Source organism: Chryseobacterium bernardetii (assembly GCF_003815975.1).
Lineage (GTDB): Bacteria > Bacteroidota > Bacteroidia > Flavobacteriales > Weeksellaceae > Chryseobacterium > Chryseobacterium bernardetii.
Genome location: NZ_CP033932.1, coordinates 1,775,001 through 1,890,343, shown reverse-complemented (window position 1 = coordinate 1,890,343; position 115,343 = coordinate 1,775,001). Strand labels below are relative to the sequence as shown.

Sequence of the window (115,343 nt, the reverse complement as noted above, 5' to 3'; positions counted from 1 at the left end):
GCTTAGGCTCCGGTGACAGTTCATAATGCATTTTTATTTTGCCATTAAACAAATCAAGATCATTTATTCTTAAACATTTTTCACCCAAGACAGCCAAATGCTCCATCACAATATTGGTATCATCGTCATTTGGCGTTGATAAAATTAGAATCATATTTACAAATTACTAGATAATAGATAAAGGAAGACTCTTTATAGGATAAAGAGTCTTCAGTTTTTTTTAAAAGATCAGTGGACTAGTCACATCCATCATTAGTACCGCCTCCGCCTTTTGTAATAGTAAGTGTTTCCAATACATGCGGATCATCCATTGTACCTGTTCCTCCACATGGACCAGCTAATCCTAAATCTGATGATATTGATTTTTGACCGGCCATAATACTTTTCATGTTGCCTAATTTTTTCCCCTTAAGGTTTTCTAGTTTTTTCATAGGTTAAATTTTAGTTTGTTTTTGTCACTATTGACATTGGTGAAGATACAAATAACAAAATCACCAAATAAAGAAATAATATGCATTTTTTCTGTAATTTCCTTGCAAATAATTTACAAATTATGCACATTTGTAAAAAACATAAAGACAATGGAGACGCATGAAAAATTAAAAAACCTGAGAAGGCAAAAGGGATTATCTCAGGTACAAATGGGGAAAATCATAGGAACAGACGCCTCTAATTATTCACGAAAAGAACGGGGCGAGGTTAAAATTTATGACGATGAATGGAAAAAGCTTGCGAAAGCACTGGAAGTATCTCTGGAAAGTATTAAAAGTAATGGTATAAAACATCCTCTTTCATCTGAAAACAGCTTACCAACATCTAGTATTACCTACTCTCAAATTCCGGATTTCATTTTAGAAACCCAGAAAAAATATATTGAAAGATTAGAGAAGGAAAACGAAAAACTTTTAGAAGAAAATAATAAGTTAAAAAAGAGCAAAAAGTAAACTGAATAAAAAAGCATCTTATAGTAAGATGCTTTTTTTATGATTTTTATAGTAAGTAAATTACTTTTTCTCTCTTCTTTGCGCGTCAAGAACGGCAATAGTTGCAAGGTTAACGATCTCATCTACGCTTGAACGCATCTGAAGAACGTGTACCGGCTGCTTTAACCCCATCAGGATTGGCCCGATTACCTGTGCTACTTTCATTCCTCTCAGAATTTTATAAGAAAGATTGGCACTTTCAAGATTCGGGAATATGAATGTGTTTGCCGGAGTTGTTCCTAGTTTTGAGAAAGGATAATCGCTCAGGTGATCTGCATTCATTGCAAAATCCGGCTGTATTTCACCGTCAACAATCATTTTAGGATATTTCTCATGAAGGATATTTACTGCTTTAGCTACTTTTTTAGAAGTTTCTGAAATTGCAGCAAAGTTTTCGAATCCTAGCATCGCAATTCTAGGTTCAATAGCAAAAGATTTCACTGTAAATTCTGCCATTTTAGCAATATTTACAAGGTCTTCCGCTGTAGGGTTTTGGTTAATGGATGTATCTGCGAAGAAAATAGGTTTCTTTTCAGAAAGGATCATCATCATTGCAGCTACTTTATCTACGCCCTTATCTTTTTCTATTACTTCTAAAACAGGACGTAATACGGAAGTATAATTTTTAGAGAATCCTACGATAAGCCCGTCAGTATCCCCATGTTTCAGCATTAAAGGTCCGAAATAGTCTCTTTGGCGAACATATCTCTTAGCCTTATATTCATTCATCCCTTTTCTCTGACGAAGCTTCCAGAGTGTTTCTCTGTATTTCTTTCTGTTTTCTTTCTGGTCATCGTCACTTGGATCAATGATTGGAATATCCAGGTTAATCCCATAACGCTCCATCTGTTCCTTGATGTACTTTTTATCCCCTAAAAGGCTTGGGTATGCAATTCCTTCTTCATAAAGAATCTGTGCAGCTTTTAATACATTATATTCTTCAGCATTTCCAAGGGTAATTCTCTTCGGATTAGATTTTGCACGGCTTTGCATCATTCTTACCAGCCTCTCATCTCTGCCCATTCTGTCTAGCAGCTGATTTTCATATTCTTCAAAATCAGTAATTGTTTTTCTTGCTATACCACTTTCCATAGCTGCTTTTGCAACAGCACTTGATACTTTTGTAATCAATCTGTTGTCAAAAGGTTTTGGGATGAAATATTCTCTTCCAAACTGCAGGTTCTGAACGTTATAAGCAAGAATTACCGCTTCAGGTACCGGTTCTTTTGCGAGGTCCGCAATAGCATGCACTGCGGCAAGCTTCATTTCTTCATTAATTCCTGTTGCCTGAACATCCAGTGCACCACGGAAGATATAAGGGAATCCTAATACATTGTTTACCTGGTTAGGAAAATCACTTCTACCTGTTGCCATGATAACATCTTTGCGGGTTGCAAGAGCAAGGTCATAAGCAATTTCAGGATCTGGATTAGCCAGGGCAAATACGATAGGATTTTCGTTCATGCTTAACAACATTTCAGGAGTCATCACATTTCCTTTAGATAACCCTACGAAAACATCAGATCCTTTTACAGCATCTTCTAATGTTTCAATATCTGTCTGAGCAATGAAGTCTAATTTTTCAGGAGTAAGGTTTTGTCTCTTATGATTAATTACTCCTTTACTGTCGCACATCAGGACATTTTCTTTTCTCAATCCTAATGAAATATAAAGTTTGGTACAGGCAATTGCAGCTGCTCCGGCTCCATTCACCACCATTTTTACATCTTCAATATTCTTATTAGCAATCTGTAATGAATTGATTAATGCTGCTGCAGAAATAATTGCTGTTCCGTGCTGATCATCATGCATTAAAGGAATATTCAATTCTTCTTTCAGTCTTTGCTCTATATAGAAAGCTTCAGGAGCTTTGATGTCTTCAAGGTTGATTCCTCCAAATGTAGGAGCAATTCCTTTTACAATTTCAATGAATTTATCCGGATCTTTTTCATCAATCTCAATATCGAAAACGTTAATATCAGCGAAAATCTTGAACAAAAGCCCTTTCCCCTCCATTACAGGTTTTGATGCTTCTGCACCAATATCTCCCAATCCAAGTACTGCAGTACCGTTAGAAATTACAGCTACTAGGTTACCTTTTCCGGTGTAATCGTATACAGTTTCCGGCTTGTTGTGGATTTCCATACAAGGAACAGCTACTCCGGGAGAATAAGCCAATGATAAATCTCTTTGAGATGAATGCGGCTTGGATGGTATAACTTCAATTTTCCCTTTGGGTTCTGTTTTATGATAATCTAACGCGGCCTGACTAAAGTTCTTTTCATCGCGATTGTTGTTACTTGACATACGTTTTATTTTTTGTTAGAGTATATATTTAATGTGGTAATCTACTAAGCTTTCAATTGGTTTCTGAACTACATGTCCCACATTTAAATTAAGTTCTTCTGCTACAGAGCGTACAATATTTTCATAATAATAAGCAATGGAGCCAATAAAGTTGATCTCAGCATCATGGGCTTCCCGATAAGGCATAACCTGGTATTCGAAGAAACTTTTCATTTCTTCGGAAACCATGTTCACAAAGTAAGGATGATCCTTCCTTTCCACAACAAATTTATTGAAATCAGCCAAATAAGCATTTGGTCTTGGAGCATGATACATGTGTTTCAATGCATCTTCTATGGTAAGTTTATAAACTGCTTCAAATTCATGATGAAGATCTGCAGGGAGTTTTTTCATGAAATATCTGCGTACAAGCTGTTTTCCTATGGCACTTCCACTTCCCTCGTCTCCCATCAGGAACCCAAGGGATGGCAATTCAATCTTCACATCTTTACCATCAAAATAACATGAGTTTGACCCTGTGCCTAAAATACACACAATTGCAGGGTTCCCTTTATAGGCAGCATAAGCAGCGGCCATCAGATCTTCCTTAACTATGATTTCAGATTTATCAAATACTTTCTTAAGTTCGGTCTCGATGGTTTCGCGGTTTTTTTCTACCCCACATCCGGAGCCATAAAAAAATACTTTGGTGATCGAATTCTTTACCAACATCAGGTTGCTGTTCTTCTGTATTTCGGGAGTGATAAGTTCTCTGTTGATAAAATTTGGATTGAATCCAATGGTTTCGGTTTTCAGAAAAACCTTTTTGAAATCATCAAGAATTACCCAATCTGATTTAGTAGAACCACTATCTACAATAGCAACCATATTTTAGATTTTAATTTAAGGGTGCTAAATTATGAATTTATCTTCAATTAGCATTTAAAACAATCTGGAAGCTGTCTAAAATCATTAATGTTTAATCTCAGTTTTTTTTTCATTGAATTGCAGAAGCCAATCTTCAATTTCATCCTCCAGATAGGATGCCTGCAGCACCATAGCATTGATAAAATCATCCGGAACAGGTTCTCCACTGGAGTTTTCAAGATTCCAAAGTTCATTGGACATATTTTCATATTCAGAATACACTCGTTTGAAGCGGGAGTTTTCTTTCTCGAGAGCTTCAATATTTTTCTGTTGAAGCTGGAATTTTCTGTATTTGTTTTGACGTTTCATACAAATATTATTATCAATTGGTCATAAAAAATTAGAGTAGTATGCTTTCAACTGGGCATTACAAGATAGAAAAAACCATTAACACAAGGATTTGAAAATGAATTTATTATCAGGTTATAGTGACATCATTCTGCTTATTAAAATTAGAAATAATTTTTATTTAAAAAAATATTTTAACAACTTTTTTCAGTGTTTAACATATAGTTATAAATTTGCATATTCATATTGTAAAGCATCCTGATTTAAAATAATTGAAAATCATTACAAATACTTAGGATAGCAGGGATAACCGTTTGTTTTTCTTATAAAACATTCTAATATCCAATACAGTAAAAGATTTATTTTCAGTTTTTATATTAATTAAATGAAAGAAATACTTATACGCCAGAAACAGGTTTTGTTCTTCATTATTGCAGGAGGATTAAGTGCCATTGTTGAGATTGGCAGTTTCAAAATATTCAGCACTTACCTGCCTCACTTCTTTGCAAGAGAAACTAACTTTTATGGTGTACACTATCCTTTAAGTAATATTTTTTCTACCAGCTGCGGAATCATCAGCAATTACTTTCTGAGCATCTGGTTTGTTTTTGAAAGAGGGAAACATTCTAAAAAGAGAGAGTTTGCTTATTTCATGGCGGTATCATTTATTTCTACTTTACTGAGTCTTGGCTTTTTTCAGGTATTTTACAGTTTTATATTTAAAGATAATATCAATTTAATTTTTTATACCTTGAGCCCGGAAATGATAAGCAAGATTGCTGCAATCCTGTTGGTTTCCATTCTTAATTATTCGGTAAAAAAGAAAGTAATTTTTAACGGTTAAACTGTGGCAAAAATTTTAAATTATCTCTGGAGGTTTTGGTTGTTGTTATTAGCATTTGTTCTAACAATCACTCTTGGGATTCCCGTTTATATTTTATCCTTTAATAAAAAGCATTATCGGCATGCGTATAAATTTATCCGGCTATGGTGCTTTGGCATGTTTTACGGAATGGGCTTCCGATATGACCTTATTAAACTTTCTGAACAAGAAAAAGACAAAACCAAAGAGTATGTTTTCATCTCAAATCATACTTCAATTATGGACATCATGCTGACCTGTATTCTTTTTCCGCACCATCCAATCTGTTTTGTTGGAAAAAAGGAGCTTGTTAAGATCCCTATTTTCGGGACGATTTACAAAAGGGTATGTGTGATGGTAGACAGGGCAAGCGCAAGAAGCCGTGCTGATGTGTACCGCAGATGTGCTGAAAAGATGGAGGAGGGCAACAGCATTGCCATTTTTCCTGAAGGAGGTGTGCCGGATGACACTTCCATTATTCTGGATGATTTTAAGGATGGAGCTTTTATGCTGTCTTCAAAACATCAATCTCCTATTGCTGTTTATACCTTTATTGGCCTCAAGGAAATGTTCCCTTTTGAAAATTCAAAAGGCTATCCGGGAAGAGTAAAGGTATATTTTAATGGAATTATTGAACCTACTGATTCGCCTAAAGACCTAAAGGCAGAGGCTTATGAGGAAATAAAAAATACCTTAATCAGGTATTCCGTTGAAAGTAAATAGTTATATTTGTTTGTGAAATCTATAATAAATATGTCAAATTATTCTAAACAAACCAATTGGGCCCAATTCATTCCGTTGGTTACTGTATTCTTCTTTTGGGGATTTGTAGCAGCCAGCAATGATATTCTGATCCCGGTTTTTCAAAAAGCCTTTAATTTATCTCAAAAAGAGAGTATGCTTGTGCAGATATGCTTTTATGTAGCGTATACTGTAGGTTCTTTAATTTATATGCTTGTGTCAAAGAGCCTTAAACAGGATTTGATCAACAAAATCGGGTACAAAAACGGTCTTATTGTAGGACTTTTGATTTCTGCATTGGGAACCCTGCTGTTCTACCCTGCTGCCAATATGCATTCTTTCCCGTTAATGATCTCCGGATTATTTATTGTAGGTTTAGGATTCTCTCTCCAGCAGATTGTTGCCAATCCCCTCGCTATTGAGGTAGGTCCTACTGAAACGGGATCACAGAGACTAACAATGGCTGGAGGAATCAATAACCTGGGAACTACTATCGGACCGCTTATTGTTTCATTTGCCATTTTCGGATCTGCAAGTGCAGCCAATACAGAAGCAAGTATAGAAAGCGTAAAAGTTCCTTATCTTATTTTAGGAGCTGCTTTTGCTCTTGTAGCTTTAATGCTTAAATTTTCTTCACTTCCTGCAATCACTCCAACAAACGCTGAAAATACTGATGATATCATTCCGGGAGAACACAGAACTTCTGCATTCCAGTATCCTCAATTGGTTATGGGAATGATTGCTATCTTCGTCTACGTAGGAGTAGAAGTTTCTACAGCAAGTAACCTTCCCGCTTATATGGAAAAAAGCCTTGGGTTTGAAACGAAAGAAGTAGCGCCGTATATTTCATTATACTGGGCTTCATTAATGATTGGCCGTTGGACAGGTGCTGTAGAAGCATTTGACGTGAATGCCGGCTTCAAAAAAATCTTGAGATTCCTTGCTCCTTATCTGGCGTTCGGTGTATTTTTATTGGTAAACGCTATTGCCAACCATGATCTTTCTCCGTTCTATGTATATGGATTTATCATTGTTGCTATGATCATCTGTGATATTTTAAGTAAAGGAAACCCGGCAAGAATGCTTTTAATCTTTTCCGTGGCAGGAATTGCTGCATTACTTATCGGTATGTTTACGACCGGAATGGTATCTGTGTATGCATTTACCAGCGTAGGCCTTTTCTGTTCTACTTTATGGCCATGTATCTTTGCACTGGCCATCAACGGACTTGGAAAGCATACTAACCAGGGATCCGGATATCTGATTATGATGATTATGGGCGGGGGTATCGTAAGCTATATACAAGGATATATTGCTGATATTACAAATATTCACTTCAGTTATATCGTAGGGGTTATTTGTTTTGCTTATCTTGCATTCTATGCGATCCGTGTGAGTGGAATCTTAAAAGCCCAAGGCATTGATCTTGATAAAATATCTAAAGGCAGTGGTCATTAATATAACAAAGACAATATATAAGAAGAAAAGATTTTGGGCAGGTGTATTACTTGCCCAATTTCTTTTATTTTATAGCTTCTCAAAATCCAAAATGATGATTTCTTTTTTTGAAAGTTTTTTTGAACTTCAGAAAAAAGCTCATCAGATGCTGTTCAGCTGGATTCCCTTTTCTGTTGGAGATTTAGTTTATATTGTGGTAAGCATTTTTCTTTTATATTTTTTAACAGCTTTATTCAGAAAGCAGCAGAGACATCATGCGATGATGAAGATACTGATTTTCATCAATGCCTTTTATTTCATTTATCAGGTGTTTTGGGGAATGCTGTATTTCCAGACTCCTGTTATTAAAAAACTTTCCAGCCAGGATAGTCCTGACATGAATAAAGCGAAGAAGCTGGCCTTACAATACCTGGAAAAATGTAAACTTACCCGTACATTGGTACACGAAGATCACAATGGAATATTTATAGTTACCAATCTGCAAGCGGTACAACAGGAAATCCTACTCCAGCAAACACAGCTTCCGCAATATATATCGGATAAAAAAGCAACTCAGATTTCTGCCATTAAACCAAGCTTATTTAAAAAAGTAATGAACTTTACCGGCATATTAGGATATTATAATCCTTTTACCGCAGAAGCTCAGTATAATTCTGAATTACCACATACCTTCATCCCTTTTACAACAGCTCATGAAAGCTCTCACCAGCTTGGATTTGCCAGAGAACAGGAAGCTAATTTTATCGGGTATCTGATGGGAATTCATTCCAGTAATCCGGATTTAAAATACAGCACTGAATACTTCACTCTAAAAAGCCTTTTGAGATTTATAGTTGAAGAAGATCCTGAATTTGTAAAATCTATTATCCGAAATTATTCTCCTGGAATGAGAAGAGACCGCGCTTATGAAAAAAGCTTCATATCCAGACATCAGGGTTGGCTGGATGACTTCTTTGGATATACCAACAATTTGTTCCTAAAGAGTAATCAACAGGAAGGTTCAGTTACCTATTCCTACTTTATTGATCTTCTTCTCAACTATGAAAAATAGACATAAAAAAGAATCGTATCAGGCGATACGATTCTAAAAACACAAATGATGAAAAAAAATTTATTACCTTGACTTGTTCCCTCATTCAAGGCGATGTAAAAGTACGACATATTTTATAAATACAAAAACATTTTTCCCCTTTTTTAAAACTTTATGAAAACTTTATGATTTTTTAAGTTTTTTTGAGTTTGACAGGCACCAGCATGAATTATAGCCACACCTAATATACACCATTAAAACAATAACAAAATCTAATTTTAACTACGAAAAGCGCAAAAAAAATAAAACATTTGTTTAAATATAAAATAATTAATTTGCCTCCTATTTTAAGAAAGAAAAAATTAGAGTTATTCTTCTCACAACTAAAAAAACTCCAACATTCTACTTCTTAATATTGTTCAATTTTTAATATGACTTTTTTATAAAGATTGAACTTTATTTAAGTTAAATCAATAATTTAAAAATGGTATTAGCATTCATACTATATAATAAATATTATAATGTTATAACATTTTATTACTTTTAAAAACAAGGGTTTTATAGTACCTGAACAAATAATCGTAGATAATCATTTCAAACAGTCGCTGGTTTGAGATAAACATTCTGTTAATGTGCATATGAGATACACTGGAAAAGAAACTCTGAAGTGAATTCGAATGATGTTTTATATGCTGCAGGATTTCTTTAGAGTCATTAATATTATCCAGAATAAAGTCTCTAAAAGGAGCATAATCATCTGATTCGAGAAACTCCAGGTATTTATCAATAAATGTTCTATATTTTTTATCCAACTGATTATTCAAGTTCTTATCTGCGTTGAATTCCTGTTTGAAAGCATGATTACTACTTTTTATCCAGTTTACTCTTTCCTGAATGGTTGATCCAAGGCATTCTAATATCTGATCAATATAATAGAGAGAGATTATAATTTTTTCTTCATCATCAAAGTGAATATATTCATAAAGTATACTCTCACTGCTCTTCCAAAATAAAAACTCAGCTTCTTCCATTGTTTCTTCTCCATACCGCTCAATTTCCCGTTGGTAGGTATCCAATATAAACTCTGATATTTCCCCAGAGTTTATATATTGCTCCAAATAATCATTTATTAATAAAAGAACTTTATTAAAATACTTAAGGTCTGAAAGCTCAAACCTAAGGCGAAGATGAATCCCTGGGTCATTATAACGGATAAAAAACCATTTTTTTATTAAATTTTGTTTATGAAGTTGTTGTAATAAAGGTATTAATGCCTCTTCCAAAATAATATCTGCCGTTTTTACACCTGTATAAATTTTAACATACAACCACTCACTTCCGGGAATAAATTTTCTCTTCATTAACATTCATTTTAATTTATACATTGGAAAAACAAATTCATGTTTAAAGTCCTCATTCTCATGAAACAAAAACTCTTCTACCATGATTGTTTTCCTCTTCTTAACTGTCTGAATAAAAAGTGTAGCCATATCATAATTTTCCAGGCTTAAGGTTAAAGTATTATCTGCCTCTACCCATTGTATCCATACAGGCATTTTTCTTTTATCTCTCCAATTTTTTAATTCAGATAAAAAAAGATCTTTATCTAAAATCAAGTGTTCTAAAAAGGCAATATCTTTATCTGATATCTTCCAGGAAGCTTTGGCCAGGATGATATTTTTATACTCTACTCTTGGCAGAAATTTATAAATATCTTTCAGTCCACCCCAATCAAAATGTAAGCTTTTTCTTATTTCATGGGAATAAAGATCTGAAAGAAAGTGATAAACCGGCAAGGTATTATGAAAATAATTATGTGCATTTGTCAAATATGGCCTTACCTCTTTATTCAATCTTTTGGATCTTAAAACAAATCTATTATTTTGCAATGAAATATAAAGATCATCTAAGGTAATTTGATTTTCTTCCGGCAAAACAGATTGCGCCATATAAGGAATTTCATAATTTCTTATTGTAGGCCTTCTAATCACATTCCCTATTCTTGCTTCAGGCAAATGAATGACTTCTGCTAAAATATATTCAGGGTTGAGAGATTTTTCTTTATCCGCAATCATTTTTGTCAGCTTATGTACTTCAGACTTTTCAGAACAGAATCTTCCTAATAATGTTGCTGCACTGTTTGTTGTACTCCCATTTAAGAATAATTTTTCCTCATTATTATCTGATACAATCTCTGTCAGAAAAGAGATTGTATCGGGCATGTCATCCCAGTTTTCCTCTACCCCAAAATCACCATCCGACAATTCAATCTTGTATAAATTTTCCAATAAAGCTTCCTGTAATTTTTCATTAAGAATCTTTTGAACCGAATTAAGTTCAATATTCATACTTTGATATTTTTCAGAAGATGGAAGTATTAAGCTATCCAAATAAGGATGAATTCCTTTTAATGAGGAGTTTTGTTTATAATCAATACCAATTTCAGAGTCAAGAACATATTGTAAACCTATTTCTTCTTCTTCAAATCTTCTATTAAAAGCTTTTTTAAATTTTTCTAAACGGGTATTTTTTTGAGCTAAGGTTATTTTATTTAAAAAGCTAAAGGCTGTTTTGAGCTCTTTTTTCCAATAGGATGATAAGGTGGCTTTACCTTTATGATATAGATCCGTTTGAAATAGATATTTCCGCTCATATTCTATTTCAAAAAATGCAATGAGTTTTTCAATTTCTGCATAAACTGAAATCGAGTTACCAATATTTTGATCTACTTCATAAAGTTTGTTTTTTATAGAAATTAAAATATTGGCTTCATTTACCTGAATCCTTTGTAAAACAGAAATCAGAATATCTAAAAAATCACCTCCTGAAACATTAGGTTCAATTTCGCTGGTAAGAACCTGATTATCGATCAGCTCTTCTATAAATTCTAAAGCTTCTTCTTGGGTTATTTCTTCTGTGATCAGCATCTCTGCAAGTTCCTGTATGGTCTTTCCTTGTTTTGAAAACTTCAATACATGTTGTAACTCTTCAGAAAGAGGAGCCGAGGAGATGATATAATCTCTTTTCCCCCCTATATATTGATATTCTATATAGCGGATTTTGGTACCTACTTTATAAATAGTATTATTAGGAAAAAACAAAAGCTTATTTCTTATTTCCTTCTTTTTTACAAAATGCTGAGCCAATGACACAAGAAAATACATATCTAGCTTCGTATCCCGAACTAAATAATCTTTATATAAATTATCTTCATACTCTCTCCCCTCACAGTTTTTATGAAATTCTCCTAAACCAACTCCAGAAAATAAGCCGAATGGTGTACAACGGGTACTCATCCGGCTATAATATTTTAATAAGGTATGTTTTAATTTTTGGTGTTCTTTTTGTGAAAGTTGCTTTTCTGCACTCAACCATTTTATAATTTCATCATGCAAAAAAGGAGAAGCCAAGTAAAGTGCTTCCAGAAAAACCGGATGATCAGCAAATTTACTTTTTAATTCTTCATCTGAAATTCCAGCCTTATATACCCCAAGAAATTTTTTACATGAAAATAAAGGGGTACGTACAATATATTCTTCGAAAAATTGATAGGGAAAACGAGACATCTATTTTTTAATTTCTTCTTTTGGCTGATAGTCGGGATGCCCTAATTGCCATAATGCAAATTCAAACATGTCTCCTATGTTAGCATATCGCTGTGCAATAGGTACATTAGCTGCATGCCCGCCATCAAAATCTATCTTCAATAAAACAGGATTGTCTGAAGCGCTATCTGCTATTAATTTAGCGGCAAATTTTGTAGGCATCCAGGGAGTTACCCGCTGATCGTTCATTCCTCCGGTTATGAATGTTGCAGGATATTGTACTCCTTTTTTGATATGTTGGTAAGCATCCATTTCCAGCAATCCTTTAAATTCTTCAGGATCTTTTGCTGATCCAAATTCTTTTGGCTGACTGTTAACTGTAGCTTCATCCCTAAGTATATTCATTGCTCCTACTTCTGCAATCACAACTTTAAAAAGGTCTGGTCTTTCGGTCATTGCCCGCCCAACAGTAATTCCTCCTGCGCTTGCACCCCAGATAGCTACTTTTTCTTTTGAAGTATATTTTTCATTAATTAAATATTCTGTGCAATCAATTAAATCTCTCCATGTATTAGGCTTTGTTGCTTTAAAGCCCGCTAATCTCCATTGATCGCCCTTTTCACCACCACCTCTTACATGAGCGATGGCAACCATCCCTCCTTGATTGACCCACAATAAATAAGTTTTAGCAAAAAAAGGAGTACTGGACAATCCATAAGATCCATAGCTGTCAATTAACAATGGATTTTGCCCATTCTTAATAATATCTTTATTATAGATTAAGGAAACAGGAACTTCTTCACCATCCCTGGCTTTTACTGTAATTTCTTTAACTACAATATTTTTAAATTCTGGATATTCTGCAATAGGAGCAAGATTTTCCGGTCTGAAAGTATTTGTTTTTAAATTATATTTAAAACGTTGTTCATCATTTGCCCAGCCTGAGCATGTAATCCATACATCAGAAGATTTTTCATCATTAATTTCTAACTCAATATTTCCTGAAGGAAAAGGAAGTTGAATCGGATTATCTTTTCCTTCATTATATAAATATAATTTAGCTTCTACCCCATTCTTTGTTGTTGTATAATAAATACCATCTTTAGTAATCCGATAGCTTTTAATGATTTCGTCTTTTTTTTCAGGGACTAAAACTTCTCCATTTTTAAAATCAGGATTTTTAATACTGGTTTTACAAAGTTTAACAAAAGGGGAATTATAGCTTGACTGAAAAATAATCTGATCTTTTATTATATCTAAATTTTTTGCCTTATCACTTGGGTCAGAAAGTGGTTTCCAATTATTTTTCCCTTCTAATAAATCCTTTTTCCTGATGATATAAGTTTTTCTATAAGTTTGATAATCTACTACCATTCCTATATAATAATCCTGCTCCAGATCAAAATTTAAAATCATTGGAAATTGATCGCTAGTTATATTTAACTCGGGATTATTTTTAGCTGAAAAAACTTCACGGATGGTATTAGGATCTGTACCTATTCTATAGTGAACGGTACGTGTATTTCTGTAAAAATCCTTGGATTTGGGATCAGTCACCGAAAATGCTACATAGAAAAAACCAGTATTATCATCAGTCCATCTTATTCCGTCGAAAGTAGCTGGCGCTCCGTTAGTAATAATCTCAGGATGAATGTATTTTGTTTTAACATCCATAATAATTACATCTGCTATTTCATTTCCTTTTTCAGACATGGAAATAGCAATCTTACTACCATCCCAGCTTGGACTTATATAATTGATAACAAAATTGTGATGGGGTTCAGAACTTTTGTAATGAACGGGATCATAAAGTAGTTCTTCTTTTCCCGAAAATCCGTTTCGATAATACAATTTATCTACTTTCTCATCACCTTTTTTCTTTAAATAAAAATATTTATTATTAGCTGATATCTTTAAATGAGATATAGAATTACCCTGTCTTTTATCAATCTCCAGTCTTTTCTGTAAATAATAATCCTTTTTAGGAATCAGCTCAAGAACAGATTTTGTATAAGCTGTTTGAGACCTCATCCAATTCAGAGTCTGAGGATCATCTACATTTTCTAAATTTCTATATTCATCAACAATATTAGTTTCAAAATACTTATCAGTAACAGGTTTGGATGGAGCTAAATTTGTTTTTTGAGCGTTAATATAAACAGATAATGAACAGATAATAACAAATATTCTTATTCTCATTCTTTAGGAATTATTTACCACTCGCAGTTTGTAAAGGTGTAGGAATAGGATCATCATTCCCATCATTAAAACCAAATTGAGCTGCTTCACCTCCTGCTCCACGAATGATTCTCATTTGATTTACTTTCATGATTTGCATCTTTTTTAAAGATAACTTCTTTTCTTCAATTTTTTTCTTTTTCATGTTAGTTTATATTATGAATTTACCCTACAAAGAAAGTAATATTTTTCATATTACATTAAGCCTTAAACTATAGATTTATAAATTGGTAGAACAAAAAAATACACTTAAAACATTATAAATCAATAAATTAAACTTAAAATTGCTTTTTTACTATCATATATTTTTTTGAATTAAAAAATGTAAATTTGTGATGTATTTAAAAGATGATGAGAGTTAAAGCCTTTTTTTTATTTATTTTTTTCAGCAACTTACTTTATACACAGAATAAAATAAGTGATAGCTTAAAAACATATAGCTATAAAGAATTAAAAAATAAATTTTATACCTATTATGAGAATATAAAGATTGAACAGTCAAAGGTTATAGCTCAATATTATCTTCAAAAAGCTAAAAAAGAACAGAATACCGTTCAAATAGCAGACGCATATGTTCTTATTCATTTCAATGAAAATTTTTCAAATGCTATAAAATATCTTGATAGCGCTGCAACAATTACAAAAAACTTAAAAGGAACAATTTATCCCTCTCAGACTTACTTAATGAAGGGTAATCTTTATTATAAACACGATAATTTAAAATACGCCTTAGATAATTACATTTTAGGTTTACAACACTCAAAAGCTCAAAAAGACAAGAAACAAATCGCATATGCAAATATGAATATTGCCTATTTGAATAGCTATATGGGCAAAAATGCTGATGCTGCCAAAACATTCAGATATTATTTATATAATGGAGATGATATTACAGATGAATCTCAACATAACCAAATGCGTATAAGCCTGATATATTGTTACATTGAACTTAATAAATTGGACTCTGCTAATATCCTGATCAATGAGGGGTTAAAAACCCCTTTGGTTTCCGAAAATAAATATGTTCATAATCAGTATATTTATTACTTAGGTGCATATTATTTAAAGCAGAAAAAGTATGATGTTGCACTTAAAAATTTTTTAACTGCTTATCAATATTTTTCAGGTATTCCAGACCACAATGTGACCTATACTCTATTAAATATTGGCAAATCTTATGAAGGGTTAAAAGATAAGGAAAAAGCAGTAAAGAATTACGCAAAAATGGATTCCATTATTGCAAAAAGCAGTTATACATTTCCCGAATTAAGAGATGTATATACTTTTCTTATTGATTATTACAAGGAAAACAACAATAAAGAAAAACAGCTTTATTATATTGAACGCTTTTTAAAAGTAGATCAAAAATTAGATGAACAGTTTAAATATCTTTCTACAGAAATACCTAGAAAATATGACACTCCCAATCTTTTACAGGAAAAAGAAAATATCATTGAGGAATTAAAATTTAGAAAAAAGGTACTCTACATTTCTCTAGGCATACTTTTATTAATACTCTTATTCATTATATATTTATACTATAGATCCAAAAAAACAGAAAAGGAACAAAGAAAAATTGCACAGGATTTAATTAGTCTGGTTGAAAAGAGAAATATTGAAGAAAAAAATGCAGAGGAAAAAAATAAGGCTAACGATATTGAAATAGCTCCGAAAGCAATTCCTGAACAGGAAGAGCAAAATGATAAAACCTCTAAAACCATATCTGAAGAAGTTACTCAATTTATTTTACAAGAGTTGAGAATATTTGAATCCAAGGAACTTTTCTTAAAAAAAGGTATCACATTAGCCAGCCTAGCAAAAAATATAAAAACAAATACTGCTTATTTATCAGAAATAATCAATACTCATAAAGGAAAAAACTTTGCAGCATACCTTAACGATCTTCGAATTGATTTTGCCTTAAATAGATTGGTAAAAGATAAAAAATTCCGTTCCTATAAGTTATCTGTTATTGCAGAAGAGCTAGGATATAATAATGAACAAGCATTTTCTTTAGCTTTTAAGAAGAAAACCGGTACTACACTCTCAATGTACATCAAAGAAATTGATAATTTAAGCGATTTTTAAAATAACCACAAAAAATTGTTTTACAAATAGTTAATCCATTTATTTTTATAAATTCATGTAGTAAATTTATAAATCTAAAACCTCAAGACTTTTTTTATGATTAGCACTTGTGTATGTTTGCTACAGGTAAAAACACAAAATTTATTTTTTGTATGTGTACAGTACAAAATATAAATATAAGGACTGATCAGTACCTTCTCCCAGCCAGGGATATATGGCAAACAAATATTAATTAAAAAAAAAATTTTAACAATGAAAAAGTTAACAGGAATGAAGAAAGGTTTTTCTTCTTTGGAAAACAAAAAACTAAAAAGAGACGATTTAAAATCAGTAAATGGTAGCCTAAAGTCTTATGCTATTGAATCTAGTGCTGCAGTTACAACACCAGGATGCTATGAAGCTGACCACTATACATCTAATGGAGGTGAGTATATTGGTAGACTAGAAGTTTGCTAGTATGTGAATAAAGAAAAAGGGAGGGTTAAATCCCTCCTTTTTTTCACCATATTATTAAATTATATCATTTATGAAAATTTCATCATTAATAAGATCTGGTTTTCTTCTTATTGCTTTATTATCCCTTATATCTTGTAAAAAGAATTACATTACTTATTATAACAAAGTAAATGAGGCTGACAGCATATACAGAATGGCCAATAACCCTAAACTAGCTGTAAAAGAGTATCGGAAAATCTTTGAAGAATATACTCCTAAAAATCAGGACCGTATTGAAGAATATGCAACTTATATAACCCTTGCCGATCAATATCATGAAGATTTTGGTGGGAAAAAAAGCCTTTATCAGCTAATTTCTCTGGTTGCTCCTTATGGTGATGAATATAAAAAATACCTGCCCCTTTTTAATAAATATGGAATAGATAATCCATCTGTAGAACAAAAAATAACAGAATGGAAACAAGGCCTGGATAAAAAACTCATTGACTCTTTCAAGATTGCTCTGATAAGGGATCAGGAAGGACGGCCCCTTGATACTGCACTGACCAGAAAAAACGTTGAGAAAAATGCAAAACTATTAATATGGACCTTTAAAAATTATGGATTTCCAACGCCTGAAAAAATTGGATGGTTTCCTATGCCAACTTTTATCTCTCATATGGTTGAGTCCAAAAAAGATTATCCTTTTATAAAGGACAAATTACTGGAATATGTAAAATCGGGAGATTTTTCTCCTCGTGACTACGCAAGAATGGAAGATACTTACTTAGGATCTCATAAAAAAATCACACGCTACGGCTTTAATATGATTCCGGTACAAGACAGTACGCAGACTGATCGCAACCGTAAGAGCCTGGGAATCCCAAGTATGAAACACAGCTCCAAAATAAGAAAAGATTATTTTAAAAAAGAGAAGCAGAATGATACTCATCATATCGAATAACGGAGATTCCACGACTACAAAAGTCATCAAATATCTTTCGGCAATGGGAAAGAAGTTTATTCGTGTGCATGAAGATGAGTTTTTTGAAATTAAAACCGATAAGAAAAGAATTTACCTGATTAGTGACAGAAACAGTTTTTTTCTGGATGAAATTGCCAGCACATGGTACAGAAGAGGAGGCTTAAAATTCAAACGTCTATCTTATGAAAATAATGCTGTCAACCATCATATGGATGAACATCAGCATTGGCTTGAAGATTATGTGATCAAAACTTTGGAATCAAAAAAAAGCATTAACAAACAAAGCAACAATCACGTCAATAAACTCTTAGTTCTGGAACAGGCAAAAAAAATAGGGTTAAACGTTCCGGAATACTTTTTAGCTGAGAATACAGATGAAGTTATTATCCATGAAACAATTACAAAACCCATTACCGAAAATGTGATATTGGATTCTGTTGATAAAAATTTCAACGGCATTATTTACACTTCGGTTGTACAGGAAAAAGAAAAGGAAAAGTTCTTCATTACTTTCTTTCAGGAAAAAATTGAAAAGGATTTTGAGATCAGGAGTTTTTATTTGGATGGTAAAATGTGGTCTACTGCAATTATTTCTCAAAATGATGAACAAACTAAAACCGATTTCAGAAAATATAATTATAAAAATCCCAACAGGAAGGTATCCTATCAGCTTCCTGAAGATATTGAAGAAAAAACGCATCAGCTCATGCGATCGCTAGGCTTAAGCTGTGGTTCAATAGATTTTATAAAAAATGGAGACATTTTCTACTTTTTGGAAGTGAATCCTACAGGTCAGTTCATAGGACTTTCAGATATCTGCAACTACTCATTAGAGAAAGAAATAGCACAATATTTATGAAGAAACTATTTAAACAAGAAAAAAATAAATTACCTCTTACCTTTAAATTTATTGAAAAGCTTGGGACTGAAAAGTCTAATGATAAAAACAGTATTAACATACACTATGTAGAATGTGAAACTTATCAAACTGATTACCTGATGAGGGAAAGACCAATAAAAGCATTGACAAGACTATTATGAGATATTTTAACCTGTTCAGTAATATTTTAATCACCAAAGGTGCCGGAAGAATCTTGATCTCTGATCTGCAGAGAAAGGTATCTGATCTTTACCCTTTGGAATTATATGATATTATTGAGGACCTGAAAAACGATTCCATTGAAAATATCTTAGAGAATTATGATACTGAATCTAAAGAAATTGTTCATGAATATATAGACTTTCTGCTTGAAAAAGAATATGGTTTTATAACAAATGGAGATTGGGATAGAAATTTCCTTCCATTATCCTATCAGTTCCAAGAAGCAAACAAGATATCAAATATTTTTATTGAAATTGATAATATCCTTATTCTTGACAGGATAAAAAGTTCTATAAACAACTTAGGTGTAAAGCATTTAGTGATTTATTGTACTAAGGAGCTTTCTCTTGAAGAGTATCAGGATATCGACAGTAAGTTTAAAGGTTCTGTTTTAGAAGGTATAGAAATATACGCCCCTTTTCATAATGCCTTAGATAAGGAGTTTTTTCAAACTCTGAACCAAACAACTACAAGAATTTATAATTTCGTTTTTTACAATTGCCCAGAGTCCCCTTTTAAGACAAGAGAAATATTTAGATTTACTATAAACTTTAACCATGAAAACCTCAAAATATCCGCCTGCGGAAAAGTAGATCTAAAATATTTCAATACCAATCTTCCAAAAGTTCTTGAAGCAATTAATCATAATTCCTGTTTACACAAAAAAATGGGAATTGATATAAACGGTAATATAAAGAACTGCCCTTTAATGCCGGAAAAATTTGGAAATATCCATCAATCCAGTCTTGAAGAGATTCTAATAAAAAGTGATTTCAAAAAATATTGGAACCTCACTAAGGATAAAATAGAAATTTGTAAAGATTGTGAGTTTCGATATATATGTACTGATTGCCGAGCTTTTACACAAAGAACCCACAAGAATAAAGAGAACCTTGACATTTCAAAACCTTTAAAATGCGGATATGATCCATATACCTGCACCTGGGAAGACTGGAGTGAAAGCCCTTTGAAACAAAAGGCTATGGAACACTATAATATGGAAAATATCTCAAATTAAAAGGTAAGAACACAAATAGAGTATTCCAATCCCACAGATGTGCTAATTATGAATGTAAACATTAACCATGAAAACCTTTCTATATCATCTGTGGGAAAATGGAATGCACATCAACAAAAACTTCTATTTGAATATTTTACTTCAGATTTATTTTATCCAACATAAAAACACTTTTTCTAACCGGGGACCTCAGAATAAAATATTGAAATTCAAACCATATCTATCAATCACCTGTTATATCTCACTAATAAAAGAAAAATATTTTTGTTAATTTAAAACATCTGTGTATTTTAGATGAAAATATTAATATGATTTTTGATAAACTAATTAACTACCTAAAACTTGATAAACAGGAATTTATTTTCCAGTTTAATTCTCATCCCAACTACCCCTCTGCGCTGGCTTTCAGCGATACATTAAACTTTTTGGGAGTAAAAAACGATGCTTATCAGCTTGATAAAGAATACTGGGATGAACTTCCTGAAGAATTTATCGCCATTGTTGACAATGCATTTTCATTGGTAAAAAAATCAGGAAGCCATTATGCTGTATATTCTGAAAAGGCAAAAACATTAGATAGAGAGGAGCTTTACAAAAATTCTACAGACTTTGTTCTGCTGTTTGAAAAGACTGAAAATGTAGAAAATAAAACAGCTTTCAATTTCAAACCTGTTTTATATGCTATTTTTGCCGTAATCCTGATCTATTCTTTTATTTATCAGGAACCGCTTGAAGCTATCTTTAATCTTCTTTCATTAGCAGGAGTTTATATTTCATTGGAACTATTCAATCAGAAATTCGGAAATACATCTACTGTTATAGGAAGTATTTGTGGAGCTTCTCCTGCAGCCCAAACAGCAAACTCCTGTGACAGAATCATTAAGCAGGATAAGACCAGTATTTTGGGATTAAAGTTTTCAGACTTTTCATTAATTTACTTCACCGGGCTTGCTGTGTTAGGATTATTTTTACCAGCTACAGCTTATATCGTAAAAGGTTTTACATTTGTTTCTATACTGGCTATTGGCTACTCTCTTTACATCCAGGCCTTTGTTGAAAAGACATTTTGTAGAGTTTGCTTACTAATTATTTCCATTCTGGTTGGGCAATTAGTTATCAGTACTATCTTTTTCCAGAATCTTACTTTTGGAGTAGGTGCTCTTTTACTTATGATTATTTTATGGGCGCTTATTTTTTCGGCAGTAATGTATTTCAATACCCTGCTTGGGCAAAAAGAGGAACTTCAGAAAAGCAATGCTAAAAACCTTAGATTCAAAAGAAATTATGAACTGTTTAAAAGTCAGTTGTTAGAAAAAGATAAAATAGAGTTTCAGGATACTGAAACATTTTCAGTGGGTAAAAAGGATGCCAGACTTCGTATTTCTATTATTTCCAATCCTTACTGTGGTTTCTGTAAAGATGGTCATAAACTGGCAGAAAGTCTTTTAAAAAAATATCCTGATGACATTTCCTTACAAATGAGGTTCAATTATACCCCTGAAAGATCTAATGAAAAATACAATACTTTGATCTCGGATCTTACCTACATCTACAACAATAAACCGGAAAAAGAATTCCTGCACGCTGTAGAAGAATGGTTTGAAACAAGGGATGAAAACAAAATCAATATTCTTTCCGGAGGAGTTCCTACATCAGAAAATTTAAATCCGCTGACCCAAATGACAGTGGAAAATAACAATGCAGGGCTTAACTTTACCCCAATCCTGGTAATTAACGGTTATCAGTTTCCTGAAAAGTATGACAGAGAAGATATTGTATTCTTTATTGATGAATTAATAGAAGACGAAGAAATTTAATCATAACCAGTGATTCAGAAATTCACTATCTTAGGAAAAACAAAAGCGGTATCCGAAAAGCTATTAAAAGAGTAGGTAAACCAAAAACTATTTATTATGAAAAATCTAAAAGAACTTTCAAGAGAAAGCCTAAGAACACTGAAAGGTGGTATCACTCAGGAATGTGCTAGAATTCAAAGTGAAGCGAGCTATTGTGAATCTAAGATCAATGCACCTAAAGAAGATGCTATAGATGCATGTAACAAATGATGCTATTACTAGCCAACCATTTCATTGAATTATAATATTGAATAAAGTAAAAATGTCGTCAGCATATGACGGCATTTTATAATGATTATTAGTTTTGAAAAAATTCCCTTTTTATAAACAACCAGACACTAAAGACTGTGGACCTACATGTCTTAGAATTGTAAGTAAATATTACGGTAAAAGTATATCCCTGCAACAAATACGGGCTCTTTCTGAAACTACCCGTGAAGGAAGCAGCCTTCTTGGATTAAGTGATGCAGCAGAAAATCTTGGCTTCCGCTCACTGGGCGTTCAGGTCGACTTTAAAACTCTCGTAGAAGAAGTTCCGCTTCCATGTATTGTACACTGGAATAAAAACCACTTTGTAGTTGTTTATAAAGTTGACAAAAATAACAAGGTATATATCTCTGATCCCAGTTACGGATTAATCACCTATAACCCGGAAGAATTTATCAAAGCCTGGATCGGCGAAAATGCCAACGAAAACACTGAGGAAGGAATAGCCCTTATACTGGAAACAACACCGGCATTCTTTCAAACTGAATTTGACAATGAAGAAAGTAAAGCCAGCTTTTCTTTTCTTTCCAAATATCTTTTTAAATACAAATCACTTGTTATTCAACTGGCCGTAGGTCTTCTCGCGGGAAGTTTACTGTCATTGGTTTTCCCGTTTCTTACCCAGAGTATTGTAGACGTCGGAATACAGAACCAGGATATCAACTTTATTTATCTTGTCCTTCTTGCACAGATTATGCTGTTCTTCGGCAGAATGGGTATTGAGACTATCCGAAGCTGGATTCTTCTCCATCTTTCTGCAAGAATCAACATTTCCATTATTTCTGATTTCTTTATCAAACTGATGAAACTTCCCATCAGCTTCTTTGATACCAGAATGACCGGGGATATTATGCAGAGAATTAATGATCATCATAGAATAGAACAACTCCTTACGAGTTCTTCATTAAATACCCTGTTTTCATTAGTCAATCTGATTATCTTCAGTATTGTACTCCTGTTTTATGATTACAGACTTTTCATTGTTTATCTTATAGGAGCAATAGCTTATATCGGATGGATCAGTTTCTTCCTGAAAAAAAGAAAAGAACTTGATTACAAAAGGTTTTCCCAGGTTTCTCAGGAACAGAGTAAAGTAATTGAGCTTATCAACGGGATGCAGGAAATAAAAATGCATAATGCTGAAAAGCAAAAAAGATGGGATTGGGAATTCCTTCAGGTAAAATTATTTAAAATCAGAATAAAATCCCTGTCTTTAGAACAGTGGCAGTCTGTAGGAGGAAACTTCATTAACCAAATGAAAGATATTCTGGTAAGTTTCCTGTCTGCAAAATTAGTATTAAGCGGAAACTTAACTCTGGGGATGATGCTTTCTGTTCAATATATCATCGGACAGCTGAACAGCCCGCTTCTTCAGCTTATTGACTTCATAAAACAAACTCAGGATGCCAAAATATCTCTTGAAAGATTAGGTGAAATTCATGATAAGGAAGATGAAGAAAATAAAGATGAACAATATGCTATGGAAATCCCTAAAAGAGATATAGAAATTACTGACATGTCATTCAGATATATTGGCTCGGATGTTCCTGTATTTGAAAACCTAAGTCTTACGATTCCTTATCAGAAGACTACAGCAATTGTGGGAGCCAGTGGAAGTGGAAAAACTACCCTATTGAAACTTCTGATGAAATTTTATGACCCGGACCAGGGAGACATCAAAATAGGGAATACTTCATTGAAGAATATTTCTCCAAGATTCTGGAGAGATCATTGCGGAGTTGTAATGCAGGAAGGATATGTATTTAATGATACGATTGCCAACAATATAGCCGTTGGTGAAGATCACATCGATAAAAAGAAGCTAAGACGCGCAGTAGAAATAGCTAATATCAAAGAATTTGTGGAAGGCCTTCCGTTAAGTTATAATACAAAAATCGGAAATGAAGGCGTTGGAGTAAGCGGTGGACAAAAACAAAGGCTTTTTATCGCCAGGGCCGTTTATAAATCTCCTGAATATATTTTATTCGATGAAGCTACCTCTGCACTGGATGCCAATAATGAGAAAATCATTATGGAAAACCTTGAACAGTTCTTTAAGGGTAAAACTGCAGTGGTTATTGCCCACAGACTTTCTACAGTAAAACATGCCGATAAGATTATTGTACTGGATAGAGGAAAAGTTGTAGAAGAAGGCAGCCATGCCGAATTGGTAGACCTGCGCGGAGAATATTACCGATTGGTAAGAAATCAGCTTGAACTAGGAAATTAATGCCGTCGTCAGGAAACTGAAATTTAACCTAACTTAAATGCTTCTCTAAAAAGAGGAGAAATTGATCAGAAAACAATGAAAGAAGACGTTTTAGACAATATTGAACTTCGTTCGGAAAGTGTACAGGATATTCTTACCCAACCACCTAATTGGATGATCCGTTGGGGAAACACCCTTATATTCGTAATTATCCTGCTCATTTTTGTTATGAGTTATATTATAAAATATCCGGAATTTGTACCGGCTCCTATTATAGTGACCTCTCAAAATCCGCCGGAAAAATTAGAAGCGAGAATCAACTCCAAGATCGAGAAAATATTCATTAAAGATCATCAGGAAGTAAAGAAAGACCAGCTACTGATGGTGATGTTATCAGCTGCCAATTATAAAGATGTTATAGCATTAAAAGAACTGGTAGATTCTATATCACCTAATCAACTCAGTTCTTTCCCTATTGCTCAAACTTCAAGATATAAGCTGGGTGAACTGCAGGGAGATTACAACAGTTTTGCAAAAGCATTTCAGGATGAAGAGCTTTTCACAAGATTGCAGCCTTATGCACCGGAAAATCTTGCAACCAACCTAAGTTTATCTGAATCCAGAGCTAGAATTGCCACTTTGAAACAGCAAAAAAACCTGGAATCGGCTAAGTATGATCTTACCCGGAAAAACTTTCAGCGATATCAGGAACTTTTCAATCAGGGTGTAATTTCGGCCATGGAACTTGAGAGTGAAAAGATCAAATATATTCAGGCTCAACAGAACCTTGAAAACATTAATATTTCTATTTCCCAGGCTGAGGAAGGAATTTCAAATCTTAACAAAACCAAAAGCGGTACAGTAATTAATACTGAAAAAGACAAAATCAATTATTCGTCCCAAACCCTTCAGCTTTTTGAACAGCTAAGAAAAGCCCTAAAACTTTGGGAGCAAAATTACCTTGTTATTTCATCTACGGATGGTGTTGCCAGCTTTCAGCAGTTTTTTGGCGAAAATCAGTTCGTAAAAGCAGGTGAACCTATTATATCCATTCTTCCTAAAAATAAGGAGAAGTTAGTAGGCAGAATGTCTGTTCCTACTGTAAACTCCGGAAAGATCATTCCTGGAGAAAAAGTATTAATCAAACTGGATAACTACCGTTTCCAGGAATATGGAATTGTAGAAGGAAAAGTTCAGAATATATCACTTATTCCGGACGACAAAGGAAATTATTATGTAGATGTGGTTCTGCCAAAAGGATTAAAAACAAGCTATAATAAAAATCTGAAATTTGATAAAGAGCTGAGAGGAAGTGCTGAGATTGTAACTCAAGACTTAAGACTTATTGAAAGATTCTTCTATCAGATAAGAAAGCTGTTGGGCTATCAGGCTTAACCAAAGCTTATGAATAAAAGATGCCGTTTCTTAACTTAAGGGAACGGCTTTTTTATATACCCTTTCTTTACTATTCTATCCGGAGGAAATATACATCACATAGTACCAGGAATATTTTTAGTCTGACTTTAATAATCAAATAAAGCAAATTTCCGGGTAACATTTTCTAAGAATAATAAGGACAATAAACAAAAGTAACTGAGAAAAATAATTGTATAAAAGAAAACAGCAACCATTAATAAATGATTGCTATTTTTTTGTAGCGAAGACGGGAATTGAACCCGTGACCTCAGGGTTATGAATCCTGCGCTCTAACCAACTGAGCTACCTCGCCGTTTTGGTGGTGCAAATATAGAAAAATATTTTCATCTTCATCCTCATAACGGGAATAAAATTTAAATATCTCTTATATGAAATAGGCAGAATAGAATATGTCTGTAATTAAAATAAAATGAAACCTTTGAATACCATTTTATTAGGAGAGCAGCCAACAATAAGTGAAAGCAATTTCAAAAAATGAAAGCGATTGAATAAAAAAAGAAAACCGCAACCATTAATGAATGATTGCGGTTTTTGTAGCGAAGACGGGAATTGAACCCGTGACCTCAGGGTTATGAATCCTGCGCTCTAACCAACTGAGCTACCTCGCCGTTTTGGTGGTGCAAATATAGAAAAATATTTTTTACCTCCAAAATTATTTTAGCTTAAAATATTCTAAAACATTACCAACATGATCTGGTTTATTGATTATCTTGTTATTAGCATCTAAAATAAAATACGTCGGTGTTGCATGAACATTGTAGGTATCTACATAACTACTGTTCCAGCCTCTTAATTCCGAATCATTGATCCATGGAAATGCAGTAATTTTATTAGAATAAGAGTTTTTATCTACATCTAAAGACAATGCAATAACCTGAATATTTTTTGCTTTTAAATCATTATATTTTTCCAACAGTTTCGGAAGTTCAGTTTCACAGTGTGAACATGTAGACGACCAGAACACTATAATTTTCTTATCCGCTTTCACATCATGAATTGATTTCACTGTAGTATTTGTTGGCGACTGGAATTTATAATTAGGGAATACTGCTCCCATTTCTACATTGGCATTTGATTTCAAAGTAGACGCCAATCTATCATTAATAGTACATTTAAGATTTTTCGCCAGACCAAGATATTTAGTTTTAAAATCATCCATCTGATAAACATCGAAAATATCAATAAGCTCAGATAATACCGTTTGGCCTCTTGGAGTTTCTACCTTTAAACTGTCTAAAAGCTTATCTACTGAAGCTCCCACATTGGCATTGCCTCCAGAGTTTAAATAAGCTACTAATACAGGTCTCAGCAAGGACGAGCTTTCAAGCATATCATTAGACTTATCCAGAAAGTTAATAATTTCATCCTGATCTGGTTTTTTAGTACCAGCTGGAGGGTTCCCCAGGAATTTACTATAGTTAGTATTATAGTAAGCAATAAACGGGTGCTTAGCACCATCAATAGTAGTAGAAGTACCGGAAAGTCTGTCAATTTCTGTTTTCAGGGCTTTTCCAAAGTCTGTGTTATCTTTATAGTATTCTTTAATCTGACTTAAAGCAGGAAGAATAAGTTCTTTCTTTTGAGAACCTTCCTGTTGTCTGCTCATTAGATCATTTGCTTCATCCAGGTAAACAACATCCTTCACTTTGTTATTCTGAATATCAAGTTTAATATTTATATTTTTGTTTTCAGAAATAAAGCTTACTGTGTTATTAGTTGTAGGGAAGTAAATTTTCATCATTCCCATATACTTATTTGGATATTTAAAAGTCCATATATTATTCTTACTTTGTTCTTTAGTAACAACAATATCTTTTGAACCGTTTAATGTATATAGAATAGCGTCCTGATCTTTAAAATCTGCCGGTGTTTGAACTATAACTGTAAACTGAGCCTGCAATGCAAATGCAGCTAAAACCGCAGATAGTGTATAAATTTTTTTCATAAAGTAAAAATAAAAAAACTCTCTGATTAATCAGAGAGTTTAATATTATTTTAATAAAATTTTATGCTTTTATACTTTTATATTTTTTTGTGTAGAATGCGATGAATACAACAGCTACTACAGCAAGCAAATATACATACATATCGATCGGAGAAGCAGGTGCTCCTGGTCCACCTCCTCCAATACCTCCTCTTGCAGCGGATTCCGGAGCTGGAGGAATAGCATTATTGGTTTCTGCATTAGCGAATGATATCACAAAAAGCAAAAGAGCGGATACTAGTTTATTTATAGTTTTCATATTATTTATTTTAAGATTTTGGTGTTAACTACTACTCCTTTATCGGAAACAACTTTTACAACGTAAGAACTCTTCACTGAACCATCAAGTTCAATTACAAAATCTTTAGATGTATCCACTGCTTTCTTAGAGATAATAAGTTTACCACTCATATCATAAACTTCAATATCTGCTTTTTTCCAATTTTTATCAAATCTAACAATATAGTTGCTAACCGCTGGGTTATATACAACCATTGTTCTGGAAAGTGCTAATGTATTATTTTCTTTAGTTGCTAATGAACCTTTATCAGGTGTTCCATAATACAGGCTATAAGTTTTTGAACTTACAGGAATGGTTTGTCCTTGTTTAATTTCTTCTACACCTCCGTTAGCTGATTTATAATAGAACCCGGTTCCGGAAGATAACTGATGTGTTCCAGCAGGAACCATTTCAGCATTTTCTCTTACCTCAAATTTGTAGGAAACAATTTTTTGAACGTGGTTAGGCTCTTGGTAATCAAAACTGTTTAAAACAATTTCTTTACCTAAGAAATCTTTCTCATTAGCTTCGTTAATATATAATGAATAATTCGAGCTGTAATTAGGGTCAATTCCTCCCGTTAACTTTTCTTCATATGTAACAAGCAAGTTATCTCCAGCTGCTGCCTGTACTGTAGTAGCTGTAGAAGTCTGATGGCCTGTAGTAGCATGTGCTGAAACCACATAATAAGTTCTTCCTAATTCTTTACCATTAGCATCTAAACCAATTACACCTAATTGCTTGATAGTATTTCCAGCTGTAGCACCAAAAGCTTTCTTAGCGTTTACATTATAATCAGTATTGGCTGGTCTTGCTATGTTACTGAATCTTCTAAGAGTATTAAAATTTAGAGTTTGAGGAGTGTTATCTCTTAATTTCATAATGAAAACTCCCATTGGTTTTACCATTAGGTTATTAACATCACCTACCGGAATATGAGTGGTTTCATCATACGTCATAATAAGAGGATCCGTAAACGAACTTCCTGCGCTGGTATATTGAACAGAACCTGGATAGTATTGAACGGCCCAAATATTATTGATTGCGTTACCATCAGTAATACCATTTGGAGTGGTTTCAACATATCCAATAGCAGATAAATCTAAATTTGTTAAGAAAGGGTTACCAAATTGGTAAATATTCTTACCATAATTACCTGCCCACGGACTTGCAGTTTCTTCAAACTGATCATAAAGGTAAGTGTAATACTTCTCGTTGTAAGCATTAGTAGCAGTACCGTTTACTCCGAAATTAACACCATTACCAGCATTCTGTAGATTAGCAGTCGCTAGGTTTGAGAAAGGCTGACCATTAACAGTATAAACAGCGTTAGCTCCACCAGGAGGAGTACTAAGGTCCAAATTATTATTATTGGATCCCAGCATATAATACCCGTAAGGAACCTGTATTGCAGAAGCTGTTGTTAATGTATTACTTACAACAGTAGGGTTATCCCAGGTTAGGATTTCATTCTTAGAATATCTGGCGTCAGTGAAGGTTTTGTTAAGCTCACCAGACAGACTGCTTAATACCTTATTATTAAAAGGTAAAGCTATTTGTTGGTAAAAATTACCATCACCATGCTTTGCAGTTCTGTACTCTTTGCTTACAATACCTGTAATGTTGGACTGGGATAATCCATTAATGTACAATTGTCCGTACGTAGATGTTGTATAGCTGGCCGGAGTATTTAATTTCAGAACAATATTTCCGCCATCGGTTTTTGAACCTGTACCAGTGGCATCTAATGTTCTAAAAGCATCCGCTCCTGTACCTTCTATCATAACATTTCCGTGTACCTCCAAAAGACCAGAGCCTTTTGTCTGCACACCTCCACCACTATAAACTAGGGTGCCTTCGCTCACATACATATTAGCATTAGTGTCAACATGACATAGTATCTGCGCCTGAACAGAATAACTAATTGCTAAAAGACCTATAGCAAATAAACTTTTTCTCATTGTATAAATTATTTGTGTGTTAATACAATCTTCACCCGCAAAGGTATTATTTTTTTCTTTAAAAAAAAAACTTTTTATCTATTAATCAAAATATTATCTTCTGTTAAGACAATTTCTTTCTCTTCTCCGATTGAAAACATATAGTCTTCCAGGACCTTTTCTGTGGTACCTCTCAAACCTCTTGCTCCTAATCCTTTTTCAATAGTTTCTTCTACAATTTTTTCAATGGCCCCGTCGGTAATTACCAAATTCGTGCCATCCATTTTGAAGAGTTCCACAAATTGATTTACAATTGAGTTCTTAGGCTCTTTCATAATTCTTACCAGGGTTTCTTTTGTTAATTTATCGAGGTAAGTGATGATTGGAAATCTTCCTAAAAGTTCGGGAATTAATCCGAAAGAACGTAAATCAATCGCATTAATATTTGTTAATATATATTCATCTTCATCAGTTTTATTGATTTTTTCAGAACTGAAACCAATAGCCTGCTTATTCATTCTTCTTTCGATGATCTCCTTAATTCCGTCAAAAGCTCCTCCGGCAATAAACAGGATATTCTGTGTATTCACCTGGATGTACTTCTGATCCGGGTGTTTTCTTCCTCCCTGTGGTGGTACATTTACAATACTTCCTTCCAACAGTTTCAATAATCCCTGCTGTACTCCTTCTCCGGAAACATCCCTTGTAATACTTGGGTTGTCTGATTTTCTTGCAATCTTATCAATCTCATCAATGAAGACAATCCCTTTTTCTGCCTTTTCTACATCATAGTCTGCTACCATCAACAGCCTTGAAAGGATACTTTCAACATCTTCTCCTACATAACCGGCTTCTGTTAAAATAGTAGCATCTACAATACAGAAAGGAACGTTAAGTTCTCTGGCAATAGTTTTAGCCAAAAGGGTTTTTCCGGTACCGGTTTCCCCTATCATGATGATATTGGATTTTTCAAGCTCTACTTCTCTGTTTTCATCCTGGGCATGAAGCAATCTCTTATAATGGTTATATACCGCAATGGAAAGCTGTTTTTTAGCCTGATCCTGCCCGATCACATACTGATCCAGGAATTCTTTGATCTCTTTTGGTTTTTTAAGATCTTCCATATTGTCTGCAGGTGAATATCCTGATTTGGAAGCACTGTCTTTCACAATAACATGTGCCTGCTCTATACAATTTTCACAAATAAAACCGTTCTGCCCAGAAATCAACATTTGCACTTCATTTCTTTTTCTTCCGCAGAAAGAACATTGGTTTGGATTCATATGATATAATATATATGTATATGTTAAAGAAAATCGTAAAAAATTGCTTTTTTACGATTTTCTGTATTTAAGAATTAATAATTGAGTTTTGAATCTCTGTATATTCTTCGTTCGTTAATTTTAGCCTTTCATTTCTGAAGTTCATGTCTTCCATCTTGTTTAAAGGAATAAGATGAATATGAGCATGTGGTACTTCAAGTCCTACAACCGCTACTCCTACTCTTACACATGGAATTGCAGTTTTGATCTTCTTGGCTACCTCTTGGGCAAATCCCCAAAGGTTTTTATATTCTTCACTTTCAAGATCAAAAATCAAATCCACTTCTTTTTTCGGAACTACTAATGTATGCCCCTTCACCAAAGGCATTGCGTCGAGGAATGCAATAAAGTTTTCATCCTCAGCAATTTTATAAGAGGGAATTTCGCCATTGATGATTTTTGTGAATATAGTGCTCATTTTTATAAAAGTTAGAGATTAAATACTGAAGTTTAGAAATGAAAAGATTGTATCAGACTATAGAGAAATGTCTAATACTTCAAAAGAAAGTTTATTTCCGTTTGGTAAAGTAATTTCAGCTGTTTCACCTTTAGCTTTACCAAGCAATCCTTTAGCAATTGGAGTGTTTACAGAAATTTTTCCTGTTTTAAGGTCGCTTTCATTATCCGGTACCAATGTAAATACCTGCTCCTGTTTAGTTGCATTATTCTTAAGCTTCACTGTAGTTAAGATAGAAACTTTTGAAGTATCTAATTGGCTTTCGTCTATAATTTTAGAAGTTGAGATAACATCTTTTAGCTTGGAAATTCTCATTTCAAGCATTCCCTGAGCCTCTTTAGCCGCATCATATTCTGCATTTTCAGACAAATCTCCCTTGTCTCTAGCTTCTGCGATCTGCTGAGTAATTTTTGGTCTTTCCACAGTTTCCAACTGTTCCAGCTCAGCTTTCATTTTCTCAAGGCCCTCCTTTGTTACATAGCTTGCCATAATTTTCAAAATTTAGTTTTAGTATAAAAAAATAATCCGACATTTGCCGGACAATGTTTTACGTGTTATAATCGTTTAATTTTTACAAATATATAAAAATTTAAATTGAAATGAAAAAAACTTTTTCGATATTATCTATTTTCATTTTATTGATTTCCAGTAATTTATCTATAAACTCATGCGGAAGCAGGGAAGATACCGTGAACTGTTTTCCAAACAACCCAATTAATGTTTCTTTAAATTTGAACCTTCCCGCATATAACGCTTTAAACTATGATGACGGCTGGATTTACGTAAATGAACAACAATCCGGAACCCGTGGCTTAATCATTGTTCGCGTTGGGAATGCATTTAAAGTGTATGATCGGAATGCCCCTCACTTATGCCCTGACAATGACACCACCCTTGAAGTAAAAGACAATATTGCTATTGTATGTCCAAAGGATGGTACAAAATGGATGTTAAGAACCGGCCAGCCTTTGGATGGTGCCAAAACCTCTCTTCCCCCTAAGACCTATACCTCTTATAACTATGATCCTGCAAGCAAAACTTTAAATATTTACTATTAGAATAAACAATGAAGATCGTTATACAAAGAGTCTCTGAAGCCAATGTAAAAGTAGATGGAAAAACAGCAGGGGAAATAGGAAAAGGACTGATGCTGCTGGTTGGCATTGATGAGAATGATGAAAAGACAGATGCAGATTGGCTGGTACAGAAAATACTGAATCTTAGAATCTTTAGTGATGAAGATGATAAACTCAATCTTTCGGTAAAAGATATTTCCGGAGAAATCCTTTGCATCAGCCAGTTTACGCTGATTGCTGATTATAAAAAAGGAAACCGTCCTTCTTTCATCAAAGCAGCCAAACCTGATAAAGCCGTTCCATTATTTGATTATTTTAAAGAAGAAATAGCAAAATCCGGGTTGAAGACTGAAAGCGGCATTTTCGGAGCGGATATGAAGGTTTCATTAGTCAATGATGGTCCTGTTACTATCGTTATGGATTCCATTACAAAAAGTTGATTACTGAATATAAATGAAGTACAAAAATATGGTCATCGCCTATCTGGTAGTGACCTTAATTTTCCTGAGTGAAGTTGTTTTAAATTTTAACAAATACAGTTACACAGACTATTACACCGATAAAATTACTAATGGAAACCAGCCTGAGTATTAGTTCTATTAGATCGTTATTCTACCCAAAACAGGAAATCCCTTTCAGTAAAAACTGACTGGGATTTTTTTTTGAAAATGATGACAAACCTTTACATAAAGGCAAAAGCAAACTGATTGAAAAATAAATTCACAAAAATGTGATTTGTTTTTATTTTATTATTATTTTTGACATTATCCAATCTAATTCACAACCACTTAACAAAAATAATATGAAAACAAAAATCAAACTCCTTACACTATTTGTGTTCTGTTTCTTTCTTTCGTTTGGACAATCCCCATCAGATCGCAGTGCTCCGAGAAATGACCTTGTTTATGTATGCTTTTCAAAAGGAATTTCTTCAGAAAAAGATGCGCTCAGCAAAAATCCGGAACTGGAAAGATTTACCCGGGAAAATGGAATATCATTTACTTATGATTTGGGGTTCAGCAATGAAAAAATTAATGAAATGATAGCCAGCAGCAGACAAAACGGAAATTCCGGAGAGTCTGTTCAAAAACTGAAAAGGATATTTAAAGCGAATCTTCCTGTTCAAAATAGTGATATTCTTCAACGCCTTACTCAAACTCTTGAAAAGTTCCCTGAAATAGAATATGTATCAGTAATGAGCGGGACACCTGTTGAACCGCCTCTGGTTAATATGTTTGTAGCAACTCCCGACCTGGAAAGCCTGCAGACTTACCTGAATGATAATCCTGGAATCAATGCTAAATATGCATGGTCAAGAGGAATTACCGGGCAGAACATCAAAATCCGTGACGTGGAATATGGCTTTTACAAAACCCATGAAATGCTGGCCAATCAGAATTCTATTCAATTGGAACCCGGTTATTCTCCCAATTCAGGTCTAGCTAACAATAACTATCGGGATCATGGGACAGCTGTAGTAAGCATTTTAGGATCTGTAAAAGACAATATCGGACTTACCGGTGCTGTTTACAACGCTTCGGAGATCAAAGGATATATGGAATGGACTACTGTTGGGTATAACAGAGCTGCGGCAGTAAGCAGATCCATTAATGCATCTCAGGCTGGAGATATTATCCTCTATGAAATGCAGACCGGTGGAAAAGACGGCCAATACTGCCCCGCCGAATATGACAACGTGATATGGGACCTTACAAAAGCTGCTACAGATTCAGGAATTATCATCATTGCTGCTGCAGGAAATGGTAATCAGGATCTTGATGATCCTTTCTATGCAACTTACAGAGCAAGGGGAAACAGCGGAGCTATTATTGTAGGTGCCGGAACTCCTAACACTACCCATTCAAAACAAAGCTTCAGTACGTATGGCAGCAGAGTGGATGTACAGGGATGGGGAAGCAGTGTTCTGGCTGCAGGATATGGATCATATGCGAAGTATGATAATGATAATAACAGGACTTATAATTATTTCAGCGGAACCAGTTCTGCCACACCTACTGTAGCTTCTGCAGCTGTACTCATCCAGTCTTTTTACCGCCAGACTACAGGACAGAATCTTACTCCGGCTGCAATGAGAAGTCTTTTGGTTTCAACCGGAATTCCACAGGGAGGTACTGATGTGAATAAAAAAATCGGTCCGCTTCCGAATGTTAGAAATGCTATTTTACAGCTGGAAGGGAAATCTACAGCTTCTGCTAAAGCTTTACCGGTACTGGAAGTGAAGATTTATCCAAATCCGTCCAGCAACTATATTGCTATTCAGAATACTGAAGATAAAAAAATGGACATTGAAATCATCAATATGCAGGGAAGATCAGTGATGAAAAATACGGTTTCTTCTAATGAAAAGATTAATATTGCTGCTCTTCCGACTGGTCAGTATATTATTAATATTAATGAAGGTACAAGAAGGGTTGTGGAAAAATTCACCAAATTATAATTACGAGACGGAAGTTATTATTAGTTATAATATTTCCTGTTTCAACCCCCTATATTACAAACAAAACTCCTCTCAATTGCTGAAAGGAGTTTTTAGTTGTAACTTTATACTAACTATTTCGCAGGAACACTGCTGAAATTAAGGGCTACTTTAATATTCATGTCTGAAGAGGTCTGATTTTTCAATTCATAAACTGTTCTTACAGTAAGCCCGGAGCTTTTTACAATATTATCAAGGAATCCTGTATCATTCAGATCCAGATTCAAACTTGAGGAATTGGTAGAGATATTGGAGCGGGATGCAATTAATCTCTCACCTGTTCCGCTGGACGAAACGTATACCTTAATGGTTTTAAACGCACTTAAATTACCTCCTGAGGGAGATGCTACGGAAATTTTTGCATCAGAAATTCTTACATCTTTAATCTGAGCATTATTATTTCCCCCAAACCAGGTTTGTACGTTGGTAGCGGTTGCAGTGGAAGAAACTTCTTTATCAGCCGGTACTCCGGTGGAAACTAAAACATTCGTTGTATAGGGAAATGTATTCTGAACCAGCGACTGTACGGTTCCGCAACTTACAAGTACAGCTGAAGCGGCCATTGCTGTTAGAACGATATTTTTCATAATTTTTAAATTTAAACTTTCAGGTTTTAATTTGCAGAAACTGTACCAAATTGATTTAATATTATTCAATACTTACTGTAAAATGCCCCTTCGTGTTTCCTGACGCCATATTACTTTTCCCGATAATCAGCCACACTTCTCCTTTTTCAGGGATTTTATAGGAAAGCTCTCTTCCAAAAGGCCCGTCGTAGTCTCCGTTAGGAAGCTTTATCTGGTTGAATCTTATATTAAAATCCGTCTCTTTAGTTGAAATCTTGGCCTTGATATCAGACTGTTCAAAATTGGTAAGCTTTAAAATGAGTTCCTGATCGTTATTTTTAAATTCTTCTCCTATCGTAAAAGGAAGCTGGGAAGCATCAGCTGTTCTTACAATCTGTCCGTCTTTTTCACTTCTCATCACACCTTTTCGCAGAACTTCTTTAGTGGCGGGAGCATTGTTAATAATTGAATCTTTCTTTTTCAGAGCAACAGAATCTGTTTTATAGGCAGAATCCGGCATTTCTGTTACAATAGCCGAGTCTTTTTGAGAAACCTCTGCCACAGCCGGATCTTTTTTACATGAAATAATAATCAGTGGAATTAACAATAAGCTTTTTTTCATAATAATTCATTTTGAGGAAGAGAAAAAAATGGAAGTTTGAGGCTGGAAGATGGAAGTTCTTGTAGTTCTCCATACTTATAAAAGCCTTGTTTCATCATAAGTCATCAATGCTAAAATTCCATTTTCAACATCATCCTGGTTAATCAGTCCTTTTTAAATGCTAAAATTGTTCCAAGTCTTTTTAACAGTCTATATTTTCACACTACACATACTTTTCATTGTTATTTCTAATCAATTTAAAAGTGAAATACATAAAATTGAGCATAATTCCCATTAAAAGGGTTACGCCCCAGGTTTTTGTGTATTCCAGCGGGTATATGAACCGCACTACAATATCATTGAATAACCCAAAAGGATTGTTCAGAATATCCCAGCTATTCCATCTCAGGAATCTCCCCAGATACACTCCGAAACTGCTCATAAAAAGAAAGAGGACCACAATTCCATTAATGGTTCTTTCATTATTATAGTCAGACAGAAGTTTTTCAATATCAATAAGACTTAAAAAACCACAGATTAGCCCAGTCCACGCATAAGAAAGGATTACGATCAGATCATACCAGATAGGAATTGTATTTCTTACTTTTAAATGGAAAAGATCAGTCAGGATGTAAGGTGAATTGGGAAAAAATAAAATCCAGACAATAATAATCAAGGTTATGGATATTTTACTTTTAATATGGAATGTCAGAATCAATGTACTCAGCAATAAAGGAACCCAAGCAAGAAAAAGATTCCAGTTCAGAAAAAAGAACACTTTTGTTTCAGTGATATAATATCTGAAAAGAGAAAGACTGAGGCAAAATAAAGTCATAAATACCAATAATATATTCATTTTCAATCTAGAAGATTCCATTAGATTTTTCATCATGTTTTCTTATTATTTGATGGTTTGATAATAAATAATTTTTGAAAGGAAAGATTTTGATTTTTCTTCCTTTATTTTATTCTGAAGACCTGTCTTAAGCTTTTGATTATTTTTTTGGGCTGCATATTGTATCAGGCTTCTTTCATTGAAATTAACCGATGTGTAATGATAATTTAAATCAAAGTTTTTACGGGCTATATTCTGTGAGGTAATAAAACCACCCCAGTTGATATAGCTGCATATCAGAATGGTTCCATAAAAGTACCATGCCATTGTATTGAACAGGAAGGCGTTCCTTTTTTTCCTCTGAATTTTAATAAATGTTAAGCCAAGCCCTGCCAGAGATAAAAGAAGGAAGGCAAAAACCCCCAGTCTTTTATAGGTAAAGGCATAATTGGAAATATATTCATAGTTTTTGGCTGCCGCCGACAGGATTAAAACAGCATTCAGCATAATCCAGATTTTAGCTAAAACTTTCAGCAATTTGGCTTTAGGGTCAAAGTTGAATCCTGATTTAAAGTAGAACATTATTACAAGAATAGCCATTACAATTGACATAATTACAGCATTGACACGTTCATGGGTCTCTTCCGAAAGCTGAACTGGTGTTTTTGAGACTTCATAAAACTGTTCATAATTGTAAGTAATGATGAAAAAGACCAGCAAAATATTCAGGCAAAAGAAAGATACGATCCCACTCGTTCTTTCAGCATCCAGATCAAGGAATGAATAAGTTGCTTTAGGTTCCTGACTGCTTTTATGAAAGTCATTATCCAAATAGTGATGATTTTTGTAAATCAGTTTTTCAACAGCATAATTCCAGAAATTGAATGCAATAAAAAATCCTAAAATAGAAAGACAGAAAATCTGCCAAAGATTGAGATCCAGTTCATAATCTGTGAAAAGAGCTGCAAAATGGTCGCTTCCTGCTGCATAAACTCCAAAGAAAACGGAAATAAGAGTGAATGGGATAAGTACAAAAGCCATCATCTTCTGCCACATTCCCGAAACGTTTCTCTGAGACAGCCATTTATCAAACATAAAAATCCTGCAAATTGAGGTAAGAACATTTGTTATAAAAACAGGAATCAGAAAGAGTATCTTCATTTTTCTGTTCCTTGATTTATAAGCCAGCAAAAGAAGTGAAGCTGCTACTGCCAGAAATGAAGGGAAGTCTCCATACCAAGCAAACGCAATCCCGGAAAGTATACTTGTTACTGTAAGGATATAAAAGGTTCTGGTTTTATTTTTCCCAGGTGTTTTGAAGAAATTCAGAACAGCATATAGAATTCCAAGAATACCAAAATTCAGCCCTAAATCCTGATTATAAAACAGGGCAACAAACAGGGCTGTTGTAAGAAATATATAATGATGTGTTTTCATAAGATATAAAGTTGAAAAGTTGAGTTAATAAAAGTTGAAAATGACCATGAGATATAGTGCTGCAATGGGAATATTGGCCAATAAAAGGAGAACAGAATTACCGAAAGACTTTTCTCCATACCAAAAGAAATAAGAAAAGTGTACTTCCCGATAGCGCTGAATTTTACATTTTCCATATTAATCGTTTTAATGAAGAACAACCGTCTCTTTCTGCTGGATGAAGTCTTTCAGATGCTCAAAATTTTGCCACAACAGACCTTCGAAATCCCATTTGTAAAAGGCTCTCATTGTCTTCCCTTTCTTATAAGCTTTAATATACATTTTGCTATATTCCGGCAGAATAAGGGTTCCCAGGATAATAGCTGCCAAAAGATGGGCATTGAGCTTTCCGTTTCCTAACAAAAGGTATTGCATGGCAATTTCATCCTCGAAGTTGGTGCCGCAATCAGTAATAAGATGATGTACATCGTGATTTTCCATTTTGGGAATCATTGAAAATCCATGTTTATGGTAGAATTCCCCTAATTTTCTTCCCAATGAATCTTCCCTGAATTCCAGGAGCTGCCTTTCATTGAACTGCCACTGCCTTTTTTTCTTTTTAAAGTATTTCCTGTAGAGTTTTTGAGTTTTATTGTACACAAAAAGCAGAAACTGAATACGTATTTTTTTCATAATCATGTATTTTAGTAATAAGATTTCAAATTAATAAGGGTACAAAGACTACCAGTTTCCATCAGAAAATATATAAAGGCCAATTGCAGCATAGAGAACAGCAATAGGAATATTAATGGAAAGAATACCAATAGCTTTTACACAGATTTTTAGTCTGGATCTGTTAACAAATCCGAAAATCAGAAAAAACAATACAAACAGTAAGTTGATAGGAGTGGCAAAAATGAGCAGCAGATAGCCTGCGATAGCAAACGATTCCTGCTTGAATAATCCTCCTAAAAGACAAATACTTCCGATTGTAAAGCACAATCCAAATACTGATTTGCTTAAGTTTATAATTTCCCGATCTTTCATAATATATAATCATTAATTTTATTTAAAACAAAGAACTTTGAATTACAAAGTTAAATTTCAAAAAAATATAGAACTATCGTCCTAATAATTTTTCAAGTGCATCCAAATGATCGGTAAAAGCCTGTCTCCCATTCTGGGTAACACGATAAGAGGTTTTAGGCTTCTTCCCTACAAATTCTTTTTTCACCTCAATATAGCCTGCTTTTTCAAGTGCATTACTGTGACTGGCAAGATTTCCGTCAGTAATTTCCAACAGTGATTTCATTTCAGAGAAATCAACCCAGTCGTTGACCATAAGAACGGACATAATTCCCAATCTTACACGGCTTTCAAATTCTTTATTGAGTTGACTAATTTTGATCATTTTAATTTATCTTATTTGTTCTGAAACGGCCACAAATGCAACTATTTTCATTCACTTTAATCCTATGCTACAACAGTTTTACAGCTTTTTGTTTCAAAAAATGGTGCAAAAATAAGAATTATAATTCTTCTCTCCTTCCGGAAAGCCTTATTATGGCACATGTAATATTTTTTCAAATATTAAAAGATTAATATTAACTTCAATATATATACCACTCCAACACTTATTATGAGAGATAAAAATCCTATCAACAGAGGCCAGTACCCCATTATATGATCTTTTCTTCTGAATAAAATTCTGTGACATCCGCCAGTTTAAGTTTTTTATCTGAATGCAAGGCAACCAACTCTTTCTCTGTAGCAAACTTTTTTACCATATCTGTTTTTGTATCCAACAAAAAGTACTCGTTATCAAAAGTTTTTCCGAAAATCTGATTTCCTTTTTCTTCAATTTCTACCACCATTGAAATCTGAGTTTCTCCATTATTTTTACCAATGCTCGCTTGTTCCGGAATATCTATAAATAATAGTTGATGATTATTTTTTAAAGGAATATACCAAGCATCACCAATTCCGATATCTACTTTTTTATTTTTTGATACAACCGACAAACCAATAATCCCAACGATATAGAAAGTATAAAATGCTACAAAAGGAACTATAAACGCCAATATTACTTTCCGTCTTCTTTTTTCTTTTCCACCGATGAAGCAAATAAGCACACAACTTATTGCAGCACAGATAAAACTGAAAACAGCTATAATAAAAAAGTGGAATAATATGACAAAACCAATTCCCATTATCGATACTTCTTATGCATAATAAGCCCATAAACTATATGCAAAATACCAAAGCCTACAGCCCAGAAAAATAATCCCCAGCCCAGAAAGAACAAAGAAAATAAACCGAGGATTACTTCACAATATCCCAGGTATTTTACATCCGGCAAAGTGTATCTTTCGGCACTTATCAAGCCTAATCCATAGAAGATCAAAGTAGTAGGAGCAACCCATACTACTAAATGATGATAGATAAGAGCAGCACAAAAGATCCCTCCAGCAGCTAACGGAACTGCAAAGGTAACTAAAAGTCTCCTGGTAGTGGCATCCCAGATCTTTAACCCTTTCTTTTTACTCTTATTGGCGGTAAAAATATATCCACTGAGAACAGCAACCACCAGAACCACCAGTCCTGTAATGACTAATTCCTGCACCAGTGCCGGCGTAAAGCTAAGTCTGTTTCCGTTAATGTATTCCACTTTTTTACTTTCCATAGCAAAATAGGCATATCCGGCGCCTAAAAGTGCTGCTATACCTGCCACCACTCCGGAAAGCCCGCTCAAAGAAATAAACCTGGAAGAACGTTCCATCATAGAACGGATATGAGACAAATCTTCGTGATAATTTTTCGCATTCATAAAAAGAACTTTGAATTACAAAGTTATAATTTATTTTGAATTTGCAAAATTTTTTTATTAAAACTGTTTCAATTTCTAACAACAGTAAGTTTTAGCAATTTCCTGTCAATAAAAAAACCGCTGAAAGAATCAACGGCCTGATATTTTGTATGGAAGAAAATTATTTTGCTCTTAGCCTTTCTTTAATGGCTTCAATATTTTTCTTTGCAGAATCCTCTAAAATGAGGCTTGCACTCATGTGGATTCTTGCCGGCATCAGTTCATTGAAATGATCGGTTCCTTCCCATGAAACTTTTTTAATTAAAGCTAAAGCATCACTACTCCTGGAGGCTAAAGTCTGTAAGAACTTCTCTAGTTTTTCATCCATTTCCTGAATACTGTCTGAAACAGAATGATATACATTATGCTGTTCTGCCCACTCAGCAGATCTGAAGTCGGCATCAATAGCCATTGCCGAGAATTGTGATTTACCAATTTTTCTTTCTACATATGGGCCGATAACGAAAGGACCTATTCCTAAATTAATCTCTGTAAGAGCCAATGCCGAATCTTTTGTTGCAAAGCAATAATCTGCCCCACAGGCAATACCTACTCCACCACCTGTTGTTTTTCCCTGAACTCTTACCACAACAATCTTTCCGCAGTTTCTCATCGCATTCAGAACTTTAGCAAAACCACCGAAGAATTTCGTAGAAGCTTCAAGCTCCTCAATAGCAAGAAGTTCATCAAAACTAGCACCTGCACAGAATGCTTTCTCACCTTCACTTTTCACTAAAATAGCTTTTACCTCATCTTTAGCTCCTTCATCTAAAATAGTTTGGGCCAGCTTTTCCAGAATTACGCCTGGGAGAGAATTGCTTTTTGGGGTTCCGAAAGTAATTTCGGCAATATTATTTTTAATTTCAGATACTACAAATTCGTTCATTTTATTTTTTATTGGATTCTTACAAAAATACTAAATACAGCGGTTTTAGAGAAACTTAATGCAGACATTTTTTAGGCTGGAAGAGGAAAGATGGAAACTGGAAATTCCTATTAAACAACTAATTTCAAGAAATAGAAAAATATCCCTTTACGTAGAAATACGCAATTCCCAATTTGGTATTTTCTACTCTAGTACAGCCTTCTTATTAGTTGTTCCTTTGGATTAGAAATAAAACCAATAAACGGCGGAATCTGAAAAGCCATCAACAGAGTAAGAACATTAAAGTCTAAAAAAATTTTACCATGGACGAATACATTGGAATCGTTAAATTATTTGCAGGAAACTTTGCCCCTAGAGGATGGATGTTTTGTGATGGAAGCTTAATAAGCATTTCAAGAAATTCAGCGCTATTCTCTATATTAGGAACTACATATGGCGGAGACGGTATAACCACTTTTGCTTTGCCAAACCTGAAAGGCCGTATGGCACTGGGAGCCGGAAATGTAAATTCAGGGGAAAGCTATCCTTTAGGAGTAGTGGCAGGAAGTACTCAGAACACTATTTTAGTATCTAACCTACCAAGTATTGGAGCAGGATTCCAACTTAAAGTAGCAAATCAGAATGCAAATATAACAACTCCCACAACTACGTCTTCTTTTGCTATTACAGGAATTCCTAACGGGAGAAATTTTCAGGCAGTGCCCAATTTTATAGATGCTGACCCAGACACTACAATGAATACAAAGTCTATTTCATTTACAGGGCAGAGCCTTCCCGTAAACAATATGCCTCCTTATTTAGGACTAAATTATATTATCTGTGTTGAAGGAATTTATCCTCCACGGGATTAATATCTACTATAACCTAATATTTAAAACAAAAATCATGAAAAGCACTACCTTTTTAACCATTTGTAGTCTGCTCATTTCACTTTTATCATTTGGGCAGACCAGTACAGAAACTTTTGAAACCGAATCTCAGGGAAGTAACAGTTTTACTGATAATGGAGTTACGTTTAATATTATTTCCCATACCTCTACTTTTGATATAGGAGTTTTCCCTAATACAGGATGGGGAGGTACAGCAAAGGACAACAGATATATTGACAATACAGATTTTGTAAGTCTTGCCAATCCCAATGCATCATTCAGTATAAAAACAACCTCAAATCTTTTCAAGGTAAATAGGTTTTGGGTGTATGTAGCAAATGAACTGTCAAATCAAGTAGCTACAGGTACTCTTACCATAACAGGAAAACTGAGTGGAGTTACTAAATTTTCTACTACAAAAGTCAATAATTTTGCAACCAGTTTAGGTACAACTAATGGCTATACACTCATTGATATGACCAACCTCAACGGACAAAACTACAGCAATATTGTTATAGATGAGCTTCGGCTTACCCTTGGAGGGAATTACTATTATCTTGGACTGGATGCTTTCACCTGGGTTAAAGACAGCAACATTGTCTTAGGTACTTCAGAAAATACAATTTCAAAAAAAGAAATAAGTATATATCCTAATCCGACTCATGGGCCTCTTTCCATTGATTCTGAAAAGAATTCGGAGGTAAAAGTTTACAGTACTGACGGCAGAATACTGAAAACAGTTCAGGTTCAGAAAGGTAGTAATGAAATTAATATTTCAGAATTACCGAAAGGAGTTTATTTTATCAAAACAGCAACTGAGTCTGCTAAAGTTATTAAAAACTAATTTTTATAAGTTTCACATCCGAGCTTGTTCCCATAAAGATTCTAATTCATGAAGACAAAATCCCTTGATGCTATTTCAAGGGATTTGTTGTTTTATCTTTTAATGCTAAAATGTACTTATCTATGTACAGTTGCTTTTCTTTTGACTTATATTGCTGAATATACCGTGGATGTTCCAAAACTGTCATGCTATTGAAAAGCTGTGCTTCATTATTAAGTTTAGAAATAAATTCAGCATTCTTTTTACCGAGAACAAAAACTTCTGAGGTATCCAGATTCAGGCTGATATGCTTTTTTAGCGATTCAATCATGAAATCTTTCACGTCATGGAAGAGGGCTTTATCATCATAATAATTCGCATTAAGTAAGCCGTTTTTTGTTTTTCTTACAATGGCCAAAGGAAATGGCGAGTTAATGTAAATGTCTTTATAAAACAGGTCTGTTCCTCCATAACCTTCAATCATATCGTACATAAATACGGAAGAAACTTCATGGGTATGGGCAGATTTCATTTGTATCCCGCATACATTGTCAAGTCTTTTAGTATCTGTAAAAGGAACTCCTGTTACTCCTGCCCCATGACGGCTAGGATTAATCCCAATAATAAATTTTCTTTTGTTGGAATCGTTGTAATATTTGTAATAAAACTTTTGCATCACCTGCATGGTTTCCGGGTTATCCAAATACGGATTAAGGACTTCGAAACCATCAGGAAGCCTTCCTGAATAGATTAAATTTTTATTAAACTCTATAACCTGTTCTGCAAAAGTTTTATTCATAGGCAAAATTATTTCAGAAAAACGAAATTATCCTGTTGCCCTGATGTTTCATCCTCTTCATCATCGTTCTCTTCATCATACTCTGATAGTTCTAATTCTATATCAATAAAATGAATATATAATCCACATAATTGCCCTTGTCCGTCATAGGCAAAGTAAACGGGATATACCCCATCTCCTACTCCGCTTGCGAATATGGGGATCTGATACTCTGTATTCGGAACTTTCCAATTGATCCAGTCTCCCAGGTCTCGTTGGTTCTTAGGATTTTCTTTATAGCTCTTTGCAAATAGTTCCGCAAAATAATCATCATAAATATTCGCTACATCAAGTTCTTCAATAAATTTTTCCACATAAGGAACAACTTCAGGATCTGTAATACAGGCTAAACCGGCATCTACATTAAACCCAAAAAAAGCGTCATCATTAACATCTTCGATATTTTCAATGCCTATTAATGCTTCTCTATAAAGAACAGGCTTTTCTTTAGTAAACTCAACTTTTACGGCTGCATAACGGTCTCCCCAATCTTCCAGCTTTACTACAGCAACAGTTACCGGAAAATCTCCCCTGGGCACCTCAACAAAGAAAGGCTGTTCTTTCTGATTCAGATATACGAGAGGGTCTCTTACAATTACTTTTCCTGATGGCAGGGAAACATTACCAATTTCCATAGTTTCCATCTTCTGCTCCATAATTTCGTCTGAGATAAAATAGGTTTCAATATCTACAGGAGATACAAGTTTATCCTTTATCTCTTCCCATTTTTGCATCCAGCTTTCGTTCATTGCTTTTATTTTATGAGTGAAGCTAAAGATACTATTCATTTACTGATTTTCAAAATCTGTATGGATAAATTAAAAGCCCCCATCCTGTAAATTACCGGATGGGGGCTATAAATCTATTTCAATTAAATTAATCCAAATTGTTCGAAATGATGAGTAAAATGTTTCTTATGCATCAGTTCCCACATCTCTTTATTGAGTTTTCCAAATACAAAGTTCATATGCTCTGCCTGCGGATTTTCTTTGTAGTACACCACAAACCTTTTCAGATTATCAATGAAAGACTGTTTTGCAGCTTCCAGATTCTTATGGGTAAGTTCCGGAAGGGAGCCATCCTGCGGTAAGAAAGGCGCTGTAAAATCTTTTGGCATGGCTCTATGGTTATAAAGAGAATCCTGCCATTTTTCAAGATGTTCTTCAGGGGTAAAGCATTTTTCTGCTTCTGGTTCTCCTATACTTACCAACACTGCCCGCTCTAAGTGTTCAATCATTTGCTGTGAAGACATTTTGCCCCAGGCAGCAGGTGTGCTTTCCGTTAATCCGCTTACTATTTTTTGAACGTTCTTCACATTCAGATCAATAAAAGGAGACTGTTTTGCCACCAATGTTAAAATTGTAGCTACACAAACTACTTCATCTCTTTGATTAACTACTTCAACCAGCCATTTCACTACTCCTGAAGGAATATTTCTTCCTTTTACGCCTCTGTTGATCTTTTCTTTCGCTGTCAGATAAACCGTAATGGTGTCTCCGGCGTATACAGGCTTGAAGAAACTGCACTCTTCCAGTCCATAATTTGCGATAACAGGACCTTTTTTACCGGAAACGAATAATCCTGCTGCTGCTGAAAGAATAAAGTATCCGTGAGCAACTGTTTTATCGAAAATAGTTCCCGTTAAACTTGTGGCATCGGTATGGGCATAGAAGTGATCCCATGAAACGTTTGAAAAGTTGACAATATCTGCTTCAGTAACAGTTCTTCCTGCTGTTTCCAGAGAGTCCCCAACTTCAACTTCTTCAAAATATTTCTGGAAAGGATGCTTATCTGAGAATTTTTTCTCAGCACCTTGCTGATAAATTTTAGTAATAGCTTTCAATACATCAGGAGATCCCTGAATGGCGGTTTTCTGCAGGAAGAAATGAAGGCCGCTTAAACCGCCCATTTCCTCACCTCCTCCTGCTCTACCCGGGCCACCGTGCATTAATGTTGGAAGTGGTGAACCGTGCCCCGTGCTTTCTTTAGCATTATCTCTGTTCAGAACAAAGATTCTACCGTGTTGAGAAGCCATTTTCCAAGAGGTTTCTGCAATGAAGTTTTCATCATGAGAAACAATAGATCCTACTAAGCTTCCCTTTCCTCTTTTTGCCAGAGCTGCTGCTTCTTCAGCATCTTTATATGGCATTAATGTAGATACAGGCCCGAAAGCTTCTACATCGTGAGAGATATTCTTCTCGAAAGGTTTATCATTCAAAAATAACTTAGGACTCATAAAGGCTCCGTTTTCATAGCTGGCATCTACCAACTCATGTTTACCGTCATAAATAAGTTCTGTTTCGGATTTTAAGATATTTACTTTTCTTAAAACTTCATCATATTGCTGTCTTCCTACCAAAGATCCCATTCTTGTTTCTCTGCTTAACGGGTTTCCGATCTTCGTTTGGTCTAAAGCTTTGGATAAAGCATTCTGAACATCTCCTATTAAATGCTCAGGAACAATAATTCTTCTGATCGCTGTACATTTCTGACCTGCTTTTGTGGTCATTTCATTACGGACTTCTTTGATAAATAAATCAAATTCGGGAGTTCCGGGTTTTGCTTCCAACCCAAGAATTGAGCAGTTCAGGGAATCTGCTTCCATATTGAAACGAACAGCATTTCCTGCAATGGATGGAAGTGATTTCAGTTTTCGCCCTGTAGCAGCTGAACCTGTAAACAGTACAGAGTCTCCGTCCTGAACATAATCCAGTATATTTCCGGGTTCCCCACAAACTAATTGTACTGCTCCTTCAGGAAGTACTCCACTTTCAATCATATCCTGAAATACTACATTGGTAAGATAGGAACCAAAAGGTGATGGTTTCACAATAGATGGTACTCCTGCTAACAATGATGTGGATAACTTTTCCAACATCCCCCAAACCGGGAAATTATAAGCATTGATCTGTACAGAAACGCCTTCACTCGGTGTCAAAATATGAGTTCCCAGATGGGTTCCATTAGCAGAAATCTTCTGAGTATCACCATCTACCCAAAACGGAGTGTTTGGAAGCATTCTCTTCGCTAATCCTGAATAGGTAAAGAAAGTTCCGAAACCTCCTTCAATATCTACCCAGGAATCAACATGGGTTGCTCCTGTTTTATATGATAATTCGTAATATTTTTTCTTTCTTTCTAAGAGGTAAAGCGCTACTTTTTTCAACATTTCTCCACGGTCGTAAAACGTCATTGAAGAAAGGTTTTTGTACCCTACAGTTCTGCCGTAATCAAGGGCCTGTTCAAAATTAAGGCCTTCAGTATCGGAAATAGCAACCTGCTCTCCTGTTACAGCATTGTATAGAGGAATTCCGGCTCCTGTTCCTTCTACCCATTGTCCGTAGATATAGTTTTTTAGTTTTTCCATATAGAATTTAATTTAACAATGTATCAATCTAACAGTTTACCAATGAGATTCCTCGCTTTGCTCAGAATGACAGATGCCTGCTATATTTTTACATTGGTATCTTTTAATATTTTAAATTTATTTCGGTTCCTGATACGGAAACAGCTTTACCAGTCCTTCGTATAAACTTCTGTGAAGAATGGTTGCATGATTGTCTGTTTCCATCATTTTATACTCTACTGTCCAGTTTTTCTTCCCTGCTTTTTTCAAAACATCATAAAAATTTTCTGCATCTTTTATCATCACAGGATGTTCTCCTTTTCCTACAGAAACATAAACAAACTTCTTAGTATCTGAAGATTTTGAAAGTAATTGAGGAGCCTGTTTTAAAAGGCTTTCGTCATCCCACCATAAACTTGGACTGATGATAAAATAATTGTTGAACATTTCCGGTTTCTTCAATAAAATCTCTGTGGCTACAAGTCCGCCAAGTGACTGCCCGAACAGATACTTTTCTGTTGTTTTAAACTGGGTTTCAACATAGGGTTTCAACTCTTTTTCAAAAAAGGTGATGAACTTATCAGAATGTCCTGTTGTAGGATAATCTTTCTGCAGATCCTTCAAATCTGTATGAAAAGTAAAATCTCTTTTCCTGTCTATATTGGCAATTCCTACCACAATGGTTTCCGGCATAGAATACATCTGATTAAAGAACTGCACCAATCCTGTAACGTGAATAAAATCTTCATTCATACTTCCATCCAGGAGATAAATAATTGGGTATGCTTTTGCTTTATCAAAATTTTGAGGAAGATAGATATTCAATGTTCTTTCTTCATTGAGTATTTTAGACTTCATTGTCCTCACTTCTCCTATTGTAAGCGGTTTTATCGTAACAGCTTGTGCTGACAACACACTGTTCATCGCCAACATCATGCTGCAAACTAGTGCAATTTTTTTAATCATATTTAATTGTATTAAACCTAACGGGTTCTCTTGTATACTATTACTTTATATCGTCCCAGATACTGTAATCAACAATTTTTGTAGGAGTCTGCTGAACATATTCTGTAAAAGGCTCACAAGGCAGGATAGCTTCTTTGCCTTCTCTTGCCAATTCCTGATAAAGTTTTGTTCCTTCGGTTTTCCAATGAATCATTTCATCAGAAACATCACGGATAATTTTTGCAGGACTTCCTACAATAAGTTTTCTCGGCTCACATCTGAAATTAGCAGGAACAAAAGCTAATGCTCCAACTATACTTTCGTCACCGATATAAGCTTTGTCCATTACCACGGAATTCATACCAATCAAGCAGTTCTTTCCGATATGCCCGGAATGAATAATCGCTCCATGCCCAATATGTGCTGATTCTTCTAAAATGGTTTCTATATTCGGGAAAACATGAAGCGTACAATTCTCCTGGACATTGGCTCCGTCTTTAATGATAATTTTTCCCCAGTCGCCACGGATAACTGCATTAGGACCGATATAGACTTCTTCACCTATTTCCACATTCCCGATAATCACTGCCTGCGGATGGATATAAGCAGAAGGTTTTATAATGGGACGGATTCCGTGATATGAGTAGATGTTCATAAAATTTTTATTAAAAATTTAATTTAACAATGTATCAATCTAACAGTTTACCAATGAGATGCTTCGACAACCTCAACATGACAAATGCATTAATTGTTACACTGATACATTATTATATTGTTACATTATTGAAAAAGTTATACTTTTTCGATGATCATTGCATATCCTTGCCCGACACCGATACAAAGGGTACACAATGCATATTTTTTATCCTGCTTCTGAAGTTCCATAGCTGCAGAACCAATGATTCTTGCTCCTGAAACTCCCAGCGGATGGCCAATGGCAATGGCACCGCCGTTTGGATTTATTCTTGCATCATCATCCTGTAAACCTAAACTTCTTGTTACCGCTAAAGCCTGTGCAGCAAACGCTTCGTTTAATTCTATGATATCCATATCATCAAGAGACAGGTTTAATCTCTTTAATAGTTTTTGAGTTGCTTCTACAGGTCCAATTCCCATGATTCTTGGCTCAACTCCCGCTACGGAAGATCCTAAAATTTTAGCTTTCGGCTTTAACCCATATTTTTTTACAGCTTCTTCACTGGCTAAGATTAAAGCTGCTGCCCCATCATTCATTCCTGAAGCATTTCCGGCTGTTACCGTTCCTTCTTTTCTGAAAGCCGGACGAAGCTTTGCTAATCCTTCCATAGAAGAAGCGGGTTTAATAAACTCATCTTTTTCAAAAACGATCGGGTCTCCTTTTCTCTGTGGAATTTCAACTTTCACAATTTCTTCTGCCAGTCTTCCGCTTTCCTGAGCTTTAGTAGCTTTTTGCTGAGACCAAAGGGCAAATTTGTCCTGATCTTCTCTGCTGATCTGATGCATATCTGCAAGATTTTCTGCAGTTTCACCCATTCCGTCAACACCGTACATTTCTTTCATTTTCGGATTGATGAACCTCCATCCGAAAGTGGTATCATACATCTGGCTGTCTCTCCCGAACGCTGCACTGGGTTTAGACATTACATAAGGAGAACGCGTCATATGCTCTACTCCGCCTGCAATATAGATTTCGCCCTCACCAGCTGCAATGGAACGGAAAGCATTGGCTACAGCAGACATACCTGAAGCACAAAGCCTGTTTACCGTCTCACCTCCTATTTTATAAGGAAGCCCAGCCAATAAAAGTCCCATTCTTGCAACATTTCTGTTATCTTCACCCGCCTGATTGGCACATCCGAAAATAACGTCTTCAATTTCTTCTACAGGAACGTGAGGATTTCTTGCTACTACTTCTTTAATAACAATAGCTGCAAGATCGTCTGCCCTTACTTCTGATAATCCTCCCTGTAACTTTGAAATGGGAGTTCTGACATAGTCTATGATGTATACGTTGTTCATAATATTTTTTAATATAACAATTTAGCAATGTAACAGTGTAACAATACTAGATTGATTGATTTTTATTTAAACTTGTACTTGATATTTTATATATATAATCTTTCCAATCTCTGTAATCTTAATTTCTAATTTTTCCTCAAAAGGATATGTTTTTAGAATGTTTACACAGATATAGCTAATATTTGGTTTTCCAGTTCTTTAGCTGCAATTTTAATTCTATTTACAAAATCGTTCTCGCTGTGGTTTTTTTTTGCTTCAAAAGCATTTGCTCCTATGCTTGTTTCGGAACGTAATAGTTGTTTTGCTATAACGAATTTTCTTTTTCCTCTAATAATTCACAAAATTCAGTTATATCTAAAGAAAATTGAACAGTTTTCTCAATTAATGAATTATTCTCGAAATTTATCATTTGTGTCGGAAATTAATTTATTTCATTATTGTTACATTGGTATACTGCTATATTGTTACATTGAACTTATAGTTCAGTTACTTTTTTCCCTATTTTGTAGACTGTTCCCACAAATTTTGCAATCAGCTCATTATTCTGATTGGTGATTTTAATATCATAAACAGCTGTTTTTCTGGTATCATTCACTAAAATACTTTCTGCTCTGAAGATATCACCTTCTTTTCCTGCTTTGGTAAAATTGATAATACAGTTCAGTGCTACTGCTGCATCCCCCGTGTTGTTGGAAGAAAAAGCTAACGCGGAATCTGCAAAGGCAAAAGTAACACCTCCATGAACTGTTTTAAGCCCGTTAATCATATCTTTCTTGATGGGCATTTCTATTAAACAGTAATTTTCTTTTACTTCAATCATTTTAATATTCATCCATTGGGAAAAATTATCCTGATTGAACATATAATCTGCAACTTGTCTTGGGTTCATTTCTACTATTCGTTTGTTATTTCTTCATATAATTCATCAGATAATCTATCGTAAATGCTCATGGTTTTACCAAAAATCACCTGTTCATATGAAAGATGGGTATCGGAATTGACAGAACTGTTTTCTTCTTCTTCATAAACTGCATTTAAATCAATCCCATTTTCATTGGCTAATCTATTAATCAATACTCTGTATTTTTCATTAAACTCTCCCAATAATTCCAGTCTTTCCTGACTTTCCATGGAAGAAGCTCTTTGGGTTAAATACTGTTTTTCAATAATAAGCCTTGTTTCCAATTCAGCTCTGAATTCTTCTATATTCATTTTTAATGTAGCAATATAACAACCTGGCAGAGTCCCAATAAATACGTTGATAAATTCAGCATTGTTATATTGGTAAACCGATACGTTGTTACATTTATTATAGTTTACGAAGTAAAGGACTTTGTCTGTACCTTTCTTCCTGATATTCATTGTAAAGGTTATGTAGGGTTTCAGAGATTTTGGAGTATCCGATTTCCTTCCCCCAAGCTAATAATCCTTTTGGATAATTTACTCCTTTCTGCATGGCCAGTTCAATATCTTCATCATTGGCAACGCCTAATCTTTTAGCTTCCACAGCTTCATTGATGAGCATTGAAATGATTCTTAAAAATATCTGTTGATAAAGCGCATCATCTTTCTGTGCTTCCGGTTTTACAACTCCTTCACTGTAATCATAAAAGCCTTTTCCTGTTTTTCTGCCATGAAGTTTAGCTTCAGACATTCTCTGTTGAAGTAAAGACGGTTTATATTTAGGATCATAGAAATAATCTTTATAAACCGTTGTTGTTACGGCAAAGTTAACATCCACTCCAATAAGATCCATTAATTCAAAAGGTCCCATTTTAAAGTTTCCTAGGGTTTTCATTGCTTCATCTACCTGTTCCGGTGTTGCAATGTTCTCCTCAACAATTCTTAAGGCCTCACCATAGTATGGACGGGCTATTCTGTTGACGATAAATCCGGGAATATCTTTAGCAATAACAGGAGTTTTTCCCCAGTCTTTCATGAGGTTGTATATTTTTTCAGGCAATGTTTTTTCTGTTAATAAAGAGGGAATGACTTCCACTAAAGGCATCAACGGAGCCGGATTGAAGAAATGAATCCCGATGAAACGCTCGGGTTTCTTTAGTTCTGCACCCAGAGAGGTGATAGAAATAGATGATGTATTGGAACCGATGATACAGTTTTCAGAAACGTGAGTTTCAAGTTCTGTAAACACTTTGGTTTTAATGTCTTTGTTTTCAATGATCGCTTCGATGACTAAATCAGAATCTTTTAAATCTTGCAATGCTTCGCCTTTTACGATATTGTTTCTGATCTCTGTTGCTTTTTCCTGAGAAATTTTACCTTTTTCAGCCAATTTCTGAAGGGTTTTCTCTAAACCTGTAAGTGCTTTATCTATTTGTGGAGCATTAGCATCGAATAAAACGACCCTGCATCCTGCTGTTGCAGCTACCTGGGCAATTCCAACACCCATGGTTCCTGCCCCAATAATTCCAATATTCATAGTTAAAAAAAGTAATGTAACAATGTATCAGTTTACCAATGTAACAATTTTATCAAAAAAATTGAATCCTGCCGAAGCATTGATTGGTAAATTGTTACATTGATAAATTGTTATATTAATCTTATTTTCCTTTATAATTAGGTTTTCTTTTCTGTAAAAAGGCGTTTACACCTTCAATGAAGTCTTCTGTTTCTGCGGCTTCCTGCTGAAGATCTCCTTCCAGTTCCAGTTGCTCTTTTAAAGTATTATTGTAAGAATTAGCAAATGCTTTTTTCGTTAATTTAATAGCTGCCGTTGGCATATTAGCCATTCTTTCAAGGATTTCCATTGATTTTGGGACAAATTCTTCTTCACTGAAAACCTCAGCTACAAGACCATAAGCTTTAGATTCTTCTGCAGATAGCTTTTTACCTGTAAATGCTAAATAATTAGCCAATTGTCTACCTAAAAGCTTCGGTAAAAAGTAAGTTCCTCCTGTATCAGGAATCAATCCGATATTGGAAAATGCCTGGGCAAAATAAGCTTTGTTATTGGCCAGCACGAAATCACAGATTAATGCCAGCATAGCACCAGCTCCTACTGCAGGACCGTTTACTAAAGCAATAACCGGTTTTTTGCAACGGGTAACTTCCAAAACCAGTGGGTTATAATAATCTACCACAATTTTTCTGATGATGTCATGATCGTGGTGTTCTTTGCCCACTGCAAAAGCTTCTTCCAGGTTTTGGCCGGAGCAAAAAGCTCTTCCTCTTCCGGAAATGGCAACACATCTTACAGTTTCGTCCTCACTGCATTCTTTAATGAAATCTTTCAGATCTGCTAAAGCCGGCTTTGTAAGGGCGTTCATTGTTTCCGGCTGGTTAAGATATGCTATTTTAAGCTTCCCGTCAAAATGCGATTCAATATCGAGTTGTGTATACATAGTTTATATTTTATATTTAACAATGCACTAATTTAACAATATAAATCAATGTAACCGTCTAACAATTTAACAATCTAGCCCTAACATTATTATGTTTTGCATAGTCCGTAAACTTTATAAATAAACTGATACTTTGATTTATTGTAACATTCATTCTAGTGACATTTAAAATAATCAAAAGGTTCCAGACAGTCTAAACATTGATACGAAGCCTTACACAAGGTTGATCCGAATCTGCTTATCTGCTTGGTATGTTCAGAACCGCAGCGCGGACATTTCTTTGGTTTTCCGATGTGATGCTCGTCTGCTCCTTTTTCAGGAGGCGTGATTCCGTAAGCACGGAGTTTTTCCCTTGCTTCATCCGTCAGCCAGTCTGTTGTCCAGATCGGAAACATTTTGGTTACTACTTTTGCTTCCCATCCGTTTTCTTTCATAATCTTAATAATGTCTTCCTCAATGGTAAACATAGCGGGACAGGCAGAATAAGTCGGCGTAATCGTTACTTCACAAGAGTTCTCACTGGTAATTTTCGCTTCTCTTACAATACCCAATTCCACAATATTGATTACCGGAATTTCCGGATCGGGAACCATTTCTAATATTTCTAAAGGATTTTTCAATCTTTTTTCTAATTTTTTAAACGCAAAATGCGCTAAGATTTTTTGAAAGCTAAATGTTTTTAAGTCCGCAAGGACTTTCCACTTAGCAAGGCCAACAAAGAACTACTTATTAATATTGCGACTTTAGGATTGTTACATTGGTAAGTTGCTACATTGTTCCATTCCAAGATTTACCAGGTACATCCAGGATATGCTCTCTGCATGTACTGAAGCTCACAAAGGATATATCCGAAATATTCTGTATGGTAACCAGTTCTTGATTTAGGCTGCATGAAAGGATTTTCAGGGTATTCCAGACCGAAGTCTGCAAAATCTTTCTTTGTAATCGCAAGGAATTCTTCATACAGGGGATCTGTGTTCGGAGCTATATTTAAAGCCACCAAATCATCTTCTCCTTCTGTTTTAGCAAAAAGACCTTTCGTATATTCCCAGATATTCTCAACAGCTTTTACCAAACGGGACTTACTTTCTTCTGTACCCTGAGCAAAAATTTTCATCCAGGATGCAGCGTGAGTATAATGATATCTTACTTCTTTTAATGATTTCTGAGCGATAGCGGCCAATTCTTCATTAGCAGAATTCGATAATGCTTCATACATCAGTTTCTGGTAAACAGAGAAAACATAAACTTTCAGAATTGTTTGAGCATAATCTTCATTAGGAAGCTCTGTCCAGTGTGCGTTAACGTATTCGTGCTCGTATCTTAAAAAGGCAATATCATCTTCACTTTTACCGTTGTCAATCACTCTTGAAGCGTAAACGTAAAAGTTATTCGCCTGACCTAGTTCATCCAACGCAATATTTGTCAATGCAATATCTTCCTCTAAGTAAGGACCTTCACCGCACCATTCAGACAGACGCTGTCCCATAATGAAACTATCGTCTGCTAGTTTTAATAAATAATTATATAATGGGTTCATTGTTTTTTAATTTTAAGGCAATTGGATGATAGACGGATAAAAAATAGACAAGTAATCTCTAAGGTCTTTTATCTATACATCTATTATCTCCAAGTCTCATTACATATTTTTTACGTCGTTTGGAATTTCGTAGAAAGTTGGGTGACGGTATAACTTGTCGTCAGCCGGGTCAAAGAATGCCTCTTTATCCACACCTTCCGAAGTCACAATATATTTACTTGGAACTACCCAAACAGAAGTTCCTTCTTTTCTTCTTGTATAAACGTCTCTTGCGTTCTGTAAAGCCATTTCTGCTGTTGGCGCCTGTACTATTCCAACGTGTTTGTGAGATAATCCCGGTTTAGTCTGAATAAACACTTCCCACATATCTAATTGACTCATTATTTTAATATTATTAATTAAATTATTCTACTTTTTTATAATTTTTTTTGTCACTACTGTATCTCCTGTTCTTATAACCATTACATACATACCCTTAACTAACTCTTTTAAATTTAATTGTACATTATAGTTATTAGATGAAGTGCTCACTAAAAGCTTCCCGGACAAATCATAAACTTTAATATCATTTATTCTATTTTCATTTTCACTTTGAATATGGATAATATCTGAAGCAGGATTTGGATATACAATAAACGAAGAATTTCTACTTAAACTTTGAGCAACTTCTTCGCTTCCCAAATTTTGACTACTTATATCAACAATATAGATTTCAGCACCTGATTCTTTTAATACATCCGTATTATAAAAGTTTGCTAAATAAAATAATTTATCATCTGTTGAAGCTAATTTATAAATTGATTCATTATTCCCAATCAAATGACCATTTGCATACAAATTGAATGGGTGAGTGCCCGAAACTGTTCCGTTAGATGTCCATATTTTATAATTTTGATATTGGTTGTTTAAGAAAAATAAATTATTATTAACACAATTAAAATTGTTAAACGCATGACCTCCATTATCCAAAGCAACTGGTTGGCTTATGCCATCAGTTACATATAATTTATCTTTTAAAATATATAATTTGTTTCCACAAATATTAAATTTAATATCTACAATACAGCAACTTGAAATTAGATTGGAAAAAACATTTGTACCTATTAAAGTTCCATCGGTAGAATATAATTTATAGGCATCTGAAGGATATGTTCCGGTATAATTAAATGCATAGAAATATAATTTATTGTTATAAACTATAGTTTCTCCTACCATACCCCCGCTAGACTGTGTGGATTTTGCTAATGAAGCTATCTGTGTTATGTTGTTCGGAGAAATACCATCTGATACTAAGATATTCTGATAGTAATTAAATTGGGAATTAACATCCTCTATTACTATAACAAATTTATTTCCTAATGTATTAATTATTCTTGGGATAATGTTATTTCCCTGTGAGTTATAAAAAGTTTTGAAAATTTGAGTTCCTCCCGTTGTTCCATCTGTTACCCAAATTGAATAGACATTATTAGTATCATATCCTGTAAAATAAACTTTACCATTTAGTGTAGAAGATTTATATCCGTTCCCACCAACAATTTGAACATCATGTATTTTATTAGTTCCAGATTGTGTTCCGTCAGTTCTCCAAAGTCTGCTTGCACCGGTAGTATTATTTGCACCATCATCTGCGCCAAAAAGAACATTATTTCCGTCTAGTGTCATAAAGTAAGGATCTTCATTTAAAGAACCTTGATTAAACGGTGACAAATCTTTGATTAGATAAGTTCCCGCTTCAGTACCATCAGTTACACAAGGCTCGTATCCAGATCCAACATTACATCTAAAGAATGCTCTATTACCATTTTTGAAGAAATAATTATTATCACCTGTAAAAACTGTAGAATATTCTCCAATATTCATATCCTTTAACAACTTTGTATTTGATACTGTTCCATCTGATATAAACAGCTCCATTCCTTCATTAAAACTATTTCCGAAATAGATTAAATTATTATTTAAGGAAATACTTGCATTAATATCAGACGAAAATCTGTGATGGATATCATCTAAAATTGTTGATGAATTTGTTGAAAAATTATACTTAAATAATTCTAGGCCATTTTTCTTATTTTTTCCATTTAAAATAATGGTATCATTATATTCTAAGGCATTTAAGCTGTATCCACTGTAATTTGAAATTAAAGTAATATCTGAAATATGTTTTGTTCCGCTAATAGTTCCATCAGATATATAATGGTCACTATTGTTATTTCTGAAAATAAGATAATTATTTCCAGAAGAATTACTAATAATAGTTGCATTAGACAATACTGGTATAACTGAAGATAAGCTCACTGTGGTTGATGCTGTTCCCTCTGAAATCCAAATTGATGTGTTAAATGAAGAATCAGTTGCTTCAAAATATAATTTATTATTAAATACTCGTAGAGGCTTACTATATGCACTAACTGATGAATAAGGTGGAGTATTAAATAATGGATTAGTATTTGCAACAGTTCCATCACTAGACCATAATTGAAATCCTGATGTAGTATTCATACAAAATATCAATTTATTTTGCAAAATTACCGGATCAAAATAATTGATATTAACAAAATTTTTCACCAATTGTGTTTGCGTACCATCATATTTCCAAAGCCCTTTCTGGTTTGTACTTTGCTGACCTATAAAATAAATATTATTATTATATACAATTGGTTTTAAATTTATACCACTTGTTGAACCTATAAAAAAATCAAAAACTTGTACTGTTCCATTTTCAGTACCATTACTTTTCCATAATTCCATCCCCGTGATACCATCATTAGCAAGAAAATATATTTCATTATTAAAAACGAATGGGTGCATTACATTTGAATTCCCATTTAGATTAATCTTCTTAACAATCTTAGTACCTGCTTCTGTTCCATCTGTCACCCAAAGATCATTTGAATTATTAACATAACTGGTAAAAAACATCTTATTACCCAAATTAATGGAATTATCAATATTCGTATCATAATCTGTATTAATAATTTTTACAAGGGATGTTCCGTTTTCAGTACCATCACTTCTCCACAATTGTCGATTATTATTACCAATTAAGTTAGAACTTGCAGTAAATAATAATATTCCATTTAATTCTTTAAAAAAAGAACTACTACTAATTGACCCATAATTTGTATTTATATTTTTTACTAAGCGTGGTATACTATTTAAATCATCTTTAATATATAGCTCTCTATCATTATATACGCTTGCTGAGAAATAAATTTTATTACCAATCTTGGTTAAATGATCTGGCTCGCTATCACCACCAAAATTAGTTTCAAGCAAAGTTGAATTTATACTTTGCCCAAAAAACAATGAATTAATAAAAATAATAATTAAAGCTAGAGTATTTTTCATGATTATTGACTGGTTATTTTATTAGCGCGCTTTACTGAGATTCTGTTTCTCCGCAAAAGCAGCTGCAGCTTCTTTCACCCACGCATTTTCTCTCTGAGCTTTTCTCTTGGTTTCAATACGCTTTTTATTGCAAGGACCATTTCCTTTCAGGATTTCCATGAACTCATCCCACGGAAGTTCTCCGAAATCGTAATGTTGCCTTTCTTCATTCCATTTTAAATCTTCATCCGGAATGGTTAATCCTAAGAATTCAGCCTGAGGAACGGTAACGTCAATAAATCTCTGACGAAGACTGTCATTACTTTCTCTTTTCACTCTGTAATTCATAGAGATTTTAGAATTTGGTGAGCTGTCATCGTTGGGTCCGAACATCATTAGAGCCGGCCACCAGAAACGGTTTAGTGAAGCCTGGGCCATTTCTTTCTGTTGCTTGGTACCACGGCACAGCGCCATCAGGATTTCATACCCTTGTCTTTGGTGGAAAGATTCTTCTTTACAGATCTTCACCATCGCTCTTGAGTATGGCCCATAAGAGTTCCCCATCAGCATTACCTGGTTCATGATAGCTGCTCCGTCAACCAACCAGCCAATAGCACCAATATCTGCCCAGCTTAACGTTGGGTAATTGAAAATACTTGAGTACTTTGCTTTTCCTTGCAGCATATCCTCATAAGTTGCATCTCTGTCTGCTCTGATGCTTCCGTCTCCCAAAGTTTCAGTAGCAGAATAAAGGTATAAACCGTGACCTGCTTCATCCTGAACTTTAGCCAGAAGAGCCATTTTTCTTCTCAATGAAGGGGCTCTGGAAATCCAGTTGGCTTCCGGAAGCATTCCAACAATTTCAGAATGCGCGTGCTGTGAGATCTGACGAACCAATAGTTTTCTGTAATCATCCGGCATTACATCTTTCGGCTCTACTTTATTTTCTTCGTGAACGTATTGAACAAATTTTTCTAAATCCATAATTTTTTCAATTTAACAATGTATCAGTCTGGCAATGTACCAATGATTGTTATATTGGTAAATTGCTATATTGTTACATTAATTTTTAAACATCATAATTAAGCATCACCACATTTGTTGTCGGGTGACATTGGCAGGTAAGAACGTAACCTCTGGCTACTTCTTCTTCGGTAAGCGCGTAGTTTTTCTCCATGAAAACTTCTCCTTCCAAAACTTCCGCTTTACACGTACAACACACGCCTCCTTTACATGCAAAAGGTACAGGAAGATTGTCTTTCAATGCTTTATCTAAGATACTCTCTTTTTTGGAATTCAGGTGAAATGAATATTCATCATCATCTATAATAACTGTTACCATACTTTCAATATTGGCAATAGCCTTGAATTCTTCACTCATTTCCTCCGTATTCTCTTCGTCAGGAGCTGTAAAATATTCGAACAGAACCTGAATAGCGGGTACTTTTTTATCTTTTTTCAGATAATCTGCAATGCCTTTAATCATTTCTGAAGGGCCACAGATAAAATAAGTGGATTCTTTTACATCTATATCCGTGTATCTTTCGAAAAGCTGGTCTAATTTTTCAGGAGAAATTCTTCCCTCAAAAACGGGATCTTCGTGTTTTTCACGGCTTACCAGATACACTACTTTAAGCCTTCCATTGAACTGTTCTGCCAGCTTATCAATTTCAGCTTTTCTCAAAACATGATTCATACTTCTGTTACTGTAAAACAGATAAGCATTACTGTTAGGTTCCTGATAAAGGCTTTCTTTGATATTGGACAAAACCGGAGTAATTCCACTTCCTGCAGCTAAACCAACATATGTTTTCACATTGGTTGGATGATAAGAAGTATTAAAATTTCCCATTGGAGGCATTACTTCCAGCATTTCATCCATATGAAGATGCTCATTGAAATATCCTGATACCTTTCCGTTTTCAAGCAACTTCACCAAAACTTCCAGGGTATTGCTTTTTTCGCTTGGGGCATTGCAGATAGAGTAAGAACGTCTTTCCTCGTTTCCGTTAATCATCATTCGGAAATTAAGGTACTGTCCTTGTTTGAACCTGAACTTGTCTTTCAGTTCTTCAGGAATCTCTACGGCAACATTTACCGCATCGGGAGTATCCTTCTGAACCTTTACAGTTTTAAGTTTATAAAATGAATTCATTATTTTTTTAGTATTCTATTAATTTTTCCACCTTCACACTTCGGCAAACTGTCTTGGGCATGAACTTTTACTTTTGTTGTGATGCCTACTCTCTTTTTTATTTCGTTTTCAATATTTTTTCCGAAGCTTCCGACAAAATTAAAATAATCATCGGTATTTGCTTCTATTTTCTGAGACCTTACCAATTCATCATCAATTTCAACATCAATATCCAGAGCTACACACATCTGTTCCTTTTCAACAGGGGTTAGATAATAATTGGGCACTACCCCTTTTATATGTGAAAATGCATCTTCAATCTGGCTTGGATATACATTTACACCTCTTACAATGAGCATATCATCTGCTCTGCCTACAATCGGTTTCATCTTCACCATGGTTCTTTTGGCGTTTTCATCATAGTACAGACTTGTAATATCGTTCGTCCAATAGCGCAGAAGCGGCATTGCTTTTTTGGTTAATGTTGTAATCACCAGTACTCCTTCTTCTCCGAAAGGAACCGGCTCTTTTGTAATCGGATCCAGAATTTCAGGGTAAAAATGATCTTCCCAAATGTAAGAACCACCTTTTTCCTCAAAATCTTCCATGGAAACTCCAGGGCCGATAATTTCACTTAGTCCGTAAATATTAGTTGCATGAACACCTAATCTTTCTTCAATGTGGCCTCTTATAATTTCCGTCCAAGGTTCTGATCCTAATACAGCGTACTTCAGGCTGATTTCATCGGCAGAAATTCCTCTTTTAGCAAATTCATCAGCTATTGTCAAGGCATATGATGGTGAGCAGCAGATGACTTCCGGTTTAAAATCTACAATAAGATCTACCTGTCTGGACGTCATCCCTCCCGAAATAGGAAGCACACTCATCCCCAGTATTTCCGCACCATAATGAAGTCCTAATCCGCCTGTAAAAATCCCATAACCATAAGCGTTATGTAATTGCATTCCCGGTTTAGCTCCGGCAGCATTCAGTGACCTGGCTACTACTTCACTGAAAAGATCTATATCTTCTTTGGTATATCCCACCACAGTTGGCTTTCCTGTAGTTCCGCTTGAACAGTGAATCCTCTGAAGTTCAGTCTTAGGAACTGTAAATAAACCGAACGGATAATGGTCTCTCAAGTCCTGCTTGTAAGTAATAGGAAGTTTCGTGATATCCTCAATGGTCCTTATATCCTGTGGAGATATCTGCAATTCATCAAATTTTCTTTTATAAAATTCCGACTTCTCGCTCAGATAACCCATCAGGTTCACCAACCGCTCGGATTGAAGCTGTCTCAACTGACCCAGCTCCAGATATTCAACTGAAAAATCCATAAAACTAACTAACATTTGTTAGGTGTAAATTTAACAAGATTTTGGAATCTGGCAAAATTTTTATGATTTTCGTCATATTTTGAACGATTCTAAATAATTAATTCTAGAAAGATTAAGGTATAACCACAAAGTTTTAAGAATATCAATTGAAAAGCACATATGCCATTCAGAGCGGAACCAAGTGAAGCGTGGAATCTAAGCAAATCAGAGAACAAATGAAAATGACAGAGATTCTTCCTTCATCAGAATGATAAAAGGGTATGTTATCTATTTTGATTTCCTAAAAGTCCATAAAGGATTTTATCCCTTATCTCATCCGTAATTTCATCGGTAGAATCACTGCTTCTCTTAAACCAGAAATAAGAATTATTTAAGGTATGAAGAATAAACCTGGTAGTAAATGACGGTGATTTCAGTTCCCAGTTTTCAGCCTGGTAGATTTCGGAAATTAGCTTTTCCACTTCCTGCTGATACCTTTTTCTCAGTTCCACAAATTCAGGAAGTTTTTCTTCCAGATGTCTCCATTCTATGGAATAAATATGGGTAACATCACGGTTTTTAAGAACAACAGATAAATGCTTATCTAAAAATAAATTCAGTTTTTCTTTTGGAGCAATATCTGTATTTTTTACTTCCTGAAGCTCATCGAAAAACTCCTGTGCAATCCCAAAACAAATCCATTCCAGAATTTCTTCTTTTGAACGGATATGTGCATACAGTGATGCGGCTTTGATATTTAGCTTCGTAGCCAGATCTCTTACCGAGCTCCCCATATATCCTTTCTCTTTGAAAAGTTCTACGGCTACATCTAATATTTTTCTTTGTTTTTCTTTAAGTTCCATTTGTAAAAATGCAAAAGTAGTTATTCTGAAATAAACTGAATATAAAAGAGAAATTAATTCGTTTCAAATCTGTGTTTTTAATTCTCAGGTACATGACTGACGGAATGTTCATCAAATTCAAAGAAAATTATAGAGAATCGGAAATTTTGTCAAGTTAAATAATCGTTAAAAATACATAATCCGGAAATTTTGTCTATATTTTTTGTAAATTTAATAATTGAACAGTTTTTGCGATACAGTCATCGATTACATGATTAAATAATTGATAGGCATTAAGAAACTGAGCCTTAAAATTTAGTTTCTTGATGTTTTTTAAAAACTAAACTTTGAACGAATCATTAACAAAAATATAGAAAATATGAACTTAAACCAATATACTGTAAAATCACAGGAAGCCATCCAGGCAGCACAGCAAGTAGCCATGGAATTTGGCAACCAAAGTATTGAACCTCAACATCTCCTTGAAGGAATTTTTCAGGTGGATGAAAATATATCGCCTTTTCTATTAAAGAAATCTGAAGCAGATGCTAATTTAGTAAGAGAGCGAAACCGTGAAAATTTAGAAAAGCTTCCAAAGGTACAGGGAGGAAATATCTATTTATCACAATCAGCAAACAAAGTATTGCTGGATGCACCCAACATCGCAAAAAAAATGGGTGATGAATATGTAACGATTGAACACTTATGGCTGTCTCTTATAGAAACCAGCTCTGAAGTTTCTCAAATGTTGAAAGACATGGGAGTAACCAAGAAATTACTGGAAGGAGCCATTAAAGAATTGAGAAAAGGAAGCAAAGCCACTTCTGCAAGTTCAGAAGAAACATATCAATCCTTAAATAAATATGCTAAAAACTTCAACGAGTTAGCCGCTGAAGGAAAGCTGGATCCTGTAATCGGGCGTGATGAGGAGATTAGAAGAGTATTACAGATCCTTTCCAGAAGAACAAAGAACAACCCTATCCTTATTGGGGAGCCGGGTGTAGGTAAAACGGCTATTGCAGAGGGAATTGCTCACAGAATTATCAGCGGTGACGTTCCTGAAAACCTGATGGATAAAACATTATATTCACTGGATATGGGAGCTTTGATCGCCGGAGCAAAATATAAAGGTGAGTTTGAAGAGCGTCTGAAATCTGTAGTAAATGAGGTTATCAAATCTGATGGCCAGATCATTCTTTTCATTGATGAGATCCACACTTTAGTAGGTGCCGGCGGAGGTGAAGGTGCAATGGATGCTGCCAACATTTTAAAACCAGCCCTTGCCAGAGGTGAATTAAGAGCTATTGGAGCAACCACTTTAAATGAATACCAAAAGTATTTTGAAAAGGATAAAGCTTTGGAAAGACGTTTCCAGAAAGTAATGGTAGAAGAGCCGGATACTGAATCTGCTATTTCTATCCTTCGTGGAATTAAAGATAAATATGAAGCTCACCACAAAGTAAGAATTAAAGATGAAGCGATTATTGCCGCTGTTGAAATGTCCCAGAGATATATTTCAGACCGATTTTTACCGGACAAGGCAATTGATTTAATTGATGAGGCTTCTGCTAAGCTGAGAATGGAAATCAATTCCAAACCTGAAGAACTGGATGTTTTAGACAGAAAGCTGATGCAGTTGGAAATTGAATTAGCAGCAATTTCAAGAGAAGGCAACCAAACAAAAATCGACCATTTAAAAGAGGACATTGCTAAAATTTCTGAACAGAGAAATGAAATCAATGCAAAATGGCTGAAAGAAAAACAGAAAAGTGAAGATCTTACCCAGATCAAAAAAGATATTGAGTCTCTGAAATTAGAAGCAGAAAGAGCTTCAAGAGCAGGTGACTATGCTAAAGTAGCGGAAATCCAATATGGAAAACTTCGTGAAAAAGAAGATGAGCTTGCCAAAGTGGAACTTGAAATGCAGAACCATCAGAATGAGTTAATCAAAGAAGAGGTAACTTCTGAAAATATCTCTGAGGTGATTGCAAAATGGACAGGTATTCCTGTAACTAAATTGCTGCAATCTGAAAGAGATAAGCTCTTGAACCTGGAATCTGAGCTTCATCACCGAGTTGTAGGACAGGATGAAGCAATCCAGGCTGTAGCTGATGCCATCAGAAGAAACAGAGCGGGATTGAGTGATGATAAAAAACCAATCGGATCATTCCTATTCCTGGGAACAACCGGTGTTGGTAAAACGGAACTTGCAAAAGCACTGGCAGAGTTTTTATTTGATGATGAAAACAACATGACCAGAATTGATATGAGTGAATATCAGGAACGCCACAGTGTCTCCAGATTGGTAGGAGCGCCTCCGGGATATGTTGGGTATGATGAAGGCGGACAATTGACGGAAGCAGTCAGAAGAAGACCTTATTCTGTAGTCCTTTTGGATGAAATTGAAAAAGCCCACCCTGATGTTTTCAATACTTTGTTACAGGTTTTGGATGATGGACGTCTTACGGATAATAAAGGACGTGTAGTGAATTTCAAGAATTCAATCATCATTATGACTTCTAACTTAGGTTCTCATTTAATTCAGGAGAATTTTGAAAATCTAACTGAGGAAAATCAGGATGAGATTGTGGATAAAACCAAAGATGAAGTTTTTGATTTATTGAAGCAAACATTACGTCCGGAATTCCTGAACAGAATTGACGAGATTGTACTCTTCCAGCCTTTAAGAAAGAAAGAAATCGGAAAAATAGTTCAGTATCAGCTGAGAGGGTTCAATGATATGTTAGCAAAACGTAATATCATTATGACATTCACTCAGGATGCAGTAGATTATCTGATGGAAAAAGGATATGACCCGGCATTCGGAGCCAGACCTTTAAAAAGAGTGATCCAACAGGAAGTGCTGAATAAACTGTCTAAAGAAATCCTTGCAGGAAATGTAAATGATGGTGACAGAATTACCCTGGATTACTTTGTAGAAACAGGATTGGTATTCAGGCCAACTGAACAATAAAAATAAAGTAGTTTTTTTCATATACATTAATTTTTGTAGATAAGTGCTGTAGAGAGAATCTGCGGCACTTATTTTTTTTAAACCCTTGAAAGCACCAAAGCCGGCTATGAAGGAACAGCAATCCGAAAGTAAAGTATGATCATCAAATATCTTTCTATTTTATATCTTAATAACGTGAAATATTATTAAATTTATCATCCAAACAAATTAATAACTTAAACAAAATCAGTATGAAAAAGTTAAAAAGACAAGAATTAAAGACCATTTCAGGCGGATTACTTCTTCCAATTATTGAATGTGATGAAAACTGGAACTGCCCTAACGGCTTATGCTGTACATCAGGAATGATCTGCAGGGATCCTAGAAAATACCCTTGTATTTAAAAAGTAGAACGGAGAATAATTCTCCGTTTTTTTTGTAAAAAGCTATTTAGTTTTATCTTTTTCTTCTTATTATGCAATCCGTAAAAATACGGTAAAAATAACAGTGTAATTCCCTATTCCCTACTTTAATTTCTAACATTTTTTTTACGAAATTTGCAGAAATACGGATATTCCTTTATAAAACTAAGTTATGAAAACAGAATCTACTAAAAACAACGGTTCAATGTCAAATGAACTGATTAAAGTTCTTATTGACAATTACCGGCAGAACCAAATGAATGCCATCAACAAAACCATGGGGATAACTGATTCTCAATCTATATGGTTTGACCTTCCTAAACTTAAGAACTTCATTAACCAGATAGAAGATGAAGCCCGTAAAATAAATCCTGAATGTACCCAGGAAGATTTGGGAATCAGATTTTACTATGCTGCCTATCCGAAAATTGAGAATTGGGATATCATGGAGAGCCATCCTGTCCCGGAAGAATATTCTGAAAAACATACCCTTGTAATGATCCCTACCCTGAAAAAAGAGAGCGAAGAAGGTGAAATTGTTAATTACGACTTTCATGCTTTACAAAACTCAAACGGAAAACCAGTAAGCACAGCGCTGTACGCCCGTGGAAAAAACCCATCTCCTGAAGGTCTCGGAGAAAATCAGGGAACTCTATCCCCTCCTGCAAGTTCAATGGGAATGTTTTAGTATTAATCAAAAGAAATTTATTATAAACAATGACTGAATTCCAAAGGTTTTTCTCACAATTTATGTACACTGGAGAGGCTATCGCTGCTTTGGTATCCATTATTTATTTTAACCGTGAAAAAAAACTGCATTGGAAACTTTTCGCATTATATCTTATTGCCATTTTTCTATGCGAATCATCCGTAAAATGGTTTGAGAAGGCTCTCCGTATCGATAGAATTATTTTTTACAACTACTTTGTAATGCCATTGCAGTTTATTTTCTTTTACTGGTTATATGCCATAAAGTCTTTGAAAAAACCCAAACTGTTCTATATCTTCTCTTTGTTATATTTTGCTGCGTTTATTCCACAAATATCATTCTTTGTAGAAAGAAAAGTTGTGTATGCTCCCAACTACACTTTAGGATGTATATTTCTGATGATTCTTGTAGTGATGGAATATTATAAACAGGTTAATTCAACGGAAATCCTAAAATTCAGTACCAATAGGATGTTTTATATCAATCTGGGTAATACTCTTTTTTATATAGGAACACTTCCGTTTATGACATTCATGTCTCTTCTTTGGGAATATAGAGATATTTGGGATCTTTATTTTGCTTATTTTCAGGTTTCCGGAACAATAATGTATCTTTTATTCGCAAGTTCATTTATATGGGGAAAGCAGAATTAATAATTACAATCATTCTTTTTAATACATTCTTTGTAATGTTTGCCGTTGCTGTGGCCATCTATATCAGGAACTACAGGCAGCGAAAGAAAGAATATCTTAATGAGATGGAAATGAAAAACGAGATTCACCAGAGAGAACTCCTCTCTACCCAACTGGAGATCCAGCAGGCTACCATGCAGCAAATAGGAAGAGAGCTGCATGATAATATCGGGCAAAAGCTGACACTGGTGAGTTTATATGTTCAGCAAATGCTTTATGAGAACAAGGTCCCAGAAGCCAGTGATAGAATTGATCAGGTCTCACAGATCATTAATCAATCTCTACAAGATCTTCGAAGTCTTTCAAAAACATTAACAGATGATAATATCAGCCAGAAAGAAATTGTAACCTTAATTCAGGAAGAAGTTGATAATACCAATTCACTAAAGAAATGTCTTATCAGTTTTGAGCATAATTTTGACCAGTTGGACCTTGGCTTTGTTCATAAGAATCTATTACTGAGAATCACTCAGGAGTTTATACAGAACAGTATAAAACATTCTCACTGCAAAAATATTTTCATCAGTTTAAATACTTCTGAAAACATACTTTGGGAACTTACTATTCGGGATGACGGAATCGGATTTGATGCTACTCAGACAAAGTCAAACGGAATTGGTCTCACCAATATGAAAAACAGAGCGGAAATCATTGGTGCCGATTTCCTTCTTGAAAGTGAAAAGAATGCAGGTACCCAAATTAATATCACCTTAAAAAAACAGTCATGAAAAAAACAATTGTAATTGTTGACGATCATATCCTTATTGCAAAGGCCCTTGAAGGTATTATTGGTAACTTCAGTGAGTTTGAGGTTATCTACGTCTGTGAAAGCGGCAAAGATCTGATTCAGAAATTTGAAGAGGGAAATACCATTCCGGATATTATTCTCATGGATGTAAGTATGCCGATTATGGATGGTTTTGAAACGGCAGCCTGGGTTACCAAAAACCACCCGGATATCAAGATAATGGCACTCAGCATGCAGGGTGACGATAACAGCGTTATTAAAATGATTAAAAACGGAGCAAAAGGTTATCTTTTAAAAAATACCCATCCAAAAGGTCTGGAAACAGCCCTTACGAGACTCAATACAGATGGTTTCTTTTATCCTGAGTGGGCTTCAAAGATTATATTCTCCAATCTCAATAAAACGGATATTGAAACAACAATAAAGATCTCCGACCGGGAAAAAGAATTTTTAAAATATACAGTTACAGAGCTGAGTTATAAAGAAATTGCAGACAGAATGTGCTGCAGCCCCAGAACGGTTGAAAGCTACCGTGACCAGTTATGTGAAAAGCTGGATTTAAAAACCCGTGTAGGTTTAGCTGTATTTGCCATTAAAAATGGCTTTGCCAACTAAAAACAAACTAAAAATTTTTCTATTAAATAAATTTAGTTACTAATTATTTACATAAAAACAGTATTACAAATAAAAATCAAAAAGCATTTTACTAAATTAAATAAAATACAATAAAATAAACAAATGTTTAAAATACACGTAATAAAAAAATGTAATTTATATAAATAATTCAACAAAATTACAAAAATAACTTGCATATCAATTTTTAAAAATATAATTTCACATCCTCAATTAAAAAAATTTGGATATGAAAAAACTATTTTTTGGAGCTCTTATGCTCAGCTTGATGACGGCATGTAACAATGATAGTGTTACCAATCAAAATGAAGCTCCAGCTCAAGAGCCTGCAGTGTCTGCCGGAATAGCACAAAGGGGATGTGCTTCCGAAGAAATAAGACAGGAGGCTTTGAAAAACAATCCTGAACTTAAACAAAGATTTACAGATCTGGAAATCAATACCGAAAACTTCGCCAAGGCTGTGAAATTTGGGAAAGTGCTTGCCGATGGTACTGTAGAAATCCCTGTAGTTGTAAATGTTATTTACAAAACCACTGCAGAAAATGTTACTGATGCAAGAATAGCTGAACAAATTGAAGTATTAAATGCCGACTATTCCGGTACAAACAGTGATGTCAGTAAAATCCCTTCTGAATTTGCCCCTGTGAGTTCAGGCGATACAAAAGTAAAATTCAGACTGGTAAATACCGTTAGAAAATCTACTTCTAAAACAAGCTGGTCTACTAATGATGACATGAAAAAGGCTTCCAAAGGAGGTATTGATGCCACTAACCCTACCAACTACCTGAATATATGGGTTGTAGGAAAAATGACAAGCCAAGGCCGTACTATTCTTGGATACGCTACATTCCCGGAATCTGCAGGATTATGGAATGACGGTGTTGTAATTGGAGCACCATATTTTGGTAAAACAGGAGCCTCCGCACCATTTAACCTAGGAAGAACTGCAACACACGAAGTAGGACACTATTTAAACCTAAGACATATCTGGGGAGATGCTAATTGCGGAAATGATCTTGTAAGCGATACTCCAACTCAAACAACAGCCAATTATGGAAAACCTACATACCCACTATACAATACATGTAGCGGAGTACAGAGATCTGTAATGTTTATGAACTATATGGATTATGTTGACGATGGTGCTATGTTTATGTTCTCTGCAGGACAAAAAACAAGAATGCAGTCTGTAGTTGCAACTACCGGAGCAAGAGCCGGATTGAGAGTTTACTAACAAATACAATTCTAAATATCTGAAATCTATCTCAATTGAGATAGATTTTTTTATGTCTTAGCTTCTTCACTCCCATGAGCAGACTGCTCAAAACAGGTATAAAATTGAAAATACTGCATTTCCAGAAAATCCAGCCAAGAACAACAGAAATACTTTTTATAGTATAAACATATTCTGTAAGACCAGTTCTAAGACTAATTAATATAAAAAATTTTTATTAAAGATTAAAAATTTCAAAATTATTTTCACCTTACAATACACTTAAAAGTGAAATATTAAACGCTAATCTGAATTTGATTAAAATTTAAAATTAAACAACTTTAATTAACATTTATTCAAATAATAAACCATTACCATGAATATTTATTAAATATATAAAGAAATAATTTGCATATTATTTTTAAAAAATATAATTTCACGCCTTCAACCACATTATATTATAACGATATGAAAAAACTCTTTTTTGGAGCTCTAGTTCTGAGCTTTATGGCAGCCTGTAATAATGACAGCGTGGCCAATCAAAATGAAACACCAACAAATTCGGAAGCTATGCCAACTGCTTTAACGGCTACCCAGAGAAAATGCCCATCAGAAGAAATAAGACAGGCGATGCTTCTGAAGAATCCTTCACTCAAGCAAAAAATAGCAGATATTGAATCCAGTACCGAAAGATTTACAGAAAATCTTAAAGTAGGAAAAGTACTTGCGGACGGAACAGTAGAAATCCCGGTTGTTTTTAATGTAATCTACAATACTTCCACTCAAAATGTTTCTGATGCAAGAATAGCGGAACAAATTGCAGTACTGAATGCTGATTATGGTGCTACTAATTCCGACATCACTAAAATTCCTTCAGCATTTCAGCCTTCAGCTGCAGGAGATGTAAAAATCCGCTTCAAATTAGTAGCTACCAACCGTAAACAGAATACAAAAACCGGCTGGAGATCTGATCTTGAAGAAATGAAAAAAGCAAGTACAGGAGGTATTGATGCTACTGATGTGAACAAGAACCTGAATATATGGGTTGTTAATTCAATTCTTGACGAAAACAGCCAGCCTGGAACTTTAGGCTACGCTTACTATCCGGAACATGCAGGACAATGGTACGATGGTCTTGTAATAGGATATCAGTATATAGGAAAAACCGGCGCTTCAGCTCCTTTCAACTTAGGAAGAACAGTAACGCATGAAGTAGGGCATTACTTAAACCTTCCACACCTTTGGGGTTCATCTGATGTAGGCTGCCAAACAGATTATTCTAATGATACCCCGGCTTCACCTGGTCCTAACTACGGAACTCCTACCTATCCGCTGAACAGAGTTTGTGGAGGAGTAAGCCGTTCTCAGATGTTTATGAACTATATGGACTATGTAGATGATAAGGCAATGTTTATGTTCTCTGCCAACCAAAAAACAAGAATGCAGGCTGTAGTATCTGCAGCCGGGCCAAGATCTGGATTAAGATAATCAACAATATCTGTTGAAATATTATAAAAATATTAAAATAGTCTATCTCAATTTTTGGGATAGATTTTTTTAATATTTTTACGCGATTTAATTTCAGCACCGTTAATGATGAAAAAAATAGCATTAGCATCAGGAATACTATTGCATTTATCCTGCATTAAAGCTCAGGACAGCATCCAAACCAGAAATCTCAGGGAAGACCTAACATTGATTAACTCAGGACTTTCTATTCAGGAAAAAACACCGTTTTTTAAGAAGGAATGGGTAAAAAAATCTGTAGCACCTGCTATTCTTTTTACTGCAGCCACAGCCACATGGGGAGAAAAAGAAAATATCCGCGAAGTAAGAAACCGGTATCTCCCCAACTTCAAAGTTAAATATGATGATTATCTTCAGTACGCTCCTGCCGTAGCTGTATACGGATTAAAACTGGCCGGTGTAAAGGGAAGAAACAATATTGGAAGAGCAACTTTATCCTACGGTGCCAGCTTAGTGATTATGGGGATTCTTGTAAACTCCATCAAATATACTGCAAAAGTTGAGCGTCCGGATGGGTCTAAAAATAATTCTTTTCCTTCAGGACATGCTGCTATGGCTTTTACCAATGCCAGTTTTCTTCATAAAGAATATGGAATGGTAAACCCAGCTTACAGCATCGCCGGATATGGTTCTGCTACTATTACAGGACTTGGACGAAATTTAAATAACAGACATTGGGTGCCGGATATCCTTGCCGGAGCCGGGATCGGGATCATATCAACAGAACTCGGATATTTCTTTATTGATAAAATTTATAAGAACAAAGGTGATAATTTAAGCATTTTATCCAGAATACAGGGAAATGACTATCCTTCTTTTCTTTCGTTAAAGATGGGTACAGCATTAGGCACCACCAACTTCCTCAGAGAATCTGAGCTGGATGATAAAAAGCAGACCGGTTTTGAAGGTGGATTGGAAGGAGCTTATTTCTTTTCAAAAAAATGGGGTGTGGGGGCAGATATCACTTTCAGCAGCTTCCCTATTAAATCTCAAAGAATAACCTTTGATGATGGCCAGGACTTTGGGGACCATGAAATTAAAACACAATCTATGGGCTTCCTGGCTGCAGGTATTGGACCCTATTTTTCTCATGAACTTTCAGACAAATGGCAGCTAACCTTAAAGTTGACCGGCGGATACGCTGCAACTGCCAGTGGAAAAGTTTTTGTAAAAGGGAATGAAATAGACACTCCTAATCACGAACTCCAGATAGCCAGATACAAACCCAAACCAGCTTTCCGCTGGAATACAGGAGCTTCTATGACTTATAAGTTCAATCCGGGATTAGGTCTTACTTTTTATACAGATTACAATCAGATCAATTCTACAATACGTTATCATTTCAGCGATGAAATTAAAGAAAGCGCAGAATTGGATCAGGAACTGAACAATCTGATTGCTAAAGAAAAAATCAATTACATAACTTTAGGATTGAGATTAACTGCCTATTTCTAAAATAACAAAAGCCTTCATATCCTGAAGGCTTTTAATTTTATAAAATTTTACTGTTATCTTCCGGAGTATAATCCATAAAGATTTCTCCATCCAATTTTACAGATTTCACTTTTTTCTTAATCGGAATTACAAGGTCGGTTAATTTCTGATCTTTCTCCCAGACAGACGGTGAAAAATGCAATTTCTCCGTAGTTCCGTCTTCATAAGATAATACAGTATCAAACGGAATGGCAAATCCCCCCACATTCACGACATTTATGGTAAGCAGATCATTCATTTGAGAAGCTCCTGCCACTTTTAGGTCAATATAATTATTGGTATAAAACCAATTCTGGAAAAACCAGTTCAGGTTTTTTCCGGAACCAGTATTCATTGAGTTGAAATAATCCCACGGCACCGGATGTTTCCCGTTCCAGTTATCCATATAGTGATGTAATGCTTTTTTGAATAGCTCATCCCCCAGATAATCCTTTAATGCAAGATAAGACAGGGAAGATTTCACATACGAATTGTTTCCATACCCTGAACCACTTACCTGTGTACTCATTGTAATGATTGGCTGATCCTGTTCTGCTGACGGGTCATTGATCCATTTTTTTACACGGAAGTTTTTATAAAATTCTTTTGCTTTATCTTCCCCATTTTCATCAATCCCGATCAGATATTCTAAAGTAGTTGCCCAACCTTCATCCATAAACGCATATCTTGTCTCATTGATTCCCATATAGAAAGGAAAATAGGTATGAGCAATTTCATGGTCCGCTGTAAGTCGGGCATCCTGGAAGTCTTCAGGAATACTGGTATCATTAATCATCATAGGATATTCCATATCTGCATATCCCTGAATAGCTGTCATTACATTATAAGGATATTCTACTCCCGGCCAGTTTTTGGAAAACCAGTCCAGGTTATAACGCATCCAGTCTACATAATGTTCAAAATCTTTCGCTCCTGCTTTATATCCTGCCTGAACACTGGCTCTTTTGGTTTTCAACTGAACACTGGCAGCATCCCATACATAATGGTTGCTTAAAGCAAAACAGAAGTCGGTAATATGATTGGCTTTAAACTTCCAGACATTCCATTTATTCTGCTTGGTCACTTTTCCTGACTTCATTTCCTGCTCTGTAGCAATATGCATGAGCTGGTCGCTTTTCAATGAAGCTTTATATCTTTTCAGATATTCTGGCTGAAGAACATCTTCCGGATTCTGGAAATCTCCGGTTGCCCATACCACATAGTTCTTTGGAGCCGTTATGGCAAAGCTATAATCATTAAAATCATTATAAAACTCCTGTCTGTCTGAATGCGGGAGCATATCCCATCCGTTATAATCATCATAAACAGAAATTCTCGGGAAAGAATAAGCTACGTAGAAGGTTTCGGGATCAATCTGCCCTTCTCTCCCGCTTTGTACTGAAAGAGGATACTCCCATTCAATCTTAACCTCTGCTTTTGACTTTGATTTTAAGGGGGATTTTAATTTTACTTTTTCCACCGTTCCCCAATCATCACTATTGATGTCATATTTTTCACCATTTACAATGAATGATTTGATCTTAAGCCCTGTAGACAGAAAATCTTTAGAAACGGATCCGGATCTTGGAGATTGCGGCTTATGAAGGTTATTGACAAATCTTATAGCCAATTCATTAAGATGATCCGGACTATTATTGGTATAAACTATGGTTTCTTTTCCGGAAACGGTTTTTGTATTGGCATCTACTTTTACATCAACATTATAAACTCCTTTATTCTGCCAGTAGTTTTTACCCGGTGCACCAGAAATATCACGGGTTCCTTTTTCATAAGCTATTTTAATATTTCGCGGCATATACAATTCCTGAGCAGAAAGTTGCAGTAATGAAACAACCATCAGCATTCCGGAAAAAATTCTCTTCATAGTAATCTCTTTTTTAGATAAGTATCAAAAATAGCGAAAATGTACCATCAAGCGATAATTTCTTTTATAATAATGTTTTATGGTAATTAGTCTTTAATTTAAAATATTCTAAAAAGTCAGGTGATGAAAACTGAAGACCGGAAGTCATGAAAGTCCTGCTTCCATCCTTCAATTTTAGTGCCCTTACTCTAAACTCTGTTTAAAGCCTGTCCTGCTCTGCTGTTTTCCTGATCGTTTTGGCATTCTTCACAGATTGGTTCCCGAAATTGTACTTCAATGATAACGTGAAACCCTGGGTATCTGTATAATCCAGAAAATAATTATCCTGATTGGCATATTTGGTAACAACTTTCTGGCGCGTGCTTTTGAAAATATCATTCACCACAAATGCTGCTTCCAGCTTTTTATGGAAGAACTTCCTGTTCATCACAAAATAGGCAGACCAGCTGCTGGAAATCCTGAAGGGCCCCTGAATTCCTGAAGAGAAATACCGATGTCCTATTTCCATTTTCCAGTCATTATTTTTATCTAAAGTAAAACTTGTAGAAATATCAGACATCCAGTTCCAGACTTTATTCTGATGTAATATCCCATCTACTCCATTGAAATAATTTTCGTTATGCTCCAGGTTTTCGGACAATATTAAATTCCACCAGGGTTTTATCTGCAGACTTTTATATAAGCTTGCCCCAAATGCCTGTCCTTTTTCAATATTGGTAAAATTATAAACTACATTATTGGTTTCCGGTACCTGATAGGAGATTTCCATGGCTGGATACAATTCTTTGCGATAATACAGATCAAGATGCCAGTCTTTCCAGGAATACGAGAGATTAAGATTATGAATAATTGTTGCTTTTAGCTCAGGATCACCCTGAAAATAGGAAAACAGATTGTAATAGGACTTTGCAGGATTCAGCCATGCATAGGAAGGTCTGCTGATCCTTTTCCCGTAGGAGAACCCAAACTCATGCTTATTTTCTGTGGTATACTGAGCATAAAAAGTTGGAAAAAAGTTCCAATAGTTGTTTTTATTGCGGTTATAAGGTTCTGAAACAATTCCTTCAAGATCCGTCATTTCAGCACGAAGGCCTCCTTTAAAATTCCATTTCCCGATGCTATAGGAAAGTGAAGAATACAGGGCGAAATTGTGTTCCTTATAATTAAAGTCGCTGCTTTTTGCCGGTCTGAATTCCATTAATCCATTTTCATTATCAGAGAAATCAAGCTTACTGTTCGTTTTTACAAAGCTGTATTTGGCTCCGGATTCCACTTCCAGCTTTTCACCTTTCCATTGATAATCCAATTGAGTGGAATACAGCTGAACATCAGCCTTATTTTGAGTCAGAAAATGCTCCTCTCTGGGAAGCTGTCCTGCAAAATTTAAATAGGTAGATACATTCTGGTATTTATCTGCATTATTTCCTGTAAAGTAATTGATCCATGAAAGGCTGCTTTTTTCATTCAATTTCCTGTCTACCTGAAAACTCACCGAATTATTGATGGAATTTGATTCATGTTCATTAACAGTTCTGTAATGAGATTCTACAATATCCCGGTTATTATAGATTAATGTGGGCACATCGTAAATTCCATAGGATTTTGGTGAAAAATACCCTGAATAGTTGAGGCTTAGGTTGGTTAAACTGTCCAACTCATATTCTACATTAAAATTCAGGGTATTCTGGTTAGTGTTTTTATCCTTCCTGTTCATCGTACTCATCCATGTGGTTTCACTTTCAGGATAACGGACGTAATCAGTTCCTTCACGGAAATAAGTGCCCATCCCTTTATAATAGCTTGCCATAACGGAGAGTTTCTCTTTTTTATAATATTGCGACAGTCCAAAAACTGCTTTTGCATACTGAGTTTGAATATATTTTGAAGATACTATCCCACGATAGCCTTCAATCTTGTTCTTTTTCATTACAAGATTCAGCACTGCACTTCCTGAAGCTTCATATTTTGCAGGTGGATTGGTAATAACTTCAATAGACTTCACCTCATCTCCCTGTGTATTTTCCAAAAGATTTTTAAGTTCATCACCAGTCAGCATTACTTTTTTATCATTAATAGTGACCAAAATTCCTCCACTTCCTTTCACCGTTAATACATTATTATTAACAGTAACATTTGGGGTTTTCTTTAAAATTTCCCATGCATTGAGTGATGAAATATTGCTGTTTTCCACATTAAATTCCAGGCGATCCACCTTTCTTTTCACCACCGGGTTTCTTTTAGTCATTACAACCTCTTCTATTTCCCGGGTTTCTTTTCTGAGAATAATTTGTAAGGCATCAGGTTTTTCAAGATCCAGGTTCTTTTCGAATACTGAATATCCATTGTTCCGCACCACCAGCTTTACATTTTGCTCATTAATACCTTCCAGAATAAAACCTCCACTGCCATCAGTCTTTAATTCTTTGATTAATTCGTTTTTTGAATTGTACAGAACTATATTCACTGCTGAAAGTTTTTGATTTTCGGTATCCATCACCGTTCCTGCAATTTTTTGTTTTTGAGCCAGCATCATCATGGGAAGACACAGAAAAAAAAGAGCTTTGTTCATGATTACATTTTTAAGAATGATGTTAAACAATACTAATCCTTGTTTTTACAGTACAAAAGTCCATATTGGGAGCGAGAATTTCAGTTAATGAACAGTTAATGATGGGTTAACAGCTTTTTTGCTTTAAAACAAAAAAAAGGTTAATGAAAGGTTAATGATAAAAATACCCCATCAGTGAAATACGAAAGCTTTATCTTTGTTTCAATGATCTCTAATAACAAAAACCTGATTTATATTTTCACTACACTGTTCCTCTTTTTGCTGGGAATTCAGGTTTATTTTATGTACAAAACCTATCAGGTTAAAGAAAGGGAGATCTACAGATCCATTGACCAGGGTATCTCAGTTTATACCGATCAGGTAGTGAATAATCATTCTGCCAAGGATTCGAAAAATGATTCTCTGCAGCAAGTTATTATCAAATACTATCACAAAAAGCTCAACAAGCAGGATTTTATAAAATACCTGGTAGATGAAAAAAAAAATTCGGGTAAGAATTTAACAGCTTACATCAATGAGCATCGGAAAAAAGACGGGTATATCATCTGTGTAAGAATTCAATATCGTTTACTCATCCACCTTCCCGACAGCATTAAACTGCTACAGCAACCGGTCACCATTTACGAAACCAAAGATAAGGTAAGAAAACCTGCTATTACCAGCATCGGTACCTGGAGAACTTCTTCTACCCAGGAAACTACAGGAAAAAAACCAATTAACAATATGGATTCATTCCATGTGGAGACCCAAACAGAGATTGAAATCGGAAATATAAAGAGTCTTGTTTTCAGAGAGATTATTTTGTTAATTATCTGCTGTGTTATCCTGCTTGCAAGTGTTCTTATACTGTATATTTTCACAATCAAAAATCTCATCCAACAACAAAAACAGGTAAAAGTTCTCCACACGGTTGTGGATAACATTTCTCACGAGTTCAAAACACCGATAGCGACTTTGAAAATAGCTTCCAAAACGCTTAAAAAGGGATGGAATCCGGATACACTTCCACTGATTGACCGGCAAATTACAAGACTGGAAAGCCTGATGCTACAATTGCACAAAGATGAAACACCGGAAGAAATAATTGCTATACAACCTGAACACTGGGATTTTTTTATTCAGGATCTTGCCTTCACCTATCCGCAGATAGATTTTAAATCTGAAAATAAAGTTTCCCGTCAGCTCCCTTTTGATAAAAATCTTATGGAAACAATCGTTAAGAATCTCTGTGAAAACAGTATAAAATATGGGGCTTCCATCGTAACCGTTAATACCAGTAATACTGCTCAGAATTTAAAAATTGAAGTTTCTGATAATGGTAACGGCATGGAAAGTAAAGAGCTGAAGAACATTTTTGAAAAATTCTACAGGATACAGGCCAATAATATTCATAATAGCAAAGGACTTGGGCTTGGGCTGTATTTTGTAAAAGAAATCGTTACATCCTACCACGGTAAAATTGAGGTATCAAGCCAACCAGGTATGGGAAGTACTTTTAAAATAACCATTCCTTATGAAAATTAAAATCCTGCTGGCAGAAGACGACTCTGATTTCGGAACGATCCTTAAACAATATCTTGAACTGGAAGATTTTGATATCAGCTGGTACCAGAACCCTGAAGATATCATTCCGCTTCTTAGCACTGATTTTCCTTTTCAGATCGGAATTCTGGATGTTATGATGCCTAATATAGACGGCTTTTCTCTTGCAAAAATGATATTGAAAGAACATAACAGTTTTCCGATTCTATTTTTAACTGCAAAAAATCAAAAAATTGATCGCTTAACCGGATTAAAAATGGGCGCGGATGACTACATCGCCAAACCATGTGATCCCGAAGAACTGGTATTGCGAATAAAAAATATACTGAAAAGAACGCTTCCCCCAGTTACGGAACCTCAGCTGAAGATTGGTGACTACATCCTGGAAACTCAAAAGCTTCTATTGTCTCATCCTAATGGTAATGTACGCATGACAGTTCGTGAACTGGACTTACTACTCTATCTTCTTAAACATAACCATTCTACCATTACAAGGAATAATATCCTGGATAACCTGTGGGAAACCAATGATTATTTTACAGGAAGAAGCCTTGATGTATTTATCAGCAGACTACGTAAATATTTCAGCCATGATCCAAAAGTAAAAATCCAATCCCTCAGAGGAATTGGATTCGAAATTGATTTTCCAACCGATTAATATTAAAAGGAAAGTTTCACGATAACCGGAAAATGATCTGATGGGTAAAGAAGATTTTCTCTTCGGTCATTAATATGACGGTGTGATCTTATTTTAAATCCGTTTGTAAAAATATAATCGATTCTTTCTTTGGGTACTTCGTTCACATTAAATGCCGTAAATGTTCCTACCGGCCCATAATGCTTCGTTTCCGAATGATAAAAGGTATCCTTCATATTCTGGGAAAGAATTTTAACAGGTTCCGTATCATCCGTAAGATTGAAATCCCCACTTACCGTTACGGGCAGATTCTTTGGATTAAGTTCTTTGATTTTTTTCAAAATCAGCTCAGAAGACTTTACTCTGGCAATATTGCCGATATGATCGAAGTGAAGATTCATCGCAAGGAATTCCTTTTTTGATTTTTTATCTTTAAAAACAGCATAGGTACAGATTCTGTTCAATGCCGCATCCCAGCCTTTCGAAGGCTTCTCAGGAGTTTCAGACAACCAGAATGTCCCTGATTTCACCACTTCCAGTCTTTGAGTATCATAAAAAATAGCGGAAAACTCGCCTTTCTCTTTACCGTCATCTCTCCCTACTCCAATATAATCGTAATTCTTCAATCCATTTTTAATATCTTTCATCTGCTCCGGAAGTGCTTCCTGAACACCGAAATAATCGGGATGATAATAGGTTAAGAGATCAGCAACATCTTGTTTTCTCTCCGGCCATGCATTTTCTTTGTCAGAAGCAACATTCAGCCTGATATTAAAGCTCATTACAGTAAGGTCCTGTGAAAATCCCAAAGCAAACAGCATCAGGAACATCATTGAAAATCTGAAATTCATAATTATTTTATCAATTTGAGACAAAAATAAGACTTCTCTATGACAGGGAAGTCTTATTTATATGATAATAATGTTAAATTAACGTTTTTAAATGACCCGTTCTACAATACAAGGCTGTTATTGTTCAAATTAGTATCAGGAATTTGGGAATCCGGATCTATCTGAACCTCTTTTATTTCCTTATCAGAATCTACTTTGAAGGTCCATTCGGTATTTCGCTTCCAGACTTCAATAGGTATTCTGACATTTTTGGATGTTCCGTCTTTAAACCTCAGCTGAACCGTAGTAGGCATTGGCAATTGTCCAATATTTTCAACTGTGATCTGTACACCCTTTTTAAAATCACCGTCTATGTATTTAGCGCTCTTCACGGCCTGATCTATTTTCCACTTATTAAAAAACCATCCTCTCCAGAACCAGGTAAGCTCTTCTCCTGAAACATTTTCCATCGTATGAAAGAAATCCCAGGGAGTAGGATGTTTGAACGCCCAACGATCTATATAAGTTCTGAAAGCTTTATCAAATTTTTCAGGTCCAAGAATAGATTCTCGTAGAATGGATAAACCTGCTCCCGGTTTGTAATAAGCAAGAGCAGCAATACTTCTTTCCTTCATATTATCCGGTCCTACCATCACAGGCTCCAGATTATCATTCATAAAGAAATTTCCAGCTTGTCCCAGGTGCTTTTTCCTGTAATATTCCCCTTTATTAAAGGCTTCTGTGGAAATCTCGTTGATAAATGTATTAAATCCTTCGTCCATCCATGCAAATAATCTTTCATTGGAACCTACGATCATAGGAAACCAGTTATGCCCGAACTCATGGTCTGTAACCCCCCAAAGGTCTTCTCCTTTCGAATCCATATGGCAGAAAACAATTCCAGGATATTCCATTCCGCCTTCATTTCCTGCTACATTGGTTGCTGCAGGATAAGTATAACCATACCATTTGTTTGAATAATGTTCTATAGCTGCTTTTGTATACTCCGTAGATCTTCCCCAGGCTTTTTCACCTGTACTTTCTACAGGATAAGCAGAAATGGCCAATGATTTTTTTCCATTCGGAAGATTGATTCTTGCTGCATCCAAAATGAAGCTAGCAGATGAAGCCCATGCAAAATCACGAGCTTGTGTAATCTTAAACTTCCAGGTTTTTGTTCCTGAAGATTTATTCTTACCGATTTCGGATTCAGGACGGATCATTACTGTTTTATCACTGTTTCTGGCCTGGTTCCATCTGTTTGTTTCTTCTTTACTATATACTTCATTTTCATTAAGAAGTTCTCCGGAAGCTACTACATAATGGTTGGCTGGTACTGTAATATTGGCTGTAATATCTCCATATTCCAGATAAAATTCAGAAGCACCAACATACGGAAGCGTATTCCATCCCATTACATCATCATACACACACATCCTCGGATACCATTGTGCCATGGTAAAAATTTTGCCGTTCTTTGTATCCTGCACTCCCATCCTGTCTGATCCGTATTCCGGGGAAATAAAGGAGTATTCAATAGCAATTTTTGCAACTCCGCCTCTGGCTTTGAGCTCAACCGGAAGATCCACCTGCATTCTTGTATCTGTAATGGTGTATTTTACCTCTTTCCCATCAAGCTTTACAGATTTAATAGTGTATCCGCCATCAAAAGTTTCTCCATGGGCTCCGTTCCTGCTTCCTGACAAAGGAACAACAGCATTGCCGCGGGAGTCTTTTGCAAACAGGTTCTGGTCAAGCTGAAGCCAAAGGAAACTAAGTTTATCCGGGCTATTGTTGGTATATTTAATCTCTGCAGTACCTGTAATTTCTTTTTTACTTTCATTCAGGCTTACACTCAAATGATAATCTGCTGAGTTCTGCCAATAGGCATGTCCCGGTTGTCCGCTTGCAGAGCGGGTTTCCGTACCTGTCTGAGGGTAGAAGAATGGTTTAAATGCTTCTACATAATCATACTTTGGTGTTTCCTGTGCTGAAACGGTTCCCGAGAAAAAGAAAACCGTAATAGCTGAAACTAGGGCTGGAAATTTTAAATTCATTTGAAAATTATTATGAATATGATCTATAGGTAAAAAAAATACCCGGAATTGTTACAAATCCGGGTTATTTTTTAATAAAATAATTTAGTTTGATTTTTTTGCTTTAATCATTGCTTCCAAAGCATCCCACATTTCCTTTGGAATAGCTTCCAGCATATTAAATTCTCCTGCTCCCTGAAGCCATTCTCCACCATCTATAGTTACTACTTCACCATTCATGTAGGCAGAATAATCTGAAACAAGATAAGCGGCAAGGTTAGCTAACTCCTGGTGTTCTCCTACTCTTCTTAACGGAACTTTTTTCTTCATATCAAATTTTTCCTGTAGATCTCCAGGAAGAAGTCTGTCCCAAGCTCCTTTTGTAGGGAAAGGTCCCGGAGCAATGGCGTTGAAACGGATTCCATATTTTGCCCATTCTACAGCCAGCGATCTTGTCATTGCCAGAACACCTGCTTTTGCACAGGCAGAAGGAACAACATAAGCAGAACCCGTCCAGGCGTAAGTAGTAACAATATTCAGTACAGTTCCCGGAGTTTTAGATTCTATCCAATGTTTTCCCACAGAGAGTGTACAGTTTTTAGTTCCTTTTAAAACAATATCTAAAATAGAATCGAAAGCGGAATGAGTCAGTTTTTCTGTTGGAGAAATAAAATTTCCGGCTGCGTTATTCAAAAGAATATCAATTTTTCCGAATTCTTTTAAAGTTGCTTCTTTCATCGCTTCCACCTCATCCCAATTTCTCACATCGCACGCTATACAAAGAACTTTACCTCCTGTTTCGGCTTCCAGTTCCTTTGCAGTTGCCTGTAATTTTTCCAGATTCCTGGAAGTAATCACCACATTGGCTCCCAGTTCAAGAAAATATTTGGTCATTGCTTTTCCAAGGCCACTTCCGCCACCGGTTACAATCGCTACTTTATCTTTCAGTGCACCTTCGCGCAACATCGGTTGTGTATATAGACTCATAAAATATTTTTTCTTAAAAATAATAAATATTGAATGGATCACGATTAAAATAACAGTATAAATAATGTTATAAATAATATTCGTTGATTTTTATTTAATTTTATCTGTTAATAATCTATTTGCTTATGAAAAATCCGGAGACTTCCATTTTTGCAGCATTACTGTTTTTAAGTGTATATGCGAGTGCTCAAAAATTTGAAAAACTCTATCAATATGTAAACCCGCTCATTGGCACTGAAAAAATGGGACACACCTATCCTGGAGCCACAGTTCCTTTTGGAGCTATACAATTAAGCCCTGAAACCGATACTATTTCTTATGAACTTAATGGAAAATACAATGGTGAAGTCTATAAATACTGTGCAGGCTACCGTTACGAGGACAAAACCATCACAGGATTCAGCTCCACTCATTTCAGTGGTACAGGACATTCTGACCTTGGAGATTTTCTGATAATGCCTACTGTAGGGACACTTCAGCTTAATCCCGGAACAGCATCCAACCCTGAAAACGGATACAGAAGCAGGTTTTCACATCAGAACGAAAAAGCAGAAGCCGGATATTACCGGGTAAAACTTGACGATCATAATATCCTGGCAGAACTCACAGCTACTCCAAGGGTTGGAGTTCACCGATATACTTTCCCTAAATCTGATCAATCCCATATTATTTTAGATCTGATGGCAGGAATTTATAATTATGACGGGAAAAATGTCTGGACCTACGCCCGTGTAGAAAATAACAACACCATCACCGGCTACAGGCAGACCAACGGCTGGGCAAGAACAAGAACTGTTTATTTTGCCATGACATTCTCAAAACCTTTCAAATCTTACGGCCAGAAAAGTTATGATGAGAAGCAAGTATACAAAGGATTCTGGAGAAAGTTCGATCAAACTAAAAATTCCCCGGAAATAGCAGGAAAGAATCTTAAAATGTATTTTGATTTTGATACCAACGAAAATGAAGCTATTGAAATAAAGTTTGCTATTTCACCAGTAAGCCAGACCAACGCTTTGGAAAACCTTGAACAGGAAACCGGCCGTTTATCTTTTGACCAAATTAAAGCAAAAGCACAGGAAAACTGGAATAAGGAACTAAATAAAATTATCATTAAAGGCTCCGACACTCAAAAGACCAATTTTTATACTGCAATGTATCATACCTTCATCAATCCTACAATTTATATGGATGTGAACGGAGAATATAAAGGATTGGATCAAAATACGCACAAGGCAGAAAACTTTACTAATTATACTACATTCTCTCTTTGGGATACCTACCGGGCACTCCATCCGTTTTTTAATATCATCCAGCCTAAACGGAATAATGATATGGTAAGATCAATGATGGCGCATTACAATCAATTTTCCATGAAAATGTTACCTATATGGTCTCATTATGCTAATGACAACTGGTGTATGAGCGGCTATCACAGTGTAAGTGTAGTTGCAGATGCTATTATCAAAGGAAATTATGACGGTGATCCAAAAGAAGCACTTAGAGCTTGTGTAGAAACTGCCAATAAAAGAGATTATGAAGGGATCGGACAATATATTGATTCTGGTTATATTCCAGCCGAAAAAAATGGGACTTCAGTTTCCAACACGCTGGAATATGCATATGATGACTGGGCAATTGCTCAATTAGCAAAACATTTGGGAGAAACTGAAATTTATAATCAATTCATCAAACGTTCCACAAACTGGAAGAATAACTTTGATAAAACCATCGGGTTTATGCGCCCGCGCCTGGCTGACGGCAGTTTCAAGAAGGATTTTGATGTATTAAGTACCCATGGGCAGGGTTTCATTGAAGGAAATTCATGGAATTACAGCTTTTTTGTGCCACAAAGCCCCAATGAACTGATAACAATGATGGGCGGAAAAAAGAAATTCGCATCAAAACTCGATGAATTGTTCACTATGCATCTTCCTGATGAATTTTTTGCAGACACTGAGGATATTACCCGCGAAGGAATTATTGGCGGCTATGTTCACGGAAATGAACCAGCCCATCATGTTGCTTACCTTTACAATTGGGCAGACCAGCCCTGGAAAGCCCAATCGCAGATCCGTCATATCCTTGAAATGCAATACAAAGCAACTCCTGATGGATTAGGAGGAAATGACGATACGGGACAAATGAGTGCCTGGTATATTTTAAGTTCATTAGGCTTTTATCCCGTTGCTCCAGGTTCGGAAGATTATTCTATCGGGAGCCCGGCTATTGAGAATGCTGTTTTACATTTGGAAAACGGAAAAATATTTGAAATTGAAGCCATCAATCAGAGTCCACAAAATGTATATGTACAGAAGGTTCTTTTAAATGGGAAGGAGATTAAGAATTTCACCTTAAAACATTCCGAGATTGTAAATGGAGGAAAACTTACTTTTTATATGGGAAACAAGGCTAAAAAATAGGTGTTATTAGAATTCTAAATAATACCTCGCAGATCGTGCGGATTAAGCAGATGATTATGTTAAAAAATTTGCGAAAACCCGTGTGATCTGCGAGAAAAAATAATACACAGCATTATTCAAAGTATTAATAAATTTCGGCTAAAGCCAATGGGATATTACAAATAAAAAAAGCGGGCTAAAGCCCGCTTCTATTGAATTTTATATATTACCCTTTCACTTCAAAAAGCAATCTTTCTCCAAATTTCTCTTCAGTAATTTTTCCATTGTCATAAGCAAGGTGCCCATTTACAAAAGTGTGGGTAACTTTAGAATGGAAGTTAATTCCTTCCAATGGGCTCCAGCCACATTTGTATAATAAATTGTCTTTAGATACTGTCCAGTCTGCATTTAAATCTACCAAAACAAGATCTGCTTTATATCCTTCTTTTACAAACCCTCTCTTTTCCACTCTGAAAAGAATTGCAGGATTATGACTCATTTTTTCAACAATTTTTTCAAGGGAAATCTTGCCGTCTTTATAATTTTCCAGCATCACAACCAGTGAATGCTGAACCAACGGTGCCCCTGAAGGGCATTTTGTATACACATTATTTTTTTCTTCTGCGGTATGAGGTGCGTGATCTGTTGCAATAACATCAATTCTGTCATCTAACAATGCTTCCCAGAGCGCATCTTTATCCTTTTGTGTTTTCACAGCAGGATTCCATTTAATTAATCCGCCTTTGGTATCATAATCCACATTGGTAAAAGTAAGGTGGTGAACACATACTTCCGCAGTGATCTTTTTATCTTTTAATGGAATATCATTCCTGAATAATTCCATTTCTTTAGCAGTAGAAAGGTGAAACACATGAAGTCTGGCCCCTGTTTTCTGTGCCAGCTCAATCGCTTTTGAAGAAGATTTATAGCAAGCTTCCTCACTTCTTATCAAGTGATGAAATTTCACCGGGATATCTTCTCCATATTCATCCATATACTTTTGGGTATTGGCTCTGATGGTAGCTTCATCTTCACAGTGAACAGCAATCAGCATTTTTGTATTGCTGAAAATATTTTCCAGTGTCTCCGGATTATCTACCAGCATATTTCCTGTAGACGACCCAAGGAATAACTTAATACCAGGAACATTTCTTGGATTTGTTTTCAAAACCTCTTCAAGGTTATCATTAGTTCCTCCCATCATAAAACCGTAGTTGGCATATGCTTTCTGAGAAGCTATTTCATATTTATCAGCCAGTAACTCCTGGGTAACAGCATTCGGAACAGTATTGGGCTGATCGATAAAGCTGGTTACTCCACCGGCAATGGCTGATCGTGATTCAGTTTCAATATCTCCTTTATGCGTAAGGCCCGGCTCGCGGAAATGCACCTGATCATCAATTACTCCAGGTAAAAGATATTTTCCTGCACCATCAATAATCTGATCTGCATCTTCAGAAATAGCAGAAGCTATTTTAGAAATGATATCATTTTCTATTAAGATATCGCTTTCAAAGATTTTTCCTTCGTTGACGATGTTTACATTTTTGATTAGGGTCTTCATTTTACTTTTTTAGAAATTAGATTAGAGCCAGAGATAAAAAAGACCGGATTATCCTAGGCTAATGAACAGATACAATGGCCATTGACAAAACCCTGCTTTTAAATTCTCTGAAAAGCAAAATTAAGGTTTATGAATGAATTTTAATATCACTCGTAATAAATCAATTTCTAAATATTTACATTTGCATAAAATTTTTCGAATTGTATAAGAAATTATTAGGGCAAACAATTATTTACGGAGTGGGGGCCATTGCGCCAAGAATTATTTTATTCATCCTTAATCCACTTTTGATCTATAAAATTCCCAATGAAGGTTTTGCGATTTTCACACAGCTTTATGCATGGATTTCATTTGTTAACATTATCCTTTCATTCGGTTTTGAAACAGCCTATTTCCGATTCTCCGCAGAAGATGACAACGAGAAAAAAACCTTCAATACTTCATTCTGGTTTTTATTCTCCACCTCTACCCTCTTCCTTGCATTGTGCTATTTTTTCAATCAGCCTATTGCAGATTATCTAGGGTATCACAACAACCCTCAATATATTAAATGGTTTGCCTTAATTGCATTCTTTGATAATTTACTGGTTATTCCATTTGCGTGGCTCCGTTTTCATAACAAACCTATCAAATATTCGGCAGTAAGAGTTTTTCAGGCTATATTTCAGGCTGTTTTTACCGCTGCACTGTTTTTCTGGATCCCGGAAAGTGTATCGAAAAGCTTTGGATTAAATCAAAATGTAGACTATCCATTCTTCAGTAATCTCGCGGGAAGCGCGTTAGGGGTTTTATTATTACTCCCTATTATATTGAAAGTAAGATTTCAATTCATCACTTCCCTATTTAGACGTATGATTACATACTCATTCCCACTGATGCTGGCAGGCCTTGCATTTATGGTAAACGAAAATTTTGATAAGTCCATTCAAAGAAGCCATATTTCAGACGAGGAAGCAGGAGCTTATGGCGGCTGTTATAAATTGGCAGTTCTGATGACGTTATTTGTTACAGCCTACCGAATGGGAATTGAACCCTTCTTTTTTAAGCAAATGGATAAAGGAGATGCTAAGAAAACCTATGCTAAGGTAGCGGAATACTTTGCTTTTTTTGCATGCGCAGTAGCATTGGGTATTATTGCCAATATATCCTGGCTGAAAAATGTTTTCATTCCCAATAAATCGTATTGGATTGCGATAGATATTATTCCAATCATTGTTATAGCCAATCTTTGTTTTGGTATATATTATAATTTTTCCACCTGGTATAAAGTAACCGACAGAACCAGCGTAGGAACTGTAATCTCATGGATAGGGGCAGGTATTAATATTGCTTTAAATTACCTGGCATTATATTATTATCACAGTATGATCGGTTCTGCCTGGGCAACCTTTGGAGCCTATGTCATTATGATGATTATTTCATACGCATTAGGCCAGAAATACTACCCCATACCTTATAGAATGAAGAAAATGTCATTCTTCTTAGTATTGTTGGGAGTATTCAGTTTTATTATTGTAAAATATTTCAATTACAATATTATAACCAGTAATTTATTATTCTTAGTCTTCCTGGGAACTTTGATCTATTCTGAGAAAAATATGATTTTGTCAAGAATCAGAAAGAATTAAACTTTGGTCCTTCTTTTGATACCTGGTAAGCTTTAAAAACAAAACAAACTGCTAAACGTGATAAATATTACTTTTTCGAAATGTTTTAATTATTATATTTAGCCCAAAATACACTACATTTAAACAAAAAACATTGTTATATCATCTATGAAAATTATTGTTCCAATGGCTGGACGTGGTTCCAGATTACGTCCACATACATTAACAGTTCCAAAACCACTTATCCCTATCGCAGGAAAACCTATTGTACAGAGATTAGTGGAAGATATTGCTAAAGTTGCAGGAGAAGAAATTGAAGAGGTAGCATTTATTATCGGAGATTTTGGCCCTGAGATTGAAAAATCTTTAATCCAGATTGCTGAAAAACTGGGAGCAAAGGGAAGTATATATTATCAGAATGATCCTCTTGGAACTGCTCATGCCATCAAATGTGCTGAACAATCAATGACAGGAGATGTGGTTATCGCTTTTGCTGACACTCTTTTCCGGGCAGACTTCCAATTGGATAAAAACTCAGATGGAGTAATCTGGGTAAAAAGCGTAGAAGATCCATCTGCATTCGGGGTTGTAAAACTTGATAACTACGGATTCATTACTGATTTCGTTGAAAAGCCTAAAACTTTCGTATCAGACCTTGCCATTATTGGTATTTATTACTTCAACAATGCGGAAAAACTGATGGAAGAGATCAATTATATCATGGACAATGATATTAAAAATGGCGGAGAATACCAATTAACTACGGCATTAGAAAACTTAAGATCAAAAGGTGCTAAATTCACATTAGGAAAAGTAAATGACTGGATGGACTGCGGAAATAAAAATGCTACAGTGGAAACCAACAGCAAGATCCTTGCATACGAAAAGACTGAAATGGCCAATTTTCCTGCTTCTGCTGTGATTGAAAATTCACTAATCATCCCGCCATGCTTCATCGGAGAAAATGTAAAAATCTCTAATTCTAAAATAGGACCTGGAGTTTCTTTAGGAAATAATACCATTATTGTAAATTCTAATATTGAAAACTCTCTGATCCAGGAAAACACAAGAATCAACCACGGAAACCTTTCCAATTCTATGATTGGTAATTCTGCCCAATACTTTGGTGTGGCAAGAGAAATTTCTCTGGGAGATTATTCCGTTTTAGATTTCCTTTCCAAATAATAAGATTAGAAATTCTTTAATTTAAATAAGATAAAACCAAACCACACAAAATGTTTTTGTGTGGTTTGGCGTTAATATTGCACCGTTATTTTAATTGAAAAGATAAATACATGAAAAATTGGATCCCACTTCTTTTATTACTTCTTGCCTTATCATCCTGCAAAACCCGTAATGCCGTAAAGAATGAAACAGGCAATACTAAAGACAGCATCAAAACTGCAGAAGACAGTAATAACCCAAAAGATGTAAACCAGCCGGTAAGAGATAAACTTACCTTTTACGAACATGTATTGATCCCACCAAAGTTTGAGCAGATCAAAATTGACAGTAAAGTACGGGTAGAAACAGGAAGCTTTATTCCCACATTGGATGCCACCATTTACATTGAAAATGATAAAAAGGTCTGGATGAACCTGAGAGCTCTTTTCCTGAATGTGGCAAGAGGAATTGCTACTCCGGAAGGAATAAAAGGACAGGACAAAACCAGCAAGACTTATATTGATTCTGATTTCGATTATCTCAACAACCTACTGAATGTTAATTTCATTGATTACAAAGCACTTGAAAAAATCCTGTTGGGAAGAACTTTTGTAAAGATTAATGATTCCCAGTTTACACTTACTCAAAATGCACAGGGTTATAAAATGATTTCTAATGTAAACCAGAAAATTGTGACCGATGAAAAAAACAGGGAGTATAAAATTGCGCTGCAATACGACACCAATTATGATTTATTGAGTGTCAACCTAAAGGATGTCTTATCTCCGGATGAACTCGAAATATCCTATAGTGACTGGAATGAATACAACGGAATCCGCCTTCCTCAAAATGTTAAAATAATTATAAAAGGCTCAAAATCTAGTCAGATTTTACTGGAAAACACGAAATTTGACTTTTCGAGGATGGAAACACCTTATTCTGTACCATCCAGTTATAAGAAAATTGAGATTAAATGATTAAAAAATTTAGCTTTTTAATAGGTGTTCTTATGTTCGGACTGCACCAGGGACAGCAGAAGAAAGAACAACTGCAGAAGCAGAATGCCGAACTTAAAAAACAAATTGCACAAATAAATACAGATTTAGCTAAAACAAGAAGCGAATCTAAACTTTCCATAGCGTACCTTACCAGCGTTAATCAAAAGTTAGTACTAAGAGAAAAGGTCTACAATAATACTCAAAAAGAAAAGAGGTTTATTGAAGATGATATCTATCTGAAACAACTTGAAATTAACCGCCAGAATAAGGAATTGGCAGTTCTGAGAAAGAACTATGCTGAAGTCTTGGTGAATGCTTATAAAAATAAAGGGGTACAGAATAAGGTAACCTTTATCCTTTCATCTAAAAACCTGGGAGAAGCCATCCGAAGAGTACAATACCTTAAGCAATATTCGGATTACCAGGATAAAAAAGCAGCTGAAATTACCGATGCTGCCAATCAGATCAAAAAAACTATTGCACAGCGACAAAACTCTGTAAAAGAAAAAGAAAACCTTCTGGTAAACCAACAGAAGGACTTAGCTACTATTAATGCAGAAAGAGCCCAAAAAGAGCAGTTGGTAGCTGAATTTAAAAAGAATGAATCAAAACTTACTGCTGAACTGAAACAGAAACAGGTTCAATCTAAAGCGCTTGAAGGACAGATCCGAGCCATCATTGCTGAAGAGATCAGAATTGCAAAAGCAGAAGAAGAAGCCAGAAGAAAAGCAGAAGCAGAAAAAATACGTTTAGCAAAACTTGCTGCAGAAAGAGAAAAAGCAAGAATTGAAGCTGAAGCTAAAGCAAGAGCTGAAGCTTTGGAAAGAGAAAGAAGAATAGCTGAAGCTGAAGCCAAAAAAGCAGCTGAGCTGGCAGCAAGAAGAGCAGAAGAAGAAAGAAAGCGAAATGAAGAGGCAGCAAGAGCAGAAGCCAGTGCCAGAGATGAAGCAAGAAAACTGGCAGCTAAAAAAGCATCAGACGAAGCAGCGGTTAAGGCAAAAGAAGCAGCTGATAAACTGGCAGCAGCAAGAGCAGCTGAATTAGCCCTGGCCAAGAGAAAAGAAGAAGACAAAAAAGCGGCAGAATCAAAAGCAATGACAAACTATGGAGTTACTACCTCCGCAGGAAGCAGTTTTGCTGAAAGCAGGGGAAGACTAGGATATCCTGCAGACAGAGCCGGCCAGATTACTCACCGTTTCGGAAGACAGCCACACCCGGTTTTCAAAAATATTACAGAAGAAAATAACGGTATTAAGATTTCCGTACCATCAGGCACCCGTGCAAAATCGGTATATCCGGGATCTGTATCTTCAGTGCTTGCAAACAATGACGGAACAAAAACCGTTATCATTAAACATGGAAGTTACTTTACCATTTATTCCAACTTAGGAGGAGTAAGTGTTTCCAAAGGACAACAGGTTTCTGCAGGAACACCGGTAGGAACTGTAGCTCAGGATTTTGATGGTGCCTATACCCTTGATTTCCAAGTATGGAACGGAAGTACACCAGTTGATCCACTAGGTTGGATTTCATATTAAAAAAAGTGTAACTTTGCAAAAATTTTAAGAGATGAATACACTAACAATACTTGCCATATCTTGGCAGCATATCCTTATCGTAGCGATCGTTTTAGTATTGCTTTTTGGAGGAAAGAAAATTCCGGAACTCATGAGAGGTGTTGGTTCAGGAATCAAAGAATTTAAAGATGCGGTAAAAGAAGAAGACAAACCAGGGTCTGAAAACAAATCGTCTTCAGCAAACAATAATTCTTCAAGCAACTAAAATTCCTTAGAATTAATGAAATTTACTGAGACTGCATGGAAAGTCTTCAATCAATCTATTGAAGACTATCACGTGTCTGATGACGTTAACACTCTAATTAATAACCCGTTCGAAAAAGATAGTTTGGAACGGATTTTGTATGCAAAGAACTGGATTGATACCGTTCAATGGCATCTGGAAGATATTATTAGAGATGAGAATATTGATCCGGCTGAAGCTCTTCAACTCAAGAGAACAATAGACGCCTCCAATCAGAAAAGAACTGATCTGGTAGAATATATTGACAGCTGGTTCCTTAATAAGTTTGAAAATATAACTCCTAAACCTGAAGCAAAGATAAATACGGAAACTCCCGCCTGGGCAGTAGACAGATTATCAATTCTTGCCTTAAAGGTTTATCATATGTCATTAGAAGCCAATAGAGAATCCGCTTCTGAAGAACACAGGAACAATTGCCAGGCTAAACTGGATGTTCTGCTTACTCAGAAAGAAGACCTATCTACTTCTATAGATCAGTTGCTTGCTGATATTGAAAACGGTAACGTTAAGATGAAGGTATACAAACAAATGAAAATGTATAACGATGAAAGTCTTAACCCAATCCTTTATCAAAAAGGGCAACAAAAATGAAAAGACTAGTTTTTTTTGGAGTATTACTAATATTAACATCTTCCTGCGCAACGGAAAAGCTTAACCTTTCTCCGCTGTCAAATAACTTTTATAGCGATACAAAAGGCTCCGATTCTGATAGGGGATCAAAGAAGAGTTTTAATATCAATATCAAGGAAAACGTAAACGCTTCTGAGATCTCAAATATCATCTCTACTTTCCCTAAGTTTAAAGACAGCGGGCTTAATGATGAAATCACAAGTTTGAAATACAGTCTTCAGAATTATTTATATGCTATTGATGCCAATAATTCTACAGGCAAAAGCAGAGCGTTGAAAAGCTTCGAAAAATCATACAAAAAAATTCAAAAGCAAAGACAAAGCCTTGAAAAAGATGATGATGAAGTTCTTAACAGATACTTGGTACGTTTAAAAACCAATATTTCTGTGATTGAAGATGCTTTACCAGGAAGTTAAAAACTAATTGAACTATCAATGATTAAAATTCAGGCGGAAGCCAATGTTCCTACAGAGCACGGCAATTTCCGAATGATTGCTTTCTCCGAAAATGAAAACGACTGGATGCCTCATATGGCCATCATCGCAGACAATACAGATTTTTCAAAACCTGTTAATGTACGTTTCCATTCAGAATGTATTACCGGAGAAGTTTTCCATTCAAAAAAATGTGAATGTGGCCAGCAATTGGATGCTGCCATGAAATACATCCATGAAAACGGAGGTATTATTATTTACCTTCGTCAGGAAGGCCGTAATATTGGTATCATTAATAAATTAAAAGCATATTCATTACAGGAAAAAGGACTTGACACCGTACAGGCCAATCTTGAACTTGGACTTCCTGCAGATGACAGAAACTTTGGAGTAGCCATTGAAATTCTTAACCTGCTGGATGTAAAAGATGTCAACCTTCTTACCAATAATCCTGAAAAGGTAAAATATGTGCAAGATAGCAATGTTCATCTCAACTCAAGGATACCATTACAAATTCCGGCCAACGAGATTAGTAAAGGCTATCTACAGACCAAAAAAGATTTCTTTGGCCATCTTCTCGATGACAATGATAAATAAATAAAATAATAGCTTCGGATTGAATTCTGAAGCTTTTTTATTATATAAAAACCCAAACTATTCCAAAATCAATAGACTATACGAAAAACGACTTATGTTAAAGGGACGAACTATCTTTATATAAACTCCCTTACATATTATTCCATAAAATCAAAAGCCCCGGAAGAGAACTCCCGGAGCTTTTTTAATTATAAAAAACTGAAAAGATATTTCTTAATTAGTGAGCGTTGATAGTTTGAACTTTAGACTCATCAATGTTATAATACTTAACTACAGCATTGTAATCACTGAAATCAACGCTAGTACTTGCTTTTGCTGTTTTTTTCGCTGGATCAGCTGGTACTAATACAATTCTGAACGTTTGATTGTTCAAATAATTGTCTACTTCTGCCTGAGACATGCTCGCAAGATTAAAGTTAGCATCATCAATTCTTACCTGAACTGTTTTATTATCAAAAACAAAATTATAATCGAATTTTCTCGGCGAAACAGAAGTCGATGCATCTACATATACTGTCTTCGGAATCTGTTGCCAAGCATTCCCTGCTCTTCTGTACACCAATACAACATCTGTTGTTTCAATACTGATATCAGCATTCAAAACATATTTATCAGTTGCAGTAAATGTACCTGTTAAGTCTTTCATGATGGGAAAAGTATCATTATCCTGACCTGGATTTACCACAACCGGATCGTCATTGCTATTATCACAACTATAGGTAAGAAATCCGACACCAGCTAATAATATAAATGGAAGAATTTTTTTCATTTCTGTAAATGTTTAGTTATTATTTATATTGCGTATTCAAATCATATACCAAAAATTTCAAAATCTTTGTTTTTGTCAATTTTTTTAATTGTATTTTTGTTCTTATTCAAAAAGTCATGAAGAAATTATTATATACTTCACTCTTTATTGCAGCTTTAATCAGCCCTGGGATTAATGCCCAGTACCAACCCAAAAATACTTCGAAAGAAGACATGAAAAAGGCTCAGCAGTGGGTTGAAAAAACGTATAAAAACCTTTCACAGGATGAAAAGCTGGGGCAGCTTTTTATAGTTGCACTTTATACCAATAAAGGAGAAGACTATATCAATCAGGTAAGAAATATCGTTACTAATGATAAAATCGGAGGTTTGATTCTAATGCAGGATGATGCTGCAAGAGAAATCAATCTTGTTAATGAATTCCAGCAGAAATCCAAAGTTCCTTTAATGATCGGAATGGATGCTGAATGGGGCTTATTCCAGAGAATTGCAACGGCACATAAATTCCCATGGGCAATGACTTTGGGAGCAATTCAGGATAAAAATTTAATCTATCAGATGTCTGCTAAAATTGCAGAAGACTGCCACAGAATGGGAGTCAACTGGGATTTTGCTCCGGTAGTGGATGTAAATACCAATCCGAACAACCCTATCATCGGTAACAGAAGTTTTGGTTCTGAGGTTGATAATGTTATCAGCTCTGCCCTATCCTATTCCAACGGACTTCAGGACAACAATATATTAGCTGCGATCAAACATTTCCCCGGTCACGGTGATACAAGCACAGATTCTCACCTTGACCTTCCGGTAGTTCCCCATAATATGGAAAGGCTTAACTCAACAGAACTGGCACCTTTCAAAGCTTTAATGAATAAAGGTATTGGCGGCGTTATGGTAGCACACTTATATGTTCCGAGCTTAGAATCAGGAAAAGGAATTCCCGCTTCTGTTTCTAAAAATATCATTACAGGGTTATTGAAAGATAAACTTGGTTATAAGGGATTAATTATTACAGATGCCTTAAATATGGGTGCTGTTGCCAATAAATACAAGCCTGGTGAACTGGACGCTATGGCATTTAAGGCAGGAAACGATATTATGCTTTTCTCTCAGGGAGTCTCCGAAGGAAAAAAGCTGATTCAGAAAGCTATTGACACTAAAGAAATCCCTCAATCCAGGGTAGAAGAAAGTGTAAAAAAGATCCTTTTAACAAAATACTTTCTGGGACTTACGCAATACTCTCCAAAAAATCCGGAGAATATCAATACTGACCTGAATAATGATTCTCATAAAACATTGGTTCAGAACCTTTATTCCAATGCATTAACCTTATTAAAGGATGAAAAAAAGTTACTTCCACTATCCGGAAAGCAGGTTTATTATGTTCCTTTAGAAGAAGCTCCTTACCAGACATTTGCTAATAGAATGGGTTCAAGCATTGTGATTAAAAAAGCAAGCGATATCAATACAATTCCGGCGGGATCTACAGTGATTGTTGGTTTTCACAAGGATAATTCAACAGCTTATAAACCATATAAAATATCTTCAGAATCTAAAAAGGTTCTTGCCGACCTTACTAAAAATCAAAACGTCATTCTTAATGTATTCGGAAGCGCTTATGCTTTGAAAGACATTGATCTTTCTAAAGTTTCAACAGTTCTGGTATCATACGAAAACAATGACGATTCTATGAATGCAACGGCAGATGCATTAAACGGAAAAACAAAAATCTGGGGCAGGCTTCCTGTATTGGTTAACGATCAGCTGAAGCCGGGAATGGGTATGGACCTGAATTCTGTTTCCCTGATGAATACAAAATAAACAACATCAAAACAACAATAATCTAATGAAAATAGGCATACTTTGCTATCCTACCTATGGTGGAAGCGGAATTGTAGCAACAGAACTGGGGATGTCCCTTGCCAATAAAGGATATGAAGTACACTTCATCAGCTCTGCCCTTCCTGCAAGATTAGACATTACCAATCCGAATATTTTTTTTCACAGAGTAAATGTTCAAACCTATCCGCTTTTCCAATATCAGCCTTATGATATTGCGTTGAGCTCTATGATCTACAGGGTTGTTAATCTTTATAAGCTGGACCTGCTACATGCTCATTATGCCATTCCTTATGCATATGCAGCATTTACCGCTAAGCAGATGTTACAGGAAGACAATAATGATATTCCTTTGGTAACGACTCTTCACGGGACAGATATTACCCTTGTAGGTCAGCATCCGAGTTATAAACATGCAGTGGAATTTTCTATCAATCGGTCAGATGCCATTACTTCGGTTTCTGAAAGCCTGAAAAAGGATACCCTTCAGTTCTTTAATATCAAAAAAGAAATCCAGGTGATTACCAACTTTATTGATAATTCTGAATTTGATGATTGTACGGAATGCCAGAGAACCCAGTTTGCCAATCCTGATGAAAAAATTCTGATCCATGTATCGAATCTTCGTCCTGTAAAACGTGTGGATGAGGTGTTGCAAATCTTTAAAAATGTTGAGAAAAAGGTAAAATCCAAGCTTATCATCATTGGTGAAGGTCCAGATATGGAAAAGATAAATCAGTTCCTTGAAGAAAACCCGGATCTTATTTCAAAAATCCGTCTTCTGGGGAAAGTAAATGACCTTTATAAGATCCTTCAGCTTTCTGATGTATTTTTACTTCCTTCGGAACAGGAAAGCTTTGGTCTGGCAGCATTGGAAGCAATGGCAGCTTATACTCCGGTTATCAGCTCAAATGCTGGCGGGATTCCTGAAGTAAATATTCAGGGAGAAACAGGATATTTAGCAGAAATTGGAAATGTAGAAGCTATGAGCAACTATACGATCAAGCTATTAAGCAATGAAGAACTTTTAGCCAAAATGAAAAAAAATGCGAAAGAACAGGCTATAAAATTCGATTTAAAAAATATTCTTCCTATATATGAGAAAATGTATAGAACAACTATAGAAAATTTTAAAAAAGAGTTGACAAAAGTATAATATTTCTATTATATTTATTGTCACACTATGACGGAAAAATTACTTCAATATCTTTGGAACTATAAGGTTTTCAAATATTTTGACTTCAAGGATATTGAAGGAAATCCCGTTGAGATCATACAATTCGGAAAATGGAACAAAGATGCCGGCCCGGATTTCCTAGATTCAAAAATCAAAATCAACGGTTTGGTTCTCGCCGGAAATATAGAACTGCACATCCGTTCTTCGGACTGGATTTTCCATAATCACTCCCAGGATCCGAATTACCAGAATATTATTCTTCACGTTGTTTTTCAGCATGACATTGAAATTAGCCAACTCTCGGATCAGAAAGTTCCCACTCTTGAACTTAAACATTATATTGACGAAAATATAATCTGGAAATATGAAAGATTAATTAATGGCAATCAGTTTATTGCCTGTGAGAGTATTTTTAGCAAAGATAAAATTCCGGTAAATTTTCATGAAGGAAATATTCTGAAAAAACTGGAAGAAAAATCTGCTGAATTTGAGCAAAGTTTAGTTCTTTATAAAAATAATTTTGAAACTGTTTTATTCCACAGTCTTTCTTATTCTTTCGGGCTAAAAGTGAATGCCTATATCTTCAGACAGATTGCAGAAAGTGTGGATTATGGTATTATCAACAAGATCCGTCAGAATCCTCTGCAACTTGAAGCACTGTTGTTCGGAATCTCAGGATGGCTTACTAGCCCTGAAGATGGACAAATGAAAATATGGAAACGGGAATTTGATTTTCTTAAAGCAAAATTTAAACTTTCGGATCTGATATTTCATCCTAAATTTTTAAGATTACGCCCACCAAATTTTCCGACAATACGTTTGTCTCAGCTGGCTGATCTCTACCGGCAACAAAATCTATTTTCAAAAATTATGGAAGCAGAGCATATTGATGAACTGTATAATATTTTTAAATCTGTAAAAGCTTCTGAATACTGGGATTGTCATTTTAATTTCGGAACAATTTCCAAAGTACAGCCTAAAACGTTAACAAAGGGTTTTATTGATCTCATTATTCTGAATACCATTCTTCCTTTAAAGTATGTTTATCATAAATACCACAGTGAAGAAATTGTAGATAAGATTATAGACCTTTATCAGAATATTCCTGCTGAAAAAAATTCTTTAATACAGAGCTGGAAAGATCTTGGAATATCTGTCACCAACGCCATGGAAAGCCAGAGTCTGATTTATCACTATAAAAATTCATGTGACGAAAAAAATTGCTTAACTTGCAGTATTGGATTTAAACTTTTAAAAGAATCTTGAAATGCTAAGTAATATCCGCCATAAAATGGAAAGAGAATGGTTTGGTGTACTGACGAGAACAGGTGCCAAGCTGGGAATTCCAGTTTCCAAATTAAGGATCTTCTTTATTTATTCTACTTTTGCTACAGCCGGTTTTTTCTTTCTGATCTATCTGGGTTTGGCATTCACTTTGTGGATTAAAGATATTTTTATCACAAGAAGACCAAGTGTCTTTGATTTATAATTATGGAATTTTTACCAATTACTTCTGCTGAAGATTATAGAATTCAGGAAATCTATACTTCTTATACCAATACCTTTCCTGTAGACGAGCAACGAGGTAAAGAACAGTTTCTGGATTTATTTTCCAATCCGAAAGTAAAATTTATGTCTATACTTCATGATTCCGAATCAATAGGCTACCTCATCTTATGGGAACTGAGCTCATTTGTTTTTGTAGAACATTTTGAAGTATTTGAGGCATTCAGAAGCAAGAAACTAGGATCCAATATCATGCAGCACCTATTGGAAAACTATCCGAGAATTATTCTGGAAATTGAACCTGAAGACCTGAATGATGATGCTAAAAGACGCTATTCTTTCTACCAAAGAAATAGCTTCAGTCTGATTGATACTACCCATATACAGCCAAGTTATGGAGAAGGAAAACAGTCTCTAAACTTATGGTTATTGGCCAATTATTCTCCTGAAAATGTAGAGGAGCTTAAAACTGAAATCTGTGATATTGTTTATCATTAAAATAAGTACGCCGGAATATTTTCCGGCGTTATTTTTTTATCGTGAGCGAAAGGTTATTTGAATAAAAGAGTTAACCACTGGCTAAAAAATTATCATTTAATTTACTTCGTATTCTAATTTTATAGTGATGCTTGCTTCTTTTTCTTTAGAAGAAGTATTGAATGTCCCGCCGTAGGAATAATCTTCGTTTGAGTTGGGAGCCGTGATCTGAATAACACCCATTGTTGCCTTTTTAAGATTCCCTAAGCTGCTACCGGAGTTTTCAGCAATTTTTTCAGCTCTTTCTTTAGCATCTTTTGTTGCACTGGCGATCATTTCCTGTTTTACCGTAGCCAGTTTTGTATAAAAATAGGAAGGAGAAGAAGAAGTAAATTCAATTCCACGGTTGATAATTTCAGTGATATTTCTTGATAAGTTTTCAATTTTACCTACTTCCTTACTTTCTATAGATACACTTTGAGTAAGATTATAACCGGAAAATTCCCCCTGCACATAGTTTCCATTGGAATCATTATAACTTCTGAACTGCTTCTGAATATCTACGGAAGAAAATACAATCTCGTTTTGTTTTATTCCTTTTGAAATCAGATAATCATTAATCACCTTTCTATCCAAAGCCAATTCATCATAAGCTGATTTCAGATCCGGATTATTCTTTGAAAAACTGCCGGACCAGGTAATCAGGTCAGACGTAAATTGCTTGGTTCCCAAGCCTGTTACAGAGATCGTATTTTCAGATTTATTTCTGTTTTTGATTGCATTTCCTAAAAAACCGAGGCCCAGAACAAATCCCAAAGCTCCTACCGCCACCGCAATAATATTCTTATTCATAAAATTCGTGATTTTGATTTGATTATGAGATTATTGCAGCAATTTTCATTCCAAAATTTTAAGATTTTCTTAACATTTAAGAAGCTTAATTTTATTTGTGCCTGTTATTTAATCTTTCAATAAAAACCGGGATAACTTCTTCCATTCTCAATAGGACACCTGACAGATTTCTGGCTTTCACATATGTTCTAACCTGAGGTTTTGCTGAAAATGAAAATTCAATGAATTCTGAAATTTTATCTGCCGGAATTCCAGCTTTTACAAAATAATCATCTTCTACCCTGCTTCTAACCCAGGTAATATGTTCCTGCAGGTCGTCATATCTGTATTGTCTTTTCTGCCTCCTTGCCTTCCCGCTTATCAGATCATAAACTCCCTGTACATTAAGATTTCCAAGCAGTATAGGTAAAAGAATACTTTTCACTTCAGCAGGCTTCTCCCTCATTTTCCCCACAGGTTCCGGAAGACCAACAGCCTGCTTTACCTGTTCTCCTTTATCCACCTTCGCTACAATTCTGGAATCCTGTTCCAGATCCCCGGATAACTTCTTTACAATTTTCACTTCTCCAACATCTTTGGGAATCTGAAAAAGAGTTATCAGCAATTGAGCGTTAACCCCATCTGCAAGAACCCGTCTGGAAACTCTCCTGAAATCTTGTTTTACAAACCTCAGTTCATCATTAGGATTGGCCTCAATGGCAAACATTCCCTGAGAGTTGGAGTATACTTTTTTATCCGTATTTATATTAACAATGGTTACAGCACTTAAACTTTCCCCATTTTCATCAATAATTCTTCCGGATACCGTCTGTTGGGAAAACAAGAGGCTGGTGCACAAAAGTATAAGGAAAAGAAATCCTTTTTCCCAGTATGTAATGATGATATTTGTGAAATTATAGTTCAATTGTACTTTTATCTTTTAAAAAACTTTTATTTATTGGGTATCAAGCTTATTTAATTTGCGGTATTCAGCAAAAGCTACCTGCAGTTCAAATTTCAGCACATCTTTATTAAAGTCTTTTCTGAATTTTTTGGAAAGATATCTCGTTTCTTCCGCATACAGTAAAAATGCATCAATCTGTTCATCTCCCATCCCATATTTCCTAAGGAAATCTAAATTTACTTCATTTTTAAGCCGTATCATAAAATCCTGAAATTCTATATAGTTTGCTTTTGTAATCTTCGGCTTTGTTGCTTTATTAAATAAATTAGCAATTTCACCAATAACTCCCAAAACATCTACCTGTCCTACCTTATAATCGGGACCTGTAAAGGTTTTAGAAATGGATTTGTCAGGTAAAGGCTCGTTTAAAGGTGTTCGCATATATTTTGACATATCCGATTTTAAAGACCTTAGCTTTTGGGACTCATTAAGACGCTTACTGTCTTTTTCAAGATTTCCTGTAGGTTTAAAAGCTATTTTTACTTCCGGAATCTGGATCTCAGCCTTTTGGAGGATCATCAGCACCGGCGTATTGAAATCTTCTTTCGAAATTTTTTTACCCGCACGGTAATATCCTTCTTTTACGGCTCTTATTTCGTCATTTTCACCGGCATCTATCATGAATTTCCCTGAAGCGTCACTTAATACAGAGGTATTTTTTGAAATATTGATGATTAGTACAGGATTAATATTGATATTACTGTTATCTGTAACAAGCCCTGATATCTTTTGCTGCGAGAATGCATAGCTGAAGAAAATCAGAGATAGAAAAAGAAGTAGTTTGAATTTCACGGATTATTTTTTATAGAGCAAAGCTAAAATTATTTTTACATTATAGCATAAGTTTAACCACCATTAACGCCTTTTAATATTTCTTTCTGCCTTTTGCTGCCGAAACTGTTAAATAGGCGGATTGAATTGTTAAATTTTCTTTTAAATTTTAGCTAACTTGCAGTCTCAATTCTCTTTTAGCAATGCAAAATTCTTATACAGTCATCAATGCTTCTGCCGGTTCCGGGAAAACATATGCCCTGGTTCAGCGGCTTCTGATGATCTGTCTTCGTTATCCTAATCAACAGCAATCGATCAGGAATATTCTTGCTCTAACCTTTACCAATAAGGCTGCCAACGAGATGAAAGAAAGAATTTTATCGTGGCTCGGAAATTTCTCAGCCAGTAATTATGCAGAGAATGCTGATCTTAAAAATATTCAGAAGACTTTTGAAGAGGAAGGATTAAAAATTACTATTGATGATCTGCATCAGCGGTCTAAAAGGTTATTAGATCATATTCTTCATAACTATTCTACTTTAAATATCGGAACGATTGACCGTTTTAACTCCAGGCTGGTAAGAAGCTTTTCTTATGAGTTAGGGCTGGCAAAAAATTTCAATCTGGAAATTGAAGCTGAACCATTCCTGATTGAAGCAGTGGATAAAATGCTGGATCAGATTGGTGAGAATGAAACCATCTCCAACTCTTTCATGGATTATGTGGATTACAGTCTCGAAAATAATGAAAGAATTAATCTTAACAAAAATCTTTATGACTCTGCAAAGGAGTTTGTAAAAGATATTCACTATGAACACCTGAAAAACAATGATCGTTTTGATGACACCAATTATGAAAACATCAAAAACGCACTTCGCAAGGAGATTGTTCTGAACAAAAAACAGGCTGCAGAACTTGCTGCCAACTCTATTGAATTATTCAAATCCAGGAATATTGAAATTGAAGATTTTGCCCAGGGAAAAAACGGAATAGGTGGGTTCTTTATCAAAGTAATTGATTTCTACCAACAGAAAAGAGCTGGTTTTCCTTTTCCTACTACACAGGAGGAGTCTGTCATCAACAATTACAGAAAAGGAGCTTCTTCAAAATCAAAACATAAAGAAGCCGAAATTTTTGAAATTCTGGATCAGCTGATTGAAAACAGAATGAAACTTATTCTTCTGTATATTGAAACCCAGAAAAAAGAAAAGGTTCTATCTGCCCTTCTTCCTTTGAAGGTAAATAAGGATATTCAGGATGAGCTGAAGAAAATTGAGGAAGAGAATGACCTTGTACTATTATCAAAATTTAATATTCTTATCAATGAGAATCTTAAAAATGAACCTTCTGCTTTTATTTATGAAAAGGTAGGGGCACAGTTTCAGCATTATTTCTTTGATGAATTTCAGGATACCTCCGAGCTGCAATGGCAGAACTTTGTTCCGCTGAGGGATCATAGTGTTTCCACAGAATATACTTCATTTACCCTTGTAGGAGACCCAAAACAGAGTATCTACAGGTTCCGTGGCGGGGAAAGTAAACTGATGCTGGATATCATTAACAAAAAAGAATTTTCTCCCAAGGAAGCAGATCTCCTTATTCTTAAGGACAACTGGAGAAGCGCCAGAAACATTGTGCAGTTCAACAATGAGCTGTACCAGTATCATTCTCTGGAATTGGAAGAGGAGCATAAAAATATCTTTGGCGCAGATGCTGAGCAGACACCTAAATCTAAAATTGAAGGACGTGTAAAAGTAAACCTGATCGAAAATCTTACCAATGAAGAGTTTTATGATGATACATCAGAGAGCATGAGGAAAGATATCCAGGAATGTCTGGATAATGGATTTAAGTTCTCAGATATTACCATCCTGTGCCGTGGAAATTTTGATATTTTCAGCTATTCCCAGAAGCTTGGAAATTTAAAGGTGAATTATCATGGCGAGGAAACCAATATTAAAACCATTTCTGATAAAGGTCTGACATTGGAACTTTCCAACACCTTAAAAGCGGTCATTGAGTTTTTAAGATGGGAAATTAACCCGAAGAACAAACCCTGTCTTATTATGATGATGTATTATCTGAATACTTTGGGGAAAATTCACATGGCAGATTTTACACTGGAAATGAAAGAGATTCTGGATATTGAAACCCACGAAGAAATTCTTCAGTTTATACAGGAGAAATATTCTCTACAGCTGAAACAGGATCATTTTCCACGATTCAACCTGTATAATTTTATAGAGTATTATATCAATGAATTTTCAGTAGAAAATAAGGAAACGGATTTCCTGATGAACTTTTTGGAAATGCTTTTCAATTTTACTCAAAATGCAGGTGCAAGTACCAAAGAATTTTTAAAATACTGGGATGAAGAGGCATCGTCCTACACTATTCAGGCTTCGGAAAATATTGATGCTATCCAGATCATGACTATCCACAAATCTAAAGGGCTGGAATTCCCTATTGTTTTTATTCCTATGATGAACAAGAACCGGGATAGTGAATTTACCAACTGGTTTGAGACAAATGAAAGTGATGCCTTAAAATCAGTCAACATTAATCAGTTCAGTAAGAATCTTGAAGTGTATGATGAGGAAATTCAAAAATTCAATAAGAAAAATTCATATAAAAATCTTATTGACAGGCTGTGTTTACAGTATGTAGCAACAACAAGGCCTGTTGAGCAGTTATTTTTTTATCTTCAGAAAGCTAATAAAACTTCGAATAATCTTGAGCTTTTAGAATTTATTCAGACTAAAAACACTGAAAATGCAGATTCATTTGATCTGTATGAGGTGAAGCCTGATATGCTAAAAAAACATTCAAAAACGAAGACCTCTTCTTTTAAAACGCAGAATATTCAGAATCTGAAAAACGTTAATGAAAAGAGTACTTCCATCAAAATCGCCACTCCATCTAAGAACTATCAGGTTCGAAACGAAAAAGTAAGAATCGGGCTTTTTGTGCATGAGCTTTTGTCTAAGATCAATACTGAAAAAGATATTAACAAAGTATTGGAAGGCTATGCCCTGGAAGGTCAGATTACCCTGGAAGAAAAGAATGAAATACAAATCACTCTACAGGAGATTGTCAAAACATATTCGGAATTCTTTGATGAAAAGTGGGAAGTTATCAATGAAAAGGATATTATGATCTCTGAAAATGGGGAAAGTTATATCTCAAGACCTGACCGTATTCTAAAAAGTGAAGAAGGCTATATTATTGTAGATTTTAAAACCGGTGAGCAGAAAGATAAGGATGAAGAACAGGTACAGGGCTACAAAAATATTCTTGAAAGACTGGGCAAAAAAGTTCTGAAAACGCAGATCATTTATCTGTAAGTTTTCTTAGATAGAATCTTCAATAGTGTTTGCCCAAAAATATAGCATCTACAACAAATTAAGGTCCTACTTCTTAACCAAAATATAATACTTGGAAGAGCACCTGAGACAATAGATTAAATTGTATCTTCAACACATAAAAAAGCGACTGGAAAAACATAAAATCATCTTATGCTTAAAAACTAACACAAGTATTAATGATATAGCCATGAAAATTTATTTTATCTCATTTCTTATAAGCATCATTATGATCGCGCTATCCGGAATTGTCATATTTAATATTCTTGATTATACTGATCCTTCCATAACCAGGGAAGGTTTCAGATATATGCCTACGGAAAATCTGGTAAAGTCCTTATTTTTAAGTTTTATTATAGGAGCTATCACTTTTATTACTGCTGTCAGAATACAAAGACTAAAGCAGAATAAATAACACCCGGATTAAAACAGTGTAAGGCCACTAAAATGGTATCGTTAACGCTAATATTTCCGATTAGCTTCAGTGCTTTCATTATTTACCATCAATAGCAGCCATAGTCAGCTAAAAATAAAAAAAACCGCTATTGCAGGGAATAACGGTTTTTATATTGTTAAAAAACTTTTAAGTTTTTAAGCAGTTGTATTGGGAGTAAATACTCTCTGTGATAATTCCTGGTCAAAAAGGTATAATGCAGATGGGTTATCGCACACCATTTTGATTTTTGTTACATACTGAGAAGCGCTAGCTTCCTCTTCTACCTGTTCGTTGATGAACCACTGCAGGAACGATGTTGTCGCAAAATCTCCCTCTTCATTGGCATTCTTTACAATATTGAAAATACTTTTAGTTACAATTTTCTCATGTGCCAATGCTTTTTCAAAAATATCTGTTGCATTTTCGAACTCATGCGGCGGTTTTGGAATTTCTCCAATAATAATTTCTCCGCCTACGTCATTCAGATAATCAAACATTTTATCTGCGTGCATTAATTCTTCTTTGCTCTGTACTCTGAAGTAGTTAGCAATTCCATCTAAGTCTTTTCCTGAAAACCATGCAGACATTGAAAGATAATATTGAGCGGCATATTGTTCGTGGGCAATCTGTTCATTAATTAATTTTGCAATTTTTTCGCTAACCATAAGTATTAAATTTGTATTCAAAAATAGGGAATAAAAGCCCGAAATCAAAAGTTTTACGGAAAATTAATACGAAAAGGATGGAAAAAAGTCCATCCTTTACACAGTAAAAAATCAAAATTATAAATTGCTATTTTGCTTCAGGAGCAGCTGTATTCATAGGCTTTTTCATCATTCTTCTTTCTTTCATTGCCATTCTTTTCTGTTCCATTTTAGTTTTTCTGTCAGCCTGCCATTTATCATACTGCTCAGGAGTAAGAATTTTCTTCATATCAGCGTCCATTTGTGCTCTTTTAGCTTTCATTTCCTCCATTTTGGCCTGTCTTACTTCTTTATTCTTTTCAAATTCGGCTTTCATTTCGGCTTTTCTTGTTTCATGTAGCGCCTTTATTTGTGCTACCTGTGAAGCATTAAGATTAAGATCTTTCTGCATCTCTGCAAGATGCTCCTGCTCTTTTTGCTGCATTTTTTGTTGCATTTCTGCTCTTTTTGCCGCCCTGTCCTGTGGAGTTGTCTGTTGTGCCATTGCAAAACTTCCTATTCCGATAAATGCTATTGCTAAAACTAATTTTTTCATCTTTTTAAAATTTAATTATTGTTATTATACCTTTTTGATTCGGTATTAAACTATAGGTTAAATTAACACATTCATAAATAATGTTAATTTTTAACAAAAATAATTCAAACAGAACAACAAAAAAAGGACAGATTATAAAAACCTGCCCTTCACACCACTTAAATATAATATATGAAAATTAATTCCTTACCAGGCTTCCTCTAAAGCCTCCACTATTACCACGCCCTGGTGAAGAATTTTCAGATCTTTGTTGTCTGAAACCACCACTGTTTCCTCTGAATCCGCCATTATTTTCTCTTGATGGAGCAGCTTCGCGTCTCACTTCATTATTACCTCCTCTAAATCCGCCATTATTATTCCTGAAACCGCTGTTATCTGAGTTGCCTCTAAAGCTGCCGTTATCACTTCCTCCTCTGAAACCGCCGGAATTATTATTTCTAAAACCTCCATTATCGGAATTTCTTCTAAAACCGCTGTTATCCGAGTTACCTCTAAAACTGCCGTTATCACTTCCTCCTCTGAATCCGCCGGAATTATTATTTCTAAAGCCTCCATTATCGGAATTTCCTCTAAAACCGCCAGAGCTATTGCTTCTAAAACCATTATCTGGTCTGTTGCTGCCTCTTATTACTTCAAAGGTAGGATTATCCATTCTTCTTATCCTTGAGCGGTCTACCCTGTAAATATTAATGTTTACATTTCTATATCTTGGCATCACAGCATATCTTGGAGCATAGTATGATCTTCTGTAATTCTGGAAATATACGATAGGACTTGCCCCTCTGTAATAATTATTTTGGAAAACCACGAAAATTCTTGGTCCCATAATTCTTTCCAAAGCATAGAATCTATCATAATACCATCTGTCCGGATTATATCTGTAGAAATTATCCCAAGCCGCAAAACTTGCATACAGGTTATTAAGCCTGATAATCTGATCTACCTGCCAACGGCTTAATCTGTTCTGTATAAAGAATCCGTTCCAGTCGATATTGATAATACTGTTTCTGTAATCGTTATAATAACTTTGGTAATAATCTACCGGATAATAATCCTGAGGATAGTTATAATAATAATCATCAGGGAAATAGTTTCTGTCATCTTCGTCGCTGTAATAGCCTGCTCCATTCTGATAATAACCATCATCATCCCAACCATTATTCGGATACTGCTGAGCAGACGTCAGAACGCCGAGCCCAAAAGCTAATCCCAAAAATATTTTTTTCATCTCTATAGTCGTTAATTGGTTAATATATAGCAGAATATCTTAATTCTATCTTTTTGATATAAATACAAAAAAGAAGTTAAATCCTCAGATCAAACTTCTTTTAAAATATTATTAACTTACTGAAAATCAGGTGTTAAATTTACGATCTACCACTATCTTTTATCCAATGAGCAATTTTTTGATTGAACACTTTCTGGTTTTTAAGATCTTCCAGACCTATATGCATTCTATAGCGCCAATAATGGGGAAAAACAGCTGGATTATTAATTCTTTCATTATCCATTTTAGGATTGGTAAGAGCTATATCTGTAGCCAGGAATTCCTGAATAGGGAAAATAGCCAGCATAGATTCATTATATAAATGCTGTTTCATAATGATCTCTGCCAGGCCAGGAGTCAGTTCCGATGGAGCTTTTCCATACTGAACCAACTGTTGATTAAAATATCTCTGGGTTAAAGCAGGATCTTCTTTCCACCACTGTCTCAAGGTTGAACTGTCGTGAGACGAGGCAGTAACAACATTCATATAACTGGCATATCTCGGATCATAAAATGGTATATTCTCTGCAGGCATACGCTGAACTTTTAAAGCAATAATCGCCAGCTCATCCATTACAACCGGTACACAGGCGGGAACCATACCCAGATCCTCTCCACAGATCAGCATTTTCGTAGCATTCAGGATCACAGGCAGCTTTTCCATTGCTTTTTCATACCAAAGGCGATCCTGTCTTCTAAAGAAATAATCGTGATAGAGGTCATAAATACTTTTCTGTTCAGGTTCCGGAAGGTACTGATAAGATTCTGTATTATAAACATTGAACCTTGGATGATAAACTGTTTGTCCGTTTCTTTCTTCAGGTAAAAACAAAACATTGGCACACAGGGATACCAACTTTTCCTCAAGCGGGCCATGGGGATTTTTCTTAAAGAAGTCTACCAGCTTTCTCTGGGTATCAAATTCTTTTTTAAAAGAATAAGTTCCGTCTTCGTTGCGGTCCATAAATACAAGAGCCTTTCCACTATCTGCAGCAAAATATTTCCATAAAATTTCATTGTTGATAAACGGTTTGCAATATCTGTCAAATGTAAACGGAATCTGCCAAGCTTTAAATTCATCCGGAACAATGGGAACAGCAGGATAAAAATATCCTAAAATACCTTGTACAGCAGTGATTGGCATTCTCCATATTCTAAAGAAACCTAAAATATGATCAATCCTCATAGCATCAAAATACTGTTCTAATGCTTTGAATCTGTTCTTCCACCATCTGTAATCATCTGCCTTCATGGCTTCCCAGTTATAAGTAGGGAATTCCCAGTTTTGCCCAAGTTCTGTAAACTGATCCGGTGGTGCGCCAGCCTGGAAATCCATACCGAAAAGTTCAGGTTCAGTCCAGGCTTCTACAGAGTATCTGTAAATCCCGATAGGCAGGTCACCTTTTAAAGAAACACCAAGATTATGGGTATAGTCTACAGCATCTTTCAACTGAACATGAAGCTGGTACTGTACCCACGCATGAAGCATTGAAAGATCATAGTCCTTACTTTTCGTTGTAAAAAACTGAGCAATCTTACCTGCAATATATTTTTTATGAGTTTTCCACTCATTGAAGTTCGGAGTTTTATATTTATCCCTTAAAACACAGAATGCTGAATAAGGAACCAGCCAATATTCATTATCTTTAATGAATTTTTTGAAATTTCTGTCCTTATAGATTTTATCTTTTTCTGCATGGAAAACAGCCTTCAGATACTTCCATTTGCTCTCGATCATTTTTTCATAATCAATAAGCTCAAGCGCATTTAAAGCTTCTTTATCAGCCTCGTACTCTTTAACTAACTCTTTCGGTAAAGAAAAATCAAGTTTTTCTAATGAAATATATTGAGGATGTAAAGCATATACAGATACTGCGGCATATGGGTAAGAATCCGTCCATGAATAATTTGCCGTGGTATCATTAATAGGAAGAATCTGGATAATTCCAAGGTTCGTTTCTTTTGTCCAGTCTGCCAGTTTTTTAAGGTCTGAAAATTCTCCTACTCCAAAACCTTCTTCACTTCTTAAAGAAAATACAGGAACGGCAACTCCGGCATCATGATACATCTGATATCCTTTGAACCTGAAATAATGGTTGGAAACAATTTGTAAAACATCCGGCAAGGGATTCGCAACTGTTGATCTGTTTTCTCCTGTTTCTACATCTATTACCCTATTCTGTTTAATATCGTAAATACAGTATTTGAATTCAATAATTTCATTTTCAGGGATTTCAACAGACGCTTCCCAAAGACCAAAATCTGTCTGGTACAAAGGAACTACCCTGTTATAATCCCAGTGTCCTAAAGATGCAGTACTGCCGAACAATACAATTCTCCAATCCTTATTATAAATAGGAGCCTCAAGTCTGAATAAATGAGTATGTTTCTTTAAAATGGTTGATTTCTCAGGGGTAAAGTCGTGTAATTTATTGTATAGAATTTTATTGTTTAGATAATTTTCAGGAAAGTTTTTGTTATTCCATTCATCAAAAATGATAAATTCCTTATAGTTATGCGGAAAATTAAGATGATGCTGAACAAACTCGTCTCTTAAAACGCTTCCTTTTTCATTCACAACCCTGTACTGATAAGAAATGGATCTGGAAAAATAATCCACTTCACATTTCCACAAACCATTCTCTGCACAAAACATCGTATGGATATGAGCCGCTGTACCTTCTTCACGAATAACCAACTGCAGATTTTCTCCGGCTTTTACAATATATCCTACATTAAAGTATAGCTTCATCTATATTTTTTTATAAAAGTACATTTTAATATCGAAAAATAAAACTTGTTGAATATCAAATAATCATTAAAAAACCTCTCCAATCAGATTGAAAAGGCTTTTATGATAACTCTAATTTTATAGATCACTTTTTAGCCAGTTATTCTGTAATAAGAATTTTCTTGTTCAATAGTACTTTTCCTGATTCATCCGTAATATTTATAATATATGCTCCGTTAATCAGTCCTTTCAGGTACATCTTCTGATCCAGTGATCCATCTCTAACAGATAATCCCTCACTCATTACATTTTTACCGGACATATCAAAAACATTAAGTTTGATATTTCCCTTTACATTCTTATTATTGACGTGAACATTTACAAACTGTTCATTAACTCTTGTAGGATAAATGTCCAGATCAGCCAATGCTTTATTATTGATAGAGGCTCTATCATTCACAAAGTATTTACTGGCCAAATCATAAATATGAAGGTTTTGTTCTCCAGGAAGTTGTTTTGCCTGCAAAGTAGCAAGATCCACTTCGTATAAAGGGGCTCCTTTAGCACTTGCAATCGTCACTTTTCCTTGAGCGTTTACAGCAGAGCCATTCACAGAATAGTTATCTGGAATTCCTGCAATTTTACCCACAAATTTTGCCTTTAACTCTTTAGATGATACTTTAAAAACATTTCCGGAAGCTGCAAAAATATAAAAGTTATTATCTGAATCTGCTACCATGTCTCCACCAAATCCCGTTTCCATTGTAGTAAAAGAGTTCTTACCATTGGAAGCATCATCTTTTACTATTCCTAAATCAGAAACCACATACTGTCCTCCTTTTTTACTGATCTGTAAAAGCTGAGTACCTGAGTTATTCATGGCATAGATATTTCCATCGTACCCCGCAGTCATTCTTGTAATATGAGAATTAATATCGCAAGAAGTTGCTCTCACAATATTATTTTCTACCAAAGTAATTTCCTTGGTCTGAGGATTTAAAACATAAATGTTTGAAGAAAACATAGGCATATACACCAGATTATTATTTGATGAATCATATGCCAATGCCGCCATAGTAACAGCCTGAGAATTATTAAAAGAATTTTTATCCTCAGTAACCAATCCTCTTCTGGCCTGCGAAATAACTTTCGAAGATGAATCAGCAGTAAAAATCTTTTCACCGGAAGTACCAGTCATTGCATCTATTACACGGAAATCATTAAAATTAATAGACTGAGTATCCTTTCCTGTAATTGCATAAAAATCCTGTTGAGCCTGTGCATTCACACCTAGCAACATTAAAAATAGAGGGAATAAATGTTTTTTCATAGAATGTATATTTTAGATTCACAATCACTAAGTTACATAATTTACCTGTTAAAAAACAAAAAAATAACATGATTTCGACAAACTTATTAATAAAAGTATATAAATAATGAAATATCCTAAAGTACAATAATACCTCTATTCATTTCTCAGGAGCTGTCTCCCGCTATCCACTCATACTCCTCACACCCATGCTTACCGTGCCTGATCCTGCTCCTTCTCCAGTTCATGTTGCGGGGTAACCGCTCCTATCGGGGCTAGGAAAAATGCATGATAAATAATAAGCAATCTATAATTGCTGATATTCAGAAGTAAGAATCAGAGATAGTGATATACAGGCTAAATGAACCTGGTAAAGAGTTTAGTTTGGGTATTGGGTATTATACTCTTGGGTATGGCACAAAAAAAATCCTTTATCACAATGATAAAGGATTTTAAAAATAAAATAAAAACTGGCGGCGGCCTACTCTCCCGCGTTAGCAGTACCATCGGCGCTGGTGGGCTTAACTTCTGTGTTCGGAATGGGAACAGGTGAGCCCCACCGCTAAAACCACCCTAAAGAAGGTATATATTGTAAAATGTCGGTTGTATTATGTACAAGGTATTTATATCATACTTATTACATTCTATATTTTACAAGTTTTAAGCGATAAAAACTTTCACAAAGACAAAACCTTTACTGCGCATAAAGTACTTGTCATATTTATTATATTATAATTTTAGATTTAGCAACCATAGGCTATAAATCTAC

Annotated in this window: 105 protein-coding genes, 2 tRNA genes and 2 rRNA genes (2 of these 109 cut by a window edge); 46 read left to right on the top strand and 63 right to left on the bottom strand. The window is 35.1% G+C overall.

The annotated features are described in order from the left end of the window. Together gwsG (EG339_RS08710) and EG339_RS24215 are read right to left on the bottom strand one after the other, a co-directional pair. Positions 1–154 carry the beginning of a grasp-with-spasm system ATP-grasp peptide maturase gene (gene gwsG, locus EG339_RS08710; protein WP_123869852.1) on the bottom strand. The gene continues 812 nt to the left of window position 1, outside the view, so only the first 154 of its 966 coding nucleotides appear in the window; it begins with the start codon at positions 152–154; the stop codon falls past the left edge of the window. Positions 155–236: 82 nt separating this feature from the next. After that, positions 237–389 (bottom strand): hypothetical protein, encoded by a 153-nt coding sequence (locus EG339_RS24215; RefSeq protein ID WP_164466424.1) that lies wholly within the window; start codon positions 387–389, stop codon positions 237–239. Positions 390–581: 192 nt separating this feature from the next. Here EG339_RS24215 and EG339_RS08705 point away from each other — a divergent pair, with 192 nt between their 5' ends. Continuing rightward, positions 582–944, top strand: coding sequence for a helix-turn-helix domain-containing protein (locus EG339_RS08705; RefSeq protein WP_123869851.1), 363 nt, complete (start codon positions 582–584; stop codon positions 942–944). Positions 945–1,004: 60 nt separating this feature from the next. Here the strand turns inward: EG339_RS08705 and EG339_RS08700 are convergent, their stop codons facing one another. The 3 genes from EG339_RS08700 to EG339_RS08690 form a co-directional block, all read right to left on the bottom strand. Then, positions 1,005–3,290 (bottom strand): NADP-dependent malic enzyme, encoded by a 2,286-nt coding sequence (locus EG339_RS08700; protein WP_123869850.1) that lies wholly within the window; start codon positions 3,288–3,290, stop codon positions 1,005–1,007. 15 nt (positions 3,291–3,305) lie between these two features. Further along, entirely contained in the window at positions 3,306–4,157 is an 852-nt protein-coding gene (locus EG339_RS08695; protein WP_123869849.1) for a BadF/BadG/BcrA/BcrD ATPase family protein, read from the bottom strand. Positions 4,158–4,241: 84 nt separating this feature from the next. Then, positions 4,242–4,505, bottom strand: a complete 264-nt coding sequence (locus EG339_RS08690) for a hypothetical protein (protein ID WP_123869848.1) — start codon at positions 4,503–4,505, stop codon at positions 4,242–4,244. 364 nt (positions 4,506–4,869) lie between these two features. Here EG339_RS08690 and EG339_RS08685 point away from each other — a divergent pair, with 364 nt between their 5' ends. The 4 genes from EG339_RS08685 (at position 4,870) to EG339_RS08670 (ending at position 8,596) form a co-directional block, all read left to right on the top strand. Further along, positions 4,870–5,328: a GtrA family protein gene (locus EG339_RS08685; RefSeq protein ID WP_123869847.1), complete on the top strand. Its 459-nt coding sequence runs from the start codon at positions 4,870–4,872 to the stop codon at positions 5,326–5,328. Positions 5,329–5,331: 3 nt separating this feature from the next. Beyond that, positions 5,332–6,069 (top strand): lysophospholipid acyltransferase family protein, encoded by a 738-nt coding sequence (locus EG339_RS08680; protein WP_123869846.1) that lies wholly within the window; start codon positions 5,332–5,334, stop codon positions 6,067–6,069. Between the two features lie 30 nt (positions 6,070–6,099). Further along, complete coding sequence (locus EG339_RS08675) at positions 6,100–7,545, top strand: MFS transporter (RefSeq protein ID WP_123869845.1); 1,446 nt, start codon at positions 6,100–6,102, stop codon at positions 7,543–7,545. 91 nt (positions 7,546–7,636) lie between these two features. Next, positions 7,637–8,596, top strand: coding sequence for a DUF3810 domain-containing protein (locus EG339_RS08670; RefSeq protein ID WP_228459727.1), 960 nt, complete (start codon positions 7,637–7,639; stop codon positions 8,594–8,596). A 503-nt stretch (positions 8,597–9,099) separates the two neighbouring features. On the opposite strand, the gene EG339_RS08665 is transcribed toward EG339_RS08670, so the two are convergent. From EG339_RS08665 to EG339_RS24210, 4 genes are read right to left on the bottom strand one after another with little or no spacing between them, the layout of a single operon-like run. Beyond that, on the bottom strand, positions 9,100–9,936 hold the full coding sequence (locus tag EG339_RS08665; protein WP_228459726.1) for a thiopeptide-type bacteriocin biosynthesis protein: 837 nt from the start codon (positions 9,934–9,936) through the stop codon (positions 9,100–9,102). A 6-nt stretch (positions 9,937–9,942) separates the two neighbouring features. Continuing rightward, a complete protein-coding gene (locus EG339_RS08660) occupies positions 9,943–12,141 on the bottom strand; it encodes a lantibiotic dehydratase family protein (RefSeq protein WP_123869842.1) in 2,199 nt (732 codons plus the stop codon). Beyond that, positions 12,142–14,319 (bottom strand): prolyl oligopeptidase family serine peptidase, encoded by a 2,178-nt coding sequence (locus EG339_RS08655; protein WP_123869841.1) that lies wholly within the window; start codon positions 14,317–14,319, stop codon positions 12,142–12,144. It lies immediately after the preceding gene. Between the two features lie 10 nt (positions 14,320–14,329). Continuing rightward, positions 14,330–14,503: a hypothetical protein gene (locus EG339_RS24210; RefSeq protein ID WP_164466423.1), complete on the bottom strand. Its 174-nt coding sequence runs from the start codon at positions 14,501–14,503 to the stop codon at positions 14,330–14,332. 203 nt (positions 14,504–14,706) lie between these two features. Here EG339_RS24210 and EG339_RS08650 point away from each other — a divergent pair, with 203 nt between their 5' ends. From EG339_RS08650 to EG339_RS08615, 9 genes are all read left to right on the top strand, one after another. Continuing rightward, positions 14,707–16,446, top strand: a complete 1,740-nt coding sequence (locus EG339_RS08650; protein WP_123869840.1) for an AraC family transcriptional regulator — start codon at positions 14,707–14,709, stop codon at positions 16,444–16,446. A gap of 252 nt (positions 16,447–16,698) precedes the next feature. After that, positions 16,699–16,902, top strand: a complete 204-nt coding sequence (locus EG339_RS08645; RefSeq protein WP_123869839.1) for a TIGR04139 family peptide modification target — start codon at positions 16,699–16,701, stop codon at positions 16,900–16,902. A gap of 70 nt (positions 16,903–16,972) precedes the next feature. Next, positions 16,973–17,845 carry a hypothetical protein gene (locus EG339_RS08640; RefSeq protein ID WP_123869838.1) on the top strand — a complete coding sequence of 291 codons (873 nt, stop codon included), beginning with the start codon at positions 16,973–16,975 and terminating at the stop codon, positions 17,843–17,845. After that, positions 17,823–18,725 carry a grasp-with-spasm system ATP-grasp peptide maturase gene (gene gwsG, locus EG339_RS08635; protein WP_123869837.1) on the top strand — a complete coding sequence of 301 codons (903 nt, stop codon included), beginning with the start codon at positions 17,823–17,825 and terminating at the stop codon, positions 18,723–18,725. The genes EG339_RS08640 and gwsG (EG339_RS08635) overlap by 23 nt, the downstream gene beginning before the upstream one ends. A gap of 178 nt (positions 18,726–18,903) precedes the next feature. After that, positions 18,904–19,986, top strand: a complete 1,083-nt coding sequence (gene gwsS, locus EG339_RS08630; RefSeq protein ID WP_123869836.1) for a grasp-with-spasm system SPASM domain peptide maturase — start codon at positions 18,904–18,906, stop codon at positions 19,984–19,986. A 308-nt stretch (positions 19,987–20,294) separates the two neighbouring features. Then, positions 20,295–21,803 (top strand): vitamin K epoxide reductase family protein, encoded by a 1,509-nt coding sequence (locus tag EG339_RS08625; protein ID WP_123869835.1) that lies wholly within the window; start codon positions 20,295–20,297, stop codon positions 21,801–21,803. Between the two features lie 96 nt (positions 21,804–21,899). Beyond that, positions 21,900–22,052, top strand: coding sequence for a bacteriocin-like protein (locus EG339_RS24205; protein WP_164466422.1), 153 nt, complete (start codon positions 21,900–21,902; stop codon positions 22,050–22,052). A gap of 94 nt (positions 22,053–22,146) precedes the next feature. Continuing rightward, on the top strand, positions 22,147–24,339 hold the full coding sequence (locus EG339_RS08620; RefSeq protein ID WP_123869834.1) for a peptidase domain-containing ABC transporter: 2,193 nt from the start codon (positions 22,147–22,149) through the stop codon (positions 24,337–24,339). 75 nt (positions 24,340–24,414) lie between these two features. Next, the gene (locus EG339_RS08615; RefSeq protein WP_123869833.1) at positions 24,415–25,713 is read left to right on the top strand and encodes an HlyD family secretion protein; all 1,299 of its coding nucleotides are present in this window, start codon (positions 24,415–24,417) and stop codon (positions 25,711–25,713) included. A gap of 260 nt (positions 25,714–25,973) precedes the next feature. Here the strand turns inward: EG339_RS08615 and EG339_RS08610 are convergent. From EG339_RS08610 to greA, 8 genes are all read right to left on the bottom strand, one after another. Further along, positions 25,974–26,047, bottom strand: a tRNA-Met gene (locus EG339_RS08610). A 242-nt stretch (positions 26,048–26,289) separates the two neighbouring features. Next, positions 26,290–26,363 (bottom strand) — tRNA-Met (locus tag EG339_RS08605). 44 nt (positions 26,364–26,407) lie between these two features. Beyond that, positions 26,408–27,700: a TlpA family protein disulfide reductase gene (locus EG339_RS08600; RefSeq protein WP_123869832.1), complete on the bottom strand. Its 1,293-nt coding sequence runs from the start codon at positions 27,698–27,700 to the stop codon at positions 26,408–26,410. Positions 27,701–27,761: 61 nt separating this feature from the next. Further along, positions 27,762–27,998 (bottom strand): signal peptidase, encoded by a 237-nt coding sequence (locus EG339_RS08595; RefSeq protein WP_123869831.1) that lies wholly within the window; start codon positions 27,996–27,998, stop codon positions 27,762–27,764. A gap of 5 nt (positions 27,999–28,003) precedes the next feature. After that, the gene (locus tag EG339_RS08590; RefSeq protein ID WP_123869830.1) at positions 28,004–29,980 is read right to left on the bottom strand and encodes a T9SS type A sorting domain-containing protein; all 1,977 of its coding nucleotides are present in this window, start codon (positions 29,978–29,980) and stop codon (positions 28,004–28,006) included. 74 nt (positions 29,981–30,054) lie between these two features. After that, the gene (gene clpX / locus EG339_RS08585; protein ID WP_123869829.1) at positions 30,055–31,242 is read right to left on the bottom strand and encodes an ATP-dependent Clp protease ATP-binding subunit ClpX; all 1,188 of its coding nucleotides are present in this window, start codon (positions 31,240–31,242) and stop codon (positions 30,055–30,057) included. Between the two features lie 67 nt (positions 31,243–31,309). Next, entirely contained in the window at positions 31,310–31,699 is a 390-nt protein-coding gene (locus tag EG339_RS08580; protein WP_045492597.1) for an HIT family protein, read from the bottom strand. Between the two features lie 57 nt (positions 31,700–31,756). Beyond that, positions 31,757–32,227, bottom strand: coding sequence for a transcription elongation factor GreA (gene greA / locus EG339_RS08575; RefSeq protein WP_076553674.1), 471 nt, complete (start codon positions 32,225–32,227; stop codon positions 31,757–31,759). Positions 32,228–32,337: 110 nt separating this feature from the next. Between greA and EG339_RS08570 the strand changes: the two genes are divergently transcribed. The 3 genes from EG339_RS08570 to EG339_RS08560 all read left to right on the top strand — a co-directional run bounded on the left by EG339_RS08570 (position 32,338) and on the right by EG339_RS08560 (position 35,272). Next, positions 32,338–32,796: a Rieske (2Fe-2S) protein gene (locus tag EG339_RS08570; RefSeq protein ID WP_123869828.1), complete on the top strand. Its 459-nt coding sequence runs from the start codon at positions 32,338–32,340 to the stop codon at positions 32,794–32,796. Between the two features lie 8 nt (positions 32,797–32,804). Further along, positions 32,805–33,254: a D-aminoacyl-tRNA deacylase gene (gene dtd, locus EG339_RS08565; RefSeq protein WP_123869827.1), complete on the top strand. Its 450-nt coding sequence runs from the start codon at positions 32,805–32,807 to the stop codon at positions 33,252–33,254. 362 nt (positions 33,255–33,616) lie between these two features. Continuing rightward, positions 33,617–35,272 (top strand): S8/S53 family peptidase, encoded by a 1,656-nt coding sequence (locus EG339_RS08560; RefSeq protein ID WP_123869826.1) that lies wholly within the window; start codon positions 33,617–33,619, stop codon positions 35,270–35,272. 113 nt (positions 35,273–35,385) lie between these two features. On the opposite strand, the gene EG339_RS08555 is transcribed toward EG339_RS08560, so the two are convergent. From EG339_RS08555 to EG339_RS08510, 10 genes are all read right to left on the bottom strand, one after another. Further along, positions 35,386–35,898 carry a hypothetical protein gene (locus EG339_RS08555; RefSeq protein ID WP_123869825.1) on the bottom strand — a complete coding sequence of 171 codons (513 nt, stop codon included), beginning with the start codon at positions 35,896–35,898 and terminating at the stop codon, positions 35,386–35,388. Between the two features lie 61 nt (positions 35,899–35,959). Next, positions 35,960–36,499 carry a hypothetical protein gene (locus EG339_RS08550; protein WP_123869824.1) on the bottom strand — a complete coding sequence of 180 codons (540 nt, stop codon included), beginning with the start codon at positions 36,497–36,499 and terminating at the stop codon, positions 35,960–35,962. Positions 36,500–36,701: 202 nt separating this feature from the next. Further along, positions 36,702–37,370, bottom strand: coding sequence for a DUF1361 domain-containing protein (locus EG339_RS08545; protein ID WP_228459725.1), 669 nt, complete (start codon positions 37,368–37,370; stop codon positions 36,702–36,704). Between the two features lie 9 nt (positions 37,371–37,379). Further along, complete coding sequence (locus tag EG339_RS08540) at positions 37,380–38,750, bottom strand: DUF4153 domain-containing protein (protein WP_123869823.1); 1,371 nt, start codon at positions 38,748–38,750, stop codon at positions 37,380–37,382. Positions 38,751–38,936: 186 nt separating this feature from the next. Beyond that, positions 38,937–39,422: a Coq4 family protein gene (locus EG339_RS08535; RefSeq protein ID WP_123869822.1), complete on the bottom strand. Its 486-nt coding sequence runs from the start codon at positions 39,420–39,422 to the stop codon at positions 38,937–38,939. A gap of 48 nt (positions 39,423–39,470) precedes the next feature. Next, complete coding sequence (locus tag EG339_RS08530; protein WP_123869821.1) at positions 39,471–39,776, bottom strand: hypothetical protein; 306 nt, start codon at positions 39,774–39,776, stop codon at positions 39,471–39,473. A 73-nt stretch (positions 39,777–39,849) separates the two neighbouring features. Beyond that, on the bottom strand, positions 39,850–40,140 hold the full coding sequence (locus EG339_RS08525) for a winged helix-turn-helix domain-containing protein (protein WP_123869820.1): 291 nt from the start codon (positions 40,138–40,140) through the stop codon (positions 39,850–39,852). Positions 40,141–40,408: 268 nt separating this feature from the next. Then, positions 40,409–40,939, bottom strand: coding sequence for a hypothetical protein (locus tag EG339_RS08520; protein ID WP_123869819.1), 531 nt, complete (start codon positions 40,937–40,939; stop codon positions 40,409–40,411). Further along, entirely contained in the window at positions 40,939–41,556 is a 618-nt protein-coding gene (locus tag EG339_RS08515; RefSeq protein WP_123869818.1) for a hypothetical protein, read from the bottom strand. The genes EG339_RS08520 and EG339_RS08515 overlap by 1 nt, the downstream gene beginning before the upstream one ends. A gap of 160 nt (positions 41,557–41,716) precedes the next feature. After that, a complete protein-coding gene (locus EG339_RS08510) occupies positions 41,717–42,481 on the bottom strand; it encodes an enoyl-CoA hydratase/isomerase family protein (RefSeq protein WP_123869817.1) in 765 nt (254 codons plus the stop codon). A 302-nt stretch (positions 42,482–42,783) separates the two neighbouring features. On the opposite strand from EG339_RS08510, the gene EG339_RS08505 reads away from it, so the two are divergent. Then, positions 42,784–43,332: a phage tail protein gene (locus EG339_RS08505; protein ID WP_123869816.1), complete on the top strand. Its 549-nt coding sequence runs from the start codon at positions 42,784–42,786 to the stop codon at positions 43,330–43,332. Between the two features lie 34 nt (positions 43,333–43,366). Then, on the top strand, positions 43,367–44,194 hold the full coding sequence (locus tag EG339_RS08500) for a T9SS type A sorting domain-containing protein (RefSeq protein WP_123869815.1): 828 nt from the start codon (positions 43,367–43,369) through the stop codon (positions 44,192–44,194). Positions 44,195–44,264: 70 nt separating this feature from the next. On the opposite strand, the gene EG339_RS08495 is transcribed toward EG339_RS08500, so the two are convergent. The 19 genes from EG339_RS08495 to EG339_RS08405 all read right to left on the bottom strand — a co-directional run bounded on the left by EG339_RS08495 (position 44,265) and on the right by EG339_RS08405 (position 63,845). Further along, positions 44,265–44,972 carry an SMUG2 DNA glycosylase family protein gene (locus EG339_RS08495; protein WP_123869814.1) on the bottom strand — a complete coding sequence of 236 codons (708 nt, stop codon included), beginning with the start codon at positions 44,970–44,972 and terminating at the stop codon, positions 44,265–44,267. Positions 44,973–44,980: 8 nt separating this feature from the next. Beyond that, positions 44,981–45,799: a DUF4241 domain-containing protein gene (locus tag EG339_RS08490; protein ID WP_228459724.1), complete on the bottom strand. Its 819-nt coding sequence runs from the start codon at positions 45,797–45,799 to the stop codon at positions 44,981–44,983. Positions 45,800–45,882: 83 nt separating this feature from the next. Further along, positions 45,883–48,378 carry a phenylacetic acid degradation bifunctional protein PaaZ gene (gene paaZ, locus EG339_RS08485; protein ID WP_123869813.1) on the bottom strand — a complete coding sequence of 832 codons (2,496 nt, stop codon included), beginning with the start codon at positions 48,376–48,378 and terminating at the stop codon, positions 45,883–45,885. A gap of 117 nt (positions 48,379–48,495) precedes the next feature. After that, on the bottom strand, positions 48,496–49,323 hold the full coding sequence (locus EG339_RS08480; protein WP_123869812.1) for an alpha/beta hydrolase: 828 nt from the start codon (positions 49,321–49,323) through the stop codon (positions 48,496–48,498). Between the two features lie 40 nt (positions 49,324–49,363). Next, positions 49,364–49,957, bottom strand: a complete 594-nt coding sequence (locus EG339_RS08475) for an acyltransferase (protein ID WP_123869811.1) — start codon at positions 49,955–49,957, stop codon at positions 49,364–49,366. Between the two features lie 137 nt (positions 49,958–50,094). Then, on the bottom strand, positions 50,095–51,300 hold the full coding sequence (gene pcaF / locus EG339_RS08470) for a 3-oxoadipyl-CoA thiolase (RefSeq protein ID WP_123869810.1): 1,206 nt from the start codon (positions 51,298–51,300) through the stop codon (positions 50,095–50,097). A 161-nt stretch (positions 51,301–51,461) separates the two neighbouring features. Beyond that, the gene (locus EG339_RS24485) at positions 51,462–51,575 is read right to left on the bottom strand and encodes a hypothetical protein (protein WP_262706920.1); all 114 of its coding nucleotides are present in this window, start codon (positions 51,573–51,575) and stop codon (positions 51,462–51,464) included. A gap of 200 nt (positions 51,576–51,775) precedes the next feature. Further along, a complete protein-coding gene (locus EG339_RS08460; protein WP_123869809.1) occupies positions 51,776–52,189 on the bottom strand; it encodes a PaaI family thioesterase in 414 nt (137 codons plus the stop codon). 5 nt (positions 52,190–52,194) lie between these two features. Beyond that, positions 52,195–52,512 (bottom strand): hypothetical protein, encoded by a 318-nt coding sequence (locus EG339_RS08455; RefSeq protein ID WP_123869808.1) that lies wholly within the window; start codon positions 52,510–52,512, stop codon positions 52,195–52,197. Between the two features lie 97 nt (positions 52,513–52,609). Then, the gene (locus EG339_RS08450) at positions 52,610–53,740 is read right to left on the bottom strand and encodes a 3-hydroxyacyl-CoA dehydrogenase NAD-binding domain-containing protein (protein WP_123869807.1); all 1,131 of its coding nucleotides are present in this window, start codon (positions 53,738–53,740) and stop codon (positions 52,610–52,612) included. Between the two features lie 121 nt (positions 53,741–53,861). Further along, positions 53,862–54,662: an enoyl-CoA hydratase/isomerase family protein gene (locus EG339_RS08445; RefSeq protein WP_123869806.1), complete on the bottom strand. Its 801-nt coding sequence runs from the start codon at positions 54,660–54,662 to the stop codon at positions 53,862–53,864. 155 nt (positions 54,663–54,817) lie between these two features. Beyond that, positions 54,818–55,255 carry a 1,2-phenylacetyl-CoA epoxidase subunit PaaD gene (gene paaD / locus EG339_RS08440; protein ID WP_123872639.1) on the bottom strand — a complete coding sequence of 146 codons (438 nt, stop codon included), beginning with the start codon at positions 55,253–55,255 and terminating at the stop codon, positions 54,818–54,820. 197 nt (positions 55,256–55,452) lie between these two features. Then, the gene (gene paaC / locus EG339_RS08435; RefSeq protein WP_123869805.1) at positions 55,453–56,202 is read right to left on the bottom strand and encodes a 1,2-phenylacetyl-CoA epoxidase subunit PaaC; all 750 of its coding nucleotides are present in this window, start codon (positions 56,200–56,202) and stop codon (positions 55,453–55,455) included. Positions 56,203–56,301: 99 nt separating this feature from the next. Continuing rightward, positions 56,302–56,583, bottom strand: coding sequence for a 1,2-phenylacetyl-CoA epoxidase subunit PaaB (gene paaB / locus EG339_RS08430; RefSeq protein ID WP_062672207.1), 282 nt, complete (start codon positions 56,581–56,583; stop codon positions 56,302–56,304). Between the two features lie 27 nt (positions 56,584–56,610). Further along, on the bottom strand, positions 56,611–59,553 hold the full coding sequence (locus EG339_RS08425; protein ID WP_123869804.1) for a T9SS type A sorting domain-containing protein: 2,943 nt from the start codon (positions 59,551–59,553) through the stop codon (positions 56,611–56,613). Between the two features lie 21 nt (positions 59,554–59,574). Further along, a complete protein-coding gene (paaA, locus tag EG339_RS08420) occupies positions 59,575–60,516 on the bottom strand; it encodes a 1,2-phenylacetyl-CoA epoxidase subunit PaaA (RefSeq protein ID WP_123869803.1) in 942 nt (313 codons plus the stop codon). An 85-nt stretch (positions 60,517–60,601) separates the two neighbouring features. Next, positions 60,602–61,687 (bottom strand): 2Fe-2S iron-sulfur cluster-binding protein, encoded by a 1,086-nt coding sequence (locus EG339_RS08415; RefSeq protein WP_123869802.1) that lies wholly within the window; start codon positions 61,685–61,687, stop codon positions 60,602–60,604. Continuing rightward, positions 61,687–63,003, bottom strand: coding sequence for a phenylacetate--CoA ligase family protein (locus EG339_RS08410; RefSeq protein ID WP_123869801.1), 1,317 nt, complete (start codon positions 63,001–63,003; stop codon positions 61,687–61,689). The genes EG339_RS08415 and EG339_RS08410 overlap by 1 nt, the downstream gene beginning before the upstream one ends. 263 nt (positions 63,004–63,266) lie before the next feature. Further along, on the bottom strand, positions 63,267–63,845 hold the full coding sequence (locus EG339_RS08405; RefSeq protein WP_123869800.1) for a TetR/AcrR family transcriptional regulator: 579 nt from the start codon (positions 63,843–63,845) through the stop codon (positions 63,267–63,269). Between the two features lie 358 nt (positions 63,846–64,203). Between EG339_RS08405 and clpB the strand changes: the two genes are divergently transcribed. From clpB to EG339_RS08365, 9 genes are all read left to right on the top strand, one after another. Further along, the gene (gene clpB, locus EG339_RS08400; RefSeq protein WP_123869799.1) at positions 64,204–66,798 is read left to right on the top strand and encodes an ATP-dependent chaperone ClpB; all 2,595 of its coding nucleotides are present in this window, start codon (positions 64,204–64,206) and stop codon (positions 66,796–66,798) included. Positions 66,799–67,028: 230 nt separating this feature from the next. Next, positions 67,029–67,181: a hypothetical protein gene (locus EG339_RS24200; protein WP_164466421.1), complete on the top strand. Its 153-nt coding sequence runs from the start codon at positions 67,029–67,031 to the stop codon at positions 67,179–67,181. 190 nt (positions 67,182–67,371) lie between these two features. Next, complete coding sequence (locus EG339_RS08395; RefSeq protein WP_123869798.1) at positions 67,372–67,887, top strand: hypothetical protein; 516 nt, start codon at positions 67,372–67,374, stop codon at positions 67,885–67,887. A 29-nt stretch (positions 67,888–67,916) separates the two neighbouring features. After that, positions 67,917–68,561 (top strand): hypothetical protein, encoded by a 645-nt coding sequence (locus EG339_RS08390; protein WP_123869797.1) that lies wholly within the window; start codon positions 67,917–67,919, stop codon positions 68,559–68,561. Continuing rightward, complete coding sequence (locus tag EG339_RS08385; RefSeq protein ID WP_123869796.1) at positions 68,543–69,328, top strand: sensor histidine kinase; 786 nt, start codon at positions 68,543–68,545, stop codon at positions 69,326–69,328. The genes EG339_RS08390 and EG339_RS08385 overlap by 19 nt, the downstream gene beginning before the upstream one ends. Further along, entirely contained in the window at positions 69,325–69,963 is a 639-nt protein-coding gene (locus tag EG339_RS08380) for a response regulator transcription factor (RefSeq protein WP_123869795.1), read from the top strand. The genes EG339_RS08385 and EG339_RS08380 overlap by 4 nt, the downstream gene beginning before the upstream one ends. A 247-nt stretch (positions 69,964–70,210) precedes the next feature. Next, on the top strand, positions 70,211–71,215 hold the full coding sequence (locus tag EG339_RS08375) for a zinc metalloprotease (protein ID WP_123869794.1): 1,005 nt from the start codon (positions 70,211–70,213) through the stop codon (positions 71,213–71,215). A gap of 447 nt (positions 71,216–71,662) precedes the next feature. Further along, a complete protein-coding gene (locus EG339_RS08370; RefSeq protein ID WP_123869793.1) occupies positions 71,663–72,682 on the top strand; it encodes a zinc metalloprotease in 1,020 nt (339 codons plus the stop codon). 105 nt (positions 72,683–72,787) lie between these two features. After that, on the top strand, positions 72,788–74,176 hold the full coding sequence (locus EG339_RS08365) for a phosphatase PAP2 family protein (RefSeq protein WP_123869792.1): 1,389 nt from the start codon (positions 72,788–72,790) through the stop codon (positions 74,174–74,176). 37 nt (positions 74,177–74,213) lie between these two features. Here EG339_RS08365 and EG339_RS08360 read toward each other — a convergent pair whose 3' ends face one another. Both EG339_RS08360 and EG339_RS08355 read right to left on the bottom strand, forming a co-directional pair. Beyond that, the gene (locus tag EG339_RS08360; protein ID WP_123869791.1) at positions 74,214–76,079 is read right to left on the bottom strand and encodes a M1 family metallopeptidase; all 1,866 of its coding nucleotides are present in this window, start codon (positions 76,077–76,079) and stop codon (positions 74,214–74,216) included. A 199-nt stretch (positions 76,080–76,278) separates the two neighbouring features. Further along, a complete protein-coding gene (locus EG339_RS08355) occupies positions 76,279–78,648 on the bottom strand; it encodes an outer membrane beta-barrel family protein (RefSeq protein WP_123869790.1) in 2,370 nt (789 codons plus the stop codon). Between the two features lie 174 nt (positions 78,649–78,822). Between EG339_RS08355 and EG339_RS08350 the strand changes: the two genes are divergently transcribed. Together EG339_RS08350 and EG339_RS08345 are read left to right on the top strand one after the other, a co-directional pair. Continuing rightward, entirely contained in the window at positions 78,823–80,172 is a 1,350-nt protein-coding gene (locus EG339_RS08350) for a sensor histidine kinase (protein WP_123869789.1), read from the top strand. Then, positions 80,162–80,848: a response regulator transcription factor gene (locus EG339_RS08345; protein WP_123869788.1), complete on the top strand. Its 687-nt coding sequence runs from the start codon at positions 80,162–80,164 to the stop codon at positions 80,846–80,848. Before EG339_RS08350 ends, EG339_RS08345 begins: the two co-directional genes overlap by 11 nt. Before the next feature lie 2 nt (positions 80,849–80,850). On the opposite strand, the gene EG339_RS08340 is transcribed toward EG339_RS08345, so the two are convergent. The 3 genes from EG339_RS08340 to EG339_RS08330 all read right to left on the bottom strand — a co-directional run bounded on the left by EG339_RS08340 (position 80,851) and on the right by EG339_RS08330 (position 84,680). After that, positions 80,851–81,678, bottom strand: coding sequence for an endonuclease/exonuclease/phosphatase family protein (locus EG339_RS08340; protein ID WP_164465424.1), 828 nt, complete (start codon positions 81,676–81,678; stop codon positions 80,851–80,853). Positions 81,679–81,779: 101 nt separating this feature from the next. After that, positions 81,780–83,714, bottom strand: coding sequence for a M1 family metallopeptidase (locus tag EG339_RS08335; protein WP_123869787.1), 1,935 nt, complete (start codon positions 83,712–83,714; stop codon positions 81,780–81,782). A gap of 84 nt (positions 83,715–83,798) precedes the next feature. After that, positions 83,799–84,680, bottom strand: coding sequence for an SDR family oxidoreductase (locus EG339_RS08330; RefSeq protein WP_123869786.1), 882 nt, complete (start codon positions 84,678–84,680; stop codon positions 83,799–83,801). Between the two features lie 125 nt (positions 84,681–84,805). Here EG339_RS08330 and EG339_RS08325 point away from each other — a divergent pair, with 125 nt between their 5' ends. After that, positions 84,806–87,103: a GH92 family glycosyl hydrolase gene (locus EG339_RS08325; protein WP_123869785.1), complete on the top strand. Its 2,298-nt coding sequence runs from the start codon at positions 84,806–84,808 to the stop codon at positions 87,101–87,103. Between the two features lie 205 nt (positions 87,104–87,308). On the opposite strand, the gene EG339_RS08320 is transcribed toward EG339_RS08325, so the two are convergent. Continuing rightward, positions 87,309–88,646, bottom strand: coding sequence for a dihydroorotase (locus EG339_RS08320; RefSeq protein WP_123869784.1), 1,338 nt, complete (start codon positions 88,644–88,646; stop codon positions 87,309–87,311). A gap of 200 nt (positions 88,647–88,846) precedes the next feature. Between EG339_RS08320 and EG339_RS08315 the strand changes: the two genes are divergently transcribed. The 8 genes from EG339_RS08315 (at position 88,847) to ribA (ending at position 95,897) form a co-directional block, all read left to right on the top strand. After that, positions 88,847–90,274 (top strand): oligosaccharide flippase family protein, encoded by a 1,428-nt coding sequence (locus EG339_RS08315; protein WP_123869783.1) that lies wholly within the window; start codon positions 88,847–88,849, stop codon positions 90,272–90,274. Between the two features lie 147 nt (positions 90,275–90,421). Then, positions 90,422–91,438 (top strand): sugar phosphate nucleotidyltransferase, encoded by a 1,017-nt coding sequence (locus EG339_RS08310; protein WP_123869782.1) that lies wholly within the window; start codon positions 90,422–90,424, stop codon positions 91,436–91,438. Between the two features lie 110 nt (positions 91,439–91,548). Then, positions 91,549–92,394 (top strand): DUF4292 domain-containing protein, encoded by an 846-nt coding sequence (locus EG339_RS08305; protein ID WP_123869781.1) that lies wholly within the window; start codon positions 91,549–91,551, stop codon positions 92,392–92,394. Next, entirely contained in the window at positions 92,391–93,953 is a 1,563-nt protein-coding gene (locus EG339_RS08300) for a murein hydrolase activator EnvC family protein (protein WP_123869780.1), read from the top strand. Before EG339_RS08305 ends, EG339_RS08300 begins: the two co-directional genes overlap by 4 nt. A gap of 31 nt (positions 93,954–93,984) precedes the next feature. Beyond that, positions 93,985–94,197 (top strand): Sec-independent protein translocase subunit TatA/TatB, encoded by a 213-nt coding sequence (locus tag EG339_RS08295; protein ID WP_123869779.1) that lies wholly within the window; start codon positions 93,985–93,987, stop codon positions 94,195–94,197. 15 nt (positions 94,198–94,212) lie between these two features. Continuing rightward, positions 94,213–94,827: a DUF4254 domain-containing protein gene (locus EG339_RS08290; protein ID WP_066699602.1), complete on the top strand. Its 615-nt coding sequence runs from the start codon at positions 94,213–94,215 to the stop codon at positions 94,825–94,827. Beyond that, positions 94,824–95,282 (top strand): hypothetical protein, encoded by a 459-nt coding sequence (locus tag EG339_RS08285; RefSeq protein WP_123869778.1) that lies wholly within the window; start codon positions 94,824–94,826, stop codon positions 95,280–95,282. Before EG339_RS08290 ends, EG339_RS08285 begins: the two co-directional genes overlap by 4 nt. Before the next feature lie 18 nt (positions 95,283–95,300). Continuing rightward, positions 95,301–95,897 carry a GTP cyclohydrolase II gene (gene ribA, locus EG339_RS08280; RefSeq protein ID WP_123869777.1) on the top strand — a complete coding sequence of 199 codons (597 nt, stop codon included), beginning with the start codon at positions 95,301–95,303 and terminating at the stop codon, positions 95,895–95,897. A 217-nt stretch (positions 95,898–96,114) separates the two neighbouring features. Here ribA and EG339_RS08275 read toward each other — a convergent pair whose 3' ends face one another. Further along, positions 96,115–96,666, bottom strand: coding sequence for a hypothetical protein (locus EG339_RS08275; RefSeq protein ID WP_123869776.1), 552 nt, complete (start codon positions 96,664–96,666; stop codon positions 96,115–96,117). Between the two features lie 116 nt (positions 96,667–96,782). Between EG339_RS08275 and EG339_RS08270 the strand changes: the two genes are divergently transcribed. From EG339_RS08270 to EG339_RS08250, 5 genes are read left to right on the top strand one after another with little or no spacing between them, the layout of a single operon-like run. Further along, positions 96,783–98,486: a glycoside hydrolase family 3 protein gene (locus tag EG339_RS08270; RefSeq protein ID WP_123869775.1), complete on the top strand. Its 1,704-nt coding sequence runs from the start codon at positions 96,783–96,785 to the stop codon at positions 98,484–98,486. A gap of 25 nt (positions 98,487–98,511) precedes the next feature. After that, positions 98,512–99,660 carry an N-acetyl-alpha-D-glucosaminyl L-malate synthase BshA gene (bshA, locus tag EG339_RS08265; RefSeq protein ID WP_123869774.1) on the top strand — a complete coding sequence of 383 codons (1,149 nt, stop codon included), beginning with the start codon at positions 98,512–98,514 and terminating at the stop codon, positions 99,658–99,660. A 27-nt stretch (positions 99,661–99,687) separates the two neighbouring features. Next, positions 99,688–100,947, top strand: a complete 1,260-nt coding sequence (locus EG339_RS08260) for a DUF2851 family protein (RefSeq protein ID WP_123869773.1) — start codon at positions 99,688–99,690, stop codon at positions 100,945–100,947. 1 nt (position 100,948) lies between these two features. Further along, positions 100,949–101,170, top strand: a complete 222-nt coding sequence (locus tag EG339_RS08255; protein ID WP_034695702.1) for a PspC family transcriptional regulator — start codon at positions 100,949–100,951, stop codon at positions 101,168–101,170. A gap of 2 nt (positions 101,171–101,172) precedes the next feature. Beyond that, positions 101,173–101,685: a GNAT family N-acetyltransferase gene (locus EG339_RS08250; RefSeq protein WP_123869772.1), complete on the top strand. Its 513-nt coding sequence runs from the start codon at positions 101,173–101,175 to the stop codon at positions 101,683–101,685. A gap of 96 nt (positions 101,686–101,781) precedes the next feature. Here the strand turns inward: EG339_RS08250 and EG339_RS08245 are convergent, their stop codons facing one another. The 3 genes from EG339_RS08245 to EG339_RS08235 all read right to left on the bottom strand — a co-directional run bounded on the left by EG339_RS08245 (position 101,782) and on the right by EG339_RS08235 (position 104,251). After that, positions 101,782–102,516: an SIMPL domain-containing protein gene (locus tag EG339_RS08245; RefSeq protein ID WP_123869771.1), complete on the bottom strand. Its 735-nt coding sequence runs from the start codon at positions 102,514–102,516 to the stop codon at positions 101,782–101,784. A gap of 91 nt (positions 102,517–102,607) precedes the next feature. Continuing rightward, positions 102,608–103,420 carry a peptidase associated/transthyretin-like domain-containing protein gene (locus tag EG339_RS08240; protein WP_228459723.1) on the bottom strand — a complete coding sequence of 271 codons (813 nt, stop codon included), beginning with the start codon at positions 103,418–103,420 and terminating at the stop codon, positions 102,608–102,610. 30 nt (positions 103,421–103,450) lie between these two features. After that, on the bottom strand, positions 103,451–104,251 hold the full coding sequence (locus EG339_RS08235) for a hypothetical protein (protein WP_123869770.1): 801 nt from the start codon (positions 104,249–104,251) through the stop codon (positions 103,451–103,453). Positions 104,252–104,433: 182 nt separating this feature from the next. Between EG339_RS08235 and EG339_RS08230 the strand changes: the two genes are divergently transcribed. Together EG339_RS08230 and EG339_RS08225 are read left to right on the top strand one after the other, a co-directional pair. Beyond that, on the top strand, positions 104,434–107,574 hold the full coding sequence (locus EG339_RS08230) for a UvrD-helicase domain-containing protein (protein ID WP_123869769.1): 3,141 nt from the start codon (positions 104,434–104,436) through the stop codon (positions 107,572–107,574). 208 nt (positions 107,575–107,782) lie between these two features. Next, a complete protein-coding gene (locus tag EG339_RS08225) occupies positions 107,783–108,007 on the top strand; it encodes a hypothetical protein (RefSeq protein WP_123869768.1) in 225 nt (74 codons plus the stop codon). Positions 108,008–108,183: 176 nt separating this feature from the next. Here the strand turns inward: EG339_RS08225 and EG339_RS08220 are convergent, their stop codons facing one another. The 7 genes from EG339_RS08220 to EG339_RS08190 all read right to left on the bottom strand — a co-directional run. After that, positions 108,184–108,693: a ferritin gene (locus tag EG339_RS08220; protein WP_105704292.1), complete on the bottom strand. Its 510-nt coding sequence runs from the start codon at positions 108,691–108,693 to the stop codon at positions 108,184–108,186. Between the two features lie 127 nt (positions 108,694–108,820). Next, the gene (locus EG339_RS08215; RefSeq protein WP_123869767.1) at positions 108,821–109,267 is read right to left on the bottom strand and encodes a hypothetical protein; all 447 of its coding nucleotides are present in this window, start codon (positions 109,265–109,267) and stop codon (positions 108,821–108,823) included. Between the two features lie 178 nt (positions 109,268–109,445). After that, a complete protein-coding gene (locus tag EG339_RS08210) occupies positions 109,446–110,495 on the bottom strand; it encodes a hypothetical protein (RefSeq protein WP_123869766.1) in 1,050 nt (349 codons plus the stop codon). Positions 110,496–110,634: 139 nt separating this feature from the next. Beyond that, positions 110,635–113,286 carry a 4-alpha-glucanotransferase gene (locus EG339_RS08205; RefSeq protein ID WP_123869765.1) on the bottom strand — a complete coding sequence of 884 codons (2,652 nt, stop codon included), beginning with the start codon at positions 113,284–113,286 and terminating at the stop codon, positions 110,635–110,637. A 139-nt stretch (positions 113,287–113,425) separates the two neighbouring features. Beyond that, a complete protein-coding gene (locus tag EG339_RS08200) occupies positions 113,426–114,595 on the bottom strand; it encodes a T9SS type A sorting domain-containing protein (protein ID WP_123869764.1) in 1,170 nt (389 codons plus the stop codon). A gap of 447 nt (positions 114,596–115,042) precedes the next feature. Further along, positions 115,043–115,150 (bottom strand): 5S ribosomal RNA (rrf, locus tag EG339_RS08195). A 179-nt stretch (positions 115,151–115,329) separates the two neighbouring features. Continuing rightward, positions 115,330–115,343, bottom strand: a 23S ribosomal RNA gene (locus EG339_RS08190); it runs 2,741 nt beyond the window's last position.

Bases quoted from the DNA above. Each gene is read 5' to 3' on its own strand.
- EG339_RS08260 (WP_123869773.1), top strand. From the start codon at position 99,688: ATGACGGAAAAATTACTTCAATATCTTTGGAACTATAAGGTTTTCAAA.
- EG339_RS08290 (WP_066699602.1), top strand. From the start codon at position 94,213: ATGAAATTTACTGAGACTGCATGGAAAGTCTTCAATCAATCTATTGAA.
- EG339_RS08425 (WP_123869804.1), bottom strand. From the start codon at position 59,553: ATGAAAAATACTCTAGCTTTAATTATTATTTTTATTAATTCATTGTTT.
- EG339_RS08655 (WP_123869841.1), bottom strand. From the start codon at position 14,319: ATGAGAATAAGAATATTTGTTATTATCTGTTCATTATCTGTTTATATT.
- EG339_RS24215 (WP_164466424.1), bottom strand. From the start codon at position 389: ATGAAAAGTATTATGGCCGGTCAAAAATCAATATCATCAGATTTAGGA.
- EG339_RS08335 (WP_123869787.1), bottom strand. From the start codon at position 83,714: ATGAATTTAAAATTTCCAGCCCTAGTTTCAGCTATTACGGTTTTCTTT.
- EG339_RS08285 (WP_123869778.1), top strand. From the start codon at position 94,824: ATGAAAAGACTAGTTTTTTTTGGAGTATTACTAATATTAACATCTTCC.
- EG339_RS08590 (WP_123869830.1), bottom strand. From the start codon at position 29,980: ATGAGAAAAAGTTTATTTGCTATAGGTCTTTTAGCAATTAGTTATTCT.
- pcaF (WP_123869810.1), bottom strand. From the start codon at position 51,300: ATGAACAACGTATACATCATAGACTATGTCAGAACTCCCATTTCAAAG.
- EG339_RS08525 (WP_123869820.1), bottom strand. From the start codon at position 40,140: ATGATCAAAATTAGTCAACTCAATAAAGAATTTGAAAGCCGTGTAAGA.
- EG339_RS08345 (WP_123869788.1), top strand. From the start codon at position 80,162: ATGAAAATTAAAATCCTGCTGGCAGAAGACGACTCTGATTTCGGAACG.
- paaD (WP_123872639.1), bottom strand. From the start codon at position 55,255: ATGGTTCCCGATCCGGAAATTCCGGTAATCAATATTGTGGAATTGGGT.
- EG339_RS08450 (WP_123869807.1), bottom strand. From the start codon at position 53,740: ATGAATATTGGAATTATTGGGGCAGGAACCATGGGTGTTGGAATTGCC.
- EG339_RS08325 (WP_123869785.1), top strand. From the start codon at position 84,806: ATGAAAAATCCGGAGACTTCCATTTTTGCAGCATTACTGTTTTTAAGT.
- EG339_RS08690 (WP_123869848.1), bottom strand. From the start codon at position 4,505: ATGAAACGTCAAAACAAATACAGAAAATTCCAGCTTCAACAGAAAAAT.
- EG339_RS08410 (WP_123869801.1), bottom strand. From the start codon at position 63,003: ATGGATTTTTCAGTTGAATATCTGGAGCTGGGTCAGTTGAGACAGCTT.
- paaC (WP_123869805.1), bottom strand. From the start codon at position 56,202: ATGAACCCATTATATAATTATTTATTAAAACTAGCAGACGATAGTTTC.
- EG339_RS08375 (WP_123869794.1), top strand. From the start codon at position 70,211: ATGAAAAAACTATTTTTTGGAGCTCTTATGCTCAGCTTGATGACGGCA.
- clpB (WP_123869799.1), top strand. From the start codon at position 64,204: ATGAACTTAAACCAATATACTGTAAAATCACAGGAAGCCATCCAGGCA.
- EG339_RS08380 (WP_123869795.1), top strand. From the start codon at position 69,325: ATGAAAAAAACAATTGTAATTGTTGACGATCATATCCTTATTGCAAAG.
- EG339_RS08490 (WP_228459724.1), bottom strand. From the start codon at position 45,799: ATGAATAGTATCTTTAGCTTCACTCATAAAATAAAAGCAATGAACGAA.
- EG339_RS08385 (WP_123869796.1), top strand. From the start codon at position 68,543: ATGGGGAAAGCAGAATTAATAATTACAATCATTCTTTTTAATACATTC.
- ribA (WP_123869777.1), top strand. From the start codon at position 95,301: ATGATTAAAATTCAGGCGGAAGCCAATGTTCCTACAGAGCACGGCAAT.
- EG339_RS08560 (WP_123869826.1), top strand. From the start codon at position 33,617: ATGAAAACAAAAATCAAACTCCTTACACTATTTGTGTTCTGTTTCTTT.
- EG339_RS08460 (WP_123869809.1), bottom strand. From the start codon at position 52,189: ATGAACCCAAGACAAGTTGCAGATTATATGTTCAATCAGGATAATTTT.
- EG339_RS08595 (WP_123869831.1), bottom strand. From the start codon at position 27,998: ATGAAAACTATAAATAAACTAGTATCCGCTCTTTTGCTTTTTGTGATA.
- EG339_RS08500 (WP_123869815.1), top strand. From the start codon at position 43,367: ATGAAAAGCACTACCTTTTTAACCATTTGTAGTCTGCTCATTTCACTT.
- EG339_RS08660 (WP_123869842.1), bottom strand. From the start codon at position 12,141: ATGTCTCGTTTTCCCTATCAATTTTTCGAAGAATATATTGTACGTACC.
- EG339_RS08295 (WP_123869779.1), top strand. From the start codon at position 93,985: ATGAATACACTAACAATACTTGCCATATCTTGGCAGCATATCCTTATC.
- paaB (WP_062672207.1), bottom strand. From the start codon at position 56,583: ATGAGTCAATTAGATATGTGGGAAGTGTTTATTCAGACTAAACCGGGA.
- bshA (WP_123869774.1), top strand. From the start codon at position 98,512: ATGAAAATAGGCATACTTTGCTATCCTACCTATGGTGGAAGCGGAATT.
- EG339_RS24210 (WP_164466423.1), bottom strand. From the start codon at position 14,503: ATGAAAAAGAAAAAAATTGAAGAAAAGAAGTTATCTTTAAAAAAGATG.
- EG339_RS08215 (WP_123869767.1), bottom strand. From the start codon at position 109,267: ATGAAAAAATTAGTTTTAGCAATAGCATTTATCGGAATAGGAAGTTTT.
- EG339_RS08250 (WP_123869772.1), top strand. From the start codon at position 101,173: ATGGAATTTTTACCAATTACTTCTGCTGAAGATTATAGAATTCAGGAA.
- paaZ (WP_123869813.1), bottom strand. From the start codon at position 48,378: ATGGAAAAACTAAAAAACTATATCTACGGACAATGGGTAGAAGGAACA.
- EG339_RS08520 (WP_123869819.1), bottom strand. From the start codon at position 40,939: ATGGGAATTGGTTTTGTCATATTATTCCACTTTTTTATTATAGCTGTT.
- EG339_RS08625 (WP_123869835.1), top strand. From the start codon at position 20,295: ATGATTTTTGATAAACTAATTAACTACCTAAAACTTGATAAACAGGAA.
- EG339_RS08300 (WP_123869780.1), top strand. From the start codon at position 92,391: ATGATTAAAAAATTTAGCTTTTTAATAGGTGTTCTTATGTTCGGACTG.
- EG339_RS08600 (WP_123869832.1), bottom strand. From the start codon at position 27,700: ATGAAAAAAATTTATACACTATCTGCGGTTTTAGCTGCATTTGCATTG.
- EG339_RS08245 (WP_123869771.1), bottom strand. From the start codon at position 102,516: ATGAATAAGAATATTATTGCGGTGGCGGTAGGAGCTTTGGGATTTGTT.
- EG339_RS08305 (WP_123869781.1), top strand. From the start codon at position 91,549: ATGAAAAATTGGATCCCACTTCTTTTATTACTTCTTGCCTTATCATCC.
- paaA (WP_123869803.1), bottom strand. From the start codon at position 60,516: ATGGATTTAGAAAAATTTGTTCAATACGTTCACGAAGAAAATAAAGTA.
- EG339_RS24200 (WP_164466421.1), top strand. From the start codon at position 67,029: ATGAAAAAGTTAAAAAGACAAGAATTAAAGACCATTTCAGGCGGATTA.
- EG339_RS08480 (WP_123869812.1), bottom strand. From the start codon at position 49,323: ATGATTAAAAAAATTGCACTAGTTTGCAGCATGATGTTGGCGATGAAC.
- EG339_RS08570 (WP_123869828.1), top strand. From the start codon at position 32,338: ATGAAAAAAACTTTTTCGATATTATCTATTTTCATTTTATTGATTTCC.
- EG339_RS08505 (WP_123869816.1), top strand. From the start codon at position 42,784: ATGGACGAATACATTGGAATCGTTAAATTATTTGCAGGAAACTTTGCC.
- EG339_RS08535 (WP_123869822.1), bottom strand. From the start codon at position 39,422: ATGAAAAAAATACGTATTCAGTTTCTGCTTTTTGTGTACAATAAAACT.
- EG339_RS08580 (WP_045492597.1), bottom strand. From the start codon at position 31,699: ATGAGCACTATATTCACAAAAATCATCAATGGCGAAATTCCCTCTTAT.
- EG339_RS08455 (WP_123869808.1), bottom strand. From the start codon at position 52,512: ATGAATATAGAAGAATTCAGAGCTGAATTGGAAACAAGGCTTATTATT.
- EG339_RS24205 (WP_164466422.1), top strand. From the start codon at position 21,900: ATGAAAAATCTAAAAGAACTTTCAAGAGAAAGCCTAAGAACACTGAAA.
- EG339_RS08360 (WP_123869791.1), bottom strand. From the start codon at position 76,079: ATGAAGAGAATTTTTTCCGGAATGCTGATGGTTGTTTCATTACTGCAA.
- EG339_RS08275 (WP_123869776.1), bottom strand. From the start codon at position 96,666: ATGAAAAAAATTCTTCCATTTATATTATTAGCTGGTGTCGGATTTCTT.
- EG339_RS08650 (WP_123869840.1), top strand. From the start codon at position 14,707: ATGATGAGAGTTAAAGCCTTTTTTTTATTTATTTTTTTCAGCAACTTA.
- EG339_RS08545 (WP_228459725.1), bottom strand. From the start codon at position 37,370: ATGATGAAAAATCTAATGGAATCTTCTAGATTGAAAATGAATATATTA.
- EG339_RS08415 (WP_123869802.1), bottom strand. From the start codon at position 61,687: ATGAATTCATTTTATAAACTTAAAACTGTAAAGGTTCAGAAGGATACT.
- EG339_RS08640 (WP_123869838.1), top strand. From the start codon at position 16,973: ATGAAAATTTCATCATTAATAAGATCTGGTTTTCTTCTTATTGCTTTA.
- EG339_RS08200 (WP_123869764.1), bottom strand. From the start codon at position 114,595: ATGAAAAAACATTTATTCCCTCTATTTTTAATGTTGCTAGGTGTGAAT.
- EG339_RS08665 (WP_228459726.1), bottom strand. From the start codon at position 9,936: ATGAAGAGAAAATTTATTCCCGGAAGTGAGTGGTTGTATGTTAAAATT.
- gwsS (WP_123869836.1), top strand. From the start codon at position 18,904: ATGAGATATTTTAACCTGTTCAGTAATATTTTAATCACCAAAGGTGCC.
- EG339_RS08370 (WP_123869793.1), top strand. From the start codon at position 71,663: ATGAAAAAACTCTTTTTTGGAGCTCTAGTTCTGAGCTTTATGGCAGCC.
- EG339_RS08495 (WP_123869814.1), bottom strand. From the start codon at position 44,972: ATGAATAAAACTTTTGCAGAACAGGTTATAGAGTTTAATAAAAATTTA.
- EG339_RS08705 (WP_123869851.1), top strand. From the start codon at position 582: ATGGAGACGCATGAAAAATTAAAAAACCTGAGAAGGCAAAAGGGATTA.
- EG339_RS08205 (WP_123869765.1), bottom strand. From the start codon at position 113,286: ATGAAGCTATACTTTAATGTAGGATATATTGTAAAAGCCGGAGAAAAT.
- EG339_RS08405 (WP_123869800.1), bottom strand. From the start codon at position 63,845: ATGGAACTTAAAGAAAAACAAAGAAAAATATTAGATGTAGCCGTAGAA.
- EG339_RS08255 (WP_034695702.1), top strand. From the start codon at position 100,949: ATGCTAAGTAATATCCGCCATAAAATGGAAAGAGAATGGTTTGGTGTA.
- EG339_RS08310 (WP_123869782.1), top strand. From the start codon at position 90,422: ATGAAAATTATTGTTCCAATGGCTGGACGTGGTTCCAGATTACGTCCA.
- EG339_RS08700 (WP_123869850.1), bottom strand. From the start codon at position 3,290: ATGTCAAGTAACAACAATCGCGATGAAAAGAACTTTAGTCAGGCCGCG.
- EG339_RS08210 (WP_123869766.1), bottom strand. From the start codon at position 110,495: ATGAAAAAAATATTTTTGGGATTAGCTTTTGGGCTCGGCGTTCTGACG.
- EG339_RS08320 (WP_123869784.1), bottom strand. From the start codon at position 88,646: ATGAAGACCCTAATCAAAAATGTAAACATCGTCAACGAAGGAAAAATC.
- EG339_RS08390 (WP_123869797.1), top strand. From the start codon at position 67,917: ATGACTGAATTCCAAAGGTTTTTCTCACAATTTATGTACACTGGAGAG.
- EG339_RS08355 (WP_123869790.1), bottom strand. From the start codon at position 78,648: ATGAACAAAGCTCTTTTTTTTCTGTGTCTTCCCATGATGATGCTGGCT.
- EG339_RS08445 (WP_123869806.1), bottom strand. From the start codon at position 54,662: ATGTATACACAACTCGATATTGAATCGCATTTTGACGGGAAGCTTAAA.
- EG339_RS08230 (WP_123869769.1), top strand. From the start codon at position 104,434: ATGCAAAATTCTTATACAGTCATCAATGCTTCTGCCGGTTCCGGGAAA.
- EG339_RS08685 (WP_123869847.1), top strand. From the start codon at position 4,870: ATGAAAGAAATACTTATACGCCAGAAACAGGTTTTGTTCTTCATTATT.
- greA (WP_076553674.1), bottom strand. From the start codon at position 32,227: ATGGCAAGCTATGTAACAAAGGAGGGCCTTGAGAAAATGAAAGCTGAG.
- EG339_RS08530 (WP_123869821.1), bottom strand. From the start codon at position 39,776: ATGAAAGATCGGGAAATTATAAACTTAAGCAAATCAGTATTTGGATTG.
- EG339_RS08340 (WP_164465424.1), bottom strand. From the start codon at position 81,678: ATGAATTTCAGATTTTCAATGATGTTCCTGATGCTGTTTGCTTTGGGA.
- EG339_RS08615 (WP_123869833.1), top strand. From the start codon at position 24,415: ATGAAAGAAGACGTTTTAGACAATATTGAACTTCGTTCGGAAAGTGTA.
- EG339_RS08555 (WP_123869825.1), bottom strand. From the start codon at position 35,898: ATGAAAAATATCGTTCTAACAGCAATGGCCGCTTCAGCTGTACTTGTA.
- EG339_RS08475 (WP_123869811.1), bottom strand. From the start codon at position 49,957: ATGAACATCTACTCATATCACGGAATCCGTCCCATTATAAAACCTTCT.
- EG339_RS08515 (WP_123869818.1), bottom strand. From the start codon at position 41,556: ATGAATGCGAAAAATTATCACGAAGATTTGTCTCATATCCGTTCTATG.
- EG339_RS08550 (WP_123869824.1), bottom strand. From the start codon at position 36,499: ATGAAAAAAAGCTTATTGTTAATTCCACTGATTATTATTTCATGTAAA.
- EG339_RS08225 (WP_123869768.1), top strand. From the start codon at position 107,783: ATGAAAATTTATTTTATCTCATTTCTTATAAGCATCATTATGATCGCG.
- EG339_RS08395 (WP_123869798.1), top strand. From the start codon at position 67,372: ATGAAAACAGAATCTACTAAAAACAACGGTTCAATGTCAAATGAACTG.
- EG339_RS08675 (WP_123869845.1), top strand. From the start codon at position 6,100: ATGTCAAATTATTCTAAACAAACCAATTGGGCCCAATTCATTCCGTTG.
- EG339_RS08645 (WP_123869839.1), top strand. From the start codon at position 16,699: ATGAAAAAGTTAACAGGAATGAAGAAAGGTTTTTCTTCTTTGGAAAAC.
- EG339_RS08220 (WP_105704292.1), bottom strand. From the start codon at position 108,693: ATGGTTAGCGAAAAAATTGCAAAATTAATTAATGAACAGATTGCCCAC.
- dtd (WP_123869827.1), top strand. From the start codon at position 32,805: ATGAAGATCGTTATACAAAGAGTCTCTGAAGCCAATGTAAAAGTAGAT.
- clpX (WP_123869829.1), bottom strand. From the start codon at position 31,242: ATGAATCCAAACCAATGTTCTTTCTGCGGAAGAAAAAGAAATGAAGTG.
- EG339_RS08365 (WP_123869792.1), top strand. From the start codon at position 72,788: ATGATGAAAAAAATAGCATTAGCATCAGGAATACTATTGCATTTATCC.
- EG339_RS08540 (WP_123869823.1), bottom strand. From the start codon at position 38,750: ATGAAAACACATCATTATATATTTCTTACAACAGCCCTGTTTGTTGCC.
- gwsG (WP_123869837.1), top strand. From the start codon at position 17,823: ATGATACTCATCATATCGAATAACGGAGATTCCACGACTACAAAAGTC.
- EG339_RS08510 (WP_123869817.1), bottom strand. From the start codon at position 42,481: ATGAACGAATTTGTAGTATCTGAAATTAAAAATAATATTGCCGAAATT.
- EG339_RS08670 (WP_228459727.1), top strand. From the start codon at position 7,637: ATGATGATTTCTTTTTTTGAAAGTTTTTTTGAACTTCAGAAAAAAGCT.
- EG339_RS08330 (WP_123869786.1), bottom strand. From the start codon at position 84,680: ATGAGTCTATATACACAACCGATGTTGCGCGAAGGTGCACTGAAAGAT.
- EG339_RS08270 (WP_123869775.1), top strand. From the start codon at position 96,783: ATGAAGAAATTATTATATACTTCACTCTTTATTGCAGCTTTAATCAGC.
- EG339_RS08695 (WP_123869849.1), bottom strand. From the start codon at position 4,157: ATGGTTGCTATTGTAGATAGTGGTTCTACTAAATCAGATTGGGTAATT.